Raw genomic sequence first — 92,788 nt, 5'->3', positions numbered from 1 at the left:
GCGGGGGGCAGGGGGCGGGGTTAGTTCTCGGGCGTGAGCCAGAGGGCTCCCAGCGGGGGGATGCGGAGGCGCGCTGACGCCGGGCGGCCGTTCCACGGGAGCTCCTCGGCCACCACGCGGCCGAGGTTGCCCACGCCCGAGCCGCCGTACTCCTCGGCGTCGGTGTTGAGGATCTCCACCCAGGTGCCCGCGTGGGGCAGGCCCACCCGGTAGTCCTCGTGCGGGGCGCCGGCGAAGTTGACGATGCACGCGACGTCGCGCCCCGTCCCTGAGGGGTCGGTGCGCAGGAAGCTGATGACGTTGTGGTCGCCGTCGCCCGCCTCGATCCACTGGAAGCCGGCGGGGGAGAAGTCGTCGGCGTAGAGCGCGGGGTGGGCGCGGTAGACGTCGTTGAGGCGGCGCACAAGGTCGGCCGTCCCGGCGTGGGCCGGGTTGTCGAGCAGGTGCCAGTCCAGCCCGCGGGACTCCGACCACTCCTCCTCCTGGGCGAACTCCCCACCCATGAAGAGCAGCTGCTTGCCCGGGTGGGACCACTGGTAGGCGAGCAGCGCGCGCACGCCGGCGAGCTGCTGCCAGCGGTCACCGGGCATCTTGCGCACGAGCGAGCCCTTGCCGTGGACGACCTCGTCGTGGCTCAGCGGCAGGACGAACTGCTCGGAGAAGGCGTAGACGAGGGAGAAGGTCAGCTCCCCGTGGTGGTAGCGCCGGTTGATCGGCTCCTCCGCGAGGTAGCGCAGGGTGTCGTTCATCCAGCCCATGTTCCACTTGAGCCCGTAGCCGAGGCCGCCCTGGTCGGTGGGGGCGCTGACGCCCGGCCACGCGGTGGACTCCTCGGCGATCATGACGATCCCCGGGACCCGGCGGTAGGCGGTCGCGTTGGTCTCCTGGAGGAAGCTGATCGCCTCGAGGTTCTCCCGGCCGCCGTGCTCGTTGGGCCGCCACTGGCCGGGCTGACGGGAGTAGTCGAGGTAGAGCATCGAGGCGACGGCGTCCACGCGCAGGCCGTCGATGTGGAACTCCTCGAGCCAGTACAGCGCGTTGGCGACGAGGAAGTTGCGCACCTCGCGCCGCCCGAAGTTGAAGACGAGGGTGCCCCAGTCGGGCTGCTCCCCGCGCAGCGGGTCCGGGTCCTCGTACAGCGGCGTGCCGTCGAAGCGGGCCAGTGCCCAGCTGTCCTTGGGGAAGTGCGCCGGGACCCAGTCCATGATGACGCCGATGCCGGCCTGGTGGAACGCGTCGACGAGGTAGCGGAAGTCGTCGGGCCCGCCCATCCGCGCCGTCGGGGCGTAGTAGGAGGTCACCTGGTAGCCCCACGAGCCGCCGAAGGGGTGCTCGGCGACCGGCATGAACTCCACGTGGGTGAATCCGAGCCCCGCGACGTAGTCGACGAGGTCGACGGCGAGATCCCGGTAGCTCAGGCCGGGACGCCACGAGGCGAGGTGGACCTCGTACACGCTCATGGGGCCGGAGTGCGGGTCGGTCGCGGCGCGACGGGCGATCCACTCCTCGTCCTGCCACTCGTAGTGGGACTCGGTGACGACCGACGCCGTGGCCGGCGGGTGCTCCGCGGCGCGGGCCATCGGGTCGGCCTTCTCGTGCCACGTGCCGTCGCGGTACTGGATCTCGAACTTGTACCGGGCACCGGAGCCGACCCCCGGCAGGAAGATCTCCCACACCCCGGTGGAGCCGAGGGACCGCATCGCTGCCGTGCGCCCGTCCCAGGAATTGAAGTCGCCCTTGACGCGCACGGCGCGCGCGTTGGGGGCCCACACCGCGAAGGAGGTGCCGGTGACGTCGCCGAGCGCGGAGGGGTAGCGGCGCACGTGGGCGCCCAGGACGTTCCACAGCTCCTCGTGGCGCCCCTCGCCGACGAGGTGGAGGTCCAGCTCGCCGAGGGTGGGCAGGAAGCGGTACGGGTCGTCGGTCTGATGGGTCTCGGTCCCGTAGGTGGCCTCGACGCGGTAGTCGGGCACCTCGGTGCCGGGCACCGTGGTCACCCACACGCCCTCGGCCTCGTGCTCGAAGGGCTGGCGGCCGTCGGCGGTGACGAGGACGACGGCGTCGGCCAGGGGCCGCAACGTGCGGATGGTGACGGCGTCCTGGCCGACGTGCGGGCCGAGGACGTCGTGCGGCTGGTGGTGCAGGCCGGCGGCGACGGCGTGGAGGACGCCGTGGTCGACGGGGGCAGGTCCGGGGCCGGTGGGGGCGGGGGCCGGTGCCGGGCGCTCGTCATTGGTCATGTCGTCCACTCTTCCATCACGTCCGTGCTGTCGCGCGAGAAAGGTCACGGGGCGGTCGTCCCGAGCAGCCGCCGCACCCCGCTCACGGGGATGGACAGCCATGCGGGCCGGTTGCGCGCCTCGTAGACCGCTTCGTACAGGGCCTTGTCGAGCTCGAGGGCGGCGAGGAGCTCGGCGTCCTCCCGCGGGTCGCGGCCCGCCTCGCGGGCGTAGCCGTCGAGGAAGGCGCCGCATGCCCGGGCCACCCAGTCCCCGGCCACCTCGGCGCCGTGCTCGCGCTGGGCCGCGCCGGCGGCGTAGTCGAGGGAGCGCAGCATGCCGGCGACGTCGCGCAGGGCGAGGTCGGGGGCGGTGCGCTCGCCCAGCGGCCGCAGCGGCTCGCCCTCGAAGTCGAGCAGCAGCCACCCGCGCCCGGGTGCCTCGATGACCTGCCCGAGGTGGAGGTCGCCGTGGATGCGCTGCAGCCCCGGCCACGTGGCGTTCTCGGTGCGGGCGTAGAGGGCGGCGATCGCCTCGCGGTGCTCCTCGAGCTCGGGCGCCTCGAGCAGCGCGGCGGTGGCCCGGTCGCGCCACGTGGAGCGCAGGTGGGCACGGACCGGCTCGGTGGCCTCGTGGGTGGGGAAGGCGGCCGAGAGGTCGCGGTGGACGGAGGCGACGGCGGCACCCAGGTGCGCGGCCCGCTCGCCGAGGTGCTCGCCGTCGGTGGCGGCACGCACGGCCACCCGCCACGCGTCCTCGACGCCGGGCAGGAACTCCTGGGCGAAGGCGAGGTGCCCGTGCTGGCGCTCCCCGGCGGGGCCGGTCCACTCCCCGTAGAGGTCCCCGAGCGGGGCGGGCACGCGCGTGCTGCCCGCGGCGGCCAGCGCCTCCTGGACGACGACGTCGGGGTTGCGGCCGTCGGCCAGCACCCGGAACACCTTGCAGATGACCGGCGGGCCGTCCTCGCCCTCGACGATGATCGAGGTGTTGGACTGCTCCCCGCGCAGCACCCGCATCTGCTCACCGCCGGTGTGGGCGCCCATCGCGCCGTCGCCGCTCGCCCGGTGACCCGAGGCGCGTCCGTACTGCGCCCCTCCGTCGGACTCGACCGTGCCGCCCTCGAGGATCGTCGTGAGGAGCAGCCGTGCGTAGACGGGGTCGTGGCAGCCGTCGTAGATCCACCGGGGGCCGAGCTCGGAGTGCTCGGCCTGCGCGACGAGCGCGTGCTCGAGCTCGGGCACCGGCGCGCCGCGGTAGGTGAGCGGCACCTGGTAGACGACGGGGGAGGGGCCGCCGTCGTCCTGGACGAGCCAGGTCTCCACGCCCACCTCGCCGTCCGGGTCCCGGTGGCGCAGGCCGCCGACGCGGCGCAGCAGCGGCGTGCGGCCCTTGGCCGTGTACCAGCGCTGCCGCGCGACCCACTCCGGCAGGAAGTCGGGGAACGGCGGGGTGAGGGTGGGCATCAGGGCTCCCGGTAGGCAGCGGGTGGCAGCGGCTCGTGCGGGGTGCCCGCCGAGGGGGCGCTCGCCGGGGGCGGGGCCACGGGCGTGGCCACCGGATCGACCCGGAGCCAGAAGAAGTCGCGCGAGCCGAGGGTGACCGTCACCCGGCCGCCCGCGTCCATGGCCGGGAAGACCGCCCCGCCGAAGATGTCCGTCAGCTGCCGCCCGGCGAACCGCGGCGCCTGGATGTGGGCGGCGCGCGGGGTGTTGGCGAGGTTCATGACGCAGAGGATCGCCTCGTTCTCGTCCTCGCGGACGAAGACGAGGACGGCGTCGTTGTCCACCTCGAGGAACTCGAAGCTGCCGGTCCCGAACACCGGGTGGGCGCGGCGCACCTCGAGGATGCCGCGCACCCAGTGGAGCAGGGAGGTGGGCGTCGCGTACTGCGCCTCGACGTTGACCGCCTGGTAGTGGTTGACCAGCGACTGGACGAGCGGCAGGTAGAGCTTGCCCGGGTCGGCGGTGGAGAAGCCGGCGTTGCGGTCCGGGGACCACTGCATGGGCGTGCGCACGGCGTCCCGGTCGGGCAGCCAGATGTTGTCACCCATCCCGATCTCGTCGCCGTAGTACAGGTACGGGCTGCCCGGCAGGGACAGGAGAAGCGCGTGCGCGAGCTCGATCTCGGCGCGGGAGTTGCCCAGCAGCGGGGACAGCCGCCGCCGGATGCCGACGTTCGCGCGCATGCGCGGGTCCTCGGCGTACCAGCCGTACATGGCGGCGCGCTCCTCGGTGGAGACCATCTCGAGGGTGAGCTCGTCGTGGTTGCGCAGGAAGGTGGCCCACTGGGCACCCTGCGGGATCGCCGGGGTGTCGGCGAGGATGTCGCGGATCGCGTGCGCCCGCTGCTCGCGCAGCGCGTAGAACAGGCGCGGCATCACCGGGAAGTGGAAGCACATGTGGCACTCGGGCGCGGTCTCGGTGCCGTAGTACTCGACGACGTCCTCGGGCCACTGGTTCGCCTCGGCGAGGATGAGCGTGCCCGGGAACTCCCGGTCGACCATCGCGCGCAGGTCACGGATGAACTCGTGGGTGCGCGGGAGGTTCTCGCAGTTCGTCCCCTCCTCCTCGAAGAGGTAGGGCACGGCGTCGAGCCGGAAGCCGTCCACGCCCAAGCGGCACCAGAACCGGACGACGTCGTGCATCGCCTCGATGACCTTGGGGTTCTCGAAGTTGAGATCCGGCTGGTGGGAGAAGAAGCGGTGCCAGTAGTACTGGCGGCGCACCGGGTCGAAGGACCAGTTCGAGGTCTCGGTGTCGACGAAGATGATGCGGGCGTCGCCGTACTTGGTGTTGTCGTCGCTCCATACGTAGAAGTCGCCGTAGGGGCCGTCGGGCATCGCCCGGGAGGCCTGGAACCACGGGTGCTGGTCGCTCGTGTGGTTCATGACGAGGTCGATGATGATCCGCAGCCCACGCGAGTGGGCCTCCTCGAGGAGCTCCTGGAAGTCCTCGACGGTGCCGTACTCCGAGGCCACCGCGGTGTAGTCCGCGACGTCGTAGCCGCCGTCGCGCAGCGGCGAGGGGTAGAAGGGCGGGATCCACAGGCAGTCGACGCCCAGCCACTGGAGGTAGTCGAGGCGGTCGATGAGCCCGCGCAGGTCACCGGTCCCCGAGCCGTCGGAGTCGCCGAAGGCCCGCAGCAGGACCTCGTAGAACACCGCGGTGCGGTACCACTCGGGGTCGTTGGTGAGGCCGGGGCGCTGCCCGCCCCCGAGCCGCGGGATGGGGTCGGTGCGGGCGGTCAGGGCCCGCACGGGGTTGCTCGGGCTCACAGCGACCTCACCGACAGGACGTGCGCGCAGCGCTGGTGGGGGTCGAGCCGGACGTAGGGCTGACGGCCCCAGAAGTAGGTCTCGCCGGACAGCTCGTCGGTCGCCGCCAGGAGCGGGGTGCCCGGGTCGCTGCCCGGCGCCGGCTCGGGCAGGCCGAGCGCGGTGAGGTCGAGGTCGATGGTGCCCTCCCGGGTGGTGAAGGGGTCGAGGGTGAGGACGACGACGACGGTGTCGGCCTGGCCCGTCGGCGACAGGTGGGCGGGCAGGTGCCGCGAGAAGCACACGGTCGCGTCGTCCGTCGTCGGGTGGACGGTGAGCCCGCGCAGCCGCTGCAGCGCCGGGTGGGCACGGCGGGTGCGGTTGAGCTGGGTGAGGAGGTGGGAGATGCCGATGTGCTCGGCCCGGGACCAGTCACGGGCCTTGAGCTCGTACTTCTCGTTGTCGATCTGCTCCTCGGCACCGGGCCGGGCGACGTTCTCGACGAGCTCGTAGCCGGAGTAGATGCCCCACGTCGGTGAGCCGGTCGCCGCGAGCACCGCGCGGATCGCAAAGGCCGCCACCCCGCCGGTCTGCATGTACGGGGTGAGGATGTCGTGGGTCGTGGGCCAGAAGCTCGGCCGCAGCACGTCGGAGGTCTCGCCTGCCACCTCCTCGAGGTACTCGGCCACCTCCTCCTTCGTCGTGCGCCAGGTGAAGTACGTGTAGGACTGGTGGAAGCCCACGGCCGCGAGGGTCCGCATCATCGCGGGGCGGGTGAAGGCCTCGGAGAGGAAGACGACCTCGGGGTGGGACTCGCGCACGTCGGTGAGGATGCGCTGCCAGAAGTCGAGGGGCTTGGTGTGGGGGTTGTCGACCCGGAAGGCGGTGACGCCGTGGTCGATCCACACCTGGAGCACGTCGCGGACCGCGTGGTAGATGCCCTCGGGGTCGTTGTCGAAGTTGAGCGGGTAGATGTCCTGGTACTTCTTGGGCGGGTTCTCGGCGTAGGCGATGGTGCCGTCCGCCCGGTGGGTGAACCACTCGGGGTGCTCGGTGACCCACGGGTGGTCCGGGGAGGCCTGGAGTGCGATGTCGAGGGCCACCTCCATGCCGAGCTCGCGGGCGCGGGCGACGAAGGCGTCGAAGTCCGCGAAGGTGCCGAGCTCGGGGTGGATGGCGTCGTGGCCGCCCTCGGGCGAGCCGATGCCGTAGGGCGAGCCCGGGTCACCCGGCTGGGCGGTGAGGGTGTTGTTGCGGCCCTTGCGGTTCGTCGTGCCGATCGGGTGGACCGGGGTGAGGTAGACGACGTCGAAGCCCATGTCGGCGATCGCCGGCAGACGCTCGGCGGCGGTGCGCAGCGTCCCGGAGACCCAGCCGCCCTTCTCGGGGTCGAAGCGCGCCCCCTCGGAGCGCGGGAAGAACTCGTACCAGGAGCCGACGAGCGCGAGCGGGCGGTCCACCCGCAGGGGGTAGGCGGCGCTCGGGGTGACGTGCTCGCGCACCGGGTGGGCGGCGAGGGCGTCGCGGACCTCCTCGGCGGTGCCCGCGGCGAGCCGGGCGGCCGGCGGGCGGCCGGCGTCGCGCAGGGCGGTGACGGCGTCGGTGAGGACGGTGCGCGCCCCGGCGGGCAGCTCGGGCCGGGCGGCGGCGGCCTCGAGGAGCAGCGCCCCCTCGGTGAGCATGAGCTCGACGTCGACGCCGGCGTTCACCTTGAGCGGCGCGTCGTGCAGCCACGTGCCGTACGGGTCGGACCAGCCCTCGACGTGGAAGGTCCAGTCGCCCACGCGGTCGGGGACGAGCCAGGCCTCCATGTGGTCCAGGCCCGGGTCGACCGGGTCCATCGTCACGCGGCTGTGCTCGACGCCGTCGGGGCCGGTGAGGACGGCGGTGGCGGCGACGGCGTCGTGGCCCTCGCGGAATACGGTCGCGCGTACCCGGACCGCCTCGCCGGTGACGGCCTTGGCGGGCCAGCGCCCGCCCTCGACGACGGGAGCGAGCTCGATGACCGGGATCCGGCCGATGGGGGTGGCCGACGCGGGGCGTGGCACGGCGGACGTGGGCGGCGGCGTGGGCGTGGCTGCTCGCGCCGGGGACTGGGAGGTGCGCTGTGCGTGACTCACGGTCACGAACCTATCGACGTGGCGGGCTGTGGTCGACCGCTGGGCGCCCGGGCTGCGCCGCACGGCGTGGTGGGCCACACTGGCCCGTTGCGCGCTGCCGCGACCCACGCTGAAACTCGCCGTAAGCCGCTGAAAATGTTGCGGGATCGGGGCTACACTCGCTCGCGTGAGAGCCATCCGTCGATTTACCGTCCGCACGGTCCTGCCCGAGCCCCTCGCTCCGCTGGACACCCTCGCCCAGAACCTGCGGTTCTCGTGGCACGAGCCCACCCGGGCCCTGTTCGAGTCGCTCGACCCGGAACGCTGGCAGGCCCTCCACGGCGACCCGATCGAGCTGCTCGGGGAGCTCGGCAAGGCGCGTCTGGAGGAGCTCGCGCGTGACGAGGCGCTCGTCGCCCGCGTCCACGAGCTCGACGCCGACCTGCGCGAGTACCTCGAGCAGCCCCGCTGGTACCAGGAGTCCTTCCACGCCGAGGACAAGCCCGACGCCATCGCCTACTTCTCCGCCGAGTTCGGCATCACCGCGGTGCTGCCGCAGTACTCCGGCGGCCTGGGCATCCTCGCCGGTGACCACCTCAAGTCCGCCTCGGACCTCGGGGTGCCGATCATCGGCGTCGGTCTCCTCTACGGCGCGGGCTACTTCAAGCAGTCCCTCACCCGCGAGGGCTGGCAGCACGAGACCTACCCGCTGCTCGACCCGGACAACCTGCCCCTCACCCTGCTGCGCGAGGCCGACGGAACCCCCGCACGCGTGAGCCTGCCCCTGCCCGGTGGCCACCAGCTGCACGCCCAGGTGTGGCGCGCCGACGTCGGCCGCGTCCCGCTGCTGCTCCTCGACTCCAACATCACGGAGAACGACGAGGCCAGCCGCAAGGTCACCGACCGCCTCTACGGCGGCTCCCCCGAGCACCGCCTCAAGCAGGAGCTCCTCCTCGGCATGGGCGGGATCAAGGCACTGCGCCTGCACGCCCGCCTCACCGGCGGCCCGGCGCCGCAGGTCTACCACGCCAACGAGGGCCACGCCGGCTTCCTCGCCATCGAGCGCATCCGCGAGCTCGTCGAGGCAGAGGGCCTGAGCTTCGAGGCGGCCCTCGAGGCCGTGCGCGGCGGCACCGTCTTCACCACGCACACCCCGGTGCCCGCCGGCATCGACCGCTTCTCCCGCGAGCTCGTCCGCGAGCACTTCAGCGGCTCGGCCGAGCTGCCCGGCGTTCCGGTCGAGAAGATCCTCGCGCTCGGCACCGAGGACTTCGAGGGCGGGGACCGCTCGGTCTACAACATGGCCGTCATGGGCCTGCGCACCGCGCGCCTGGCCAACGGTGTGGCCCGGCTCCACGGCCAGGTCTCCCGCGGGATGTTCCACCAGCTGTGGCCCGGCTTCGACGTCTCCGAGGTGCCGATCACCTCGATCACCAACGGCGTGCACGGCCCCACGTGGACCGACCCGGCCTTCGTCCAGATGGCCGAGTCCTACCTGAGCCCCGAGCAGATCGCGAGCGGGGACGGGTGGCTGCTGCCCGCCGACCAGGGCGGCGTCCCCGATGCCGAGCTGTGGGCGATGCGCCGCACGCTGCGCACGGAGCTGGTGAAGTCCGCGCGCCGCCGGGTGCGCAAGTCCTGGATGGACCGCGGCGCCTCGCCGGCCGAGCTCGGCTGGGTCGAGGACGTCCTGGACCCCGACGTCCTCACCATCGGCTTCGCCCGCCGCGTGCCGACCTACAAGCGCCTCACCCTCATGCTCTCGGACCCCGAGCGACTGCGGAAGCTCCTCACCGACCCCGAGCGGCCCATCCAGATCCTCGTCGCCGGCAAGTCCCACCCCGCCGACGAGCAGGGCATCGGCCTCATCCAGCGGCTCGTGAGCTTCGCCGACGAGGAGGGCGTGCGTGACCGCATCGTCTTCCTGCCGAACTACGACATCGAGATGGCCCAGACCCTGATGCCGGGCTGCGACGTGTGGCTCAACAACCCGCTGCGCCCGCTCGAGGCGTCCGGGACGTCGGGCATGAAGTGCGCGCTCAACGGCGCCCTCAACCTTTCGATCCTCGACGGCTGGTGGGACGAGTGGTACGACGGCCAGAACGGCTGGGCCATCCCCACCGCCGACGGCGTCGAGGACACCCAGCGCCGCGACGCGCTCGAGGCCGCCGCGCTGTACGAGCTGCTTGAGGACACGGTCGTGCCGCGCTTCTACGACCGCGAGAACGGCGTGCCCCAGCACTGGCTCGAGATGGTGCGCCACACCCTGGCGACCCTCGGCCCCAAGGTGCAGGCCACCCGCATGGTGCGCGAGTACGTCGAGCGGCTGTACACGCCGGTCGCCGGCTCCTCCCGCACGCTCAACGGCGCCGGCTTCGCCGAGGCGACAGCCCTCGCGGACTGGAAGGGCCGCGTGCGCGAGGCCTGGCACACCGTGCGCGTGGACCACGTCGAGTCGACCGGTGTGGCGGACGTCGTCAAGGTCGGGGACGTCGTCGGCGTCAGCGCGTACGTGACGCTGGGCGCACTGGCCCCGCAAGACGTCGAGGTTCAGCTCGTCACGGGGCGGGTGGCCGAGGACGACACGCTCGTCGACGTCACCACGCGCCCGCTCGAGCTGCGAGAGACGTACGAGGGTGGCCGCTACGGCTACCAGGGCGAGGTCGAGCTCGAGTTCTCCGGCTCCTTCGGGTACTCGGTGCGCATCGTGCCCACGCACGAGCACGTCGCCGGCACCGCCGAGCTCGCGCTCGTCGCCGCAGCCCAGGCCTGACCCCTCCCGCCGAGAGCTGGATCTCGCCCGTCTGCCCCCTGGGGCTCGGGCGGGGTCCAGCTCTGCGCGCGGGTGGGGCCACCCCCGTTGCGGGTGGGGCTACCCGCTCCCGCCGAGAGCTGGATCTCCCCCGTTCTCAGGGGGTCGCTGTGCGCAGGTCCCGGTCGCCGAGCGGGGTGTCGAGGGTGACGGTCTCCTCCGCGATGACGAGGTCCGCCGTGCACGCCTGGCCGGTCAGCGGGCGGCGCTCCTCGACGTGGGCGGAGACGACGACGGTCTCCGCGGTCTCGTGCACCTCCAAGGGCCCGGCGCGCTGACAGCCCCCGTAGGAGTAGCGGACCGTGACGTGGTGGCCGTCGTCGGACACGGCGACGATCTCGCTGGGGACCACCGTCGTCCGGGAGAAGCCGACGAGCGTCGCGTAGAGCCCGATGGTCACGCCCACGAGCGTGAGCGCGACGACGAGGGTCAGGCTGCTCGCCCGGACCCGGTCGCGTGCCTCACCCGTGAGCCGCTCCACGGCCCCAGTGTCTCAGCGACGGCTGAGGTACGCCCGCATGGTGAGGCCCGCCATTGCCGTCGTCGCGCCCGGCGCAGTGACCTGCGGCTGGGCGTCCAGCGCCGGCGGGCACTCCCAGGCGGAGTCCCACAGCAGCTCGTAGTCGGCGCCCGCGCCCTGGGGCAGGGTGACGTCCTGGGGGTCGAGCGAGCCGTTGAGGACGAGGAGGAGGTCGCCGTCGCCGACGGTGTAGCCCGAGCGGAGCATCTGCAGCACCCGGACGCGGGAGTCGTGCCAGTCGGAGGGGTCCATCTCCTCGGCGTCCGCGCGGTACCAGGCGAGGTCGGGGATGGAGTCGCCCTCGGCGGTGTGCCCGGTGGCGAAGTGCGTGGGCCGCAGCACCGGGTGCTCGCGGCGCAGGCCCAGGAGGTGGCGTGAGGTGGCGAGCAGCTCGGCCTGCCAGGGCCGCAGCTCCCAGTCCACCCACGAGAGCTCGGTGTCCTGGCAGTAGGCGTTGTTGTTGCCCAGCTGGCTGCGGCCGATCTCGTCGCCGGCCGTCACCATGGGGGTGCCGGCGGACAGGAGCAGCGTGCCGAGGAGGTTGCGCACCCCGCGGCGGCGGCCGAGGAGGATGTGCTCGCCGTCCTCGTGCACGGTGGGGGTGGCCCCGGCGCGCACCGCGGCGTCACCGGGTCCGCCGCGCTCGTGGAAGGGGGTGAGGGGGTCGGTGGCGACCGGGCCCTCGACCTCGTGGTTCCACGAACGGTTGTTGTCGCTGCCGTCGCGGTTGTCCTCGCCGTTGGCCTCGTTGTGCTTGCCGTTGTAGGTGACGAGGTCGGCGAGGGTGAAGCCGTCGTGCGCCGTCACGTAGTTGATGCTCGCGAGCGGGCCGCGCCCGCCCGGGACCGAGCCGTGGGCGAAGAGGTCGGCGGAGCCGGCGAGCCGGGTGGCGAGGTCACGCAGGTCCCCTCCGGTGCCGCCGGCCACGCCGGTGGCGGGGTCGCTGAGCCAGAAGGTGCGTACGGCGTCGCGGAAGCGGTCGTTCCAGTCCGCCATGGGGGCGGGGAACTGTCCGGTGCGCCAGCCGCCGGGGCCCACGTCCCACGGCTCGGCGATGAGCTTGACGTGGGAGAGGACCGGGTCGGTGGCGAGAGCGACGAAGAACGGGTGGTGCGGGGTGAACTCCGCGCCGTGGCGGCCCAGCGTCGTGGCGAGGTCGAAACGGAAGCCGTCGACCCCGATCCGCTCGACCCAGTAGCGCAGGGAGTCCAGCGCCATCTGGACCACGCGCACGCGGCGGAAGTCGAGGGAGTTGCCCGTGCCGGTGACGTCGACGAGGTGCGCCGGACGGACGCCGTCGTGCATGTAGTACTCGGTGTTGTCCAGACCGCGCCACGAGAGCGCCGGTCCGCCGTCGCCGCCCTCGGCGGTGTGGTTGTAGACGACGTCGAGGATGACCTCGAGCCCGGCCTCGTGGAGCAGGTGGACCATGCCGCGGACCTCGTCGAGGACGGCGGCCGGGCCCTGCGCCTGCGCGGCCTCGGTGGCGTAGCGCGGCTCGGGGGCGAAGAAGCCGAGGGTGTTGTAGCCCCAGTAGTTCGTCAGGCCCTTCTCGATGAGGAAGGGCTCGTCGCCGGTCGCGTGGATCGGCAGGAGCTCGACGGCGGTGACGCCGAGGTCGCGCAGGTGGGCGATGGTGACCGGGTGCGCCAGGCCGGCGTAGGTGCCGCGCAGGTGCTCGGGCACGCCCGGCAGGCGCCGGGTGAGGCCGCGCACGTGCGCCTCGTAGACGACGGTGCGGTCCCACGGCACGTGGGGGCGGGCGTCGGCGGGCACGACGGGGGGCTCGGGCAGCACGACGCCGTGACGGACGTGGCCCGCGGAGTCGAGGTCGCTGGGGGCCCAGTCGGGGGCCGGGGCGAGATCCTCGTCGACGGCGTGGCCGTAGACCTCGGGGCCGTGGACGAGCTCGCCGGTGACGCCGCGCGCGTAGGGGTCCAGGAGGAGCTTGGCGGGGTTGTGCCGCAGCCCGGCGGCCGGGTCCCAGCGCCCGTGGACGCGCAGGCCGTAGCGCTGGCCGGCGGTGACGCCGGGGACGTGGCCCTGCCACACGCCGTGCTGGCCGCGGTGGAGCGCGAAGCGGCGCTCGCGGTAGGAGCCGTGGTCCTCGTCGAGGAGGCACAGGTCCACGGCCGTGGCGTGCGAGGCGAGCACGGCGACGTCGATGCCGTCGCCCCACAGGTGGGCGCCCAGCGCCGGGGCGCGGCCGGTCACCCGCTGGGCGACGCTGCGGGCGGGACTCGTGCGAACGAATGAAGCGGTCATACTCATGATGGAGCCCATCGTGCCACCCTGCGTGGCGATCGTGGCGCGGCTTGCGGGTGAGATGTACCGCGGGCCCGGCAGCTCAGGTCTGGGGGGCATTGGCCGATAGGGATGTCTTGACGGTGTGACGGGCCGTGTCGGCAGGAGGCCGCCGGAGGTGGCAGGCTTGGGCCATGAGGATCGTCGTGTGCGTCAAGCATGTCCCCGATGTCCAGTCCGAGCGCGCGCTGGACGATGACGGCCACCTCGTGCGTGGTCTCGACGACGTCCTCAACGAGCTCGACGAGAACGCCGTCGAGGCCGCCGTGAGCCTCGTCGAGGAGCACGGCGGGGAGGTCGTCGTCCTCACGATGGGTCCCGACGACGCCGAGGACGCCGTGCGGCGCGGCCTGCAGATGGGCGCCGACCGCGGCGTCCACGTGAGCGACGAGTCGCTCGCCGGCTCCGACGCCGTCGCCACCGCCCGCGTCCTGGCCGCCGCCGTGCGCACGCTCCAGGGCGAGGCAGCGGTCGACCTCGTCGTCACCGGCATGGCCTCCCTCGACGGCCTCACCTCGATGCTGCCCGCGGCGCTCGCCGCCGCCCTCGACCTGCCCCCGCTCACGCTCGCCAGCGAGCTCACCGTCACCGGCGGCCGCGTGCGCGTGCGTCGCGAGATCGGCTCCGCCGTCGAGGTCCTCGAGGCGCCGCTGCCCGCCCTCGTGTCGGTCACCGACCAGGCCAACGAGCCCCGCTACCCGGCGTTCCGGGCGATCAAGGCCGCCCGCAAGAAGCCGGTCGACACGTGGTCGCTCGCCGACCTCGGCCTCGCTGCACCCGAGCCGGCGACGGCGGTGCTCTCCGCCGCGGAGCGTCCCGCCCGCGAGCAGGGCCGCATCGTCACCGACTCCGGGGACGCCGGACGGCAGCTGGCCGAGTTCCTCATCGACGCCAAGCTCGTCTGACCGACCCCGCCCACCAGGAAGGCACCATGACCCAGGGACCTGTGCTCGTCGTCGTCGACCACCACGAGGGCGCGCTCACGCCGCCCTCGACCGAGGTGCTCACTGCCGCGCGGGCCCTCGCGGCCGGTGCGGCCGTGGCGGCGGTGTGGTTGGGGGAGGAGGGCCCGGGGGAGGCGGCGCGCGAGGTGCTCGGCCGCTTCGGGGTCAGCACCGTCCACGTGCCCGAGCTCGGCGGCCTCCCCCCGCAGCTCACCGCCGTCGCGACCGAGGCCGTGGCCGCCGTCGTCGCGGCGACGTCCCCACAGGCCGTGCTGCTCGTGTCGACCTACGCCGGCAAGGAACTCGCCGCCGGCCTGGCGATCACGGTGGGAACCGGTGCGGTCGTCGACGCGGACCGCGTCGAGCGGCGCGCGGAGGGTGTCGCGGCGGGCAAGACCGTCCTCGGCGCCTCCTGGGAGACGGTGTGCGCGGTGACCGGGCCGCTGCCCGTCGTCGCGCTGCGCCCGGCCGCGGTGGACGCCGAGCCGGCGCCGGCGGCGGGTGAGCCCGCGGTCGTGCGCGTGCCGGTCGAGCTCACCGGCCGGGCCCGCGCCGTCTCCGTCGTCGAGCGCACCGAGCACCCCACGACCGGGCAGGTGCCGCTCACTGACGCGCAGACCGTCGTCGTCGGCGGCCGCGGCACGGGCGGGGACTTCACCGCCGTCGAGGAGCTCGCCGAGCTGCTCGGGGGCGCCGTGGGCGCCACCCGGGACGTCACCGACGAGGGCTGGCGCGAGCACTCGGCGCAGGTCGGGCAGACGGGCGTCACCGTCGCGCCGCGCCTGTACATCGGCGTCGGGGTGTCCGGCGCTGTCCACCACACGGTGGGGATGCGGGCCGCGCAGACCGTCGTCGCCGTCAACACCGATCCCGAGGCCCCGATCTTCGAGCTCGCCGACTTCGGCGTCGTCGGCGCCGCCGAGGACGTGCTCCCGCAGGCCATCGAAACGATCCGCACCCACCAGCGAACCTGACCCCCCATCCCACCCCACCCCACCTCTCTCGAGCGCATATGCGCGAAAAGTGCGGCCCGGACACTGTCCGGACCGCACTTTTCCCGCATATGCGGGCGGGTGTTCGGGGTCAGCCGGCGTAGAGGATGTCGACGACGAAGACGAGGGTGGAGTTGGGGGGGATCGTGCCGTTGTCCTGGTCCTTGTAGCCGAGCTCGGGGGGGATGACCATGACGACCTGGCTGCCGACGGTCTGCCCGAGCAGGGCGGTGTCCCAGCCCTCGATGACCTGACCCGCGCCGGCCTCCAGGGGGAACGGGACGCCCTTGGACCACGAGGAGTCGAAGGGCGTGCCGTCCCACAGCCAGCCGCTGTACTGGACGAAGACGTAGTCGCCCTCCTCGACCTCCTCGCCCTCGCCCTTGATCGTGGGCGCGGCGACGAGCTCGGTGGGGGCCTCGCCGTCGACGGGCTCGATGCTCGGCTCGCCGTTCTCGGCGAGCGTGACGGCCGGGACGCCCTCGGGGGCCTCGACCGCGGTGCCCTCGGCGCGGCTGCGGGCGTCGACGACCTCCAGCGCCATGATCGCGGCCGCGGCCTGCGTGGGGCTGGCGAAGAGGACGCGCGCGCCGACCTGCTGGCCGATGAGGACGTCGTTGAGCGCCGGCACGGTCATCTCGTCACTGACGACGAGAGGCTGCGGCCCACCCTCGTAGGTCGAGTCGAGGACCTCGCCGTTCTCGCCGTTGACCTGGATGAAGTCGACGACGAGGAGCTGGCCCTCGGTGATCTCCTCGCCGTCACCGGGGGAGGCGACGACGGCGGCGCTGCCGGTGACGTTGAGGGGCTGCTCGAAGGTGAGGGTCGGCTCACCGCCGGCCTCGCCCTCGACGGTGACGCCCTCGAGCGCAGCGACGTCCTCCGGCGCGTTGCCGGCCTCCGCCCCGGCCGACTCGGACTCGGTGGCGGTGGGCGTCTGGGAGGCGGCGGGCTCGGCCTCGCCGTCGTCGCTCGAGCAGCCGGCGAGGAGGAGGAGCGCGGCCAGGGCAGCGGCGGTGGTGGCAGTGGCGGATCGGCGCACAGGGAGTCCTTCGTGTGGTCGTACGTGCCGCTCCGGCGGCACCCGGACCAGGGTAGGCGGTGTTCCTGGGAGATCGCCCACAGTCGGGCACCGCTTCGTAGACTCGGGGCCATGGCCTACCTCGACCACGCGGCAACGACTCCCGTCCGGCCGGAGGTCGCGGCCCGCTACGCCGAGGAGCTGACCCGCGGCGGCAACCCGTCCTCGCTCCACACGGTGGGGCGCGACGCGCGCCGCCGCCTGGAGGAGGCGCGCGAGGAGCTCGCCGCGGCGCTCGGCGCGGAGCCGGCCGAGGTCGTCTTCACCTCCGGCGGCACCGAGGCGGACAACCTCGCGGTCAAGGGCGCCGTCTATGCCCACCCCTCGCCGCGCCCGCGGCTGCTCGTCAGCGCCGTCGAGCACCACGCCGTGCTCGACGCCGCGGGCTGGCTGGGCGAGCGCGGGCTCGCGGACGTCACGGTGCTGCCCGTCACCGGGGACGGCGCCCTCGACCTCGTCGCTGCCCGCACCGCCCTGGCAGGCGGCGAGGCCCCGGCGCTCGTGTCGGTCATGTGGGCGAACAACGAGACGGGCGTCGTCCAACCGGTCGAGGAGCTCGTCGTGCTCGCGGGTGACGTGCCCGTCCACTCCGACGCCGTTCAGGCCGTCGCGCACCTGCCGGTGCGCTTCGGCTCGAGCGGGCTCGCGGCGATGTCGGTGACCGGCCACAAGCTCGGCGGCCCGGTGGGCACCGGGGCGCTCGTGGCGCGCCGCGAGCTGGCGCTGGCGCCCGTGCACCACGGGGGCGGGCAGGAGCGCGGCGTGCGCTCGGGCACGCTCGACGTCGCCGGCGCTCGCGCCCTGGCGCTCGCGGTGAGCCTGGCGGTGGCGGACCGGGAGGCGGAGAGTGCCCGCCTGGCCGCGCTGCGCGACCGGCTCGTGGCCGGGGCGCTCGCCGCGGTGGACGGGCTGCGCCTCACCGGGGCCGGTGCGCCGCGGCTGCCCCAGGTCGCCCACCTCACCGTCGAGGGCGCCGACGCCGACTCCCTCCTCTTCGGCCTCGACATGGCCGGGGTCAACGCCTCGGCCGGCTCGGCCTGCTCCGCGGGCGTGCAGGAGGCCTCCTTCGTCCTCAGCGCGATGGGCTACCCGCCTGAGCTCGCCCGCTCGGCGCTGCGCTTCTCCCTCGGCCGCACGACCACCGAGGCCGACGTCGACGCCGTCCTCGCCGCCCTGCCCGACGTCGTGTCCCGCTCCCGCGCCGCGAACGCCGCCCGCACCTAGCACCGCCCGCCGTCAGGGCCGGTCGGCCACCCGGCGCAGGAGCGCCGCGGCGACCTTGCGCCAGGGCGGGCGGAACGCGTACACCCCCGCGAGGCGCAGCCGGGTGGCCAGGGCGTAGGCGTCGACGCGGTCGCCGGGCACCTCGCCCACGCCCGCGAGGAAGCCGGCCCGGGCCGCCGCCGCGACGCCCGGGGTCAGCAGGCCCTGCGCCTGCCGCAGCTCGAGGTGGACGAGGAGGTTCGCGACGTCCAGCGCGCGCTCCCCGACGGCGAGGGTGTCGACGTCGATCATCCCGACGGTTCCGGCGTCGTCGAGGAGGAGCTGCTTGTCGTGGAGGTCGCGGTGCAGGACGCCGAGGGGCGGGTCGGCGGGAACGCGCTCCAGGGCCGCGGTCACGTGCGCGGTGGCGCGGGTGACGAGGGCGGGGTCGAGCAGGCCGTGGGCGACGGCGGGACGCAGCCAGTCCGCGGCGGCGCCGAGCTCCTCGGTGGCGCCGTGGCGTGCGGTGACCCGGTCGCGTGGCGCCTCGTGGAGGTGGCGGACGGCGCGGCCGGCGGCCTCCCAGGCCCTCCGCGCCTTCTCGGGCGCCCACTCGTCCGCGCCGAGGTCGTGGAAGGTGCGGCCGGGCACGACGCTCCACCGCAGGATGCCGCGTCCCACGTCGGCGGTGTCGAGCAGCCGTGGCACGGGGACGACGTCCCCGACGAGCTCGGCGACGAGGCTGCCGCGCCGGGCGAGACCGGCAGCCCTGCTCCCGCGCACCACCTTGGCGAACTCGCGGGCCGAGCCGTCCTGCGCACCGAGGCGGACGACCGCGCGGCGTCCGGGCCGGTGGGCGACCAGGCGGGCACCGTCCTCGGCGAGCACCTCGGGCAGGGCGCGCAGGCGTGCGTCGGCGCCGCCCGGCTGGAGGAGGACGTCCCCGGCCACCCGGGCCGGTGCGGGCGTGGTGGCCGCGGCGGAGTCGAGAGCGGCCGGGTCGGCGAACCACTGGCCCGCCACGGTCGTCCCGTCCTCGGCCGCGAGCTCGAGGAGCGCGTGCCCCGTCCCGCGGGGCCACGCGCGCACCAGCTGGTAGCGGTGGGCGCCGGCGAGGACGAGCTCCGGCAGGCGGGAGTGCTGCGCGGGAGGGATCCGGCTGTCGGTGGGTGGGGTCGGGGGCGCGGCGGGCGGGACGGCCTCGGGGGTCACGACGTGAGCTCCTCGGCGACGGCGACGAGACGGGCGACGCCGTCGAACCAGTCGGGGCGGTGACGGCGGAAGGGCTCGACGGCGCGCTGGAGGACGGCCGCCGCGCAGTGGAGCCGCAGGACCCGCTCGTCGACCTCCCCGCCCGCGGCGGTGTACCCGGTGAGCAGCGGGGCGAGCACCCGCGCGGGGTCTCCCGCCTCCGCACCGGTCGCGACGAGCGCGCCGTACCAGGAGCCGAGGTCGGCGAGGGGGTCGTCGAGCGCGACCCGGTCGAGGTCGATGAGGGTGAGCGGGGCCTGGCCGGGGGCCGCCGCGTCCGGTGCCGTGCCCGCGGCGACGTCGGGCCGCACGACGAGCTGGTCGGCCGAGAGGTCCCCGTGCACCACGCTCACGACCCCGCGCCCAGCCAGGCCCGCACGGACCCGCTCGGCCGCCACCTGTGCGGCGTCTGCGGACGCCGGCGCCACCGCGCGCACGGCCGACACCGAGGCCCCCAGCTGGGCGTCCCGGTCCACCCGGTCCAGACGCTCGTCCCGGGCCTCGCGGTGGACCGCCGCCGCCAGCGCGCCGGCCTGCGCCCACAGCGCCTCCGCGCCGCTGAGCCGGTCGAGCGAGGTCCCCGGCACCCAGGCGGTGCGCACCGTGCCGCGGCGCCGCCGCACCGCGGTGAGGGCGGGCACGGGCAGCCCGGCCAGCGCCCGGTGGCCGGCGAGGACGCCACCGGTCCTTCCCGGGTGGTACACGCGTACCAGCTCACCCGGCTCCCGGCCGTCCTCGATCCGCGCCACCCAGCGGCGGCCGGGCCGGTAGACGAGCGGAGTCACGCCGTCGGCGTCCCGCAGCACGCGGCGCACACCGGGCAGCCGCCGGTCCGCCGTGACGTCACCGACCGCCACACCGAGCGCGCCGTCCACGACGGCGCCCCGGCCGACGTCGTCGGCCTCCCCGGCCCGGCGCACCTTGGCGAGCTTGTCCGCCGAGCCCGCGCGCAGGGCGAGGGCCTGGGCGAAGGAGGTGACGCCGTCGTCGTCGGTGAGGACGAGCCCGGCGAGGAGCGAGGTGCCCGGCTTGTAGCGCAGGTAGGCGACGCGCGCCTCGCGCACGCCCCAGCCCGGTGCCAGGCGGCGGACCAGGCCGAGCGGCGCGAGCAGGTCGCGCAGGCCGGGGAGCGCGGGGTCGGCGGCGGCGAGGCGAGCATCGGCCGGTGCGAGGTCGAGCATCAGGCGCCCTTCCGGTCGGGGACGACGACGGGCCGCTGGTGCCGCTGCGGGTCGAGCAGTGCGAGGCGGGAGCCGGGCGTGGCCATGAGCGCGGCAGGACGGCCGTGCTCGACGACCCGGCCGCGCTCGAGGACGACGACCTCGTCGCAGCCCAGCGCGTCGGCCAGGGTGTGGGTGATGACGACGGTGGTGCGCCCGGCGGCGAGCCGGTCGACCGCCTGGAAGACCTCCGCGGAGTTCTTCGGGTCCAGCCCGGTGGTCGCCTCGTCGAGGACGATGATCGGCGCGTCGCGGAGCATGGCGCGGGCGATGGCCACGCGCTGGCGCTGTCCGCCGGAGAGCGTGTCGCCGCGCTCACCGACCAGGGTCCCGTAGCCCTCGGGGAGCCGGGTGATGAACTGGTGGGCGTTGGCGGCCCGTGCGGCGGCCTCGACCTCCTCCGGGGTGGCGCCGGGCCGGCCCATCTCGATGTTCTCGGCGATCGTGCCGTGGAAGAGGACCGACTCCTGGAGGACGACGGCCACGTGGGCGCGCAGCGACTCGAGGGTGACGTCGCGCAGGTCGTGCCCGTCGAGCGTGACCGCGCCGCTCACCGGGTCCTGCAGCCGCAGGAGCAGCCCGGCGAGGGTGGACTTGCCGGAGCCGGAGTGCCCGACGACGGCGACCTTCGTGCCGGGCAGGATGCGCAGCGACACGTCGTCCAGGGCCTTGTCGACGCCGGTGTAGGAGGCGGTGACGTGCTTCAGGCGGATCTCCCCGGCGAGCCGCTTGATCGTGTAGGCCTTGGCGGAGTCGGTGACGTCCTGCTCGGTGTGCATGATGTCGAGGATCCGCTCGCCGGACGCGGCGGCCTTGGCGATGCGGCCGGTGTACTTCGCGAGGTCGCGCATCGGCTTGAAGGCGCTCTTGAGGTACTGGACGAAGACGACGAGCTCACCGGGCGTGAGCCGTCCCCGCACCACCGACCAGCCACCGACGAGGAGGACGACGCCGGTGGCCACGCCCACGAGGAGGTCGGTCTTGCGCTCGAGCGCCGCCGAGAGGCGGGTGGCGCGCACGCCCTCCGTGAGCTCCTTGGCGCCCGAGGCCGCGAAGGTCGACTCGAGCCGCTCGGCGAGCGAGTAGGCCTGGACCACCTTGATGGCACCGAGCGACTCCCCGGCCGCGCCCGCGAGGTCACCCTCGCGGCGCCGCTGCTGACGGGAGGCGGAGGTGATCTTGCGGGTGGAGCGGGATGAGGACAGCGCGAAGAGCGGGAAGGCGGCGACGACGACGAGCGCGAGTCGCCAGTCGAGGATCACCATGACCGTCACCATCGCCACGAGGGTGATGACGTTGCCGATGAGCGGCATCGCGGCGGTGACGGCGACGTCGCGCAGCCGTCCGACGTCGGTGATGAGCCGGGTGATGAGGTCGCCGCCGCGCGCGGAGCTGTGGAAGCGCAGGGACAGGCGCAGCACGTGGCCGTAGACCTGGGCCCGCACCGAGGTCATGGCGCGGGTCCCGGCGAGCGCGAAGCACACCGTCATGACGTAGGCCGCCAGGGCGCGCAGTCCCGCGACGGCGACGACGGCGATCGCCGCCCACACGAGGAGCGTGACGAGGCCCGGGTCCTGCGCGGCGCCGGGCGCGATGACGGCGTCGATGACGAACTTCAGCGGCCACGGCTCGAGGAGCCGGAAGGCCACCTCGGCGAAGAGCGCGACGAAGCCGCCGGCGACGACCGTCCGGTGCGGCCGCAGGTGCGGGCGCAGGAAGGTCCAGATCCGGCGCAGCGAAGGCACGATCGAGCGCAGCTCGGCGGCGGGCTTGCGGGTGGCCATCAGCTGCCCACCCCCGCCGGCTCCCGGGCCGCCAGCGGCAGCCCGGCCGCCGCGAGCGAGCGCTCGACGACGTGCGTCCACGTGTGCCCGGAGGTCACGTGCGCCCGCGCCGCGGCCCCGACCCTCTCGCGCAGGCCGGCGTCGGTGGCCAGCTCGCGCAGCGCCTCGGCCAGCGCCGCCGGGTCCGAGCCCGGGACGAGGAAACCGGTACGCGCGTGCTCGACGACGCCCGGCAGCTGCCCGACGGCGGAGGCGACGACGGGCAGCCCGGCGGCCATGTACTCGTAGACCTTGAGCGGGGAGAAGTACCCCTCGCCCGCGGCGGGGTAGGGCGCGGTGGCGACGTCCATCCGGTGGAGCAGGGCGGGCACGTCGACGGGTGCGACGGCGCCGGTCGTCTCGACGGCCCCCTCGGTCCCCAGGGCGCGCGCCTGCTCGCGCAGCGCCTGCGCCTGCGGGCCGTCACCGACGAGCAGCAGCCGTGCCTCCGGCACCGAGCGCCGCAGCAGCGCGTGGGCCTCGAGCAGCGTCTCGGTCCCGTGCCACGGCTTGAGGGTCCCGACGAAACCGACCGTGAAGGGCCGGGCCGGGCGGCCCGCGGCAGGGACGATGCGCTCGACGTCCACCCCGTTCGCCTCGACGACGACGGCGGGCCGGTCGGCGCGCGCGGTGCCCGCCAGCTGCTCGCGCACCCAGGTGGCGACCGGTTCGGAGACGCACACGACGACGCTCGCGTCGGTGGCGGCCTGCCGCACGACGGCGTGGGCCGCATCCGCGTGGACGAGCCCGCGGTGGCGGGCCTGCTCGTCGGGCAATGGGGCGTTGACCTCGAGGACGGCGGGCACGCCGTGCTCCCGGGCGTAGGCGGTGCCCGCGGTGCTCCACAGCGAGTAGCGCTCGTAGACGGCGTCGAAGGGACCAGCGGCGGTGACGGCGGCCAGCAGGTCGCCGTCGGCGGCCATCGCGCGGCGCTCGCGGTCGGCGACGTCCTCCCCGCGGACGCGGCCCAGCTCGTGGACGGTGAGCCGGCCCGCGGCCCGGGCGGCCGCGGCGGCCGGCCACGGCTCCCCGCCGGTGCGCCGGCAGAAGAGGTCGATCTCGTGACCCGCCTCGAGGAGGACGCGCACGACCTCCTGGACGTGGACGGAGGCTCCCTTGGTGCCGAAGACCGGGATGCCGGGATCGGCGCAGACGTAGGCGATCCGCATCAGCGCACCTCCTGCGCGGGCGAGATCCAGCTGTCGGCGACATCCGGGGTGTCGGCGGACGCGACCACCCTCGCGCCGAGCGCTGAGGTGTTCCTCGCCCGGGTGGCACGCTCGAGGGCCGCGACCTGACGGCGGGTGTCGAACTCGCGCTCGACGAGCGCGCGGGCGGCGCGGATGAGGCGCTCGCGCAGCGCGGCGTCGTCGAGCACGCGGATGATCGCGTCGGCCAGGCCCACGGGATCGTGCTGCCCGACCTGCAGCCCGGTCTCCTCGTGCCGCACGGCCTCGGTGATGCCGGTGACGTCGGTCGACACGCACGGCGTGCCGAGCGCCATCGCCTCGAGGAGCACGGTGGGCAGGCCGTCGGCGTTGCCGTCGGAGCCGACGACGCAGGGCGCGGCGAAGACGCCGGCGCTCGCGACGTGAGCGCGGACCTCGTGCTGGGGCAGCGGCCCGGTGAGCTCGACGAGCCCCTCGAGTCCGAGCGCGGTGACCTGGGCCCGCAGCTCGGCCTCCTTCTCCCCGCCGCCGACGATCCTGCAGCGCAGCGGCCGGCCGCGGTCGCGCAGGTGGGCGAGCGCGTCGACGAGGACGTCGAAGCCCTTCTTCTCCACGAGGCGACCGACGGCGACGACGTCCGTGCCGCCGTCGTCGTCCACCGCCGGGGGCGTGAAGGGGAAGTCGGTGAGGTTCAGGCCGTTGTAGATGCGGTGCAACCGCGTCGCCGCGACTGCCTCGGGGTAGGTGGTGCGCAGGTGGCGCTCGTTGAAGTCGCTGATCGTCACGACATGGTGGGCGCCGGCGATCTTGCGGGCCAGGTCCGCGGGGTCCACCGAGGAGTGGAAGATGTCCTTGGCGTGCGCGGTGAAGGAGTACGGCACGCCGGTGAGAAGCGAGGTGAGCCGCGCGACCGTCGTCGCGAGCGAGGCGAAGTGCGCGTGCAGGTGGGTGATCCCGCGGCGCACGACCATGACGGCGAGCGAGAGCGCCTGGCCGGCGTCGGAGGCCTCGGCCGCGAGCAGCTCGGGCAGGGCGCGGTGCAGCAGCGGCAGCTCCGGGGCGGCCGCCCGCAGCGCGTCCCACAGCTCCTCGGGCTTGCGGGCCCGGGGCACGTAGGTGACGGGGGCGCGCACCTCGGCCAGGGCGCTGTGGAAGCGCGGGTCCACCGGCGGGCGCAGCGAGAACACCTCGAGGCCCGCGCCGCGAGCCTCGCGGCCCAGCAGCTCGGAGACGATGAAGGTCTCGGAGAACCGGGGGTACATCTTGAGCACGTAGCCGACTCGCTCAGGCGACATCGGTCTCCTCCTTCATGGCGACGAGACTGGCAAGCAGGTGGGGCAGGCGCGCGAGGCCGTCGAGGTCGACGGCGTCACCCGGCCGTCCGCCGTCGGGAGGGGCGGTGACGGCGCGCGCGAGCCACTGCTCGAGAGCGGGCGGGTCGAGCCGGTCCGGCGGCAGGTGGTCGAGGACGCCGACGGCGGTGAGCAGGCGGGCGCGCACGAGCTGCTCCTGGCGGGGGCGCACGCGGGGCACGACGAGCAGCCGGGCGCCGAGGGCGAGCGCCTCGCACACCGTGTTGTACCCGCCCATGGAGACGACGGCGGCGGCGCCGCCGATGAGGGCCTCGGCGTCCTCGACGTAGGTGCGGACGGTGAGGTCGGTGCGGTGGGCGGCGATCTCGGTGACCCGGCGGACGTCGTCGGCGGGCATCTGCGGGCCGGTGACGAGAACGCCGTGGTGGCCGGCCGGCATGGCGCTGCGGACGAAGGCCTCGGCGAGGTGGGCGCCGTCTGAGCCGCCGCCGACCATCGCGAGGACGTAGGGGCTGGCGACCTCGGTGACGGCCGGCCCGCCCTGGCGGCCGGTGGCGAGGTAGCCGGTGTGGACGGTGCGCGCGGCGGGCAGGTCGAGCTCGGCGGCGAGGTCGTGGACGGCGCGGTCCCCGTAGACCCACACCTGGTCGTACCAGCGGCGCAGCGCCTGGGCCCCGCGGTCGGTGTCCCACTCGCGGCGGGAGGTGACGGCGTCGTCCAGGACATCGCGCAGCCCCAGGACGATGCGGGTGCCGGCGGCGCGCAGGAGGTCGAGGGCGGGCTCGAGCTCGCCGAGGAAGCCGCGGAGGTGCTTGTCGACGACGAGGACGTCGGGCCGGAAGGAGGACAGCGCCGCGGTGAGGATGCTGCGCCGCATGTGCCGGATGTGCGCCTCGTCCACGGAGAGGTGGCGGGCGGAGTAGGCGCCGGTGGCGTCCTTGGCGAGCGCGGGCAGGGAGACGAGGTCGCAGTGCGCGGGGCGGTGCGCGGTGACCGCCTCCGGGGCGCCGGTGAGGAGGAGGACGTCCGGCGCCGGGCCGAGGGTGGTGAGCGCCCGGGCGATCGCGAGGTTGCGGCGGACATGACCGAGACCGAGGGCGTCGTGCGAGTACAGCGCGACGCGCAGCCGCCGGCCGCGGGGCGCGCTGCCCGGGTGCGGGCCGGCCAGGCCGGTGGGCCTGGTGGTGGTCGTGGTCATGCGGGGTCTCCCTTCTCACGTCGCGCCGGGGAGCTGGTCCGCGGCATGCCAGGAAGTTCATCGCGTCAAGGTGAGCCCTCCGTGACGGGCAGATGAGACCCCTCTCATCCGCCCGGCCGGGCAGCGGCCGTCCACCCCGGGGTCGCCGCCCCCACCAGGACGTGCAGCGGCGCGTCCGTCGGCCTAGCGTGGCCGGCACCGGGCCGTCGGACGCGGCCCATGCCGGCCGCTCGACGTCCGCCCACGAGAGGGAACGAGACATGACCGTCAGCACGATCGCCGTCGTCGGCCTCGGCGCCATGGGTCTGCCCATGGCGACACGGCTCGCAGAGACGTTCACCGTCCACGGGTACGACGTCGACCCCGACCGCTGCGCGCAGGCGCAGGAGCACGGGGTGAGGGCGAACGGCTCCGCACGCTCGGCCGCAGCCACGGCGGACGCCGTGCTCCTCGCGGTCCGCGACGCCGCGCAGCTGGAGGAGGTGCTGCACGGCAGCGACGGCCTGGTGGCTGTCCTGCCACCCGGTGCGCTGGTCGTCCTCACCTCGACCATCGGGATCGACGCCGTGCGCGCCGTCGCCGACGACCTCGCCGCGGCGGGCCTCCATCTCGTCGACGCGCCGATCTCCGGGGGCCCGGCCCGGGCCGGCGCCGGGGACCTGCTCATCACTGTGGGGGCGACCGACGAGGCCTTCACGCTCGCCACACCGGTCCTGGACCGGCTCGCCTCGACCCTGGAGCGCATCGGCTCACGGCCGGGGGACGGCCAGGCGATGAAGACGGTCAACCAGCTGCTGTGCGGGGTGCACATCGCAGCTGCGGCCGAGGCCCTGGCGCTGGCCGAGGCGCTCGGGCTCGACCCGGCCCGGGCCTTGCGCACCCTCGGGGCAGGGGCGGCCGCATCCTTCATGCTCGGCGACCGCGGGCCGCGCATGCTCCAGGCCTACGACGACGAGGACCCGGAGGTGCGCAGCCGCGTGGACGTCTTCGTCAAGGACATGGGGATCGTCACCCGCGCCGCCCGGGGGGTCGGTCTGGCCACCCCCGTCGCCGCCGCGGCCGAGCAGCTCTACCTCATCGGCCAGGCCCACGGCCTGGGCGCCGCCGACGACTCGACGATCATCAGGATGATCGCCCCGCAGCCCGGCTGACGCGGCCCCGAGCTCCGGAGCCCGAGGTCCCCGGACGACCGGGACACGTGCCACGCGCCCGGAGGCGGGGCGGGGCCGAGACCCGGGGCCCTCAGCGTGCCGGTCGCACCGTGGTGACGAGGTCGGTGACGCTCGGGTCTCGCGGGGAGGAGCCGAAGCCGAAGCGCACGGGCGGGTCGAGGGGGTGCAGCGGGCCGAGGTCCTCGCCCTCCCAGCGGGTCTCGGCCGCGGTGAGCCGGTGGAGGTCGTGGGCGCCGTAGTGCTCGGTGCGGCCGCCGCCGGCCGAGCCGCGGGTACGTACTCCACGCAGCAGCGTCCGGGCCACCGGGTCGGTGACGCGCGTGAGCGCCGGCGCGGTTGCCAGGGGGCGGGGCACGAGGCGCAGCAGCCGCCCGAGCGGCGGCCGCGCGCCCACGTGCAGGTGGGCTACCAGCGGGCCGGCGGCCACCTGCCAGGTCTGTCCGGCGGCGGTGGGCGTGCCGGCGAGCGGGTGACCCGCCGTCGTCGTCACGGCGACGGGCACGAGCACGGTCGTGTCGAAGGTATAGGTCGAGGCGACGAAGTCCGCGACCTCCTGGGAGGGCGCGAGGAGCAGCCGCTCACCGTCGGGGCGCTCGACCATGACGTCGGCGAAGGGACCGAGCGGTGAGTCGCGCCAGGCGCCGAGGACGAACCTCGTGCCCCCGGGCGTGCCCCAGCCGGCGATGCGTCCGGTGAAGTGCCACGAGCGTGAGGCCATCGGCTCATGCTCCGTCCAGGCGGCGACGGGTGCACCTCGATCGGTCCCTGCGGTCGTCGTGCGGGCCAGCACCTACCCTGGTGAGGGCTCGGAGAAGGGACGCAGCATGCGAGTACTGGCAGCACTGTCGGGTGGGGTCGACTCCGCCGTGGCCGCCGCGCGCGCCGTCGAGGCGGGGCACGACGTCGTCGGCGTCCACATGGCGCTGTCGCGCTCGCGGGCCCAGCACCGCACCGGCTCGCGCGGCTGCTGCTCGATCGAGGACGCGAGCGACGCGCGCCGCGCCGCCGACGTCCTTGGCATCCCGTACTACGTGTGGGACCTGTCGGAGGAGTTCGAGGAGACCGTCGTCGCCGACTTCCTCTCGGAGTACGCCGCCGGCCGCACCCCCAACCCCTGCGTGCGCTGCAACGAGCACATCAAGTTCTCCGCGCTCCTGGACCGTGGCCTCGCGCTCGGCTTCGACGCCGTCGCCACCGGCCACTACGCGCGGATCGTCGAGGGCCCCGGCGGCGCTCGCGAGCTCCACCGCGCCGCGGACATGGCCAAGGACCAGTCCTACGTCCTCGCCGTCATGGGCCCCGAGCGCCTGGCGCGCTCGCTCTTCCCGCTCGGTGACGTCGCGTCCAAGGACGAGGTGCGCGCCGAGGCGGCCGCCCGCGGGCTGTCCGTCTCGGCCAAGCCCGACTCCTACGACATCTGCTTCGTCGCCGACGGCGACACCCACGGCTTCCTCCGCGACCGCCTCGGCGCCCAGCCCGGCGCCGTCCTCGACCACGAGGGCAAGGAGGTCGGCCGCCACGACGGCGCCTACGCCTACACCGTGGGCCAGCGCAAGGGCCTGGCCCTGGGCCGTCCTGCCGCCGACGGCCGCCCCCGCTACGTGCTGCGGACCGACCCGAGCGCCAACACGGTCGTCGTCGGCCCGGGCGAGCTGCTCTCGGTGACCGAGCTCGCCGGCGACCAGACCGTCTGGCTCGCCGACGACGTCCCCGCGGGGGAGTGGACGACGGCGCAGGTCCAGGTCCGCGCCCACGGCACGCCGACACCCGCCCGCGTCCGTCGCGAGGATGACGCGCTCCTCGTCCGCCTCGACACCCCGCTGCGCGGCATGGCCCCGGGCCAGTCGGTGGTCGTCTACGCCGGGACACGCGTCCTGGGCCAGGCCACCCTCACCCGCGCCGGCCGCGGCGCGCTCGTCCCCGTGCGGTGACGCCCCGGCGCCGTCGTCCCTCCCAGCGCGTGCGAACGAGGGACCGCCGGTAGCGTCGGCCCCATGCGGATTCTCGTCTCGGGCGCGTCCGGACTCATCGGCTCGGCACTCCAGGAGGAGCTGCGCGCCGACGGGCACGAGGTGCGCACGCTCGTGCGCCGCGAGCCGGGTGGGGTGAACGAGTACGAGTGGCACCCCGAGGAGGGGCGCCTGCCGGCCGAGGCGGTCGAGTGGGCCGACGGCGTCGTCACGCTGTCCGGGGCGCCGCTGGGCCGGCTGCCGTGGACGCGCGCCTACCGCCGCGAGATCTACGAAAGCCGGGTCACCGCGACCCGTACCGTCGCGCGCGCCATCGCCGCGGCCGAGGACCCGCCGCGGGTGTGGGTGAGCGGCTCGGCCACCGGCTTCTACGGCGACCGCCCGGGCACCGTCCTCACCGAGGAGTCCGGGCCGGGGGACGGCTTCCTCGCCGGCGTCGTCCTGCGCTGGGAGGCGGCCACGGCCCGCGCCGACGACGTCACGCGCGTCGTGCACGTCCGTACCGGTCTCGTCATGGCCGACGTCGGTGCCCTCGCGCCCCTCCAGCTCGCCACCCGCCTGGGTGCGGGCGCGGCGATCGGCACCGGTCGCCAGCAGTGGCCCTGGATCTCCCTCGCCGACGAGGCTCGCGCGATCGTCCACCTGCTCGCCCGCTCCGAGCTGTCCGGCCCGGTCAACCTCACCGGACCGACGGCCGCGACCTCTGCGGACATCACCCGGGCGCTGGCCAGGGAGATGCACCGCCCCCACCTCTTCCGGCTGCCCGCCTGGTTGCTGCGGCTCGTCCTCGGCGAGCCCGCCGACGAGATGCTGCTGCCGGACCAGCGCATCCTCCCGGTCCGGCTCCAGGCCGACGGCTTCACCTTCCGGCACACCACCGCCGAGGAGGCGGTCACCGCGGCCGTCCGCTCGTAGCCGCCGGGGCCGGCGTGAACGGATCGCGCCACAAGCGGTGTCTTCAGGGACGGCGGATGCGGTTTTCCGCGCCTGCGTGACACCGCAGAACCACCCTTTGTGGCGGGATCCTGCGCCTACTCCCGCCGGACCAGGGAGGTGCCGTCGGTGCGGGCGCGGGCCACGCCCTGCGGCACGATGACGAAGCCGATCGTCAGCAGCAGCCCGATCTGGGCCACCTGCCAGCGGAGCAGCGTCGTGTACGTCGTCCACAGGGGCACCTGGACGGGCACGGGGCGGGTGAGCGTCTCAGGCATGGGCCGGCTCCTGTCCGGACGGGGCGGCGTCGGCGGCGGTGAGGGCGAGGTAGGCGTCCTCGAGGGCGGCGGGGGCGAGGGCGTAGCCCTCGATGCGGGACTGCTCGCGCAGGGCCGTGGCTCACGCGACGGCGGTCGCGGCCTCGGCGGCCGGGACGGTGAGGAGCACGCGCCGGCCCACGTGGATCGTGCGGTGGACGGTGACGGGGCGTCGGTGGCGTCCGGCGCCGCGCCGTCTGGCGGGAGGAAGAGCTCGAGGCGCAGGTCGGCGTCCTGCGTGCCGCGCAGCCGGCCGGGGGAGCCCGCGGCGACGACGCGCCCGCGGTCGAGGACGACGAGCTCGTCGACGATCCGCTCGCAAGGCCAGCACGCCGGAGGAGGTCCAGAGGATCCTCAGTCAGCCCTGACCCGGTGGCTCCTCAGCCGCACGCATGCGTCGCCCTTCTCGATCGTCGCGCACCCCTTCTACGGGCCGCGGTGAGGGAGAGGGGCGACGCATCGTCACGCCGTCGTCCGGCCGGCCGGGCGCCGCGACCGTGCGGAAGTCGGACGCCGGCTCCCCGTGGGCGACGGAGGACGGAGCCACGGCTCCACCCCCCGACCGGTTTCCTCGCCCGGGGCTTGCGCGGGGCCTGCCGCGTGCGGTCCTCTTGGGGCAGCAGAGTGGCTGCCCGCCCGCGGGGACCCTGCGGCCGGGGGCGGCGACGGGAGGGGGGGGAGCGTCGGTGAATCGCATCGCGCTGGGCACCTCGGCCGTGCTGGCCACGGTCATGGGGGTCATCGGCGCGGTCACCACGTTCGACGAGGGCACCTTCGCCATCGGCACGGTGCTCATCGTCCTGGCTCTCGGGGCGGTCGCGATACACGCCGTGCTCAGCCCGGAGCGCTACAACCACCCCCGCTACACCACCAACCCCTTCTACCGGGTGTGGGCCGCGCTGGTGCCGCTGCTCGCCGTGTCGACCCTCGTGACCTACGCGTTCTCGCCCGAGAGCGCCGAACAGCTCGGGTACTGGTCCGGCTTCGCGGCGGTCGCCGTGTTCGCCGGTGCGGTGGTGGACCACCGCACGGGCGTACGACCGTCCGGCGCTGAGCGCTGAGCGCACACCCCCGCCCCGGCCGCGCGCGCCGAGCACCTACCCTGGCGGGGTGGGTGACATGTGGACCGGGCCGGAGCCGGACTGGGACGAGCCGCCGCCGGACCCCATGAGCGAGTGGGACGTCCACGACCCGGAGATGGTGGCCGCCTTCGCGACGGACGCTGCCACCGCGGCACCGTTGACGACGGCGCGGGCCGCTGCGGCGTCGTCGTCCACCCCGCTGGAGGCGCTGACCAGCGTGTGGGGCTACGACGCCTTCCGCGGTGAGCAGGCCGAGATCATCGAGACGGTGACGCGCGGGGACGACGCGCTCGTCCTCATGCCCACCGGCGGCGGCAAGAGCCTGTGCTACCAGATCCCCTCGCTCGTGCGGGAGGGGACGGGCGTGGTCATCAGCCCGCTCATCGCGCTCATGCACGACCAGGTCGACGCTCTCGAGCAGCTCGGTGTGCGCGCCGCGTTCCTCAACTCCACGCAGAGCATCGACGAGCGCCGCGACGTCGAGCGCCGGCTGCTCGGCGGGGAGCTCGACCTCCTCTACCTCGCCCCCGAGCGCCTGCCCGTGGCGGCCGACCTCCTCGACCGCGCGCGGATTGCGCTCTTCGCGATCGACGAGGCGCACTGCGTGGCGCAGTGGGGCCACGACTTCCGGCCCGACTACCTCGGGCTGACGATCCTCCACGAGCGCTGGCCCGACGTGCCGCGCATCGCGCTCACGGCGACGGCGACGGCGGAGACGCGGGAGGAGATCGTCCGCAACCTCCGGCTCGACGGCGCGCGCGTGTTCGTCTCGAGCTTCGACCGGCCCAACATCCAGTACCGGATCGCGCCCAAGCAGGAGGCGCGCAAGCAGCTCCTGCGGCTCATCAAGGACGAGCACGACGGCGACGCGGGGATCGTCTACTGCCTCTCGCGGGCGTCGGTGGAGAAGACGGCGGAGTGGCTGGCCACCCAGGGCGTCACGGCACTGCCATACCACGCGGGTCTGCCCGCGGAGCTGCGCGGGCGCAACCAGGCGCGGTTCCTGCGGGAGGACGGCGTCGTCATGGTCGCGACGATCGCGTTCGGGATGGGGATCGACAAGCCGGACGTGCGGTTCGTCGCGCATTTGGACCTGCCCAAGAGCATCGAGGGGTACTACCAGGAGACCGGCCGTGCGGGGCGTGACGGGCTGCCGTCGACGGCGTGGCTCGCGTACGGGCTGCAGGACGTGGTCCAGCAGCGGCGGATGATCGCCGACGGCGAGGGAGACGCGCAGCGCAAGCGGGCGCAGACCCTGCACCTGGACGCGATGCTCGCGCTGTGCGAGACGGTCCAGTGCCGGCGCCAGCAGCTGCTGCGGTACTTCGGTCAGGGCAGCGAGCCGTGCGGGAACTGCGACACCTGCCTCAACCCGCCGGAGGCCTTTGACGGCACCGTGCCGGCGCAGAAGCTCATGTCGACGATCGTGCGGCTGCAGCGCGAGCGCGGGCAGCAGTTCGGCGCGGGGCACCTCGTGGACATCCTGCTGGGGCGGGAGAACGAGCGGGTGGTGAAGATGCGCCACATTGAGCTGTCGACCTTCGGCATCGGTACCGAGCTGGGCGACGCCGAGTGGCGCGGGGTGGTGCGCCAGCTGCTGGCCCAGGGGCTCCTCCAGGTGCAGGGGGAGTACGGCGTGCTCGCCCTCACCGAGGCGGCGGGGGAGGTGCTGCGCGGTGAGCGCGAGGTGCGGCTGCGGCGCGAGCCGGAGCGGGTGCGGACGGCGCGGAAGTCCCGTTCCGGCGCTGCGAAGGCGCCACTGGACCTGGACGAGCCGCAGCAGGCGCTGTTCCAGCAGCTGCGTACGTGGCGCGCGGCGACGGCCAAGGAGCAGGGCGTGCCGGCCTACGTCGTCTTCCCAGACGCGACCCTGGCCGCGATCGCCCAGTCCCGACCGGAGAACCGCTCCGAGCTGAGCGGGATCTCCGGGGTAGGAGCGGCCAAGCTCGAGCGGTACGGAGAGGCCGTGCTCGAGGTCGTCGCGGCCGGGTGAGCTCGCTCTGGCGCACCCGCTGGCGGCGTCACTAGGATCTCCCTCATGGGTGCTGCCGACGCGACGGCTCATGAGTTCTTCGCCGCGTACACCCGCGCCCTGCTCAGCCGGCATCCCGTGGCGATTGCCGGGTACTACGCCGTGCCGGCGCTCATCGAGTTCCCCGACCAGGCGATCTCGGTCTCCGACGCCGCGCAGACCGAGCAGTTCTTCGCCGCGGCCGTCGGCCAGTACGACGGCATCACCGACGCCCGCGCCGACGTCCGGGTGGTCGCCGAAGCCGGCCACAGCGTCTGGGCCGACGTCACCTGGTCCTACGAGGGCACGCCTGCCGAACGGAACATGTACCAGCTCGTCCGTACCGGCGCGGACTGGCGGATCGCGGTGCTCACACCGCTGGACGCCTAGGTGGCGTCGGCGCCGACGCCACCTCCCTGGCGATCTCATCCGCAGGTCAGCGCTCTCCGCTGACCGCGTCGCGACCGCAATCCCCGCGCTCCACCCGGGCGCACGACCCTCGGCCGGTGCGAGCCGGGGAACGTCCATGCCCACCGTCGTGAGCAGCGGCGCGCCGGCCGGCAGCCACCACAGCGTGGCGTGGGGTGTCGTTCATGGCTGCGCTGCCAGCGTGCGGACCGTCATCGCGGAGGCCGGGACGTGACCGGCGGCGAGGACCACGGCGGCGCCCGCGATCCACGGGTTGCACAGCCAGGCTGCGACGCTGAGGAACGCCAGGACCGGCGTCACCGCCATCGGCACGGGCAGCCCCCAGAGCCGGCGGTACAGGTCCGCGCTCGCCCGCCCGCCCGTGAGATACCGAGCCCACAGGCCGTAGTAGGCCGCCGGCACGAGGGCGACCGGCACGGCCCAGAACCACGACACACGGCCAGGAACCGTGACGGCCGGGACGGTGAGGCACAGCGTCTGGCTCGCCCGCTCGGCCAGCGAGAGGGCCGTCGGTAGAGGTGGGGACGGGAGGTCCGGTGGAGGTGAGGGCAGCAGGAGCAGGCTGGGCAGCAGGACCGCGACGCTCACGACGGCGTCTAACGGCGAGAAGCCCACGACCCGACGCTACGCACCGTGCACGGGCACGACCAGGGACCCGGGGCCTTGTCCACAGATTCACCCCAGGGGGCTGACACCGCGCCCGATTGCCCCTAGGTTTGCCTTCATCATCCGCTCCGGGGGGTGCGAGGCATGAACCAGGCAACGGTGCTGCTCGAGGACGAGGTGCGTGAGCTCGTCCGTCGGCGCGGTCTCGATCCTGCCCGCGACACCGCCGGCGTCCGCGCGCTGGTCGCCGACGCGCTCGCGGACTACGACAGCCGCTCGGTCGCCGGACTCGTACCGCCCGTCGTCGACCCGGAGCAGACGGCCAAGGACGTCCTCGACGCCGTTGCGGGCCTCGGCCCCCTCCAGCGCTTCCTCGACGACCCCACGATCGAGGAGGTGTGGATCAACGAACCAGGCAAGGTGTTCATCGCCCGTGCAGGCCGCGCGGAGCTGACGACGACGATCCTCACCGAGACGCAGGTCCACGACCTCGTCGAGCGCATGCTGCGAATCTCCGGCCGCCGCCTGGACCTGTCCTCCCCGTTCGTCGACGCGTCCCTCGCCACCGGCGAGCGCGTGCACGTCGTCATCCCCGACATCACGCGCCATTCCTGGGCCGTGAACATCCGCAAGTACATCGCCCGCGCCACCCGCGTGAGCGACCTCGTCACCCTCGGCTCGCTCACCACGCAGGCGGCGGCATTCCTCGACGCCGCCGTCGTCTCGGGCATGAACGTCCTGGTCAGTGGGGCCACGCAGGCGGGGAAGACCACGATGGTCAACGCCCTGGCCGGTGCCATCCCACCGCACGAGCGGATCATCACGTGCGAGGAGGTCTTCGAGCTGCGGCTGGCCAACCGCGACGTCGTCGCGATGCAGTGCCGCCAGCCCAACCTCGAGGGCCAGGGCGAGGTCAAGCTGCGCCGCCTCGTCAAGGAGGCGCTGCGGATGCGGCCCGACCGCATCATCATCGGCGAGGTCCGCGAAGCCGAGAGCTTCGACATGCTCATCGCCCTCAACGCGGGCATCCCCGGCATGTGTACCGTCCACGCCAACTCCGCCCGCGAGGCCGTGACCAAAATGTGTACCCTGCCGCTCCTCGCCGGAGAGAACGTCTCGAGCACGTTCGTCGTGCCCACCGTCGCCTCCGCTATCGACCTCGTCGTCCACCTCGAGCTGGACCGTCATGGCCGACGGCGGGTGCGGGAGATCGTCGCCGTCACCGGACGGTCCGAGGAGGGAGTCGTCGAGACCGCGGAGATCTTCACGCTGCGGGGAACCACCCTGCAACGGGCAGGGGGATTCCCGCCGGACGCCGAGCGTTTCGACAGAGCCGGCTACGACCTCGCCGCGCTCCTCGCGCAGGACTTCGGGCGGTAACCGTGGGAACGGTGGCGGGCCTGCTCCTCGGTGCGGGCCTGCTGCTGCTCTGGTTCTCCTGCTGGCCCCAGCCAGTGCGCGAGCGCCGCCCCTCAAGGTGGACGGAGCGCACGCAGGACCTCCTCGTGCGAGCCGGTGCGCCGGCCGTGACGCCTGCCCGGCTGGTGGCCGCTTCCGCGGTGCTCGCGCTGCTGGTCCTGCTCCTCGCCTACGGCTTCACCGCGTCCCCGCCGATCGCCGTGTGCTTCGCCGTCATGGCCGCAGGCGTGCCGAGCGTGCTCGTCCGGTCGCGGGCACGGAGGCGGCAGGTGGAACTGCGCGCCGTGTGGCCGGAAGTCGTCGACGACCTCATCTCCGCCATCCGCGCCGGGCTCTCGCTGCCCGAGGCGCTCACAAGCGTCGGTGAGCGCGGACCCGAGGAGGTACGTCCGCAGTTCCGGCGCTTCGGCGAGGACTACCGGGTGACCGGCCGCTTCACCGAGTCGCTGGACCGGCTCAAGGCGCGCCTGGCGGACCCCGTGGCGGACCGCATCATCGAGGCTCTGCGGATCACCCGGGAGGTGGGCGGCTCCGACCTCGTCCGGCTCCTGCGCACCCTCGCACAGCTGCTGCGGGAGGACCTGCGCACGCGCGGGGAGCTCGAGGCCCGGCAGAGCTGGACGGTCAACGGTGCGCGGCTCGCGACCGCAGCCCCGTGGGCGGTGCTCCTGCTCCTCAGCGGCCGGCCGGAGACGGCCGCCGCCTTCAACTCGGCGGCGGGCGTCCTCGTGCTCGCGACCGGCGCCGCGGTCTCCGGGGTCGCGTACTGGCTCATGGTCAAGCTCGGGCGGCTGCCCGAGGAAGCGCGGGTGCTGCGATGAGCCCGACGGCGTGGGGCGCGTTCGCGGGGCTTCTCGGCGGCCTGGGGCTGGTGCTCGTCGTGTGGCGGGTGCGGGCGATGCGCCCGTGGCTGCCCGACCGAATCGCCCCGTACCTGCGCGAGCGGCCTGCGACGTCCGGTCTGCTCGCCGAGCCGCGCACCCACACGCCCTTCCCGACCCTCGAGAGCCTCCTCGCCCCGGTCATGTCCGACGCGGGGCGAGTGCTCGAACGGCTCGGCAGCACGACGCAGAACGTGCGACGGCGCATCGCGCTGTCCGGGGCGCCGCTCACTGTCGAGCAGTTCCGCCTCGAGCAGATGATGTGGGCGGTGCTCGGCCTGACCTGCGGGCTGCTTCTCGTCACCCTCGCGGGCGTGGCCCGCGGCCTCAACGTGCTGGCGGGGACCGGCGTCGTCGTCATCGCCGCTGTTCTCGCCGCCGTCGCACGCGACCGGTGGCTCACCCGAGCCGCCAACCGCAACCAGCAGGCGATGCTCGAGGAGCTGCCCGCCGTCGCCGAGCTGCTCGCCCTCGCGGTGAGCGCGGGCGAGGGGCCGATGGCCGCACTCGAGCGGGTGGCGCGCACGACGCGCGGCGCGCTGACCACGCAGCTCGAGGTCACGCTCAGCGAGGCCAGGGCGGGCACGCCCCTGGCGGTGTCCCTGGAACGCCTGGCGGCGCGGACTTCCCAGCCGGCCGTGGCCCGCTTCGCCGAGGGGATCGCCGTCGCCGTCGACCGAGGGACGCCACTGGCCGAGGTGCTCCGCGCGCAGGCGCAGGACGCCAGAGAGGCCGCGCGCCGCGAGCTCATGGAGCTCGGGGGCAAGAAGGAGATCGAGATGATGTTCCCGGTCGTCTTCCTCGTGCTGCCGGTGACCGTCCTCTTCGCGCTGTTCCCCGGCCTGATGCTCCTGCAGGTGGGCCTGTGAACCCGCCCCCGCCCCCGACCGCTTCCATCCGCACCGACGACCAGGGAGAACGACATGTGGCTGTACCTGAGCAGGTTTCTCGAGTCGCTCCGACGGCGCATCGTCACCGAGGAACGGGGCGACGTCCCCGGCTGGGTGATGGTGACCCTGATGACGGCGGGACTCGTGTTCGCGATCTGGCTCATCGCCGGGCCCGCGCTCACCAGAGTCTTCGAGGCCGCCATCACGCGCGTCATGAACATCTGAGGCGGCTCCCGTCCGACGAGGGGTCCGCCGTGGTGGAGTTCGTGCTCGTCTCGGTGCTCGTCGTCGCCGTTCTGCTGGGGGTCCTGCAGCTGACCCTCGCGCTCCACGTTCGCAACACGATCGTCGACGCCGCGGGCGAGGGGGCGCGTCACGGTGCACTGGAGGGCAGCTCACCCGCGGCCGGCGCGGAACGGACGCGAGAGCTGATCGGGATGGCGCTGCACCCGCGCTACGGCGACGACGTCAGTGCTGAGGTCGTGGAGCGCGATGGGATGGCGCTGGTGGAGGTCACCGTCCGCGCGCCGGTTCCCGTGCTCGGACTGCTCGGCCCGTCGGGCACGATGACGGCGAGCGGCAGGGCGGTGCAGGAATGAGTGCCGTGCCTGCTCTGCTGGAGCGCTTGCGGGAGGAGGAGAGCGGCAACGCCGTCGTCGAGTTCATCGGCGTCACGCTCGTGCTGCTGGTGCCGCTCGTGTATCTGGTCCTCACACTGGGCCAGATCCAGGCGGCCGCCTTCGCCGCGGAGGCCGCGGCGCGTGAGTCCGGCAGGGTGCTGAGTCAGGCGGAGGACCTGACGACTGCCGCAGGGCAGGCGCAGACAGCGGTCGAGCTCGCCTTCGAGGACCACGGGATCGCGGTGGACGCTGCGACGGCACTCGACTTCACGTGCAGCAACAACCCGTGCCTCAGCGCAGGTGGGCAGATCCACGTGGAGGTGTCCGCCGCCGTCAGGCTCCCGCTCGTCCCCGACTTCCTCGCCGGCGCCGTCCCCCTCGAGGTCCCGGTCCGTGCCACGCACCTGGCCGCTGTGCCCGAGTTCGGCGGGTTGCCATGACACGCAGGCGGGTGGACGACGACGGCGAGAGTGGGCAGATCATGCTGCTCTCGCTCGGGTTCGGGGTGCTGGCGCTGGCGTTGGTGCTCGTCGTGGCAGCGGCCTCGTCGGTGTACCTCGAGCGCAAGCAGCTGCTGGCGCTCGCGGACGGAGCGGCGGCCGACGCCGCCGACGCGATCGACTACGGCCTCTACTACGCGGGGGAACGGGACGGTCTGCCGCTCTCGGATTCCTCCGTCAACGCGGCGGTGGGGGAGTACCTGCAAGGGTCCGCGGCGGCGCGCACCTTCCACGGTCTGGGCGTGGCCGCGGGGACCGGGACGAGCGACGGCAGGACGGCGCAGGTGACGCTGACCGCGACGGCGAGACCCGCCGTCGTGCCGTGGGTGCTCGTGCCGTGGTCGGACGGGTTTGCCATCTCAGTGACGTCGTCGGCGCGTGCTGACTGATCGGGAGGACTGATGACAATGACGAGACGACGGAGTGCGCTCGGCGCGGCCCTGATGGCAGTCGGTTTGGTGGTCGCTGGCTGCAGCGACTCCGAGGGCAATGCGAGCCCGACCACGGAGCCACCACCGGGGCCCACGGCTGCAACCGAGGAGCCCACGTCGCCTGCACCTGGCCCGACACCGTGGCCCGAGCCGACGAGGCCCGAGGCGATGGAACGCGACGACATCGAGGGCGCGGAGGCTGCTGCACGGTATTTCATGGAGTTGTATCACTATATCTTTGCGACCGGCGATCTCAAAGAGTGGCAATCCATGTCAGGTCCCGACTGTCGCTTCTGCGCAGGCGCCGCCGAACGAGTTCAGGAGCTATTTGCGGACGGCGGGTATGCGACGGGAGGAGCGTTTGCGGTGCAGGAGGTGGAGACGCAAGCTCCTTCAGAGCGTGAACGTGCCACGTTGGTGGCGCTAACGGGTGTAGAAGCACCATCGAGAGAGTACGGCTCAGATGGAGCCGAGATTGCTTCGCTCGAAGGCGGGCCTGCCACGTATATATTCGCCCTTGACCGCGAGGGTGCTACCTGGATTGTGGTCGGGGGAGATGTCGAGGGGGCCGAGGAATGAAAGTTTCCCCCCACCTGTTGTGTGGAATAACCGCAATTGTTTCGATTGTGCCGGCGCCGGTGCCGTATATGGTCGGCGGTGGCAAAATGGCGCATACAGTGAACATGGAGACAGCGGCATCGTTGGATACGGCGGCCCCAGCCGACGACACGACGGCCCCTGGGGGTGTGCGAGGGGGAACGCACGGGACTGAAGAGATCGTCTTTGGCGGGAGCGACAGGAGGGAGCACTCTAGGGAAGGTTCCAAGGGGAGTCCGATAGCGAGCTCGAGCACGGCGAACGAACCGTATTGCCCGCCCGTCACGTACGTGTGGGGCAAGTACGAGACGGTGGTTACTGCTTGTGATCCTGTGCCCGAGGGGGAGTGGGCGCCGTTGCTTGAACGGGGTGACGGCGAGGATGAGGACGCTGCTGAGGAGCAGCCAAGCGAACTGCTGGTTTTTACACGTGAGGACGTTCAGTCGCTTCTGGTGAACTCCGGGAGCCTGGAGATCCAGCCGGACCAGTCTTGGGTGCTCGTCGGGACCGACACTGTCGTGATGACCGATGCGGCCGAGCACGTCATGACCACTCAGGTGCTGGACCTTGACCTTGATGTGCGCGTGACGCCGGTTCTCTTCACGTGGAGCTTCGGTGATGGCTCGGCACCGCTGACGGGAACCGACCCCGGCGCGCCTTGGCCCAACCACACGGTTTCCCACGTCTACAGCGATCCTGCGACAGTCACGATCTCGTTGCGGACCGAGTGGGACGCGGACTTCCGCGTGGAGGGGACGTCGACTTGGATCCCGGTCGCGGGGCGGGCGGTGACCGAGACGGAGAGTGAGCCGATCGAGGTTATGACAGCCAAGCCCCGTCTGACGACCGGCTGAGTGAGGACAGTCGCTGGCCGAGCGACCGCCGCCGTGTGACGAGAGCCACACGCCCTATGCGTCATCATCATCTTCGCTGCACCGATCGCCCTGAGTGACGCCCCTCACCAGGGGCCCGGCGCTGGGACGCGCCGGTCGGTTCAGCCACGGATGGTGCGGTCGCATGACACTTTCACGACGAACGGCCCGGTCGCTCGGGCTCGGTGCCCTGGTGGTCGCCGTCGGCCTCGCGGGCTGTGCAGGTGCGGACAGCGAGACAGAAGCGGGCGAGGACGCCGAGGTCGCGCGTGTCGGCGTCGCGATGCCGACGCAGGAGCACCAGCGATGGGTGTCCGACGGCACCAACGTCGCCGCTCAGCTCAAGGACCTCGGACACGACGTCACACTTCAGTACGCGGACGACGATCCCCAGGTCCAGGCCGACCAGATCAAGGCGATGATCGAGGACGGCGCTGACGCGCTCGTCATCGGCGCGGTCGACGGCTCGGCCCTCACCGACGTCCTGTCCGCGGCCGGCGACATCCCCGTCGTCTCCTACGACCGCCTCATCCTCGACACCCCGAACGTCGACTACTACGCCACGTTCGACAACGAGCGTGTCGGCATCCAGCAGGGCACCTCGCTCCTAGTCGGCCTCGGCATCCTCAACGCGGACGGCACCGAGAACGCAGACGGCCCCGAGGGGCCGTTGAGCATCGAGCTCTTCGCCGGCTCCGCGGACGACAACAACGCCGGCTTCTTCTTCAACGGCGCCATGGACACCCTGCGCCCCTACCTCGAGGACGGCACGCTCGTCGTCCCGTCCGGCCAGACCGAGTTCGACGCCGTCGCAACCCCCGGCTGGAGCCAGGAGGTTGCCCAGGAGCGCATGACCCAGCTCATGTCGACGACCTACGCCGGCGGCGAGGACCTCCACGGCGTCCTCTCGCCCTTTGACGGCATCTCCCGCGGCATCATCACCGCCATCCAGGGTGCCGGTCGCGGCCCGACCATCGCCGACGGCCTGCCCGTCGTCACCGGCCAGGACGCCGAGAGCGACTCCGTCGTCCTCGTCGACGACGGCGTCCAGCTCTCCACGATCTTCAAGGACACCCGCCAGCTCGCCGAGGTCGCCGTCTCCGCCGTGCACAAGATGCTCACCGGCGAGGAGCCCGAGACCAACGACATCACCACCTACGACAACGGCCGGCTCACCGTCCCGGCCTACCTGCTCGCCCCCCAGCTGGTCACGCAGGACAACTACCAGCACCTGCTCATCGAGAGCGGTTACTACGAGGCGGGAGACCTGGCATGAGCCGCCGCACCAGCACCGAGACCCCCGACGCTCCCCGACGCCGCCGCAACGCGTGGTTCTGGGACCGGCCGGTCGGCTTCAAGATCGCCACCGCGATCGTCATCCTCGGCGGTCTCTTCGGTGTGGTCGGAGGTGCGGGCGCCGTCGCGCTGCTGCGCGCCGGTGACCACCTCGCCGAGGTCCGCCTCCTCACCGAGGACCTCCAGGGCTCCATGGCCGAGCTGCGCGCCGCGCAGGCCCAGAGCCACCTGCTCGTGCGCCGCGCGGCCGCCGCGACCGACGAGTCCCGCCGCGAGCAGCTCCTCACCTCTCAGGAGTGGAACGACCGCACCGTCGACGGTCTCATCGACGCCGTCTCCGAGTACCCCGAGTCGGAGACCCAGCAGTGGGCCGACTTCACCACCCGCTGGGAGGGCTGGCTCACCTACCGCGACGCCACCCTGCTGCCGCTCGTCGAGGCGGGCGACGTCGTCGGGCTGGAGAGCGCGCTCAACGCCTCCCCGGCCGGTGACCCGGACAACGCCGGGCGGGCGCTCGTCCTGGCCGACGGCCAGATCCAGAACCGCGTCGATGCGATCGCCACCGACGCCAGCAGCGAGATCAGCCAGACCCTCCTCGTGCTGACGATCGGCTTCGTCGTCGCCGCCGTGATCTCCGTGGCGATCGCCGTCGCCGTCACCCGCCGCATCCGCCGCGGCCTGCACGCCGTGCGCAGCTCCCTCGAGGCCATGGCCGCCGGTGACATGACCGTGGACGCGCACGTCGAGGACCGCGACGAGCTCGGCCAGATGGCGCACTCGTCCTCGCTGGCCCGGGTCGCCCTCCGCGAGGCGCTCACCAGCGTGGTCGAGTCGGCCCAGACGGTCGCTGCCGCGGCCGAGGAGCTCTCCGCGTCCAACACGCAGGTCGCCGCCGGCTCCGAGGAGGCGTCTGCGCAGGCCAGCGCCGTGTCCGACGCCGCCCAGCAGATCTCCCACAGCGTCCAGACCGTCGCCTCCGGCGCCGAGCAGATGAGCGCCTCCATCCAGGAGATCGCGAAGAGTGCGGGGGAGGCCGCCGGCGTCGCCGCCCGCGCCGTCACGACGGCGGACGCGACCGCCACCACAGTCAACAGCCTCGGCGAGAGCTCGCGAGAGATCTCCGAGGTCGTCAAGGTCATCACCTCGATCGCCGAGCAGACCAACCTGCTCGCCCTCAACGCGACCATCGAGGCCGCGCGAGCCGGGGAAGCAGGCAAGGGCTTCGCCGTCGTCGCCGGGGAGGTCAAGGAGCTGGCGCAGGAGTCCGCGCGGGCCGCCGAGGACATCACCACTCGCATCGGGGACAACCAGACGCAGACCGTGGCCGCGGTCGCCGCGATCGAGGAGATCGCCAAGACGGTCCGGTCGATCAACGACTATCAGCTCACCATCGCCTCCGCCGTCGAGGAGCAGACGGCGACCACGCAGGAGATGACGCGCGGCGTGCACGAGGCCGCGGCCGGCTCCGGGGAGATCGCGGCGAACATCTCAGGCGTCGCCACGGTGACGGCCACGTCCAGCACCGTCCTCGCGCAGATGCAGAGCGCCACCGACGAGTTGGCCCGCATGGCCGACGACCTGCGTGGGAGGGTCTCCGCCTTCGTCGTGTGACGCCTTGGCTCTCCCTGTGGTCCGGCGCTCGACACCTGCGGGTGTCGAGCGCCGAACGCGTCTCTCAGAAGGGCGGGTTCTCGGGCCAGGTCCGGTCGTGCTCCGGCCCGGGCTGCGCCTCCGGGCGCTGGGGGCAGGGGACGTTCCCCTCGGCCTCGAGTGCCAGGGCGGCTGGCGCGGTCGCGGGCTCGGTCCAGTGGGCGAGGGGGTCCTCCCCGAGGGAGATGGCGGCGAGCATCGCGTCGACGAGCTGGGGGGCGACGGGGCGGTGGTGGCGTTCGGAGTCCTTGACGAGCTCGCGCAGGGTGTGGGCGGTGTGGCGAGGGAGGGTGATGGTGGTGCCGTCGGGGCGGCGGAGGTAGCCGTGGCCGGTGGGGGTGGTCCAGGCGTAGGTGCGGTCGGTGGCGTGGGCGACGGTGTAGGCGCCGATGGTCTTGGCGCGGTGGTCGGCGGTGCACTGGGGGCCGAGGTTGTCGGCGGAGGTGGCGCCGCCGTCCTTCCATTCGTGGATGTGGTCGAGGTCGGCGGTGCGGGCGGGGTGGGTGCAGCCGGGGCGGATGCAGGTGCGGTCGCGGTGGCGGACGTGGTCGGCGATCGCGGCCGGTGGCTGGTACCGGGTGCGCCCCACGTCCAGGACCTGCCCGGTGACGGGGTCGGTGAGCAGACGGCGCCAGGTGCCGCCGGCGGCCAGGGCGCGGGCGATGATGGGTGGGATGGGTCCGTAGCCGTCGAGCTCGGCGACGGGTTCGGGTTCGCGGTCCAGGGCGGTGGTGCCCGGGTCGCGGGGTTCGGGGTCCAGGACGTTGATGGGGACGAGGACGTTGATGTCGGCTCGTCCGCCGCCGATCATCCCGAAGCGGATGGTGGGCAGGGTGCACCCGGGAAGCCGGTGACCGGGCAGTGGCGGCCCGTCGGCGATGGGCGGGGTCTGGGAAGCGGACGGCGGCGCATGCGTGGCTCGCGGTGAGCCGGCTTGCGCGGTTTCGTCGTCCAGTGGCGCAGCGTCTGGCGGTGATGCGGCCGCGCCGCCCGGTGGGGCTGTCTCGGGTGGAGGTGCGCCCGCCGGCTCGGGTGGCCGCGCATTCTCCTGGCTCGCGTCAGCGGTCGTCAGCGGTGCGTCGGCCAGCGCTGGTGGTTCGGTGGCGCGCGGTGGTGCTGGGGACGTCGAAGGCTCGGCTCTCGAGAGTGGAGGGCCCACATCGTCCGGTCGGTGACCGGTGTCCTGCTGAGCTCCGGGGGTGTTGTCCGCTGGTGGTCCGGCGTCCACCTGATGTTCGGCGGCCGGTGCTGCGGGGACATCTGCGCCTTCGACGCCCCCTTGGCAGCCGCAGGGGCAGCGGAGGTGGGCGCCGGGTCCGATGTATCCGAAGGCCAGGGCGGTGTGGGCCATGAGGGCGAGGCTGTCGGCTCTGAGCTGGTCCAGGGTGCGGGTGTCGCCGGTGTTCTTGGCGGCTCTGGCGGAGGCGTCCAGGGCCAGGTCCATGGCGATGGCGTCGGCGGCGGGGAGGCGGGCGGACAGGAGGGCCATGCCGTCGGGCAGGGGGCGGGGGTGGTAGACGCAGCGCTGCTGTCGGGCAGTTTTGTGGCGGTCGTCGGCGGAGTCGGGGTCTACGGAGATGACGGCTTTGTCGAGGTCGTCGTTGAGCTGGCGAAGGGTGCGGCCGGGTGCTTTGGGCAGGACTTCCCACTGGGCGGCGAGGGCGACCTCGGCGGGCAGGTCCACCAGGTGGGTGACGATGGCTTGGGCGCGGGGCCAGTCGATGAGGCCTTGGTCGAGGAGCTCGCCGGTGGGTTCGAACATGCCGGTGAAGGCGCGGCCGCAGGTGGCCATCTTGACCGCGGCCTGCTTGGTGATCCGTAGCCGCATGGACAGCTCCTGGCCCACGACGCACTCCCCGCGGGTGCGGCCGGGGATGTCCCCGGGCCAGGTGGGGTTGACCGAGTCGCGCTCGGCGAGCACGGCGGCGGCGCGGGCAGCCTGAGCCGCTGACCACGCTTCCATGCGTTTGTGGGCGGCGACGACCTCCACGAGGGAGAAGTCGTCCACGTCGGCGGGATCGATCTCCTCCAGCACCCGCGCCAGGCGTAGACCCGGGGGCAGGTGCTCCAGGAAGTCACCCAGCGCGCCGGGCTGGGGGATGAGCTCGGCCAGCACGCTGCGCGGCCACCCCGGCGCCTCGCCCTCGTGGTAGGTCGGCAGGCGGAACTGCACCCACCCCAGGGGCGGTGCCTGCTCCAGGCCGGTGGGGCGGGAGACGTCGATACGGACCCGCTCGTCCTCGCCCGGGACGTCGAGCTCGAGGCTCTCCAGGTAGGGGACGACGAGACCGGCCGGGGAGTCCTCGGCCGGATCGGTGGGCGCGCTGCCGGGCGCGGTCTCAGGCTCCTTGTCGTCGCGGTCCATCGGCGGCACCTCCTCGTACACCCATGATATCGAACGTATGTTCGAACGGCAAGGGGTGTGGAGAAGGTTCGCCGACCGCATCCACGCGCCGGTGAGAGGATCGGATCATGGATCACGACCTGCACTTCACCGGCGACGCCGCGGCAGACCAGTTGCTGTCCACCGACCCGTTGGCCCTCCTCATCGGCATGCTCCTCGACCAGCAGGTGCCGATGGAGACCGCCTTCGCCGGCCCCCACAAGCTCCACGAGCGTCTCGGTGGCTTCGACGCCGCCCGCCTCGCGGCCATGGACCCCGACGAGCTCACCGACGTCATGCGCCAGACCCCGGCCGTCCACCGCTACCCCGGCTCGATGGCGAAGCGGATCGTCGCGCTGAGCGCCGCCGTCGTCGAGGAGTACGACGGTGTCGTCTCGCGCCTGTGGACCGACGGCGACCCCGACGGCGCCGAGATCCTGCGCCGCCTCAAGAAGCTGCCCGGCTATGGGGAGCAGAAGGCGAAGATCTTCCTCGCCCTCCTCGGCAAGCAGTGCGGCCTCGCGGCGCCGGGCTGGCGCGAGGCGGCGGGGGACTACGGCGAGGAGGGCGCGCGCCGGTCGATCGCCGACGTCGTCGACGAGGACACGCTGCTCCAGGTCCGCGAGACCAAGCGCGCGACGAAGGCGGCGGCAAAGAAGAAGGCCTGAGCGTGCGGCCCGTGGCCACCCACCCGAGCATGCCGCGATGAGCGCCGTGATCGCCGCCGGGGTCGGGGTGCTCGTCGGCGTCGTCGTCGGCACCCTCGGCGCGGGCGGCGGGATCCTCAGCCTCCCGATCCTCGTCTACGTCCTCGGTCAGGACCCGCACGCGGCGGCGACGGCGTCGCTCGTCATCGTCGGGGCCTCGTCCGCGGCGTCCCTCGTGCCGCACGCACGGCGCGGCAACGTCCAGTGGCGCCGGGGGCTCGTCTTCGGCCTGCTCGGTGCGGTTGGCGCCGTGGGTGGAGCGCGCCTCGCGGCGCTCGTCGACGCCGACCTCCTCATGGTGCTCCTCGCCGGACTGCTCCTCGTCGTCTCCGCCGTCATGCTCCGTCGCTCCCTCGCCGACCGGCGGCGTGGCGACGACGAGGCCCCGGCGCCGTCGTCGTCGAACCGGGTCGTCACGGGGCTGGTCACGGTTCTCGTCGCCTCGCTCGTCGGCCTGCTCACCGGCTTCTTCGGGGTGGGCGGCGGCTTCATCGTCGTCCCGGCCCTGCTGCTCGTCATGCGGGTGGACATGCGCCTGGCGGTGGGGACCTCGCTGCTCGTCATCGTCGTCAACGCCGTTCTCGGCCTCGTGGGCCGCGTGGGGCAGGACCTCACCGTCGACTGGCCCGTCGTCGCGGCGTTCGCCGTCACCTCGATGCTCGGCGGCCTCCTCGCGGGCCGCTCCTCCGCGCGTGCCAGCCCACGCACGCTGAGCCTGCTCTTCGCGCTGCTCCTCCTCGCCGTCGCCGTCGTCACCGGCGTCCAGGCCGTCCCCGCGCTCCTCGCCGGGTAGGGCCCAGGTCCCCCCCAGCCACCCGCGCTGTGCCAGGAACGGCTCAGCGCTCGGCGGGGAGGAGTCGGTGGCCCGTTGGCCTCGCCGCGTTCAGCGGTCCGCGCGGACCAGCAGCTCGCCGATCTCGCAGTCCAGCGCCTGGCAGATCGCGATGAGGGTGGAGAAGCGGATCGCGCGAGCGCGGTCGTTCTTGAGCACCGAGAGGTTGACGATGCTCATCCCCACGAGCTCGCTCAGGCGGGTGAGGGTCATGCCGCGCTCGGCGAGCAGCTCGTCGAGGCGGCAGTGGACGCCGGTGGGGGCGTCCTCCTCCGCAACCTTGGCGCGCGCCATCAGACCAGGCCCTCGGTGTCCCGCTGCATCCGGGCGCCGATCTGGAAGGCGAGGGCGACCACGGCCAGGGCCAGCCCCACGCCGATCGGCGCGAGGTCGACCGAGAGGCCGAAGGCGAGGAGGCTCTCGGCGGACGGGTCGGCGCCGCCGGTGACCGCGGGACCGAGGTGGTCGACCACCGCCGCCCTCCCGGCGGCCTCGAGGAGCTGGGCGGCGGTGCCGCCGATGATGATGAGGAGGGCGCTCGCGACGAGGGCGGCGGTCACCGAGTGCCCGAACGGACGGGTGCGCAGCACTCGCAGGGCGAGCCAGAGCAGCGTGAGGCTGACGCCGACGACGGCCAGCGCCGTCACCGCCGACTGCCCGGCGAAGAGCCACCGCGCGGAGTCCGGCAGGCCGGCGACACTGAGCGTGGCCGAGTCGTACCAGGCGGCGGTCACCTGCTCGACGGGCTCGGTGACCTCGGGCGGGCGGGCGTTGACGAGCTCGAAGCCGTGGATCGTCAGCGGGTCGTCGCGCAGGACCTGGACCACGGACAGCACGCCGCCGACGGCGGAGCCCAGGGCCACCAGGCCGGCCAGGGCGGCCGTCGCACCCAGCGCGAAGCGGTCACCGCGGGACATGACCGGCCGCTCGTCCACGGGCGGTGTCGTAGCGTTCATCGTCGGCTCCTTATCGAGAGTCGTTAATAACGACTGTCGTTAAAGTAGGCCGTGGCCGCGCCGCTGTCAACGGCGGGCGGGAGCGCCGTCGTCGTCAGGTCAGGTCGACGACCTCGAACTCGAGGAGCTCGGCGCCGCTTGCCACCGGACGGCCGCCGCCGTGACCGTGCTGGAACTCCTGGGAGTCGCGCCAGGCCTCGAAGTCGGCCTGGCTCGCCCACGTCGTCACGACGAAGTAGCGCTCCTCCCCGGCCACCGGGCGCAGCAGCTGGAAGCCCTCGAAGCCGGGGGCGGAGTCGACGGCGTGCTTGCGGGCGGAGAACCGGGCCTCGAGCTCGTGGCCCGCACCCTCGGGCACGGAGATGGCGTTGATCTTGACGACGGACATGCGGTCTCCCTCGGTGGTGGTCGTGCCCCGATCGTAGGAGGGCTCAGTCGAGGAGCCAGTGGTAGCGCAGCCGCAGCGCCCGCTCCAGGCCCGCGAGCAGGGCGGCGACGGACAGCGGCGTGTTGAGCGAGGCCGGAAGCGTGACCGGTGAGGTGAACGTGTACCAGCCCGTGACGTCCGCGCCGAGCTCGAGGAGCTGGGGCACCTGGAGGAGCAGGGCGAGGGCGAGGACCCCCCACGAGGCCGTGGCCAGGCGCCCGCTCAGCGTGGGGCGATCGCGGTCGAGGTCCGCGCGCCACCGCTCCGCGGTGCCCGGCGCCGGGACCAGCTGCGCCTCGGTGCCGTCGGGCCGCACGAGGTGGGCGCGGCGCAGGCCGAGGAGGCTCCACGCGACCTCGAGGTGCGCGCCGTCGTCGAGCGTGAACGCCGAGGTGCCGCGCTGCACCCGCTCCTGCACGCCGTCGCGGTAGAGGTGGACCTTCTCGTCCCAGTCGAGGTAGTCGACCTCGAGGTCCCACCGCGCCCCGGCGTGCTCGGTGCCGAAGACCCCGCGCCACACCCACTGCCACCGGCGCACCGGCCGCAGCGCGCTGCCGTCCCCTGCCTTCTCCCTCGCCACGGGCCCAGCCTGCCGGGCGCTCCCGGCCGCCGCGTCCACCTTTCGGTCGACACCCGGTCAGCCGACCGGCTCTCCCTGCTGCGCGCCGCAGGACTCGCGGACCACGAGCTCGGGCCGGTTCGGCTCCGGGTCCCCGCTGCGCCCCTCGAGGGCCGCGAAGAGGGTGTCGATGGCGTGCCGGCCGAGCGCCTCGAAGGGCTGGCGGACGGTGGTGAGCGGCGGCTCGTAGAACTCGCAGCCGGCGACGTCGTCGTAGCCGACGACGGCGATGTCCTCGGGGATCCGCAGGCCCGCCTGGTGGAAGGCGCGCATCGCACCGAGGGCCATGTAGTCGTTGGCGGCGAAGACGGCGGTGGGCAGCTCACGCTGGGCGAGGAGCTGCTGCGCGCCCGCGTAGCCGTCGGCGCCCTCCCAGCCACCGCTCACCGGCTCGGGGACGGGCAGCCCGGCGTCGGCGAGCTCCGCCTGCCAGCCCACCACGCGGGCCCGCGCGTCGAACCACTCGAAGGGGCCGGCGATGTGCGCGATGCGCTCGTGGCCCAGGCCGATGAGGTGCGCCGTCGCATCGCGCGCGCCCTGCTCGTTGTCGATGGCCACGACGTGGAGCGGGCCGGGCTCGGGCAGGTCGGTGGCGATGGCGACGACCGGCAGCGTCCCGGCGAGCCGCTGCGCCTCGACGGCGGTCTGCATCGTCGGCGCGACGACGATGATGCCGTCCACGCCCAGGGTGAGGAAGAAGTCGAGGACGTCGGTGGGGCTGGTGCGCGCCGTCTCGGTGGCCGCGCTGATCGTCGCGTAGCCGAAGTCGAGAGCGGCCTCCTGGATCGCGAGGCTCGTGTGGCTGGGCCCGAAGAGGGTCACCGCCGGGGTGACGACGCCGATGAGGTGCGAGCGGCTGGTGGCCAGCGCGCGCGCCGACATGTTGCGGCGGTAGCGGAGCGCCGCGATCGCCTCCTCGACCTTCAGGCGGGTGGCGGGCCGCACGAGGTCGGGGGAGTTGAGGACGCGAGAGACGGTCTGGTGGGAGACGCCCGCACGTGCGGCGACGTCCGCCATCACCGGCAGGCGTCTGGCCTTCCCTGGCACGACGTTGTCCACTGGGATTCTCCTATCGGGTTGTGGGCACATTGTGCCGTCTGCGGGCACCGTGTCGGTGCCACGTCCGGTGTGTCAGGCGCCCTCGAGGGAGGAGCCACGGACGACGAGCCGGCACGGCTCGGTGTGCACGCCCGACGCCGCCTTGCCGTCGATCGCGTCGAAGATCGCCTGCGCGGCCCGACGACCGAGCCGCTCGAAGCTCATGTCGACGCTGGTGAGCTGGGGGCGCGCACCGGTCGCGAGGATCTCCCAGTTGTCGAAGCTGACGACGGCGACGTCGCGCGGCACGTCCCGGCCGAGGTCGCGCAGGGTGTCGAGCACCCCCCGGGCGATCTGGTCGCTGCCGCAGACGATGGCGTCGACGTCGGGGGAGCGGTCCAGGACCGTGCGGGTGGCGGCCCGTCCCCACGACTCCGACCACGTCCCGTGGACCGCGCGGCCGTCAACGAGCTGGAGGCCGGCGGCGGCCATCGCCTCGTCGACGCCCTGGACGCGGTCACGCGCCGCGGCGTAGGTCGGATCACCGGCGATGTGCGCGATCCGCCGTCGGCCCAGCGTGATGAGATGCTCGGCGGCCTGCCGCCCGGCACCGACGTTGTCCGGGACGAAGGAGAGGTCCGCGGGATCCTCCGAGGGCGCGTAGACGTAGATGACCGGGACCGGCACGTCCGGGACCGGGGGCCGCGGGTCGGTCCGGCTCCCGACGACGATGAGCCCGTCCACCCGGCGCCCCAGGAGGGCCTGGAGGTGGTAGGACTCGCGGATCGGGTCCTCGCGGGCGTCGCACAGGAAGATCGAGGTCTTCCCGGCGCCGAAGGCGTCCTCAGCACCCATGAGGATGGGGATGGAGAAGCGGCCCTCGAGGTCGTTCGTCACCAGGCCCACGGTGCCGCTCTGCCCGCTCAGCAGGTTCTGCGCGAGCGTGTTCGGCGTGAAGGAGAGCCGCTCGGCCGTCTCGACCACTCGTCGCCGAGTGTCGGGGTGGACGTTCGCCCGCCCGTTGAGCGCCTTGGACGCGGTCGCGACCGAGACCCCAGACAGCTGGGCGACGTCCTTGAGCGTCACGTTGCGTGAGCGGGTGCCGTCCCCGTCGTCCATTACGCCTCCTCACGGATGAAACCGTCGTCATCCTAGCCTTGAAATTTGACCCCAGTCTCGTGTTACGGTGCAGCCGAAAACCATTTCGGTACGTTTCCGTGCCGATCCCACATGGGATCCGGGCCACAGCGCCCGGAGGAGGAGAGGGTGCAATGACGACCCAGTTCACGAGGCGCGCGATGGTGGGGGCCACCGCTGTCCTGGCACTGACCCTGGCGGCGTGCGGCGGCGGGGACGACGCCGACGATGCGGCCACCGGTGGTGGCTCGAACGAGCTCACCGTGTGGCACTACTTCAGCGAGGACAACCAGGTCGCGCTGATGGACGCGTACGCGGAGAAGTTCGAGGAGGAGCACGAGGGCATCACCGTCAACAACGTGTTCCAGCCCTACGACCAGATGAACTCCAAGGTCGTCTCCGCGGCCGGCGCAGGGCAGGGCCCCGACGTCATCGTCTTCAACGGCGCGGAGTGGAGCACCCTGGCGATGGCCGGCGCGCTCGCCCCGCTCGACGACTACTGGGCGGACTTCGAGGGCGCCGACCAGTTCCCCGACGCCGTGCTCCACGGCATGGACGGGTCCACCTACGCCGTCCAGGGCTACGTCAACCTCCTGGGCCTCTGGTACAACGCCGACATCCTCGCGGAGATCGGCGTCGAGCCGCCCACGACGATGGAGGAGCTCGAGTCCGCCATGGCCGCCGCCGTCGAGGCCGGCCACCGGGGCATCACGCTGTCCGCCCTCCCGCAGTCGCAGGGCGAGTGGCAGGCCTACCCCTGGCTGAGCAGCGCCGGGTTCGACTACGAGAACCTCGACGAGGCCGCCCTCGCCGAGGGCTTCGGCCGCGTCCGGGGCTGGATCGACGAGGGCTATCTCTCCCAGGAGGCAGTCACCTGGGACCAGACGGTCCCCTTCCAGCAGTTCACCGCCGGTGGCGTCGCCTTCGCGGAGAACGGCAACTGGCAGATGGGCGCCGCCGCGGCGGACGCCGGCTTCGAGTACGGCGTCGTCCCGCTGCCCCTCGACGAGGGCGGCCAGGTGTACCTCGGTGGTGAGGGCCAAGCCATCGGCGCCAACGCCCAGAACCCCGACCTCGCCTGGGAGTACCTCCAGTCGACCTATCTCGACTACGACGGCCAGCTCATCGCGCAGGAGAACGTGGGCTCCATCCCCTCCCGCGCCGACGCCTCCCAGGAGGAGGGCGTGACGAGCGACCCGCTGCTCCAGCCCTTCGCCCAGACGCTCGCCGACATGGGCACGAACTACCCGGCCCAGGTCATCCCGCCGGAGGCCGTCGCCGACGTCCAGGCGGCCGTGGGCCAGGCCTGGAGCGCGGCGCTCGCCGGGCAGACCGCCCCCGAGGCGGCCGCGGCGCAGGTCGTCGGCCAGCTCCAGGGCCTCATCGGCTGACGGAGGGGGAGGCGCTGATGTCGACAACAACACGTGAGAGGCATGGACTGACATGACCATCACCCCGGTACCGGCGCCTCCCCGCCGCCGTGGCCGCACCTCCGCGCGGCCCGCGCGGGTGCGGAACACGCGGTACGCCTTCCTCGTCCCCGCGGCGATCTTCTTCGCCCTGTTCTCGATCTACCCGCTGTACACGCTCGTGTCGATGAGCCTGAGCGACGTCACGTCGGCGACGCTCAACACCGAGTGGGTCTTCAGCGGCCTGGAGAACTTCCGCGCCGGCTTCGAGTCGGGCGAGACGACCGCCGCCCTGGGGCGCACGCTCGTCTTCGTCCTCTTCGTCACCGTCGTCGGCATGGTCGGCGGGCTCGCCGCGGCGATCGCGCTGCGGACCACCGGCTGGTGGTCCGCGGCGGTCCTCGCCGTCATGGTCTTCGTCTGGGCACTGCCGCCGGTCGTCAACGGCAGCGTCTGGAAGTTCCTCCTCGCCGACGCCGGCCTCGTCAACATGGCCGCCCGCGCGCTCGGGCTCACGGAGACGGCGCTGCCCTTCCTCTACGACCCGCAGTGGGCGCTGTGGGCGGTGGCCTTTGTCAACGCCTGGGCCGTCATCCCGTTCAACGCCCTCGTCTTCCGGGCCGCGCTGATGAACATCTCCCCGGAGGTCTTCGAGGCCGCCTCGCTCGACGGCGCGAACAGGTGGCAGGAGATCCGCCACATCATGATCCCCGCCGCCCGCCCCACGGCCATGGTGCTGCTCGTCCTCACCATCGTGTTCGGCTTCCGCAGCTTCGACTACATCTACGTCATGACGTACGGCGGGCCGGGCTCGGCGACGACGACCCTGCCCTTCCTCGGGTACCTCCAGGCCTTTGGGCGCTACGACTTCGGCCTGGGATCGGCGACGTCGGTCATCACCGTGCTCCTCGTCGTCGTCCTGGCCCTCGTCTACGTCCGCAGCATCCGCCGCGAGGAGAGCGAGTCATGAGCATGAAGGCAGGTCCGGTCACCACCGGCATCAAGATCCTTCTCGCGCTGCTGTACGGCATCCCGCTCGTGTGGATCGTCCTCACGTCCTTCAAGTCCAGCGGCGACGTCTTCAGCAGCGACGCCACCCTCCTGTTCCGCCCCGTCACCGAGGCGTACGTCAACGTGCTGGGCCCGGACCTGGCGGTCGCGCTGCGCCAGTCGGTGATCATTGCGGTCGGGACGACGGCGCTCGTCCTCCTCATCGGGATCCCGGCGGCCTACGCTCTGGCTCGCACGAGCGGTTTCATCACCTCCGTCGGCCTGGCCCTGCTCATCGTCCTGCAGATGCTCCCGCAGACGGCCAACGTCATCCCGCTGTTCCAGGTCTTTGGGAGCTGGGGGCTGCTCGACAGCACGCTCGGCGTCATCATCGCCGACACCGCCCTCCTCACGCCCTTCGCCGTCATGCTCATGCGTCCGTTCTTCCGGGCCGTGCCCGTCTCCCTGGAGGAGGCGGCCTCGCTGGACGGCGCGAACCTCGTGCGCACCTTCGCCCGGATCGTGCTTCCGGTGGCCCGCAACGGCGTCGCGACGACGGGGACGCTCGTCTTCATGCTCGCGTGGGGGGAGTTCCTCTACGCCGTCAACCTCTTCCTCTCACCGGGCACCTACCCGCTGAGTGCGCTCGTCGCGCAGCAGGTCGGCGCCTTCGGGATCGACTGGCCCGGCCTCATGGCGCTGGCCGTCCTCACATCGCTGCCGATCCTCGTCGTCTACGCCCTCAGCTACCGCCTGCTCCGCGACGGCCTCACCGTCGGCGCCGTCAAGTAGCCCCACCCGTTGCACGCCCCTTCTCACAAGGAGTTGGTTTCGCCATGCCCACAGGCCACGACGCGCAGGTCCGCGCGCTGCCCGTCTCTCCCTCGACCGGCCCCCTGCGCCCGCTCGACCTCCACGAGGTCCGCGTCACCGGCGGGTTCTGGAAGGACTTCCAGCAGCTCAACGCCACGGTGATGATCCGCCACGCCGAGGACTGGATGGAGCGGGTCGGGTGGATCGGAAACTTCGACGCGGCCGTCGAGGGCCGGCTGCCCGCCGACCGGCAGGGACGGGAGTTCGCCGACTCCGACGTCTACAAGCTCATGGAGGCGATGGCCTGGGAGGTCGGGCGCACCGGCGACGCCGAGCTCGAGGCCCGCTTCCAGGCGCTGGTCGAGCGCATCGAGCCGGTCCAGGAGGAGGACGGCTACCTCAACACGCACTTCGGCCGGCCCGGCCAGCAGCCGCGCTACAGCGACATGGAGTGGGGTCACGAGCTCTACTGCTTCGGCCACCTCATCCAGGCCGGTGTCGCCCGCGGCCGCACGCACGGGCGTGACCGCTTCGTCGAGATCGCGATCCGCGCCGCCGACCACGTGTGCGAGGCCTTCGGTCCCGACGGGCTCGACACGATCTGCGGGCACCCGGAGATCGAGCCGGCCCTGGCCGAGCTGGCTCGCTACACGGGGGAGCGCAAGTACCTCGACCAGGCGCGGCTGTTCGTCGAGCGCCGCGGCCACGGGCGCCTCGGGGAGATCTGGTTCGGCCCGGAGTACTTCCAGGAGGACGTCCCGGTGCGCGAGGCCGAGGTGCTGCGCGGTCACGCCGTGCGGGCGCTCTACCTCGCCGCCGGCGCGATCGACGTCGCGGTGGAGACCGGCGACGAGGAGCTGCTCGGCGCGGTCACCCGCCAGATGAGCCGGACCGTCGCCCGCCGCACCTACCTCACGGGCGGCATGGGCGCCCACCACGAGGGCGAGGCCTTCGGCGACGACTTCGAGCTCCCGTCGGACCGCGCCTACTCCGAGACCTGCGCCGGCGTCGGCGCCGCCATGGTGGGGGAGCGGCTGCTCCTCGCCACCGGCGACCCCGTCCACGCCGACCTCGTCGAGCGGGTGCTGCTCAACGTCGTCGCCACCTCCCCGTCCGAGGACGGCCACGCTTTCTTCTACACCAACACCCTCCACCAGCGGGAGCCCGGGACCACGGCGGCCACCGACGAGGTTGCCGCCCGTGCCGCCTCGAGCCTGCGGGCGCCCTGGTTCGCAGTCTCGTGCTGCCCGACGAACGTCGCTCGCACGATCGCCTCCTTCGGCACCTACGTGGCCACGGCCGACGACGACGGCGTCCAGCTCCAGCAGCTCGTCACCTCCGAGGTCCGCACCACGCTGCCCGACGGCTGCCCCGTCGCCCTGGACGTCGAGACGGAGTACCCCCACGACGGGCGGGTGCGCGTCACCGTCCGCGAGGACGCCACCCGGCCCTGGACGCTGCGGGTGCGCGTGCCCGGCTGGGCCACCGCCGGCGCCGTCCTGCGCGTCGACGGGGAGGAGACGACCGTCCTGCCAGGCTACGCCGAGGTGCGCCGCGCCTTCCGGGCGGGCGACGTCGTCGAGCTCGACCTGCCCGTGCGTGCCCGCTGGACGTGGGCCGACCCGCGCGTGGATGCCGTGCGCGGCCAGGTGGCCGTCGAGCGCGGGCCGCTCGTCATGGCCCTGGAGTCAACGGACCTGGGCGAGGACGTCAACCTCGCCGCCGTCGATGTCGAGGCAGCGCCGGTGGAGCGTGACGGCCAGGTGCTCGTCCGGGTCCGCACTGCGGCGCCCGGCGAGCGCGACTGGCCCTTCGCGGACGAGCCGGCCCACCCGGAGACGGTGGCCGACGCCGGGCTCGTCCCGCTCGTGCCCTACCACCGCTGGGGCAACCGCGGCCCCTCGACGATGCGCGTCTGGATCCCCGAGGCCTGACCACGCGCCGAGTACGCACGTACGGTCACCGGACGCGCTTTCCTGGGCGCTCTCCGTGACCGAGTGTGCGTACTCGGCAAATCGCAATGTGAGCGGTAACATCGTCGGCGATGGGTCGATGACGACGAAACGTGAGGACACGAATGACGCCCAGGACAACCACCTCCGTCACCGGCATGAAGGAGAGCCCGCGATGAGAGCGCTGACCGACCTCACCGCCGAGCAGCGCGAGGCGGTGGCCAACACGCGCGGCATCGTCGCCTCCCTCCACGCCGAGCTGCCGCGCAACGGGCTCGTCGTGTGGACCGCGGGGAACGTCTCCCAGCGGGTGCCCGGCACCGACCTGTTCGTCATCAAGCCCTCGGGCGTCTCCTACGACGAGCTGGCCCCCGACGTCATGGTCGTGTGCGAGCTGGACGGCACGAAGATCGACGACGGCACCGCGGCCCACCTGCAGCCCTCGTCCGACACCGCCGCGCACGCGTACGTCTACCGGCACATGCCGGAGGTGGGCGGCGTCGTCCACACCCACTCGCCCTACGCGACGGCGTGGGCAGCGGTGGGTGAGCCCGTGCCGTGCACGCTGACGATGATGGCCGACGAGTTCGGCGGCCCGGTGCCGATCGGCCCCTTCGCGCTCATCGGGGACGACTCCATCGGCCGCGGCATCGTCGAGACGCTGCGCGGCTCACGCTCGCCGGCGGTGCTCATGCAGAACCACGGACCCTTCACCATCGGCAAGGACGCCCGCGCCGCCGTCAAGGCCGCCGTCATGGTCGAGGAGGTGGCCCGGACGACTTTCCTGGCCCGCCAGCTCGGCACCCCGATCCCCATGGACCAGGCGGACATCGACCGCCTCTACGACCGTTACCAGAACGTCTACGGCCAGCCCGCCGACGACGACGAGCAGGAGAGCTGACCATGGACAACCCCTTCGAGGGCAAGGAGATCTGGTTCCTCACCGGGAGCCAGGACCTCTACGGCGAGGACACCCTGGCCCAGGTGGCCGAGCAGTCGGCCCAGATCGTCGCGACGCTGGGCGAGGCCGCGCAGATTCCCGTCCGCATCGTGCTCAAGGGCACGATGAAGGACCGTGACGCGATCCGGGACACCGCCCGGGCCGCCAACGCCGACCCGCGCTGCCTCGGCGTCGTCGTGTGGATGCACACCTTCTCCCCGGCGAAGATGTGGATCCTCGGCCTCGAGGCGCTGGACAAGCCGATCCTCCACCTCCACACCCAAGCGAACCTCGCGCTGCCGTGGTCCACGATCGACATGGACTTCATGAACCTCAACCAGGCGGCGCACGGCGACCGGGAGTTCGCCTACCTCGCCACCCGGATGGGCGTGGCGCGCAAGACCGTCGTCGGGCACGCCAGCAACGAGCCGGTGCGCGACAAGATCGCCTCCTGGGCTCGCGCGGCCGCCGGCTGGGACGCGCTGCAGCACATGCGCGTGGCCCGGTTCGGGGACAACATGCGCGACGTCGCCGTCACCGAGGGGGACAAGACCGAGGCGGAGATCGCGCTCGGCGTCTCGATCAACACGTGGGGGGTCAACGACCTCGTCGAGCGGGTCGAGGCCGTGGAGGAGTCCGCGATCGACGCGCTCGTCGCCGAGTACGACGAGCTGTACGACGTCGTCCCCGAGCTGGGAGCCGGCGGTGAGCGGCGTGACTCGCTGCGCTACGGCGCCCGCCAGGAGCTCGGGCTGCGGTCCTTCCTCGAGGAGGGTGGCTTCACCGCCTTCACGACGAACTTCCAGGACCTCGGCGGCCTGCGCCAGCTGCCCGGCCTCGCCGTCCAGCGACTCATGGCCGACGGTTACGGCTTCGGCGCCGAGGGCGACTGGAAGACGGCGATCCTCGTGCGCGCCGCCAAGGTCATGGGCTACGGCCTGCCCGGCGGTGCCTCCCTCATGGAGGACTACACCTACGAGCTGACCCCGGGCCGGGAGAAGATCCTCGGCGCCCACATGCTCGAGGTCTGCCCGAGCCTCACCGCTGACCGCCCGTCACTGGAGATCCACCCGCTCGGCATCGGTGACCGCGAGGACCCGGTCCGCCTCAAGTTCACGGCGGACCCGGGCCCGGCCGTCCTCGTCTCCCTCGCCGACCTGCGCGAGCGCTTCCGCCTCACCGCGAACGTCGTCGACGTCGTCGAGCCGGACGAGGACCTTCCCAACCTGCCCGTCGCCTGCGCCGTGTGGGAGCCGCGCCCGGACTTCGCGACCTCCGCGGAGTGCTGGCTCACCGCCGGGGGAGCCCACCACACCGTGATGTCGACGGCGCTGGGCATCGAGGCCTTCGAGGACCTCGCCACCATCGCCGGCATCGAGCTCGCCGTCATCGACGAGGACACCTCGGCGCGGGCCTTCCGCGACGAGCTGCGCCTCAACCTTGCCTACTACCGCCTGGCGCAGGGTCTGTAGCAGGACGGTACGCAGAAGGGGCCGGCCCACCTGGGCCGGCCCCTTTCGCGCGCCGACCGGGCGCTCACCGCGGGACGTGCGGACCTGAGGACGCACGGACCACCAGCTCCGGCCGGCTGGACGTCGGGTCGGGCACGTTGCCCGCGAGCACCGCCAGGAGCGTCTCGATCGCTTGGCGGCCGACGTCGTCGAAGGGCTGTCGCACGGTCGTGAGGGACGGTGCGTAGAAGGCCGAGCCGGGGACGTCGTCGTACCCGACGACGGCGACGTCGTCGGGGATGCAGCGGCCTGCGTCGGCGAAGGCCCGGAGGAGACCGAGCGCCAGGTGGTCGTTCGCCGCGAAGACGGCCGTCGGGACATCACGCTGCCCGAGGAGCCGCTGCCCGGCCTCGTAGCCCTGGCCCGCGTCCCAGCCGCCCTCGACGACGTCGAGGGTCGGCAGACCGGCGTCGAGGAGCTCGAAACGCCACCCCTCGACGCGTGCACGTGCCTCGAACCAGTCCGCCGGGCCGGCGACGTGGGCGATGTGGCGGTGCCCAAGACCGATGAGGTGTGCGGTGGCGTCGCGCGCTCCTTGACGGTGGTCGATGGTGACCAGGTGGAGGGGGCCGGAGGTCGGCTGGTCAGCCGAGATGATGACGACGGGCAGCGAGACGGCCAGCTCGTGCGCCGCCTCGGCCGTCCTGACGGTGGGCGCCACGACGACGATCCCGTCGACGCGCAGGTCGAGGAAGAACTCGAGGACGTCGTGCGGGTTCGCGGTCGCGTCCTCGATCGCGGCGGTCACGCTCGCGTACCCAGCAGCACGGGCCGCGTGCTGGATCGCCGTCGTCGCGTGGCTCGGTCCGAAGAGCGTCACGCCCGGGGTCACGACGCCGATGAGCTGGCTGCGGTTCGTCGCCAGTGCCCGCGCAGACAGGTTGCGCCGGTAGCCGAGATCGGCGATCGCCCGGCGCACCCGCTCACGCGTCGCAGGCCGCACGAGCCCCGGCGAGTTCAGCACGCGTGAGACGGTCTGGTGGGACACCCCGGCTCGTGCGGCGACGTCGGCCATCACGGGCGGACGGTGCGGCGTCGGTCGTGCGTTCATCATGTCTCCTGCGGGCGGTGTCGACGTCGACTGCTCAGGTCTGGGCGGGTGAACGGGAGCGCGGTCTGCCTCGACCGCGCCCGCCCGACCCACTTGACCACGGCAATGTTAGCGCGCACAATGAGAGCGCTAACACACTGGCACACGCACATGGAGTGCGACAGGCATCGAGGTCGATGCGCTCGAGGAGGAGACATGTTCAGTAGCAGAGGCGCCCGCCTGCGGGCGACGGCAGCACTGGCAACAGCGGCCATGCTGGCCCTGGCCGGCTGTGGCGGAGGCAACGGCGACGCCGGCGACGACGGCGCGACCGGCGGCGGGGGCGGGGGTGACGAGCCGATCCGGGTCGGGTTCTCCCAGCTCGGAGCCGAGAGCGGGTGGCGCACGGCCAACACCGAGTCGGTCCAGGCCAGCCTGAGCGAGGAGAACGGCATCGAGCTCACCTTCGTCGATGCCCAGCAGAAGCAGGAGAACCAGATCCGGGCCCTGCGCGACTTCGTCTCGCAGGACATGGACGTCATCGCGTTCTCACCGGTCATCGAGACCGGCTGGGACCAGGTCCTGCAGGAGATCAAGGACGCCGGCATCCCCGTCGTCCTCGTGGACCGCACCGTCGAGACGACGGTCGAGGACCCCTTCGTCACGTGGATCGGCTCGGACTTCCGCGCCGAGGGCGTCACCGCGGGGGAGTGGGTGGCCGAGAACCACCCCGACGCCCAGATCTTCGAGCTCCAGGGCACGATGGGCTCCGGCGCACAGGTCGACCGCCAGGACGGCTTCCGGGAGGTCGTCGGGGACCAGGTCATCGGCGAGGCGAGCGGCAACTTCACCCGCGCCGAGGGCCGCACGGCCGTCGAAGCGGCGTTGCAGGCCTACCCGAACATGGATTTCATCTTCGCGCACAACGACGACATGGGGCTCGGGGCCATCGAGGCCATCGAGGCGGCCGGGATGAAGCCTGGTGAGGACATCACCATCGTCACCGTCGACGCCGTCAAGGACGGGCTCCAGGCCCTCGTCGACGGGAAGTTCAACTACGTCGTCGAGTGCAACCCGGTGTTCGGTGACCAGCTTGCCGAGCTCATCAGCAAGGTGCACGCCGGCGAGGAGGTCCCCGAGCAGACCTTCGTCGAGGAGAGCGCCTTCGACCAGACGATCACGCAGGAGTTCGTGGACGAGCGGCCGTACTGACGCAGGCCGGCGCCGGGAGCTCCCCGGCGCCGACCGCCGGCCCGCCACGGCGGCGGGCCGGCGTCGGTCACCCATCCCCCCACACGGAAGGTCGGCGATGTCCGCTGCACCCACCCCGGTCGTCGAGATGACCGGGATCACCATCACGTTCCCCGGTGTCAAGGCGCTCGACGCCGTCGACTTCCGGCTGTTCCCCGGTGAGGTCCACGCCCTCATGGGCGAGAACGGCGCCGGGAAGTCCACCCTCATCAAGGCGCTGACCGGCGTCTACGGCATCGACGCCGGCCGCGTCGTCGTCGCCGGCCGCGAGCAGCGCTTCAGCGACCCCGGCGCGGCCAAGGCGGCCGGGATCAGCACCGTGTACCAGGAGGTCAACCTCTGCGCGAACCTCACCGTCGGTGAGAACGTCATGCTCGGGCACGAGGTCCGCACCGGCCCCTTCATCAACTGGCGCGCCACCCACCGGGAGGCGGCGCGCCACCTCGCGCAGCTGGGCCTCGACATCGACCCCCGCTCGCCGCTCGCCTCGCACACCATCGCCGTGCAGCAGCTGTGCGCGATCGCCCGCGCGATCGTCGTGGACGCCAAGGTCCTCATCCTCGACGAGCCCACGTCGAGCCTGGACAAGGCCGAGGTCGCGGAGCTCTTCCGGGTCATCCGCCAGCTGCGGGACACCGGGGTCGCGGTCCTGTTCGTCTCTCACTTCCTCGAGCAGGTCTACGAGATCTCCGACCGGATGACCGTGCTGCGCAACGGCCGGCTCGTCGGGGAGCACCGCACCGCCGACCTCCCGCGCCTCGAGCTCATCTCGAAGATGATCGGCCGCGCCAGCGACGCCTTCGAGGACATCGAGCAGGAGGCGCGCGAGGTCGCCGCCCGTGACGTCAGCGGCGGCACGCCGCTCATGCGGATCGTCGGCCTGGGCAAGGACGGTTCCATCGAGCCCTTCGACCTCGAGCTGCACGCCGGTGAGATCGTCGGGATGGCGGGGCTGCTCGGGTCCGGCCGCACGGAGGCGGGACGGCTGCTCGCCGGGGTCGACCGGGCCGACCATGGCACCGTCGAGATCGACGGCACGGCGGTCCGGCTCAGCTCACCCCGGGTGGCGCTGAGCCACGACATCGCCTTCTCCACCGAGGACCGGAAGAAGGAGGGCATCGTCGGCGACCTCACCGTCCGGGAGAACATCGCGCTGGCGATCCAGGCCGGCCGTGGCACGTGGCGGCCCATCCCGCGCAAGGAGCTGGACGCGATCGTCGCCAAGTACATCACGGCGCTCGACATCAACCCGCCCAACCCGAACGCACTCATCAAGAACCTCTCCGGCGGCAACCAGCAGAAGGTGCTGCTCGCGCGCTGGCTCGCCACCTCGCCGCGGCTGCTCATCCTCGACGAGCCCACCCGCGGCATCGACATCGGGGCCAAGGCGGAGATCCAGAAGCTCGTCGCCGACCTCTCGCGCGACGGCATGGCCGTCGTCTTCATCTCCTCCGAGCTCGAGGAGGTGGTGCGCCTCAGCGAGCGGATCCTCGTGCTCCGCGACCGTCAGGTCATCGCGGAGGTCACCAACGACGACGACGTCACCCCCGGGTCCATCCTCGAGACCATCGCGAGCGGAGCACAGGAGACATGACCGCGTCCACCGACCGACCGGCAGGGCGCAACCTGCTGCGCGACATCTCGAGCCACGGCATGTTCTGGCCGATCGTCGCCCTCGTCCTCCTCGTCCTCGCCTGCGGGCTGCGCAGCCCCGGCTTCCTCGACGTCACCGTCCGTGACGGGCACCTGTTCGGCCAGCTGGTCGACATCGCGCGCAACAGCGCGACACCGCTCCTGCTCGCCCTGGGCATGTGCCTCGTCATCGCCACCGGAGGCATCGACCTCTCGGTCGGCGCGATCATGGCGATCTCCCTCGCCGTCTCCCTCGAGTACATCGACGGCGCAGCCGACCCCGGTGCCGCCACGGCGATCACCGCCGTCGGCCTCGGGCTGCTCGTCGGCACGCTCGTCGGCGTCTTCAACGGCTTCCTCGTCACCGTCCTGGGGATCCAACCCTTCATCGCGACGCTCATCCTCATGGTCGCCGGGCGCGGCATCGCCATGCTCATCACCCAGGGGCAGATCACCACGGTGACCAGTCCGCCCTTCAAGTCGATCGGCTCGGGCTTCGTGCTGGGGATCCCGACACCGGTGGTCATCGCGCTGGCCGTGTTCGTGCTCCTCACGCTGGTGGTCCGGCGGACCGCGCTCGGCATGTTCCTCGAGTCCATCGGCATCAACGGGGAGGCCTCCCGCCTCTCCGGCGTCAAGGCGCGCAGCACGACGTGGATCGTCTACGTCATCGCCGGGCTCCTCGCCGGGCTCGCGGGCATCGTCTACGGTGCCCCGACGATGGCGGCCGACGCCAACAACATCGGCCTCATGCGAGAGCTCGACGCCATCATGGTCGTCGTGCTCGGCGGCACGAAGCTCTCCGGCGGACGTTTCTACCTCGGCGGCGTCGTCGTCGGTGCACTCATCCTCAGCACCATCGAGCGGGCCGTCATCATCTTCCAGCTGCCCTCCGAGACGACGCCGCTGTTCAAGGCGCTCGTCCTCATCGCCGTCACGGTCGCGGCGTCGCCGATCCTGCGCGAGCGCGTGCAGCTGCGGCGGGCCCGGGCAGACGTCAACCCCGAGAAGGTGGCAGCGTGAGATCACAGACGCAGACCCGTGGAACGACGGAGGCCGGCTCGCAGGCCACGCCTCCCGCGCCCGGCGCCCGAGCGGCGCTGCAGGCCCGCATCGGCCGGCTGGACCGGCGCTTCCTCCCGGTGGTGGGCACCGTTGCCACCCTGGTGGTCATGCTCGGGGTCGGTCAGGCCCGCTACAGCACGGACCGCGCGAGCTTCGTCAGCATGCGGCTGTTCTCCAACCTGCTGGTGGACAACTCCTACCTGCTCGTCCTCGCCGTCGGGATGACCTTCGTCATCCTCACCGGGGGGATCGACCTCTCCGTCGGTGCCGTCGTCGCGCTCGTCGGCCTCACGGTCGCCCAGCTGTTCATCGCCGGGGTGCCGTTGCCGATCGTGCTCGCGGTCGGCGTCCTCATCGGCACCCTGTGCGGCCTGCTCATCGGCGTCATGGTCCAGGTGTTCGACATCCAACCCTTCATCGCCTCGCTCGCCGTCATGTTCCTCGCCCGTGGCCTGGCCAACGTCGTCAGCGTGCAGTCGCTCGCCATCGACGATCCCGGCTTCTCCGCGCTGGCCTCCTGGAGCCTGCAGTTCGGGGAGGGCAGCAGCCTCTGGCGGGTCAACTCGAGCATGGTCGTCGCCCTCGTCGTCCTCCTCCTCGCGTTCTACCTGCTCCACTACACGCGCTTCGGCCGCACCGTCTACGGGCTGGGCAGCGGGGACGACGGGTCGGCCGTCCGGCTCATGGGCCTGCGCGGGGAGCGGACGCGGATCCTCGTGTACGTCATCAGCGGCACGTGCGCGGGCATCGCGGGCATCCTCTTCGCCTTCTACACCCGCTCCGGGTTCAACCTCACCGGGATCGGCATGGAGCTCGACGCGATCGCGGCCGTCGTCATCGGTGGCACGCTCCTCGCCGGCGGCGTGGGCTTCGTCCTCGGCACCGGTGTGGGCGTGCTCGTCTACGGCCTCATCCAGGTGCTCATCGCCCGTGAGGGGCTCGACTCGTGGTGGACCCGCGTGTTCATCGGGATCGTGCTGCTTGCCTTCGTCATCCTGCAGCGCGCGATCTCGGTGCGCCGCAGGAGCTGACACCCCGATCGCCGGGGTGGCGGGCGGCCACCTGCCACCCCGGCGCACCGTACGACGTCCGGACCATTGGAGGGCCTCACACACGACGACACGGCATGTCCCCACTCGCGTACACGAATGGAGCACCATGATTGTCTCTCGACGGCGCACTGCAGCGCCACCAGCTGTTGCTTTTCTCACCGCCCTCACGCTCACGGCGGGGATGCTCGCCGGTACGACGACGGCGTCCGGAGCGGCGCCCCCCGAGATTCTGCCCGCCGATGCCTGGCTCGAGGACTTCGACGCTGAGTCCCTCGGCGAGCGGTGGACCGTTCTCGACGAGTCGGCCGAGAGCTGGCGCCTCGAGGACGGCGCCCTCACGATCGCCTCGCTGCCCGGTGACACCTACCAGTCGGACAACGACGCGCAGAACGTCTTCGTCGTCGACGTCCCCGTCGGCGACTTCACGGCCGTCACGTCCTTCACCGCGCCGCCCGTCCAAGACTTCCAGGGCGCCGGCCTCATCGCCCTCGCCGACATGGACAACTACGTCCGGGCCGGTTTGGCGCACGTGGGCTTCGCCGAGGGCGGTCCGGTCGTCCTCGAGACCGACCTCGAGGTGGGCGGCGCGTTCACCGCGTCCTTTGCGCCGCGGCCCGGCTCGACGGGAGAGACGCTGCGGCTGCAGCGCTCCGGTGACACCGTCACGACGAGCTACTGGGAGGAGGGGGCGTGGGTGGAGGCCGGCCGCGTGACGGTCGGCTTCGACATCACGCAGGTGGGGCTCTACGCCCTCGCGCCGGGTGGTGCCTCGTCCCACGACGCGGTCTTCGACTACTTCGCGATCTCGCCGGCGGACGTGCCCGAGCCGGACGACCCCGGTGAGCCGGAGGAGCCAGGTGAGCCGGAGCTGCCCGGCGAGCCGGGGGAGCCCGAGGAGCCGACGGAGGCGCGGGCCAGCCTGCACATCGACGGTGACGGCACCGACATCGAGATGAGCCCCGACCTGTACGGGCTCTTCTACGAGGACATCAACTACGCCGCGGACGGCGGCCTGTACGCCGAGCTCGTGCGCAACCGCTCCTTCGAGTTCAACGCCGTCGACAACGCCTCCTACACCGGCCTCACCGGCTGGCAGGTGGTCCAGCCGGCCGGCGGCTCCGCGACGGCCGAGGTGGTCTCGGACGAGGAGCGGCTGAACGACGCAAACCGCTACTACCTGCGTCTGGACGCGACGGCCGGTGGTGCCGCGATCCGCAACGAGGGCTTCAGCGCCCCGGGCCTGGCCCTCGAGGCGGGGGTGGCGTACGACTTCTCCGTCTGGGCCCGCACCACCGCCGCCCAGGACCTGTCCATCCGGCTCGAGGACGCCGCCGGGACCGAGGTCCACGGGACCGCCGCCGTCGCCGTCGACGGCTCGGACGAGTGGACCAGGTACGAGGTGACGCTCACGTCCGACACCACCACCGACGCCGGCCGACTGACGGTGGAGACGGGCGCCGCCGGGCTGCTGCGCCTCGACATGGTCTCCCTCATGCCGGGCAACACGTGGGAGGGGCCGGTCAACGGGCAGTACGGCCTGCGCGCCGACCTCACGCAGAAGCTCGCCGACCTCGACCCGTCCTTCCTCCGCTTCCCCGGTGGCTGCCTCATCGCGGGCAGCTACGACACCTACGCCGGCAGCGGCTACGAGGACCGGGCACGGATCTTCCACTGGAAGGAGACCATCGGTCCCCTCGAGGAGCGGGCGACGAACAAGAACTGGTGGGGCTACAACCAGACCTACGGGATCGGCTACCTCGAGTACTTCATGCTCGCCGAGGACCTGGGCGCGCTGCCGCTCCCGGTCGTGTCCGTCGGCACCAACGCCTGCGGTGGCCCGGCGGCCACCCAGGACCCGGAGGTCCTCGACACGCTCATCGACGACACCCTCGACCTCATCGAGTTCGCCACCGGGGACGTCGACACCGAGTGGGGTGCGGTCCGCGCCGAGCTCGGCCACCCCGAGCCCTTCGACCTCGAGTACATCGGGCTGGGCAACGAGGACTCCCAGCGGGAGTACTTCGAGAACTACCCGCTGTTCCACGACGCGATCCGCGAGGCGTACCCGGAGATCTCGATCGTCTCCAACTCCAGCTTCGCCTCGGGCGGGGCCCTGTTCGACGAGCTGTGGGACTTCGCCACCGCGCAGGGGGCGGACATGGTCGACGAGCACTACTACAACGACGCCGACTGGTTCCTCGCCAACACCGACCGGTACGACAGTTACGACCGGGAGGGTCCGGACGTCTTCATCGGTGAGTACGCCTCACGCGGCAACCGCTTCGCCAACGCGCTGGCGGAGGCGGCCTACCTCACCGGCATCGAGCGCAACTCCGACATCGTGCGGATGGCTTCCTACGCCCCGCTGTTCGCCAACGACCAGCACGTGCAGTGGGCCGACGCGAACCTCATCCACTTCGACAACGACGAGTCGTGGGAGACGCCGAACTACTGGGTCCAGCACCTCTTCTCCAACAACCGCGGCCACGAGGTCGTGCCGAGCGCCCTCGAGGGTGGCGAGGTCGAGGTGCCCGACACGTCCGGCGGGGTGTTCCTGTCCACCTGGGCGACGAGCGCCGCGTACGACGACCTCGTCGTCACGGGCGACGACGGCGAGGTGCTGCTGGCGGAGGACTTCACCGACGGCGCCGAGGACTGGGCACCGGTCGCCGGCACCTGGGAGGTCGTCGACGGTCAGTACCGCCAGACGTCCACCTCGATCGAGGACGCGCGCACGGTCCCGGCCGGTGCCTACGACGAGGAGTGGACGAACTACACCGTGGAGCTCACCGCGACGAAGCTCGCCGGCAGCGAGGGCTTCCTCGTCGGCTTCGCCGCCGGCGGACCGCAGGACTTCTACTGGTGGAACATCGGGGGCTGGAACAACACCAGGTCCGTCCTCGAGCGCGCGAACGGCGCCCGTCAGGGTGAGGTCGCGGCGCGGGAGAACGTCTCCCTGACCACGGGGCAGGAGTACGACGTGCGCATCGAGGTGGAGGGCACGACGATCCGTCTCTACCTCGACGACGAGCTCCACCTGGAGTACACCGAGCCCGCGCCGAGCAGCACCTTGCACCACGTCGTCACCCGCGACGTCGACAGCGAGGAGCTCATCGTCAAGGTGGTCAACTCGGCCGACACGGCCGCGGCCACGGACATCACCGTGGGTGACGTGACCGTGGCACCGACCGCCCGGGTCACCGAGATCACGGCTGACCCGGCCGCGGTGAACACCAAGGCCGACCCGGCCGTGGTCGTCCCGGTCGAGCGGGAGCTCACGACGGCGGGTGAGGAGTTCACCTACGAGTTCCCCGCCCACTCGGTGACCTTCCTCCGGCTCGCCGTCGACGACGGCGACACGCCCGGACCGGACCCGACGGACCCCGGGCCGACCGACCCGGAGCCGACCGACCCGGGGCCCACGGACCCCGGGCCGACGGACCCCGGACCGACGACGCCGACCGACCCGCCCGCCGGCGAGCCGGACGACTCGTCGGGCCCGGGCAGCGGACGCCTCCCCGCCACCGGGGCGGGCTTCGTGGGTCCGCTGGCCCTGGTCGTCCTCGCGCTGCTCGGCGCGGGCCTCGCACTGCGCGCCAGGCGCGGCGGCGGGCTGGAGAGCTGAGACGTGGCGGGGGCGGCGGGGGGGGGTCGCCGGCCCCGCCACGTCCCCCTGGTCACAACCCTCGGCGTGCGACGCCGCACGCCGTCTTCGAGAAAGGACGACGGATGAGACAGCGACGGACCGTGGCAACGGTCGCGGCTGCAGCACTCGGCGCCGGCATGGTCGTGGGGCTTCCCGCGCTGGCCGCCGCCCAGGAGGACGGGCTCGTCCTCCACTACCCCCTCTCGGGGGACGGAGGGACCACCGCGCAGGACGTCTCGGGCCACGAGCGGCACGGCGAGATCCTCGGCGGCGCCGAGCTCGGTCCCGCGGGGCTCGTGCTCGACGGAGTCGACGACCACGTCGACCTGCCGGACGACCTCATGCGCGGCCTGGACGCGATCACGGTGGCCTTCGACGTGCGCGTGGACCCGGACCTCGGCGGCGCACACTTCATCTACGGCCTGGGCAACACCGCGGGCTCCAGCGGGGACGGCTACCTCTTCGCCGAGGGCAACCCCCTGCGCACGGCCATCGCGACGGGGAACTGGTCCACCGAGCAGAACACCGACGCCGGCCGCAACCTGCCGCGCGACGTGTGGACGCACGTCACCTACACGCTGGCCGACGGCGTGGGCACCCTGTACGAGAACGGCGTCGAGGTCGCGCGGAACACCGAGATCACCATCACGCCGGGCGACATCGGCGACGGGACGACGACCGCCAACTACATCGGCCGCTCGCTCTACTCCGGCGACCCCTACTTCAAGGGCGCCGTCCACGACTTCCGTATCTACGACCACGCGCTCGAGGCGGAGGAGGTCGAGCAGATCAGCGCGCAGAACGCCGCGGCGGCGCTCGCGACCGACGTCGCAGCTTTCGACATCGGCGACACCAGCGCGGTCACCGAGGACCTCGAGCTGCCCAGCAGCAGCGAGGGCGGCTCGGCCGTCACCTGGTCGACCTCGGACCCAGACGTCGTCACCGCGGCGGGGGTCGTCACGCGGCCCCCGTTCGGGCAGGACCCGGCGACCTCCACGCTCACGGCCACCCTGAGCCAGCGCGGCGCGAGCGCGGAGAAGGAGTTCACCGTCACCGTCGTCCCGCTGGCTGACGACCAGGCACGGGCCGAGGCGGCCGCGGCCGCGCTCGTCGTCCACAACCTCGATGACGTCCGCGGGAACCTATACCTGCCCACCGAGGGGCCGGACCGCGCGAGCGTCAGCTGGGAGTCCGCGGACCCCGCGACCATCACGGCCACGGGAGAGGTCACCCGACCGGCGCACGGACAGCCCGACGTCGAGGTCGCGCTCACCGCGAGCGTGGCGATCGGCTCCGGTGTCGCCACGCGGACCCTCGATGCCCGGGTGCCGGCACTGCCCGCACCGACCGACTACGAGGGCTACCTCTTCTCCCACTTCCTCGGCGAGGGGCTCCAGCACGGCGAGCAGGTCTACTTCGCGCTGAGCGAGGGCAACGACCCGCTGCACTACACGAACCTCAACGACGGCGAGCCCGTCATGGTCTCGACGAGCGGTGAGATGGGCCTGCGGGACCCCTTCATCATCCGCTCGCCCGAGGGCGACAAGTTCTACCAGATCGCCACCGACCTGAGGATGTGGAACCAGTCGAGCGGCAGCTGGGACGAGGTCCAGCGGCGCGGCAGCCGGAACATCGTCGTGTGGGAGTCCACCGACCTCGTCACCTGGTCGGAGAGCTGGGTGGCCGAGGTGGCGCCGGAGAACGCCGGCAACGCCTGGGCCCCGGAGATCTTCTACGACGCGGACCTGGGGGAGTACGTCGTCTTCTGGGCCTCCAAGCTCTACGACAGCCCCGAGCACTCCGGTGACACCCACAACCGGATGATGTACGCGACCACCCGGGACTTCCGCACCTTCAGCGAGCCGGAGATCCTCATCGACGCCGGCTACTCCGTCATCGACACGACAATGATCGAGCACGACGGCCAGGTCCACCGCTTCTCCAAGAACGAGGCGAACCGCTCGGCGGCCAACCCTGGTGGCAAGCACGTCTTCCAGGAGGTCGGCTCCGGCCCGCTCGCCGAGGACTTCACGCTCGTGCGGGAGGGCGTCGGGGCCGGCGACATCAACCAGGGCGAGGGCCCCCTCGTGTTCAAGGCGAACGGCGAGGAGCGCTGGTACCTGTTCATCGACGAGTACGGGGGCCGCGGCTACGTCCCCTTCACCACGACCGACCTCGACAGCGGCGAGTGGACGATGCTCGAGGCCGGGGAGTACTCCTTCCCGAGCCGCTTCCGCCACGGCACCGTCCTGCCGGTCACGGGCGCGGAGTGGCAGGCGCTGCAGAACGCCTACGGGGAGGCTGACGACGCGGCCGCCGTCGAGCGGGACCTCGACGCCGTCGCCCTCCCGAACCTCACCGACGTGCGCGGCAACATCACGCTGCCCACGGAGGGGGAGAACGGGACTGCGCTGAGCTGGGTCTCCGGCGACGAGGACGTCATCACACCGACCGGTGAGGTGACCCGTCCAGCGGCCGGCGAGGAACCGGTGCACGTCGCGCTCACCGTCACCGGCACCAAGGGCGAGGTGAGCGACGTGCGGATCTTCGTCGCGACCGTCCAGCCCCTGCCGGTCGCGGAGGAGCCCGAGGCGTACTTCTTCCCGCACTTCAAGGGGGAGAGCACGCCCGACGGCGAGCAGATCTACTTCGCGGCGAGCAACGGCAACGACGCGCTCGACTGGCTGCCGCTCAACGACGACGACGTCGTCCTCGAGTCGACGATGGGGGAGGAGGGGCTGCGCGACCCCTTCATCATCCGGTCCCACGAGGGCGACCGCTTCTACCTCCTGGCCACGGACCTCAAGACCTACCGCCCGGGCCAGGGGCCGGACTTCGCCCGCGCGCAGCAGTCCGGCTCCCTCAACCTCATGGTGTGGGAGTCCACCGACCTCGTGACGTGGAGCGAGCAGCGAATGGTGGAGGTCAACACGCCCTACGCCGGCAACACGTGGGCCCCGGAGGCGCACTACGTCGAGGACCTCGGCATGTACGCCGTGTACTGGGCCTCGAACCTGTACGAGACGACCGAGACCGAGGGCCGCAGCACCTGGGACAGCTACAACCGGATGATGATCTCCTTCACCCGGGACTTCGTCACCTTCACCGACCCGGAGGTGTGGATCGACATCTACCGCGAGCCCGGGCGCGGCGTGATCGACTCGACCGTCGTCGAGCACGAGGACACGTACTACCGCTTCACCAAGGACGAGCGCAACGACATCATGGAGGTGCTCCTCGAGAAGTCCCCCGACCTCCTGCGCTACCAGGAAGGGGCGGTGGGGACGTCGTGGGAGCTCATCACCGAGCGGATCGGCTCCGGTGACCCGCTGCGGCACGCGGAGGGCCCGACGGCGTTCCGGGCCAACCCCGGCGACGTCAATGTCGAGCCGGGGCAGAACACGTGGTTCCTCTTCCAGGACTGGCCGCCCTACGGCGGCGGTGACGGCTACGTCGCCTTCTCCTGCACCGACCTCGACGACGGCGACTGCTGGACCCACGAGCCGGGGCTCAACCTCAGCGCCCGCCACGGCACGGTGCTGCCCATCACCGCCACCGAGCGCGAGCGGCTGCTGCGTGAGTACCAGCCCGACGCGCTGGTGGACGCGGTGGCTCCCGTCGAGCTCACGACGGCGGTGGGGCAGGCGCCGGTGCTGCCGGGGACTGTCACGGTCACCTACGCCGACGGCTCGACCGGTGAGCTGCCGGTGACGTGGGCGGACGTCGAGCCGGGAGCCTACGCGGAGCCCGGGACGTTCACCGTCGAGGGCGCCGTCGAGGGCACCGCCCTGCCGGCGGTGGCCACCGTCGTCGTCGAGGACGTGAACCCGACGGACCCGCCGACGGACCCGACGGATCCGACGGACCCGACCGACCCGCCGACGGACCCGACGGACCCGACGGACCCGACGGACCCGACGGATCCGCCGACCGGTCCGAGCGGCCCCTCGATGGACCCCTCCGCTGACCCGAGCGCCTCACCCGTGCCGCCCACGGGTGGCGGCGCGGGCGGGCTGCCCGTGACGGGTGTCGGGGGCGCGCTCGCGGTGCTCGCCCTCGGGCTCCTCCTCGCGGGCACGGCGCTGGTCCTGCGGCGCCGCTCCGCGGCCTGACGCACCGGGTACGCAGAAGGGGCCGGCCCACGTGGGCCGGCCCCTTCCGTGTGCTCGGGTCAGAGCGCCTCGACGGCGGCCCCCACCGCTGCGAGACCCGCGCGGTAGCGCTCGAGGAAGGCCGCGTAGCCGGCGACGTCCCGCGGGTCGGGCTGCGCGGTGTCGAAGGAGGCCCCGGCGAAGACCTGCTCGCCGAGGTAGCCGGCGAGGTCGGTGCCCTCCGCGGCGCCGAGGTAGGAGGCGAGGACCGCGATGCCCCACGCCCCGCCCTCGGAGGCGGTCTCCCCGACGGCCACGGGCGCGTCGAGTGCGCCGGCCAGGAAGCGCTGGGCGACGCCGGCGGTGCGGAACATGCCGCCGTGGGCGAGCATGCGGTCGATCACCACGCCCTCCCTGGCGAGCACCTGCATCCCCATGCTCAGCGTGCCGAACACGCCGTAGACCTGGGCGCGGACGAAGTTCGCCAGGGTGAGGCGGCTGTCCGGCGTGCGCAGGACGAGCGGGCGCCCCTCGTCGAGGCCCGAGATCGGCTCCCCGGCGAGGTAGTTGTAGGCGAGCAGGCCGCCGGCGTCCGCCTCGCCGTCGAGCGCCTCGGTGAAGAGGGTGGCGAAGACGGCGTCCTGGCTCAGCCGCGTGCCCGCCGCCTCCGCGAAGCGGCCGAAGAGGCTCGCCCACGCCCCGAGCTCGCTCGCGCCGTTGTTGCAGTGGACCATCGCCACCGGGTCACCCGAGGGCGTGGTGACGAGGTCGATCTCGTGGTGCACTCCCTCCAGCGGCCGCTCGAGGACGACCATGGCGAAGATGCTCGTCCCCGCGCTGACGTTGCCGGTGCGCGGCGCGACGGCGTTCGTCGCGACCATCCCGGTGCCGGCGTCGCCCTCGGGCGGGCACAGCGGCACTCCCGGGCGCAGGGCGCCGGACGGGTCGAGGAGCGCGGCGCCCTCTGCGGTGAGCTCACCGGCCGGCTCGCCGGCGCTGAGGACCTCGGGGAAGAGCTCGACGGCGTGGGCCACGGGCAGCCGGCCGGCGAGGAGCGTGTCGAGCTGCTCGAGCATGCGCGCGTCGTAGGTGCCGGTGGCGGCGTCGATCGGGAACATGCCCGAGGCGTCCCCGACGCCCAGCACGCGGCGGCCGGTGAGGCGCCAGTGGACGTACCCGGCCAGGGTCGTGAGGAAACGGATCTGCGGGACGTGCTCCTCGCCGTCGAGCACGGCCTGGTGCAGGTGCGCGACGGACCAGCGCAGCGGGATGTTGACACCGAGCAGCTCGGAGAGCTCAGCGGCGGCGGGGCCGGTGGTCGTGTTGCGCCACGTGCGGAAGGGGACGAGGAGCTCGTCGTCGCCGTCGAAGGCGAGGTAGCCGTGCATCATCGCCGAGACGCCCATCGCGCCGACGGTCGTCAGCGGCACGCCGTAACGGCGCTCGACGTCGGCGGCGAGGTCGGCGTAGGCGGCCTGCAGGCCGGTCCACACGGACTCCAGGGAGTAGGTCCACGAGCGGTCGACGAACTCGTTCTCCCACTCGTGGGAGCCCACGGCCAGAACCTGGGTCGGGTCGGGGCCCACGAGGCAGGCCTTGATCCGGGTCGAGCCGAGCTCGATGCCGAGTGAGGTATGGCCCTCGCGGATCGCCTCGGCCAGGTCCTCAGAGTGGTCCATCGATGGTCCTTCCATGCGTACGGGGCGGAAACTGCGACGAGGGGCCGCCCGGGTGGACGGCCCCTCGTGTGCGACCTGGGCTCAGCGGGCCCCGGCGCGGCGCTTGTTGTAGACGTCGAAGGCCACGGCGAGGAGGAGCACCAGACCCTTGACGATCTGCTGGGTGGAGGTCGGCACGCCCATGAGCTGCATGCCGTTGGTCATGACGGCCATGATCAGCGCGCCGATCATCGCGCCGGTCACGCGACCGACACCACCGGTGACGGCGGCGCCACCGATGAAGCAGGCAGCGATGGCGTCGAGCTCGAACATGTTGCCCGCCGCGGGCTGCGCGCTGTTCATGCGCGAGGAGTAGACGATGCCGGCGATGCCGGAGAGCAGGCCCATGTTGACGAAGATCATGAAGTTGACCTTCTTGACCTTGACGCCGGAGAGCTGGGCGGCCGGCAGGTTGCCGCCGATCGCGTAGACGTGGCGGCCGAAGACCGAGCGCTGGGTGATGACCGTGTAGATGATGATGAGCAGCGCGAGGATGATGAGGACGTTCGGCAGGCCGCGGTTGACGGCCAGCTGGTAGCCGAACCACATGACGACCGCGCCGACGACGACGATCTTGAGGATGAACAGCGGGAAGGCCTCGACGGTCTGCTTGTAGCGCAGGGCCCCCTGGCGGGCGCGCACCTGGGTGAAGGCGTAGCCCGCGACGGCGAGGCCGAAGACGATGAGCGTCAGCGCGTCGTAGCCGTACCCGCCGAGCAGGCCGTTCTGGAAGCCGTTGGCGATCTTGTAGTACGTCCCGCCGAAGGGGGACAGGGAGACGTTGTCGAGCACCTGGTAGGTCATGCCGCGGAAGAGCAGCATGCCGGCCAGGGTGACGATGAACGCCGGGATCCCGATGAAGGCGACCCAGAACCCCTGCCACACGCCCACGGCCAGGCCCACGCCCATGGCGGCGAGGACGCCGACCCACCACGGGTGCCCGCCCTTGACGACGAGGACGGCGGCGACGGCGCCCGCGAGGGCGACGACCGAGCCCACCGACAGGTCGATGTGGCCACCGATGATGACGATGACCATGCCGATGGCGAGGATGAGGATGTAGGAGTACTGCAGGACGATGTTCGTGAGGTTGCCCGGGCTGAGGAAGCTCGGGTTGAGGAACGTGAACAGCGCCACGAGCGCCACCAGGGCGATGAGGATGCCGCTCTGTCGGATGTTCCGGGACATGAGTTCCCGGATGTTCGTGATGCCGGTCATTTCGCCGTTTCCTTCTCCATGGTCATGAGTGCCATGAGCTCTTCCTGGGTGGCCCTCTCCACCGGGAGCTGCCCGGTGATGCGGCCGAACGCGAGGGTGTAGACGCGGTCGCAGATGCCGAGCAGCTCGGGCAGCTCGGAGGAGATGACGACGACCGCCTTCCCCGCCGCGACCATGCGGTTGATGATGGTGTAGATCTCGTACTTGGCGCCGACGTCGATGCCTCGGGTCGGCTCGTCGAGGATGAGGACCTCCGGCTCGGTGTAGAGCCACTTCGACAGCGCGACCTTCTGCTGGTTGCCGCCGGAGAGGTTGCCGACGGTGGCGAGCACGGAGGGCGCCTTGATGTTGAGGTTGGCCCGGTACTCCTCGGCGACCTTGAGCTCCTCGTTCGCGTCCACCCAGCCGCGGGGCGCGAGCTTGCGCAGGCCCGCGACGGAGATGTTGCGGCGGATGTTCTCGATGAGGTTGAGGCCGAAGCGCTTGCGGTCCTCACTCACGTAGGCGATGCCGTTCGCGATGGCCTCGCTCACCGTGCGGACCTTGATCTCCTTGCCGTGGAGGAAGACCCGCCCGGAGATGTCTCGCCCGTAGCTGCGACCGAACAGGCTCATCGCCAGCTCGGTGCGCCCCGCGCCCATGAGGCCGGCGATGCCGACGACCTCACCGGCCCGGACGTCGAAGCTCGCCTTGTCCACGACGACGCGCCCCGCCTGGGTGGGGTGGTGGACGGTCCAGTCCTCCACCCGCAGCACCTCATCGCCGACGTCGGGCGTGCGCTCGGGGTAGCGATGCTCAAGGTCGCGGCCCACCATGCTGCGGATGATCCGCTCCTGGGTGGCCTCGGGCGCGCTCATGTCGAGCGTCTCGATGGTGCGGCCGTCGCGGATGACCGTCGTGCGGTCGGCGATGTCGGCGATCTCGCCCAGCTTGTGGGAGATCATGATGCAGCTGATGCCCTGTGCGTTGAGCTGGCGCAGCAGCCCGAGCAGGTGCTCGGAGTCGGTGTCGTTGAGCGCCGCGGTGGGCTCGTCGAGGATGAGCAGGCGCACGTCCTTGGACAGCGCCTTGGCGATCTCGATGAGCTGCTGCTTGCCGACGCCGAGCTGTCCGACCGGGGTGGTGGGGTTCTCGGTGAGGCCGACGCGGTGGAGGAGCTCGGCCGCCCGGGAGTTGGTCTCGTTCCAGTTGATCAGGCCTGCGGTGCCGCGGGTCTCGTTGCCGAGGAAGATGTTCTCGGCGACGGACAGGTGGGGGACCAGGGCCAGCTCCTGGTGGATGATGACGACGCCGTGCGCCTCGGAGTCGTTGATGGACCCGAAGCGCACCTCCGCGCCGTCGTAGTAGATCTCGCCCTCGTAGGTGCCGTGGGGGTAGACGCCCGAGAGGACCTTCATCAGCGTCGACTTGCCGGCGCCGTTCTCCCCGCAGATCGCGTGGATCTCACCGCGTCGAACCTCCAGGGTCACGTCCTGGAGCGCCTTGACGCCGGGGAACGTCTTGGTGATGGAGCGCATCTCCAAGATGTTGTCGGTCATGCCGCCTCACTTCTCGTGGTTCTGCGGTGTGGAGGGAGATGCGGGGCCGGGCGCACTGCCCGGCCCCGCACCGTGGGGTCAGGAACCCTGCTCGACCTGCTCGGCGGTGTAGTACCCGGAGTCCACGAGGAGCTCCTCGATGTTGCTCGCGTAGACGATGTCCGACTCCAGGAGGTAGGAGGGGACGACCTTGACGCCGTTGTCGTACGTGTCGGTGTCGTTCGCCTCGGGCTCGTTGCCCTCGAGGAACGCCTGCGCGGCGCGGACGGACTCGGTGGCGAGCTTGCGGGTGTCCTTGAAGATCGTCGCGAACTGGACACCCTGGTCGATGAGCGCGACTGAGGCGATCTCGGCGTCCTGACCGGAGACGACCGGCAGGCCGTCCTCGATGGTGGGGCCGTAGCCCGCGCCCTGGAGGGCGGTGATGATGCCGCGGGAGATGCCGTCGAACGGGGACAGGACCCCGTGCAGCTCCTCGCCACCGCTGTAGGTGGAGGTGAGGAGGTCCTCCATGCGGCGCTGGGCCGCCTCCTGGCTCCAGCGGAGCGTGGCGACGGTGTCGAAGTCCGTCTGGCCGGACGGGACGACGAGCGTGCCGGCGTCGATGAAGGGCTTGAGGGTGTCCATCGCGCCGTCGAAGAAGAAGCCCGCGTTGTTGTCGTCCGGCGAGCCGGCGAAGAGCTCGACGTTGAAGGGTCCCTCGGGGGCCTCGGGGTTCTCCGAGCCGTCCTCGTTGAGGAGACCCAGACCGACGAGCAGCGAGGTGGCCTGCTGGACACCGACGTTGTAGTTGTCGAAGGTGACGTAGAAGTCGACGTTCTCGCTGCCGTTGATGAGGCGGTCGTAGGCGATGACCGGGATGCCCGCGGCGCCGGCGGCGTCGAGCTGGCTGGTCAGCGCGGTGCCGTCGATCGAGGCGATGATGAGGAGGTCGACCTCCTGCAGGATCATCTGGTCGATCTGCTGGGTCTGCGTGGGGATGTCGTCGTTGGCGAACTGCAGGTCGACCGTGTACCCGGCCTCCTCGAGCTGGCTCTTGACGGCGTCACCGTCGGCGATCCAGCGCTCGGAGGTCTGCGTGGGCATGGCGACACCGATGGTCTGGTCGCCGGATGCCGTGGCGTCCCCGCCCGAGGTCTCGGTGCTGTCGTCGCTGCTGCCCGCTCCGCCACCGCCGCAGGCGGCGAGGGCGAAGGTCATGGTGAGCCCTGCCGCGACTGCTGCGAACTTCCGTGTGCGCAATGTTCTCTCCTTCGAGAGTGGAGGTTGTTTCTGACCCGCCGGCGGCGGGCCCTGACTGTGCTCGACCGCGTAGTCGAGCGGTGAGGCCGCTGCGCCCTCAGGTGCCGTCTGGGCGGCGAATGTTCACGCTAACATTCTGACCTGACGAAGCGCTGGATGTCACATCCTTGGTCCTGTGCCGGGTTGCGATTCGGTAACACCGGCGGCTGACGGAGGCACTGCTGCCCCGGCCGGCCGGTGGTGCGCCGCCCGGGCCCGCGAGGACAACCAGGCGGCCTCGGGACCGGCGGTGCTCTCGCAGTCGCGCCACCGTAGCGGGCACCCGCACTCGATCACAAGCCCCCACACTCGCACGACCACTGGCCAGCCACGTTCGGCTGCTTCGTCGGGCCTGGTGCGGAAAGCCTTTCGCGTGTGGGCCGCGAATCTCGCAGGCTCGATCGCACCTACACGCACCACGTCGACTGTGCGCCCGCTGGTACCACTGTGCGGGCGGTCGACCGGGCGCACAGTGGAACGAGGGGCGCATGGTCGGCCGCTGGGGTGGCAGGGGTGGCAGGGGGCGGCTCAGCCGCTGATGGTGAGGCCGAGCTCGCGGGCGAGGGCGGGCAGCAGGCCGATGGCGTCCTCCTCGGCCACCCGGGCACCGCGCAGCCCGCTCACCCCACCGACGCCGTCGAGCCGGCAGCCGCGCAGCTGGACGTCGCGGCAGCGCAGGCCCGAGAGCTGTGCCCCGCTGAGCACGCAGTCCTCGAGGAGCACCTCCTCCATCACCGTCTCGGTGAAGCTGGCCTCGGACAGGTCGCAGCCCCGCAGTACGACCGAGCGCAGCTGGGCGCCGTGCCAGCTGGTCAGCGTCCCCTGCACCCCCTCGAGGAGCGTGGAGCGCAGCCGCACCCCGGCGAGCAGGGCGCCGGTCATCCGCGCCTCGCGCAGGGAGCAGCGCAGCAGCGAGCCGTCGCGCCACACGAGGTTGGCGAGGTCCGCGCCGTCGAGGCGGCAGTCGGCGAGCGTCACCCGCTCCCACTGCCCGCCGCCCGCCCGCACCCGGGACAGGTCGCTGCCCTCGACCTGCGCCTCGGACAGGCCGGGCAGGACGGCGCCGGTGAGGTCGACGCCCGCGGTGGTCGCGTCGTCGAGCTCGGTGACGTCACCCGGCTCGAGGTGCGGTGGCACGTCCGGCTCGGGGATGGCCCAGCCGCGCCGCCTCACGGTCGACCGACCCGGGCCGTGCGCGCGCCGGTGAGGGCCACGAGGTCCGCCGGGGCGAGCTCGACGTCGGCGCCGCGGCGGCCGGCGCTGACGAGCACGGTCGCGTGGTCGAGCGCCGTCTCGTCGACGACGGTCGGCAGCCGGCGCCGCTGCCCGAACGGGGAGATGCCGCCGACGACGTAGCCGGTGGCCCGCTCCGCGGCGGCCGGCTCGGCCATCGTGGCCCGCTTGCCGCCGACGGCGGAGGCCAGCGCCTTGAGGTCCAGCTCCCCGGTTACCGGGACGACGGCGACGACGAGGCTCCCGTCGACCTCGGCGAGGAGCGTCTTGAGCACGCGCGCCGGGTCCACGCCCAGCGCCTGGGCGGCCTCCATCCCGAAGGACAGCTCCGTGCGCGGGTCGTGGACGTACTCGCGCACGGCGTGGACCACCCCGGCGTCCTGCAGCACACGCAGCGCCGGGGTGCCGGCCGGTGCCGCGCGGCGGCTCACCGCGGCCCCACGTCGAGCACCCGGACCACCGCCCCCTGCGCGGCGTCGCTCGCGTCGAGGTCGACGACGGCCCAGATGCCCCAGTCGTGCTCGCCCTCGGGGTCGTCCAGGGTCTGGCGCGCCAGCCACAGGCGACCGGCGCCCGCCAGGCCGAGCACGGCGTCGTCGTCCTCGGGCAGGCCGGCGCGGAGGAGGTCCTCCCGGGAGGGGCGCTCCTCGATCGTGACGAGGGAGGCGGCGCGGGCGGGCACGTCGGTGCCGAGCCAGTCGTAGTCCTGCCAGTACGGGTCCATCGCCTGCGCCCAGCGTTCGGCGTCCCAGCCGTCGGCGGCGTGCATCGCCCCGAGCGGCTCGTAGTGCTCGCGGGCCAGCAGCTCGACGCGGTTGAACAGGGCCTTGCGGATCGCGACCCGGAAGGCGTGCCGGTTGCGGGTGAAGGCGAGCTCGCCGTCGTCGTCCTCGCCGAAGCGGCGCTCGGCGGCGTCGGCGGTGGCTGCCGCGTCGGCGGAGGGGGCGGTGGCGCCGGAGAGGGACTCCCACTCGTCGAGCAGGCTGGAGTCGATCGAGCGGATGTGGTCCCCGAGCCAGCCGATGATCTCCTCGACCTCCTCGGTGCGGGCGCGCTCGGGCACCACCTGGCGCAGCGCCCGGTAGGCGTCGGTGAGGTAGCGCAGGACCACGCCCTCGCTGCGGCCGACGTCGTAGCGGGAGACGAGCTCGGAGAAGGTCATCGCGTTCTCGACCATCTCCCGCACGACGGACTTCGGCTTGAGCTCGTAGTCCGCGACCCACGGGTTGGTCTGCCGGTAGGTGGCGAGGGCCGGCTCGAGCATCTCGGCGAGCGGGCGCGGCCAGGTGATCTCCTCCAGCGCCTCCATCCGCTCCTCGTACTCCATGCCCTCGGCCTTCATCGCGCCGATCGCCTCGCCGCGCGCGTGCCGCTGCTGGCCGTAGAGCAGTGGGCGGGGGTCCTCGAGGGTGGCCTCGATGACGGAGACGACGTCGAGGGCGAAGTCCGGGGACTCCTCGTCGAGGAGGTCGATGGCGGCCAGCGCGAATGGCGAGAGCGGCGCGTTGAGCGCGAACTCGCGCGGCAGGTCCACGGTGAGGCGGACGTAGGGCTCACCCGGGTGCGCGCGGCGCCACGCGGCGTCGCGGTGCTCGAGCACCTCCGCCGTCCGCAGGGAGCGGTAGATCTCCGCCGCCCGGCGCAGGTGCGGGTTCCAGGGCGTGGGCGGCTCGTGGTTCTCGGTGAGCAGCCGGTACATCGCCCTGACCGGGTCGCCCGGGCGGGCGAGGACCGACAGCACCATCGTGTGGGTGACGGAGAACTGGCTGGTCAGCGGCTCGGGATCGGCGTCGCGCAGGCGCTCGAAGGTCTTGTCCGTCCAGTTGACGACGCCGGCGGGTGCCTTCTTCCGCACGATCTTGCGGCGCTTCTTCTCGTCGTCGCCCGCCTTGGCCAGCGCCTTGGCGTTCTCGATGACGTGCTCGGGAGCCTGGACCACGACCTCACCGGTGGTGTCGTAGCCGGCCCGCCCCGCGCGCCCCGCGATCTGGTGGAACTCGCGTGCGGTGAGGTGACGGGAGCGCTCGCCGTCGAACTTCGTCAGCGAGGTGAGGACGACGGTGCGGATCGGCACGTTGATCCCCACCCCGAGGGTGTCGGTGCCGCAGACGACGGCGAGCAGGCCGGACTGCGTGAGGCGCTCGACGAGCCGCCGGTAGCGCGGCAGCATGCCCGCGTGGTGGACGCCGATGCCCAGGCGCAGGAGACGGGACAGCGTCTGGCCGAAGCCCTTGGCGAAGCGGAAGTCGCCGATCGCCGTCGCGATCTGGTCGCGGCGCTCGCGGGTGGCGACCGTGACGGAGGTGAGCGACTGCGCGCGCTCGACGGCGTCCTTCTGCGCGAAGTGGACGACGTAGACGGGGGAGCGGCCCTGCTCGACGAGCCGCTGGAGGAGGTCCTGGATCGGCTCGAGGGAGTAGTCGAAGGTGAGCGGGACGGGACGCTCGGCGCCGGAGACGACGGCGACCTCCCGGCCCGTGCGCCGACTGAGGTCCCGCTCGAAGAAGGACACGTCCCCGAGCGTGCCGGACATGAGAACGAACTGGGTGTTCGTCAGCTCGAGCAAGGGCACCTGCCAGGCCCAGCCGCGCTGGGGGTCGGCGTAGAAGTGGAACTCGTCCATGACGACGACGCCGACGTCCAGCCCGGCGCCCTCGCGCAGCGCCTGGTTGGCGAGGATCTCCGCGGTGCAGCAGATGATCGGCGCCTCGGGGTTGATCGCGGAGTCCCCGGTGACCATGCCGACGTTGTGGGAGCCGAAGAGCGCGACGAGGTCGAAGAACTTCTCCGAGACGAGCGCCTTGAGCGGGGCGGTGTAGTAGCTGCGCTCACCGCGTGCCAGGGCGACGGTGTGCGCGGCGAGCGCGATCATCGTCTTCCCCGAGCCGGTGGGGGTGGAGACAATGACGTGGGAGCCGGTGGTGATCTCGAGCAGCGCCTCCTCCTGGTGCGGGTAGAGCACGCGGCCGGTGCCCTCGGCCCAGGTGGTGAAGCCCTCGTAGAGCGCGTCGGCGTCGAGCGCGCCGTCGGCGGCCGCCTCGTCCTCGAGGCGGTCCAGCAGGGCGTTGAGCTCGTGGGTGGTCACGTCCGTCAGTCTCGCAGAGGGCACCGACATCCCAGGGGTAGACCGGGGGTCTACCAGCGGTAGAATAGGGACGTGGGGCTGAACATCAAGAACGAGCGGACGCACGCGCTGGTGCGCCAGCTCGCGCAGCTGACCGGGCAGAGCCAGACCAGTGCCGTGGAGGACGCCGTGCGCCGACGCATCGAGGAGCTGTCCCGCACGGACGAGGAGGTCGAGGCGAAGGTCGACCGGATCATGCAGATCGCGGCGGAGTTCAGTGCCGATCTCACCGCGGAGGACCGTGCGGCCCTGTGGTCCGGGGATGACTACTTCTACGACGATCTCGGGCTGCCGACGTGATCATCGACAGCTCGGCATTCTTCGCGATTCTCGCTGAGGAGCCGGAAGCGCGTGCCTTTGCACGCGCGATCACGCGTGACCGGCAACCGAGAGTCTCCGCAGCGACGCTCGTCGAGGCGCGAGTGGTCGTCGGGGCGCGACTCGGTGCCGAGAAGCGCCGACGGCTCGACGCACTGATCCGGGAGCTGGAGGTCGTCGTCGTGCCGTTCGACGAGGAGCAGGCAACGATCGCCAGTGACGCGTACCGCGACTACGGCAAGGGGTCCGGTCACCCTGCGGGACTGAACCTCGGCGACTGCTACTCCTACGCCTTGGCGTCACAGACGGGGGCGCCGCTGCTCTACAAGGGCAAAGACTTCGTCCACACGGACCTGCGCCCCGCCGTCGGCTGAAGGGCACCCGGCGGCGCGTGTCAGTGGTCACTCCTACGCTCGTGGCAGGCACCGACCTGAGGGGGCAGCCATGGCGACGACGACCGGTCGCGACTTCCCGGAGCGCGTCTACGCGCTCTGCCAGCCGGGCGGGGCACCCGCCTCGCTCTTCGCGCCGGGCCAGGTGGTGACGGCTGCGACGGTGGAGCGGTTCTACGCCAGCGACGAGGACGTCGCCCGCACCGTCGCGGCGCTGACGGAGGCCGGCTTCGAGGTGCTCCACACCTCGCGGCTCCTCGTCAACGTCGCCGGACCGCCGGAGCTCTTCGAACGGGTCTTCGGCCGGCGGCTCTACACGCAGGAGCGGCAGGTCATCAAGCCCGGGTCCGTGCGAGGCACGGGCACCTTCATCGACTCCGAGGGCAGCGCCGTGCCCGGCCTGCTCGAGACGGCGGGCTCGTCGCTGGCGGACGTGGTCGGCGCCGTGGCGATCGAGGAGCCGTACTACCCGGCATCCACGCCGCCCGGCCCCGCGCCGTCGGCCGATCCTCCGCCGGTGGACTACTGGCACCTCACACTGCCCGAGCAGCTCGCCACGGCGCTGCGGGCCGACGGGCCTCAGCGGGACGGCGTCACCGGCGCGGGCGTGCGGGTGGGAATGGTGGACACCGGCTTCCAGACCCACCCCTTCTTCACCTCCCGCGGCTACCGGGTGGAACCGACCGTCCTGGGGCCGGGCACCACCGACCCGGAGGTCGACGAGAACGGGCACGGGACCGGCGAGGCGGCGAACGTCTTCGCCGCCGCCCCGGACGTCACGCTGCTGCCGGTCAAGGCGGCCACGGCCTCCGGTGCGCTCGTCAACGTCACGGCGGCGTTCACCGCCGCGGTGGCGCTGCGGCCGGACATCGTGACGAACAGCTGGGGCTCGGACCAGCCCGGCCCGCCGCTCAGCGCGGCGAACCAGGCGCTGGCGGCGGCGGTCGCGGCGGCGGTGGCCGACGGCGTCGTCGTCGTCTTCTCCGCGGGCAACGGCTCGTGGGGCTTCCCCGGGCAGCACCCCGACGTCATCTCCGCCGGCGGGGTCTACCTGGGACCCGACGGGAGCCTGCGGGCGTCCGACTACGCGAGCGGCTTCGTGTCCCGTGTGTACCCGGGCCGGCGGGTGCCGGACGTCAGCGGTCTCGTCGGTCTGCTGCCCGGGGCCACGTACCTCATGCTGCCGGTCCCGCCCGGCTGCGCCATCGACCGGAACCTCGCCGGTGGCACGCACCCGGAGGGCGACGAGACCTCCCCCGACGACGGGTGGGCGGCCTTCAGCGGCACCTCCGCGGCGGCTCCGCAGCTGGCCGGTGTGTGCGCCCTGCTCGCCCAGGCAGCGCCCGGGACGCCGCCGGAGCGGGTGCGGGAGGTGCTCGCCGCGACGGCACGTGACGTCACCGTCGGCACCAACCACCCCGAGTTCGGCGAGCCGGCCGGGCCGGGTCCCGACCTTGCCACGGGGCCCGGGCTCGTGGACGCCGCCGCGGCAGTCGCCGCTCTCGGTGCAGCAGCGCCGGATCCGGGTGACACGGCGGTGGCGCTCGTCATGCTGCGCTCGCCCTCGGGAGCGGAGCCGTCCACGTTCAGCACGGCGACGAGCAGTGAGTGGCTGCCCGCCGCGGGGACCGTGCGCGAGGTGGCCGCGGCCCTCGAGCGGGCCGGGTTCACGGTGGGCCCCGCCTCGGGCCCCACCCTCTCGATCACCGCGCCACCGGCCGTGTTCGCTCGGGCCTTCGCCACCGAGCCCGTGCGCGCGGACGACGGCGGCTGGACCAGCGAGCGGGGCGACTCGCTGCCGCTCGACAGGCTGCCCGCGCAGCTGAGGGAGGTGGTGCGCGCCGTCGTCCTCGAGCGGCCGGCAGAGCTCCACACCGGCCCGTGAGCGGCCCTGTCCCGCGCGCGGGCGGCGGCGTCGGGGAGTAGCGTGCCCGCGTCGCGTCACCCGCCCGGGTGACCATCGCCGTCGGGGGTTGGAACGTGGACTCGGTCAACAGTGTCCTGGGGGACGTCAGCAACGGCCTGTACACCTACGTGCTCGTCGCGCTGCTCGTCGGCGCGGGACTGTACTTCACGGTCCGCACGCGCGGCCTGCAGGGCCGGCTCTTCGCCCGGATGGTCTCGGTCATCGCCCGCTCGCGCGGGGAGAGCCACGGCGGCATCAGCTCCTTCCAGGCCTTTGCGATCGGCATCAGCTCGCGGGTGGGCACCGGGAACATAGCGGGCGTGGCCATCGCGCTCGCCCTCGGCGGACCTGGGGCCATCTTCTGGATGTGGATGGTCGCGCTCGTCGGCATGGCGACCGCCTTCATCGAGGCGACCCTCGCGCAGATGTACAAGGTGCGCTGGCACGACGGCACGTTCCGCGGCGGACCGGCGTTCTACATCCAGCGCGGCCTGGGGTCGCGCCGGTGGGGTGCCGTCTTCGCCGTGCTCCTCATCTTCGTCTTCGGCTTCGCCTTCGAGATGGTCCAGGCCAACACGATCGCGGCGACGCTCGACTCCGGGCACGGCGTGCCGGCGTGGGTCTCCGCCGTCCTCCTCGTCCTGCTCACCGCGCCGGTGGTGTTCGGCGGGATCCGGGCCGTCGCACGGGTCGCCGAGCTGCTCGCGCCGCTCATGGCCCTCGTCTACGTCCTCGTGGCGCTGGCGATCATCGTCCTCAACCTCGGCGCCCTGCCCGACGTCGTCGGGATGATCGTGCGCGGCGCCTTCGGGCTGGATGAGGCAGTCGCCGGCACCGGCGGCGGGCTGCTCGCCGCCGTCCTCAACGGTGCCCGGCGCGGGCTGTTCTCCAACGAGGCGGGTATGGGCTCCGCGCCCAACGCCGCGGCCACCGCCACCGTGCGTCACCCCGTGCAGCAGGGGCTCGTCCAGTCCCTCGGCGTGTTCGTCGACACGATCCTCGTGTGCTCGGCGACCGCCTTCATCGTCCTGCTCGCCGGCCCGTCGGTCTACTCGCCGGGGGAGACCACCGAGGCGCAGGGCGCGGCCCTCACCCAGACGGCCGCCGCCGCGTCCCTCGGGGACTGGGTGATCCTGCCGATGACCGTCCTCATCTTCGTCTTCGCCTTCTCCTCCATCCTCGGAAACTTCACCTACGCCGAGGTCAACGTCGACTTCCTCACCAGCCGGCGGTGGGCCCCGTACGCGCTGCGCACGCTCGTCACCCTCGCCGTGCTCGTCGGGGCGCTCGCCGAGCTCGCCCTCGTGTGGACCGTCGCCGACATCGCCATGGGGCTCATGGCGATCGTCAACCTCGTCGCGATCCTCCTGCTCGGCCGCTGGGCACTGGGCGCGCTGCGTGACTACGAGCAGTTCCGCGGCCGTGAGCTGGGCGTCTTCCTCGGCCGCGGCAACCCGCTGCTGCCTGGGGACCTCCCCGGTGACGTGTGGGTGTCGCGGACGGAGACGCCCAGGGCGGAGCGGACCCCTTAACCCTCGACCGGCTTCATCTGGGCGAGCTGGATGAGGTTGCCGCACGTGTCGTCGAGGACGGCGACGACGACCGGCCCGTAGTCCGTCGCCTCCTGCGTGAACTGCACGCCGAGGGGCTTGAGGCGCTCGACCTCGGCGTGGACGTCGTCGACGGCGAACTGCGTCCAGGGGATCCCGTCGGCGACGAGCGCCTCCTTGAAGTTCTTCGCCGCCGGGTGGCCGTCCGGCTCGAGCAGCACCTCGACGCCATCGGGGTCGGCGGGGGAGACGACGGTCAGCCAGCGGGCGCCGCCGGCGGGGACGTCGGTCTTCTTCGTGAAACCCAGCTTGTCGGTGTAGAACTCCAGGGCCTTGGCCTGGTCGTCGACCAGCACGCTGGTCACGGTCACACGGATCATGGGTCCGGCTCCTCTCGGGTGGGCCAGCGCTCGGCGATCGAGCACAGCGGCCGGGTGTCGATGTGGTGGAACTTGTAACGGCCCTCCCGCCGGGTACGCAGCAGGCCCGCGTCCTCCAGCACCGCGAGGTGCTGGGAGATCGCCTGCCGCGAGGAGGTCGAGCCGTGCTTCATGGCCAACCGGCCGCAGATCTCGAAGAGGGTCTGCCCGTCGCGCTCGGTCAGCTCGTCGAGGATCGTCCGCCGGGTGGCGTCACTGATCGCCCTGAACAGGACGGCGTCGTCATCCACCACTCCGTTATAGGCAAGTAAGGACTTGCCGGTCAAGACCCCCGTCGCGGCGGAGCGTGTTCTCGCCGAGGCGTGTGCGCACTGCCGCCTCCGCCAGGCGGCGACCGACGGAGACGCGCGACGCCGGGGGAAACGCAGAGGAAGCTGGCGAGCGAAGCACACCGCGCAGGCGGTGACCGGCTGATCACGGGCCGAGCGCGCGAACCGTCTCGATCGTGTCCGCCTCGGCGGGTGTCTTGTCGTCGCGGTAGCGCAGGACCCGCGCGAAGCGCAGCGCGACGCCGCCCGGGTAACGGGGGGAGCGCTGCACGCCGTCGATGGCGATCTCGACGACCTGCTCGGGCCGGACGTGGACGACATGGCCCTCGCGGTGCGTCTCGAGCCCGAGGAAGCGCTCGGTCTGCCACTCGAGCATCTCGTCGGTCATGCCCTTGAAGGTCTTGCCGAGCATGACGAAGCCGTCGCCGTCGCGGGCGCCGAGGTGGATGTTGGAGAGCTTGCCCTGGCGCCGCCCGCTGCCCCACTCGACGGCGAGGACGACGAGGTCCAGGGTGTGGCGCGGCTTGACCTTGACCCACGCGGCGCCGCGCCGCCCGGCGTCGTAGGGGGCGGTGAGGTCCTTGAGGACGAGGCCCTCGTGGCCGAGCTCGAGGATCTCGCTGAAGAAGGCGTCGAGCTCGGCCTGGTCCGCGGTGACCCGGCGCGGAACGAGCGCCGAGGCGGGGACGACCTCCTCCAGCGCGGCGAGGCGCTCCCGGGCGGGTGCGGCGACGAGCGTCGTGCCGTCGCGGTGGAGGAGGTCGAAGAAGAAGACGGTGAGCGGGGTGGTGGCGGCGGCGCCGTCGTGGCTCCCGGTGCGCGAGGCCGTCTCCTGGAAGGGGCGGGGGCGGCCGGACGGACCCAGGGCGATCGCCTCGCCATCGAGGATGAGCTCCTCGGCGGGCAGCGCACGGACGACATCGACGATCTCCGGGACGCGGTCGGTGATGTCGTCCAGGGAGCGGGTGAAGACGGCGACCTCGTCGCCGGACTTGTGGACCTGGACCCGGATCCCGTCGATCTTGCCGTCGGCGGCGACGAGGGTGCCGCCGTCGTCGTCGCGGAGCTTGGCGAACGCGGCGGTGAGGTCGGGGGCGGCCGAGGCGAGCATGGGGCGGACGGGCTGGAGCACCGCGGGGCGGAAGTCCTCGAGCGCGTCGACGCCGCCGGTGAGCGCGGCGCGGGCTACCGGTCCGGTGAACGCGCTGAACATGGCGGCGCGGCGGACGGCGGTGACCGGCACGGCGGTGGCGTCGGCGATCGCCTCGATGAGGAGGGAGTCGAGCGCGCCCTGGCGCACCTCGCCGAGGATGAGGGCGCGCAGGAAGAGCTGCTCGGGCTCGGTAAGAGCTCCGAAGAGGGCCACGACGGCGGTGGCGCGCTCGGCCTGGGAGCCGCTGCCGGCGAGGGCGGAGAGCGCCTCGAGCTGTGCGTCGACGCCGGTGGGCGTGAGCGAGGGGGCCGGTGCAGGCTCCGCGAGCTCGGCGAGGCTGCGCCAGCCGACGCCGGTGCGGCGCTGGCGCACGCGGCCGGACAGGTAGGTGGCGACGACGTCGATCTCGTCCTCCTCGGCCTCCCGCAGCGTGGCCGCGAGCAGTGCGCGCTTCTCCAGCCGGGAGCGCGTGGCGGCGACGGCCGTGGAGGTCTCGGCGAGGCGCGCGAAGAGCATGCGCCGAGTGTGGCAGCGCGGCCGAGCTGCCGCGCGGTGTCCGTGGGCAGGCCTCGGCCGGGTGCGTCGGAACTGCGCACAGGTCCCACGACCAGGGGCGTGGGCGTCACCTGTCCCGGCGTGTCGTCCGCGTGTCGCCGACCTGTGCGCAGGACTCGAGCACCTAGCGTCGGGGGGGGCTCGTCCTCGCACGGCCGTCCACCGAAGGAGACCCATGAAGGCCGCCCAGTACGACGCTTTCGCCGCCCGGTACGACGCGGAGAACGCGTCGAGCATGCTCAACGCGTTCTACGAGCGGCCGGCGATGCTGTCGCTGGCGGGCGAGGTGCGCGGCCGCCGGGTCCTCGACGCCGGGTGTGGCTCGGGTCCGCTGGCCGCCGAGCTGCTCCGGCGGGGTGCCGTCGTCACCGGCCTGGACGTGGGCCCCGCGATGGTCGAGCTCGCCCGGCGGCGCCTCGGTGATGACGTGCCGCTCCATGTCGGGGACCTCGCCCAGCCGCTGTCCTTTGCGGACGACAGCTTCGACGACGTCGTGGCCTCCCTCGTCCTGCACTACCTCGAGGACTGGAGCGCGCCGCTGGCCGAGCTCAGGCGAGTGCTGCGGCCTGGCGGCCGGCTCCTCCTGTCGGTCAACCACCCCACTGTCCGCGTCATCAACTTCCCGCAGGAGGACTACTTCGCCACGCGGGAGTACGTAGAGACGCTCGAGCTCGACGGCCAGCCGACCGAGCTGACGTTCTGGCACCGCCCGCTGCGCGCGATGACGCGGGCGTTCACCGACGCGGGCTTCACCATCTCGCTCGTCGAGGAGCCGGAGCCGTCGCCGGACACACCGCCCGAGCTCCTCCCGGCGCGCATCGTCAGCGGGGAGCGCAGCGCTTTCCTGTGCTTCCTCTTCTTCGTGCTCGAGGCACCGATGTCCTAGACGCGGCTCTCGAGCCGACGGATCGCCGTCCGGCGGACGAAGTAGCGGCGGGCGGTGACGCCCTCGCGCCAGGGGCTGTCGCTGATCTTCCACTCTCGGGCGCGAGGTCTGCCTCTGTGGCGCCGCGCTCCGCGAGCCAGCCGGCCCAGGCCGCGTCAGACGCCTTGGGCTGCGCCGGGGGGACGACGCAGGTGGAGCAGTTGTTCTCCCCCGACGTGACGACTTCGAGGAGGTCCTCGCAGGTCTCCGCCTCGGTCGCCCACACCCGCCGCCGAGGTTGTGCCCGGCTGCTCCTCGCGAGTCGAGACGACGGGTCAGGGACTCGACGGTCAGCGGCTCCTCGTGCCTGGTCATCGGGCCAAGGTACCCAGCCGGCGCTGGGCTCCCGGCTCAGCGTCAGGGCGCCGTCGCGGGGAGGAATCCGGCTCTCGGCGGGAGGGGCGAGAGGAATCCGGCTGTCGGTGGGCGGCGTGGAGGAATCCGGCTGTCGGCGGGAGGGGAGCCCGCTACTCGGCGTCGGCGTAGGTGGTGACGACGGAGACGTCGAGGGGGAAGTCGACGGGGAAGTCGCCGAAGAGGAGCCGGCCGGCGCCGACGGCGGACTCGCGGACCGCCGTCGCGACGTCGTCGGCGAGGGCCACGGGGGTGTGGACGATGACCTCGTCGTGGAGGAAGAAGACGAGGTGCGGGCTGTGGCCCGCCCCGCCGGCGCCGCCGAGCACCCGCAGGCGGGCGCGCAGGTCGGCGAGCCAGCACAGTGCCCACTCCGCGGCGGTGCCCTGGACGACGAAGTTGCGGGTGAAGCGGCCCCAGTCGCGGGCCAGGCGGCGCGCGCGCCGGCGGTCGTCGTCGGTCGCCTCGCCCTCGTGCTGCCTGTCCTGCACGGCCTTCCACGCCGGCGGGGGAGCGGGGGAGGTGCGGCCCAGCCAGGTGCGGACGGTGCCGCCCACCTCCCCGCGCATCGCGGCGCCCTCGACCACCGCGGTGGCCCGCGGGAAGGCGCGCAGCAGCCGGGGTGCGAGGTCCCCGGCGGCCCCGGTGGTCGCGCCGTACAGTGCGCCGAGCATGGCGACCTTTGCGTGGGCGCGGGTGTCGATGACGCCCTGGTCCACGAGTCCCTGGTACAGGTCCCCGCCGCGCGCGGCTCGCGCCATCGCCTCGTCCCGGGCCATCGCGGCGAGCACGCGCGGCTCGAGCTGGGCGACGTCGGCGACGACGAGCGTCCAGCCCGGGTCGGCGACGACGGCGCCGCGCACCTGCTTGGGCAGTTGCAGCGCCCCGCCGCCGCGGGTGGCCCACCGGCCGGTGACGACACCACCGGGCACGTAGTCCGGGTGGAAGCGCTCGCGGCCCGCGCCCGGGGGACCGGGACGCACCCACTCGTCGGCCCAGACCCAGCCGTTGGCGCTGTGGAGGCGGGACAGCTTCTTGTACTCGAGCAGCGGCGGGACCACGGGGTGGTCGACCTGCTCGAGCTCCCACTTGCGGGTGGTCTGCACGGAGATCCCCGCGCTGTGCAGCGCGCGCAGCAGCGCCTGCCCCGAGTCCGGGTTGAGCTTCGGCGCGTCGAGCACACGGCGGACGTCCTCGGCGAGCACCTCGAGCACCGGCGGCCGCGCGCCGAGCGGCGGACGCGGCCCGAGCACCTCGGTGAGGAGGTGGTCGTGGGCCGCGCGGTCCCACGGCAGGCCGTCGTGGCGCATCTCCGCGGCGAGTAGCGCCCCGGCGGACTCGGCCGCAAGCAGGGTGGCGAGCCGCCCGGGCTCGCGGCTCGCCGTCACGGCCTCCCGCTGGCGCAGCCGCTCGGCGAGGACCTCCTCGGCGGGCAGGGTGAGGGACTCGAAGAGGGTGGGCGGGGCGTCGGGGCGGTCGTCGTGCTCCTCGACGTCGTCCCACAGCTCCGACGGAGCCGGCGCACCGACTGAGCGGCGCAGGATCGTGCGGCACAGGCGCAGGTCGAAGCAACGCTCCACCCGCACGCCGGCGCGCAGCAGCCGGGCGTAGGTGGTCGCGGTGTCGGCCCACACCCAGCGCGGGCGCGAGGCGGCCTCGATCTCGGCCACCCGGGCGGCCAGCGCGTCGGTGGGCACGACGGACGCGGCCGGGGCGGCGCCGTCGTCGAGGATGGTGAGCCGGACCCCGTTCGCCTCCTCGGCCACGACGATCTCCACACCCCGAGCCTACGGCGGCGCACCGACACCGGGCGCCGCACAACGGCACGCCGGGTGTCGCAGGCAAGCTCCACCACCCACGCCGGGACGCGCCGACCGACGCTGTGTGGGCGAGAGCCGGCCACGAAGCGCCGCGCTGCCGGCGTGTGCCCGCGGCCGCCCGTGCCCGCGCGGGCGCTCATAGCGCCGGGGCCGTTCTCCGGTCAACGCCGGCGTGCTCACGGACCGCCCCGCGGACGCGCTGCCCGAGTGCTACCAGCTCAGGTCATGACACCCGCCGCTGCCGACGGCCTCCACCTGCAAGGTGGCGTGTGCGATGCCGTAGCGATCGCGCAGCACGTCTCGTGCGTCGCTCAGCACGACACCGTGATCGGCGCCATGGTCGGCGGTCAGGTGGGCCGTGGCAACGTTCATACCCGACGTCAATGTCCACAGGTGCAGGTCGTGGACATCCGCCACGCCGGGAACCGCGGACAGG

The 92,788-nt window shown here is 72.6% G+C and carries 76 protein-coding genes (1 of these 76 only partly in view); 40 read left to right on the top strand and 36 right to left on the bottom strand.

Annotation, left to right across the window (positions count from 1 at the left end; genetic code table 11):
• Positions 1–20 precede the first annotated feature (20 nt).
• The 4 genes from glgB to M3148_RS10850 are packed head-to-tail and all read right to left on the bottom strand — an operon-like array spanning position 21 to position 7,592.
• Positions 21–2,240: a 1,4-alpha-glucan branching protein GlgB gene (gene glgB, locus M3148_RS10865; protein ID WP_251304713.1), complete on the bottom strand. Its 2,220-nt coding sequence runs from the start codon at positions 2,238–2,240 to the stop codon at positions 21–23.
• Positions 2,241–2,284: 44 nt separating this feature from the next.
• The gene (locus tag M3148_RS10860; protein ID WP_251304712.1) at positions 2,285–3,682 is read right to left on the bottom strand and encodes a maltokinase N-terminal cap-like domain-containing protein; all 1,398 of its coding nucleotides are present in this window, start codon (positions 3,680–3,682) and stop codon (positions 2,285–2,287) included.
• Positions 3,682–5,475, bottom strand: a complete 1,794-nt coding sequence (treS, locus tag M3148_RS10855) for a maltose alpha-D-glucosyltransferase (RefSeq protein ID WP_440136924.1) — start codon at positions 5,473–5,475, stop codon at positions 3,682–3,684. Before treS ends, M3148_RS10860 begins: the two co-directional genes overlap by 1 nt.
• Positions 5,476–5,489: 14 nt before the next feature.
• Positions 5,490–7,592 (bottom strand): alpha-1,4-glucan--maltose-1-phosphate maltosyltransferase, encoded by a 2,103-nt coding sequence (locus M3148_RS10850; protein WP_440136922.1) that lies wholly within the window; start codon positions 7,590–7,592, stop codon positions 5,490–5,492.
• Positions 7,593–7,758: 166 nt separating this feature from the next.
• Here M3148_RS10850 and glgP point away from each other — a divergent pair, with 166 nt between their 5' ends.
• Positions 7,759–10,344: an alpha-glucan family phosphorylase gene (glgP, locus tag M3148_RS10845; protein ID WP_251304711.1), complete on the top strand. Its 2,586-nt coding sequence runs from the start codon at positions 7,759–7,761 to the stop codon at positions 10,342–10,344.
• Positions 10,345–10,480: 136 nt separating this feature from the next.
• Here glgP and M3148_RS10840 read toward each other — a convergent pair whose 3' ends face one another.
• On the bottom strand, positions 10,481–10,864 hold the full coding sequence (locus M3148_RS10840) for a hypothetical protein (RefSeq protein WP_251304710.1): 384 nt from the start codon (positions 10,862–10,864) through the stop codon (positions 10,481–10,483).
• 12 nt (positions 10,865–10,876) lie between these two features.
• Positions 10,877–13,168: a glycogen debranching protein GlgX gene (glgX, locus tag M3148_RS10835; protein ID WP_251304709.1), complete on the bottom strand. Its 2,292-nt coding sequence runs from the start codon at positions 13,166–13,168 to the stop codon at positions 10,877–10,879.
• Between the two features lie 173 nt (positions 13,169–13,341).
• On the opposite strand from glgX, the gene M3148_RS10830 reads away from it, so the two are divergent.
• Both M3148_RS10830 and M3148_RS10825 read left to right on the top strand, forming a co-directional pair.
• Positions 13,342–14,112 carry an electron transfer flavoprotein subunit beta/FixA family protein gene (locus M3148_RS10830; RefSeq protein ID WP_251304708.1) on the top strand — a complete coding sequence of 257 codons (771 nt, stop codon included), beginning with the start codon at positions 13,342–13,344 and terminating at the stop codon, positions 14,110–14,112.
• 26 nt (positions 14,113–14,138) lie between these two features.
• On the top strand, positions 14,139–15,125 hold the full coding sequence (locus tag M3148_RS10825) for an electron transfer flavoprotein subunit alpha/FixB family protein (RefSeq protein WP_251304707.1): 987 nt from the start codon (positions 14,139–14,141) through the stop codon (positions 15,123–15,125).
• A gap of 109 nt (positions 15,126–15,234) precedes the next feature.
• Here M3148_RS10825 and M3148_RS10820 read toward each other — a convergent pair whose 3' ends face one another.
• Positions 15,235–16,185 (bottom strand): FKBP-type peptidyl-prolyl cis-trans isomerase, encoded by a 951-nt coding sequence (locus tag M3148_RS10820; RefSeq protein WP_251304706.1) that lies wholly within the window; start codon positions 16,183–16,185, stop codon positions 15,235–15,237.
• Positions 16,186–16,296: 111 nt separating this feature from the next.
• On the opposite strand from M3148_RS10820, the gene M3148_RS10815 reads away from it, so the two are divergent.
• Positions 16,297–17,448, top strand: a complete 1,152-nt coding sequence (locus tag M3148_RS10815) for a cysteine desulfurase family protein (protein ID WP_251304705.1) — start codon at positions 16,297–16,299, stop codon at positions 17,446–17,448.
• A gap of 12 nt (positions 17,449–17,460) precedes the next feature.
• Here the strand turns inward: M3148_RS10815 and M3148_RS10810 are convergent, their stop codons facing one another.
• From M3148_RS10810 to M3148_RS17945, 6 genes are read right to left on the bottom strand one after another with little or no spacing between them, the layout of a single operon-like run.
• Positions 17,461–18,639 carry a phosphotransferase gene (locus M3148_RS10810; RefSeq protein ID WP_251304704.1) on the bottom strand — a complete coding sequence of 393 codons (1,179 nt, stop codon included), beginning with the start codon at positions 18,637–18,639 and terminating at the stop codon, positions 17,461–17,463.
• A complete protein-coding gene (locus M3148_RS10805) occupies positions 18,636–19,859 on the bottom strand; it encodes a phosphotransferase (RefSeq protein WP_251304703.1) in 1,224 nt (407 codons plus the stop codon). Before M3148_RS10805 ends, M3148_RS10810 begins: the two co-directional genes overlap by 4 nt.
• Complete coding sequence (locus M3148_RS10800) at positions 19,859–21,682, bottom strand: ABC transporter ATP-binding protein (RefSeq protein WP_251304702.1); 1,824 nt, start codon at positions 21,680–21,682, stop codon at positions 19,859–19,861. The genes M3148_RS10805 and M3148_RS10800 overlap by 1 nt, the downstream gene beginning before the upstream one ends.
• Positions 21,682–22,890, bottom strand: coding sequence for a glycosyltransferase family 4 protein (locus M3148_RS10795; protein ID WP_251304701.1), 1,209 nt, complete (start codon positions 22,888–22,890; stop codon positions 21,682–21,684). Before M3148_RS10795 ends, M3148_RS10800 begins: the two co-directional genes overlap by 1 nt.
• Positions 22,890–24,185 (bottom strand): glycosyltransferase family 4 protein, encoded by a 1,296-nt coding sequence (locus tag M3148_RS10790; RefSeq protein ID WP_251304700.1) that lies wholly within the window; start codon positions 24,183–24,185, stop codon positions 22,890–22,892. The genes M3148_RS10795 and M3148_RS10790 overlap by 1 nt, the downstream gene beginning before the upstream one ends.
• Entirely contained in the window at positions 24,175–25,401 is a 1,227-nt protein-coding gene (locus M3148_RS17945) for a glycosyltransferase family protein (RefSeq protein WP_285884180.1), read from the bottom strand. The genes M3148_RS10790 and M3148_RS17945 overlap by 11 nt, the downstream gene beginning before the upstream one ends.
• 260 nt (positions 25,402–25,661) lie before the next feature.
• Here M3148_RS17945 and M3148_RS10780 point away from each other — a divergent pair, with 260 nt between their 5' ends.
• On the top strand, positions 25,662–26,552 hold the full coding sequence (locus M3148_RS10780) for an NAD(P)-dependent oxidoreductase (protein ID WP_251304699.1): 891 nt from the start codon (positions 25,662–25,664) through the stop codon (positions 26,550–26,552).
• A 91-nt stretch (positions 26,553–26,643) separates the two neighbouring features.
• Here the strand turns inward: M3148_RS10780 and M3148_RS10775 are convergent, their stop codons facing one another.
• Positions 26,644–27,291, bottom strand: coding sequence for a hypothetical protein (locus M3148_RS10775; protein ID WP_251304698.1), 648 nt, complete (start codon positions 27,289–27,291; stop codon positions 26,644–26,646).
• Positions 27,292–27,397: 106 nt separating this feature from the next.
• Between M3148_RS10775 and mnmA the strand changes: the two genes are divergently transcribed.
• Entirely contained in the window at positions 27,398–28,504 is a 1,107-nt protein-coding gene (gene mnmA, locus M3148_RS10770) for a tRNA 2-thiouridine(34) synthase MnmA (protein ID WP_251304697.1), read from the top strand.
• A gap of 63 nt (positions 28,505–28,567) precedes the next feature.
• Positions 28,568–29,458 (top strand): TIGR01777 family oxidoreductase, encoded by an 891-nt coding sequence (locus M3148_RS10765; protein WP_251304696.1) that lies wholly within the window; start codon positions 28,568–28,570, stop codon positions 29,456–29,458.
• A 116-nt stretch (positions 29,459–29,574) separates the two neighbouring features.
• On the opposite strand, the gene M3148_RS10760 is transcribed toward M3148_RS10765, so the two are convergent.
• Positions 29,575–29,754, bottom strand: coding sequence for a hypothetical protein (locus M3148_RS10760; protein ID WP_251304695.1), 180 nt, complete (start codon positions 29,752–29,754; stop codon positions 29,575–29,577).
• A gap of 725 nt (positions 29,755–30,479) precedes the next feature.
• Here M3148_RS10760 and M3148_RS10755 point away from each other — a divergent pair.
• The 3 genes from M3148_RS10755 to M3148_RS10745 are packed head-to-tail and all read left to right on the top strand — an operon-like array spanning position 30,480 to position 33,276.
• Positions 30,480–30,854, top strand: a complete 375-nt coding sequence (locus M3148_RS10755; protein ID WP_251304694.1) for a hypothetical protein — start codon at positions 30,480–30,482, stop codon at positions 30,852–30,854.
• 58 nt (positions 30,855–30,912) lie between these two features.
• Positions 30,913–32,868, top strand: coding sequence for a DNA helicase RecQ (gene recQ, locus M3148_RS10750; protein WP_251304721.1), 1,956 nt, complete (start codon positions 30,913–30,915; stop codon positions 32,866–32,868).
• Between the two features lie 45 nt (positions 32,869–32,913).
• Positions 32,914–33,276 (top strand): hypothetical protein, encoded by a 363-nt coding sequence (locus tag M3148_RS10745; protein ID WP_251304693.1) that lies wholly within the window; start codon positions 32,914–32,916, stop codon positions 33,274–33,276.
• 201 nt (positions 33,277–33,477) lie between these two features.
• Here M3148_RS10745 and M3148_RS10740 read toward each other — a convergent pair whose 3' ends face one another.
• Complete coding sequence (locus M3148_RS10740; protein WP_251304692.1) at positions 33,478–33,930, bottom strand: hypothetical protein; 453 nt, start codon at positions 33,928–33,930, stop codon at positions 33,478–33,480.
• 135 nt (positions 33,931–34,065) lie between these two features.
• Here M3148_RS10740 and M3148_RS10735 point away from each other — a divergent pair, with 135 nt between their 5' ends.
• The 11 genes from M3148_RS10735 (at position 34,066) to M3148_RS10685 (ending at position 43,038) form a co-directional block, all read left to right on the top strand.
• Complete coding sequence (locus M3148_RS10735) at positions 34,066–35,301, top strand: CpaF family protein (RefSeq protein WP_251304691.1); 1,236 nt, start codon at positions 34,066–34,068, stop codon at positions 35,299–35,301.
• A gap of 2 nt (positions 35,302–35,303) precedes the next feature.
• A complete protein-coding gene (locus tag M3148_RS10730) occupies positions 35,304–36,161 on the top strand; it encodes a type II secretion system F family protein (protein ID WP_251304690.1) in 858 nt (285 codons plus the stop codon).
• Positions 36,158–37,090, top strand: coding sequence for a type II secretion system F family protein (locus M3148_RS10725; protein ID WP_251304689.1), 933 nt, complete (start codon positions 36,158–36,160; stop codon positions 37,088–37,090). Before M3148_RS10730 ends, M3148_RS10725 begins: the two co-directional genes overlap by 4 nt.
• A gap of 54 nt (positions 37,091–37,144) precedes the next feature.
• Positions 37,145–37,336 (top strand): hypothetical protein, encoded by a 192-nt coding sequence (locus M3148_RS10720; RefSeq protein WP_251304688.1) that lies wholly within the window; start codon positions 37,145–37,147, stop codon positions 37,334–37,336.
• A gap of 29 nt (positions 37,337–37,365) precedes the next feature.
• Positions 37,366–37,710: a TadE/TadG family type IV pilus assembly protein gene (locus M3148_RS10715; protein WP_251304687.1), complete on the top strand. Its 345-nt coding sequence runs from the start codon at positions 37,366–37,368 to the stop codon at positions 37,708–37,710.
• A gap of 5 nt (positions 37,711–37,715) precedes the next feature.
• On the top strand, positions 37,716–38,171 hold the full coding sequence (locus M3148_RS10710; protein WP_251304686.1) for a pilus assembly protein: 456 nt from the start codon (positions 37,716–37,718) through the stop codon (positions 38,169–38,171).
• A complete protein-coding gene (locus M3148_RS10705; RefSeq protein ID WP_251304685.1) occupies positions 38,168–38,620 on the top strand; it encodes a pilus assembly protein TadG-related protein in 453 nt (150 codons plus the stop codon). Before M3148_RS10710 ends, M3148_RS10705 begins: the two co-directional genes overlap by 4 nt.
• Positions 38,621–38,632: 12 nt before the next feature.
• Complete coding sequence (locus tag M3148_RS10700; protein WP_306469949.1) at positions 38,633–39,241, top strand: DUF6318 family protein; 609 nt, start codon at positions 38,633–38,635, stop codon at positions 39,239–39,241.
• A gap of 104 nt (positions 39,242–39,345) precedes the next feature.
• Complete coding sequence (locus M3148_RS10695; RefSeq protein ID WP_251304683.1) at positions 39,346–40,113, top strand: hypothetical protein; 768 nt, start codon at positions 39,346–39,348, stop codon at positions 40,111–40,113.
• A gap of 163 nt (positions 40,114–40,276) precedes the next feature.
• Positions 40,277–41,407, top strand: coding sequence for a substrate-binding domain-containing protein (locus M3148_RS10690; protein ID WP_251304682.1), 1,131 nt, complete (start codon positions 40,277–40,279; stop codon positions 41,405–41,407).
• Positions 41,404–43,038, top strand: a complete 1,635-nt coding sequence (locus tag M3148_RS10685) for a methyl-accepting chemotaxis protein (RefSeq protein WP_251304681.1) — start codon at positions 41,404–41,406, stop codon at positions 43,036–43,038. The genes M3148_RS10690 and M3148_RS10685 overlap by 4 nt, the downstream gene beginning before the upstream one ends.
• A gap of 64 nt (positions 43,039–43,102) precedes the next feature.
• Here M3148_RS10685 and M3148_RS10680 read toward each other — a convergent pair whose 3' ends face one another.
• Positions 43,103–45,442: an HNH endonuclease gene (locus M3148_RS10680; protein WP_251304680.1), complete on the bottom strand. Its 2,340-nt coding sequence runs from the start codon at positions 45,440–45,442 to the stop codon at positions 43,103–43,105.
• Positions 45,443–45,549: 107 nt separating this feature from the next.
• Here M3148_RS10680 and M3148_RS10675 point away from each other — a divergent pair, with 107 nt between their 5' ends.
• A complete protein-coding gene (locus M3148_RS10675) occupies positions 45,550–46,128 on the top strand; it encodes an HhH-GPD-type base excision DNA repair protein (RefSeq protein ID WP_251304679.1) in 579 nt (192 codons plus the stop codon).
• A gap of 37 nt (positions 46,129–46,165) precedes the next feature.
• On the top strand, positions 46,166–46,960 hold the full coding sequence (locus tag M3148_RS10670; RefSeq protein WP_251304678.1) for a sulfite exporter TauE/SafE family protein: 795 nt from the start codon (positions 46,166–46,168) through the stop codon (positions 46,958–46,960).
• Positions 46,961–47,050: 90 nt separating this feature from the next.
• Here M3148_RS10670 and M3148_RS10665 read toward each other — a convergent pair whose 3' ends face one another.
• The 6 genes from M3148_RS10665 to M3148_RS10640 all read right to left on the bottom strand — a co-directional run bounded on the left by M3148_RS10665 (position 47,051) and on the right by M3148_RS10640 (position 51,158).
• Positions 47,051–47,293 (bottom strand): helix-turn-helix domain-containing protein, encoded by a 243-nt coding sequence (locus M3148_RS10665; RefSeq protein ID WP_251304677.1) that lies wholly within the window; start codon positions 47,291–47,293, stop codon positions 47,051–47,053.
• On the bottom strand, positions 47,293–47,955 hold the full coding sequence (locus M3148_RS10660) for a hypothetical protein (RefSeq protein ID WP_251304676.1): 663 nt from the start codon (positions 47,953–47,955) through the stop codon (positions 47,293–47,295). Before M3148_RS10660 ends, M3148_RS10665 begins: the two co-directional genes overlap by 1 nt.
• Before the next feature lie 94 nt (positions 47,956–48,049).
• Positions 48,050–48,343, bottom strand: a complete 294-nt coding sequence (locus M3148_RS10655; protein WP_251304675.1) for an antibiotic biosynthesis monooxygenase family protein — start codon at positions 48,341–48,343, stop codon at positions 48,050–48,052.
• Between the two features lie 43 nt (positions 48,344–48,386).
• Entirely contained in the window at positions 48,387–48,962 is a 576-nt protein-coding gene (locus M3148_RS10650; RefSeq protein WP_251304674.1) for a hypothetical protein, read from the bottom strand.
• Between the two features lie 57 nt (positions 48,963–49,019).
• A complete protein-coding gene (locus tag M3148_RS10645; protein ID WP_251304673.1) occupies positions 49,020–50,060 on the bottom strand; it encodes a LacI family DNA-binding transcriptional regulator in 1,041 nt (346 codons plus the stop codon).
• A gap of 72 nt (positions 50,061–50,132) precedes the next feature.
• Complete coding sequence (locus M3148_RS10640; protein ID WP_251304672.1) at positions 50,133–51,158, bottom strand: LacI family DNA-binding transcriptional regulator; 1,026 nt, start codon at positions 51,156–51,158, stop codon at positions 50,133–50,135.
• A 152-nt stretch (positions 51,159–51,310) separates the two neighbouring features.
• Between M3148_RS10640 and M3148_RS10635 the strand changes: the two genes are divergently transcribed.
• The 6 genes from M3148_RS10635 (at position 51,311) to araA (ending at position 58,752) form a co-directional block, all read left to right on the top strand.
• Positions 51,311–52,567 (top strand): sugar ABC transporter substrate-binding protein, encoded by a 1,257-nt coding sequence (locus tag M3148_RS10635; RefSeq protein WP_251304671.1) that lies wholly within the window; start codon positions 51,311–51,313, stop codon positions 52,565–52,567.
• A 52-nt stretch (positions 52,568–52,619) separates the two neighbouring features.
• Positions 52,620–53,555 (top strand): carbohydrate ABC transporter permease, encoded by a 936-nt coding sequence (locus tag M3148_RS10630; protein WP_251304670.1) that lies wholly within the window; start codon positions 52,620–52,622, stop codon positions 53,553–53,555.
• Positions 53,552–54,367, top strand: coding sequence for a carbohydrate ABC transporter permease (locus M3148_RS10625; protein WP_251304669.1), 816 nt, complete (start codon positions 53,552–53,554; stop codon positions 54,365–54,367). The genes M3148_RS10630 and M3148_RS10625 overlap by 4 nt, the downstream gene beginning before the upstream one ends.
• 44 nt (positions 54,368–54,411) lie before the next feature.
• A complete protein-coding gene (locus tag M3148_RS10620; RefSeq protein ID WP_251304668.1) occupies positions 54,412–56,322 on the top strand; it encodes a glycoside hydrolase family 127 protein in 1,911 nt (636 codons plus the stop codon).
• 193 nt (positions 56,323–56,515) lie between these two features.
• On the top strand, positions 56,516–57,241 hold the full coding sequence (locus M3148_RS10615) for an L-ribulose-5-phosphate 4-epimerase (protein ID WP_251304667.1): 726 nt from the start codon (positions 56,516–56,518) through the stop codon (positions 57,239–57,241).
• A gap of 2 nt (positions 57,242–57,243) precedes the next feature.
• Positions 57,244–58,752: an L-arabinose isomerase gene (araA, locus tag M3148_RS10610; protein ID WP_251304666.1), complete on the top strand. Its 1,509-nt coding sequence runs from the start codon at positions 57,244–57,246 to the stop codon at positions 58,750–58,752.
• Positions 58,753–58,816: 64 nt separating this feature from the next.
• Here araA and M3148_RS10605 read toward each other — a convergent pair whose 3' ends face one another.
• Positions 58,817–59,842, bottom strand: a complete 1,026-nt coding sequence (locus tag M3148_RS10605; protein WP_251304665.1) for a LacI family DNA-binding transcriptional regulator — start codon at positions 59,840–59,842, stop codon at positions 58,817–58,819.
• Positions 59,843–60,037: 195 nt separating this feature from the next.
• On the opposite strand from M3148_RS10605, the gene M3148_RS10600 reads away from it, so the two are divergent.
• The 6 genes from M3148_RS10600 (at position 60,038) to M3148_RS10575 (ending at position 72,579) form a co-directional block, all read left to right on the top strand.
• Complete coding sequence (locus M3148_RS10600; protein ID WP_251304664.1) at positions 60,038–61,033, top strand: ABC transporter substrate-binding protein; 996 nt, start codon at positions 60,038–60,040, stop codon at positions 61,031–61,033.
• 97 nt (positions 61,034–61,130) lie between these two features.
• Entirely contained in the window at positions 61,131–62,666 is a 1,536-nt protein-coding gene (locus M3148_RS10595) for a sugar ABC transporter ATP-binding protein (RefSeq protein WP_251304663.1), read from the top strand.
• Positions 62,663–63,727 carry an ABC transporter permease gene (locus M3148_RS10590; protein ID WP_251304662.1) on the top strand — a complete coding sequence of 355 codons (1,065 nt, stop codon included), beginning with the start codon at positions 62,663–62,665 and terminating at the stop codon, positions 63,725–63,727. The genes M3148_RS10595 and M3148_RS10590 overlap by 4 nt, the downstream gene beginning before the upstream one ends.
• A complete protein-coding gene (locus tag M3148_RS10585) occupies positions 63,724–64,800 on the top strand; it encodes an ABC transporter permease subunit (RefSeq protein ID WP_251304661.1) in 1,077 nt (358 codons plus the stop codon). Before M3148_RS10590 ends, M3148_RS10585 begins: the two co-directional genes overlap by 4 nt.
• Positions 64,801–64,927: 127 nt before the next feature.
• Entirely contained in the window at positions 64,928–68,446 is a 3,519-nt protein-coding gene (locus M3148_RS10580) for an alpha-L-arabinofuranosidase C-terminal domain-containing protein (RefSeq protein ID WP_251304660.1), read from the top strand.
• Between the two features lie 104 nt (positions 68,447–68,550).
• On the top strand, positions 68,551–72,579 hold the full coding sequence (locus tag M3148_RS10575; protein ID WP_285884159.1) for an immunoglobulin-like domain-containing protein: 4,029 nt from the start codon (positions 68,551–68,553) through the stop codon (positions 72,577–72,579).
• A gap of 59 nt (positions 72,580–72,638) precedes the next feature.
• Here the strand turns inward: M3148_RS10575 and M3148_RS10570 are convergent, their stop codons facing one another.
• The 7 genes from M3148_RS10570 to M3148_RS10540 form a co-directional block, all read right to left on the bottom strand.
• Complete coding sequence (locus tag M3148_RS10570) at positions 72,639–74,237, bottom strand: xylulokinase (protein ID WP_251304659.1); 1,599 nt, start codon at positions 74,235–74,237, stop codon at positions 72,639–72,641.
• Between the two features lie 81 nt (positions 74,238–74,318).
• On the bottom strand, positions 74,319–75,494 hold the full coding sequence (gene mmsB / locus M3148_RS10565) for a multiple monosaccharide ABC transporter permease (protein ID WP_251304658.1): 1,176 nt from the start codon (positions 75,492–75,494) through the stop codon (positions 74,319–74,321).
• Positions 75,491–77,032 carry a multiple monosaccharide ABC transporter ATP-binding protein gene (gene mmsA / locus M3148_RS10560; protein ID WP_251304657.1) on the bottom strand — a complete coding sequence of 514 codons (1,542 nt, stop codon included), beginning with the start codon at positions 77,030–77,032 and terminating at the stop codon, positions 75,491–75,493. The genes mmsB and mmsA overlap by 4 nt, the downstream gene beginning before the upstream one ends.
• A gap of 78 nt (positions 77,033–77,110) precedes the next feature.
• Positions 77,111–78,232 carry a multiple monosaccharide ABC transporter substrate-binding protein gene (gene chvE, locus M3148_RS10555; RefSeq protein ID WP_251304720.1) on the bottom strand — a complete coding sequence of 374 codons (1,122 nt, stop codon included), beginning with the start codon at positions 78,230–78,232 and terminating at the stop codon, positions 77,111–77,113.
• A gap of 609 nt (positions 78,233–78,841) precedes the next feature.
• Positions 78,842–79,486: a pentapeptide repeat-containing protein gene (locus M3148_RS10550; protein WP_251304656.1), complete on the bottom strand. Its 645-nt coding sequence runs from the start codon at positions 79,484–79,486 to the stop codon at positions 78,842–78,844.
• The gene (gene ybaK / locus M3148_RS10545; RefSeq protein WP_251304655.1) at positions 79,483–79,977 is read right to left on the bottom strand and encodes a Cys-tRNA(Pro) deacylase; all 495 of its coding nucleotides are present in this window, start codon (positions 79,975–79,977) and stop codon (positions 79,483–79,485) included. Before ybaK ends, M3148_RS10550 begins: the two co-directional genes overlap by 4 nt.
• Positions 79,974–82,661 (bottom strand): DEAD/DEAH box helicase, encoded by a 2,688-nt coding sequence (locus tag M3148_RS10540; RefSeq protein ID WP_251304654.1) that lies wholly within the window; start codon positions 82,659–82,661, stop codon positions 79,974–79,976. Before M3148_RS10540 ends, ybaK begins: the two co-directional genes overlap by 4 nt.
• Positions 82,662–82,703: 42 nt before the next feature.
• On the opposite strand from M3148_RS10540, the gene M3148_RS10535 reads away from it, so the two are divergent.
• The 4 genes from M3148_RS10535 (at position 82,704) to M3148_RS10520 (ending at position 86,818) form a co-directional block, all read left to right on the top strand.
• Positions 82,704–82,970, top strand: a complete 267-nt coding sequence (locus M3148_RS10535; protein ID WP_251304653.1) for a type II toxin-antitoxin system VapB family antitoxin — start codon at positions 82,704–82,706, stop codon at positions 82,968–82,970.
• Positions 82,967–83,362, top strand: coding sequence for a type II toxin-antitoxin system VapC family toxin (locus tag M3148_RS10530; protein WP_251304652.1), 396 nt, complete (start codon positions 82,967–82,969; stop codon positions 83,360–83,362). The genes M3148_RS10535 and M3148_RS10530 overlap by 4 nt, the downstream gene beginning before the upstream one ends.
• A 70-nt stretch (positions 83,363–83,432) precedes the next feature.
• On the top strand, positions 83,433–85,265 hold the full coding sequence (locus M3148_RS10525) for a S8 family serine peptidase (protein WP_251304651.1): 1,833 nt from the start codon (positions 83,433–83,435) through the stop codon (positions 85,263–85,265).
• A gap of 68 nt (positions 85,266–85,333) precedes the next feature.
• Positions 85,334–86,818, top strand: coding sequence for an alanine/glycine:cation symporter family protein (locus tag M3148_RS10520; protein WP_251304650.1), 1,485 nt, complete (start codon positions 85,334–85,336; stop codon positions 86,816–86,818).
• On the opposite strand, the gene M3148_RS10515 is transcribed toward M3148_RS10520, so the two are convergent.
• The 3 genes from M3148_RS10515 to M3148_RS10505 form a co-directional block, all read right to left on the bottom strand.
• Positions 86,815–87,216, bottom strand: coding sequence for a VOC family protein (locus M3148_RS10515; RefSeq protein ID WP_285884155.1), 402 nt, complete (start codon positions 87,214–87,216; stop codon positions 86,815–86,817). The two genes, M3148_RS10520 and M3148_RS10515, sit on opposite strands and share 4 nt — an antisense overlap.
• Complete coding sequence (locus tag M3148_RS10510; protein ID WP_251304649.1) at positions 87,213–87,506, bottom strand: ArsR/SmtB family transcription factor; 294 nt, start codon at positions 87,504–87,506, stop codon at positions 87,213–87,215. The genes M3148_RS10515 and M3148_RS10510 overlap by 4 nt, the downstream gene beginning before the upstream one ends.
• A gap of 184 nt (positions 87,507–87,690) precedes the next feature.
• Positions 87,691–89,214, bottom strand: a complete 1,524-nt coding sequence (locus M3148_RS10505; protein ID WP_251304648.1) for an ATP-dependent DNA ligase — start codon at positions 89,212–89,214, stop codon at positions 87,691–87,693.
• Positions 89,215–89,428: 214 nt separating this feature from the next.
• Here M3148_RS10505 and M3148_RS10500 point away from each other — a divergent pair, with 214 nt between their 5' ends.
• Positions 89,429–90,139, top strand: coding sequence for a class I SAM-dependent methyltransferase (locus tag M3148_RS10500; protein WP_251304647.1), 711 nt, complete (start codon positions 89,429–89,431; stop codon positions 90,137–90,139).
• A 506-nt stretch (positions 90,140–90,645) separates the two neighbouring features.
• Here M3148_RS10500 and M3148_RS10495 read toward each other — a convergent pair.
• Positions 90,646–92,310 (bottom strand): bifunctional 3'-5' exonuclease/DNA polymerase, encoded by a 1,665-nt coding sequence (locus M3148_RS10495; RefSeq protein WP_251304646.1) that lies wholly within the window; start codon positions 92,308–92,310, stop codon positions 90,646–90,648.
• A 252-nt stretch (positions 92,311–92,562) separates the two neighbouring features.
• Positions 92,563–92,788 carry the 3' end of a cation diffusion facilitator family transporter gene (locus M3148_RS10490; RefSeq protein ID WP_251304645.1) on the bottom strand. It continues 686 nt past the right edge of the window, so only the last 226 of its 912 coding nucleotides appear in the window; the start codon falls outside the window, past its right edge; it ends in the stop codon at positions 92,563–92,565.

The organism is Georgenia satyanarayanai (genome assembly GCF_023715365.1).
Classification (GTDB): Bacteria; Actinomycetota; Actinomycetes; order Actinomycetales; family Actinomycetaceae; genus Oceanitalea; species Oceanitalea satyanarayanai_B.
This window is presented reverse-complemented; position numbering and strand designations above follow the sequence as displayed.

Coding starts and splice junctions, on each gene's coding strand:
- glgB (WP_251304713.1), bottom strand. CDS start 2,240: ATGACCAATGACGAGCGCCCGGCACCGGCCCCCGCCCCCACCGGCCCC.
- M3148_RS10860 (WP_251304712.1), bottom strand. CDS start 3,682: ATGCCCACCCTCACCCCGCCGTTCCCCGACTTCCTGCCGGAGTGGGTC.
- glgX (WP_251304709.1), bottom strand. CDS start 13,168: ATGACCGCTTCATTCGTTCGCACGAGTCCCGCCCGCAGCGTCGCCCAG.
- M3148_RS10830 (WP_251304708.1), top strand. CDS start 13,342: ATGAGGATCGTCGTGTGCGTCAAGCATGTCCCCGATGTCCAGTCCGAG.
- M3148_RS10825 (WP_251304707.1), top strand. CDS start 14,139: ATGACCCAGGGACCTGTGCTCGTCGTCGTCGACCACCACGAGGGCGCG.
- M3148_RS10815 (WP_251304705.1), top strand. CDS start 16,297: ATGGCCTACCTCGACCACGCGGCAACGACTCCCGTCCGGCCGGAGGTC.
- M3148_RS10805 (WP_251304703.1), bottom strand. CDS start 19,859: ATGCTCGACCTCGCACCGGCCGATGCTCGCCTCGCCGCCGCCGACCCC.
- M3148_RS10800 (WP_251304702.1), bottom strand. CDS start 21,682: ATGGCCACCCGCAAGCCCGCCGCCGAGCTGCGCTCGATCGTGCCTTCG.
- M3148_RS10795 (WP_251304701.1), bottom strand. CDS start 22,890: ATGCGGATCGCCTACGTCTGCGCCGATCCCGGCATCCCGGTCTTCGGC.
- M3148_RS10790 (WP_251304700.1), bottom strand. CDS start 24,185: ATGTCGCCTGAGCGAGTCGGCTACGTGCTCAAGATGTACCCCCGGTTC.
- M3148_RS17945 (WP_285884180.1), bottom strand. CDS start 25,401: ATGACCACGACCACCACCAGGCCCACCGGCCTGGCCGGCCCGCACCCG.
- M3148_RS10780 (WP_251304699.1), top strand. CDS start 25,662: ATGACCGTCAGCACGATCGCCGTCGTCGGCCTCGGCGCCATGGGTCTG.
- M3148_RS10775 (WP_251304698.1), bottom strand. CDS start 27,291: ATGGCCTCACGCTCGTGGCACTTCACCGGACGCATCGCCGGCTGGGGC.
- mnmA (WP_251304697.1), top strand. CDS start 27,398: ATGCGAGTACTGGCAGCACTGTCGGGTGGGGTCGACTCCGCCGTGGCC.
- M3148_RS10765 (WP_251304696.1), top strand. CDS start 28,568: ATGCGGATTCTCGTCTCGGGCGCGTCCGGACTCATCGGCTCGGCACTC.
- M3148_RS10760 (WP_251304695.1), bottom strand. CDS start 29,754: ATGCCTGAGACGCTCACCCGCCCCGTGCCCGTCCAGGTGCCCCTGTGG.
- recQ (WP_251304721.1), top strand. CDS start 30,913: ATGTGGACCGGGCCGGAGCCGGACTGGGACGAGCCGCCGCCGGACCCC.
- M3148_RS10745 (WP_251304693.1), top strand. CDS start 32,914: ATGGGTGCTGCCGACGCGACGGCTCATGAGTTCTTCGCCGCGTACACC.
- M3148_RS10735 (WP_251304691.1), top strand. CDS start 34,066: ATGAACCAGGCAACGGTGCTGCTCGAGGACGAGGTGCGTGAGCTCGTC.
- M3148_RS10725 (WP_251304689.1), top strand. CDS start 36,158: ATGAGCCCGACGGCGTGGGGCGCGTTCGCGGGGCTTCTCGGCGGCCTG.
- M3148_RS10720 (WP_251304688.1), top strand. CDS start 37,145: ATGTGGCTGTACCTGAGCAGGTTTCTCGAGTCGCTCCGACGGCGCATC.
- M3148_RS10705 (WP_251304685.1), top strand. CDS start 38,168: ATGACACGCAGGCGGGTGGACGACGACGGCGAGAGTGGGCAGATCATG.
- M3148_RS10700 (WP_306469949.1), top strand. CDS start 38,633: ATGACAATGACGAGACGACGGAGTGCGCTCGGCGCGGCCCTGATGGCA.
- M3148_RS10695 (WP_251304683.1), top strand. CDS start 39,346: ATGGAGACAGCGGCATCGTTGGATACGGCGGCCCCAGCCGACGACACG.
- M3148_RS10690 (WP_251304682.1), top strand. CDS start 40,277: ATGACACTTTCACGACGAACGGCCCGGTCGCTCGGGCTCGGTGCCCTG.
- M3148_RS10685 (WP_251304681.1), top strand. CDS start 41,404: ATGAGCCGCCGCACCAGCACCGAGACCCCCGACGCTCCCCGACGCCGC.
- M3148_RS10680 (WP_251304680.1), bottom strand. CDS start 45,442: ATGGACCGCGACGACAAGGAGCCTGAGACCGCGCCCGGCAGCGCGCCC.
- M3148_RS10675 (WP_251304679.1), top strand. CDS start 45,550: ATGGATCACGACCTGCACTTCACCGGCGACGCCGCGGCAGACCAGTTG.
- M3148_RS10670 (WP_251304678.1), top strand. CDS start 46,166: ATGAGCGCCGTGATCGCCGCCGGGGTCGGGGTGCTCGTCGGCGTCGTC.
- M3148_RS10665 (WP_251304677.1), bottom strand. CDS start 47,293: ATGGCGCGCGCCAAGGTTGCGGAGGAGGACGCCCCCACCGGCGTCCAC.
- M3148_RS10660 (WP_251304676.1), bottom strand. CDS start 47,955: ATGAACGCTACGACACCGCCCGTGGACGAGCGGCCGGTCATGTCCCGC.
- M3148_RS10655 (WP_251304675.1), bottom strand. CDS start 48,343: ATGTCCGTCGTCAAGATCAACGCCATCTCCGTGCCCGAGGGTGCGGGC.
- M3148_RS10640 (WP_251304672.1), bottom strand. CDS start 51,158: ATGGACGACGGGGACGGCACCCGCTCACGCAACGTGACGCTCAAGGAC.
- M3148_RS10635 (WP_251304671.1), top strand. CDS start 51,311: ATGACGACCCAGTTCACGAGGCGCGCGATGGTGGGGGCCACCGCTGTC.
- M3148_RS10630 (WP_251304670.1), top strand. CDS start 52,620: ATGACCATCACCCCGGTACCGGCGCCTCCCCGCCGCCGTGGCCGCACC.
- M3148_RS10625 (WP_251304669.1), top strand. CDS start 53,552: ATGAGCATGAAGGCAGGTCCGGTCACCACCGGCATCAAGATCCTTCTC.
- M3148_RS10620 (WP_251304668.1), top strand. CDS start 54,412: ATGCCCACAGGCCACGACGCGCAGGTCCGCGCGCTGCCCGTCTCTCCC.
- M3148_RS10615 (WP_251304667.1), top strand. CDS start 56,516: ATGAGAGCGCTGACCGACCTCACCGCCGAGCAGCGCGAGGCGGTGGCC.
- araA (WP_251304666.1), top strand. CDS start 57,244: ATGGACAACCCCTTCGAGGGCAAGGAGATCTGGTTCCTCACCGGGAGC.
- M3148_RS10605 (WP_251304665.1), bottom strand. CDS start 59,842: ATGAACGCACGACCGACGCCGCACCGTCCGCCCGTGATGGCCGACGTC.
- M3148_RS10600 (WP_251304664.1), top strand. CDS start 60,038: ATGTTCAGTAGCAGAGGCGCCCGCCTGCGGGCGACGGCAGCACTGGCA.
- M3148_RS10595 (WP_251304663.1), top strand. CDS start 61,131: ATGTCCGCTGCACCCACCCCGGTCGTCGAGATGACCGGGATCACCATC.
- M3148_RS10590 (WP_251304662.1), top strand. CDS start 62,663: ATGACCGCGTCCACCGACCGACCGGCAGGGCGCAACCTGCTGCGCGAC.
- M3148_RS10580 (WP_251304660.1), top strand. CDS start 64,928: ATGATTGTCTCTCGACGGCGCACTGCAGCGCCACCAGCTGTTGCTTTT.
- M3148_RS10575 (WP_285884159.1), top strand. CDS start 68,551: ATGAGACAGCGACGGACCGTGGCAACGGTCGCGGCTGCAGCACTCGGC.
- M3148_RS10570 (WP_251304659.1), bottom strand. CDS start 74,237: ATGGACCACTCTGAGGACCTGGCCGAGGCGATCCGCGAGGGCCATACC.
- mmsB (WP_251304658.1), bottom strand. CDS start 75,494: ATGACCGGCATCACGAACATCCGGGAACTCATGTCCCGGAACATCCGA.
- mmsA (WP_251304657.1), bottom strand. CDS start 77,032: ATGACCGACAACATCTTGGAGATGCGCTCCATCACCAAGACGTTCCCC.
- chvE (WP_251304720.1), bottom strand. CDS start 78,232: ATGACCTTCGCCCTCGCCGCCTGCGGCGGTGGCGGAGCGGGCAGCAGC.
- M3148_RS10540 (WP_251304654.1), bottom strand. CDS start 82,661: ATGTCGGTGCCCTCTGCGAGACTGACGGACGTGACCACCCACGAGCTC.
- M3148_RS10525 (WP_251304651.1), top strand. CDS start 83,433: ATGGCGACGACGACCGGTCGCGACTTCCCGGAGCGCGTCTACGCGCTC.
- M3148_RS10515 (WP_285884155.1), bottom strand. CDS start 87,216: ATGATCCGTGTGACCGTGACCAGCGTGCTGGTCGACGACCAGGCCAAG.
- M3148_RS10505 (WP_251304648.1), bottom strand. CDS start 89,214: ATGCTCTTCGCGCGCCTCGCCGAGACCTCCACGGCCGTCGCCGCCACG.
- M3148_RS10500 (WP_251304647.1), top strand. CDS start 89,429: ATGAAGGCCGCCCAGTACGACGCTTTCGCCGCCCGGTACGACGCGGAG.